This window comes from Pectobacterium sp. PL64, from assembly GCF_022477975.1.
Taxonomy (GTDB): Bacteria; Pseudomonadota; Gammaproteobacteria; order Enterobacterales; family Enterobacteriaceae; genus Pectobacterium; species Pectobacterium jejuense.
In genome coordinates this window covers 2,764,098-2,879,440 of record NZ_CP092070.1, presented here as the reverse complement: position 1 = coordinate 2,879,440, position 115,343 = coordinate 2,764,098, and the positions used below count along the sequence as shown (strand labels likewise).

At 53.5% G+C, this 115,343-nt stretch carries 98 protein-coding genes and 4 pseudogenes (2 of these 102 cut by a window edge); 67 read left to right on the top strand and 35 right to left on the bottom strand.

The genetic code is table 11. From position 1 onward, the window contains the following. Positions 1-1,285: the 3' portion of a malate dehydrogenase (quinone) gene (gene mqo / locus HP572_RS12950; protein WP_240583410.1), read on the top strand. The gene continues 299 nt to the left of window position 1, outside the view; 1,285 of the gene's 1,584 nt are visible here — the last part of the coding sequence; its start codon lies off the left edge, out of view; it ends in the stop codon at positions 1,283-1,285. A 72-nt stretch (positions 1,286-1,357) separates the two neighbouring features. Here mqo and HP572_RS12945 read toward each other — a convergent pair whose 3' ends face one another. Beyond that, positions 1,358-2,254 (bottom strand): LysR family transcriptional regulator, encoded by an 897-nt coding sequence (locus HP572_RS12945; RefSeq protein WP_240583409.1) that lies wholly within the window; start codon positions 2,252-2,254, stop codon positions 1,358-1,360. A gap of 142 nt (positions 2,255-2,396) precedes the next feature. On the opposite strand from HP572_RS12945, the gene HP572_RS12940 reads away from it, so the two are divergent. After that, positions 2,397-3,149, top strand: coding sequence for an SDR family oxidoreductase (locus tag HP572_RS12940; RefSeq protein WP_240583408.1), 753 nt, complete (start codon positions 2,397-2,399; stop codon positions 3,147-3,149). A 176-nt stretch (positions 3,150-3,325) separates the two neighbouring features. Here the strand turns inward: HP572_RS12940 and fadL are convergent, their stop codons facing one another. After that, the gene (fadL, locus tag HP572_RS12935; RefSeq protein WP_205549935.1) at positions 3,326-4,636 is read right to left on the bottom strand and encodes a long-chain fatty acid transporter FadL; all 1,311 of its coding nucleotides are present in this window, start codon (positions 4,634-4,636) and stop codon (positions 3,326-3,328) included. 381 nt (positions 4,637-5,017) lie between these two features. On the opposite strand from fadL, the gene HP572_RS12930 reads away from it, so the two are divergent. The 3 genes from HP572_RS12930 to fadJ all read left to right on the top strand — a co-directional run bounded on the left by HP572_RS12930 (position 5,018) and on the right by fadJ (position 9,248). Further along, on the top strand, positions 5,018-5,314 hold the full coding sequence (locus HP572_RS12930) for a YfcZ/YiiS family protein (RefSeq protein WP_182812260.1): 297 nt from the start codon (positions 5,018-5,020) through the stop codon (positions 5,312-5,314). A gap of 407 nt (positions 5,315-5,721) precedes the next feature. Beyond that, entirely contained in the window at positions 5,722-7,035 is a 1,314-nt protein-coding gene (gene fadI / locus HP572_RS12925; RefSeq protein ID WP_240583407.1) for an acetyl-CoA C-acyltransferase FadI, read from the top strand. Continuing rightward, a complete protein-coding gene (gene fadJ, locus HP572_RS12920) occupies positions 7,032-9,248 on the top strand; it encodes a fatty acid oxidation complex subunit alpha FadJ (RefSeq protein WP_240583406.1) in 2,217 nt (738 codons plus the stop codon). Before fadI ends, fadJ begins: the two co-directional genes overlap by 4 nt. Here fadJ and HP572_RS12915 read toward each other — a convergent pair. The 5 genes from HP572_RS12915 to HP572_RS12895 form a co-directional block, all read right to left on the bottom strand. Further along, positions 9,241-10,251, bottom strand: a complete 1,011-nt coding sequence (locus tag HP572_RS12915) for a spore coat U domain-containing protein (protein WP_240583405.1) — start codon at positions 10,249-10,251, stop codon at positions 9,241-9,243. The genes fadJ and HP572_RS12915 overlap by 8 nt on opposite strands. A gap of 4 nt (positions 10,252-10,255) precedes the next feature. Then, positions 10,256-12,622, bottom strand: a complete 2,367-nt coding sequence (locus HP572_RS12910) for a fimbria/pilus outer membrane usher protein (protein ID WP_240583404.1) — start codon at positions 12,620-12,622, stop codon at positions 10,256-10,258. A 58-nt stretch (positions 12,623-12,680) separates the two neighbouring features. Further along, a complete protein-coding gene (locus tag HP572_RS12905) occupies positions 12,681-13,454 on the bottom strand; it encodes a molecular chaperone (RefSeq protein WP_205549927.1) in 774 nt (257 codons plus the stop codon). Between the two features lie 35 nt (positions 13,455-13,489). Continuing rightward, the gene (locus HP572_RS12900; protein ID WP_240583403.1) at positions 13,490-14,026 is read right to left on the bottom strand and encodes a spore coat U domain-containing protein; all 537 of its coding nucleotides are present in this window, start codon (positions 14,024-14,026) and stop codon (positions 13,490-13,492) included. Positions 14,027-14,209: 183 nt separating this feature from the next. After that, positions 14,210-14,758: a spore coat U domain-containing protein gene (locus tag HP572_RS12895; RefSeq protein WP_205549923.1), complete on the bottom strand. Its 549-nt coding sequence runs from the start codon at positions 14,756-14,758 to the stop codon at positions 14,210-14,212. Between the two features lie 1,135 nt (positions 14,759-15,893). Between HP572_RS12895 and sixA the strand changes: the two genes are divergently transcribed. Continuing rightward, positions 15,894-16,376, top strand: coding sequence for a phosphohistidine phosphatase SixA (gene sixA, locus HP572_RS12890; RefSeq protein ID WP_095700077.1), 483 nt, complete (start codon positions 15,894-15,896; stop codon positions 16,374-16,376). An 87-nt stretch (positions 16,377-16,463) separates the two neighbouring features. On the opposite strand, the gene smrB is transcribed toward sixA, so the two are convergent. Continuing rightward, a complete protein-coding gene (gene smrB / locus HP572_RS12885; RefSeq protein WP_010298564.1) occupies positions 16,464-17,006 on the bottom strand; it encodes an endonuclease SmrB in 543 nt (180 codons plus the stop codon). A 171-nt stretch (positions 17,007-17,177) separates the two neighbouring features. Here smrB and prmB point away from each other — a divergent pair, with 171 nt between their 5' ends. The 6 genes from prmB to HP572_RS12855 all read left to right on the top strand — a co-directional run bounded on the left by prmB (position 17,178) and on the right by HP572_RS12855 (position 21,858). Continuing rightward, a complete protein-coding gene (gene prmB / locus HP572_RS12880; protein ID WP_240583402.1) occupies positions 17,178-18,110 on the top strand; it encodes a 50S ribosomal protein L3 N(5)-glutamine methyltransferase in 933 nt (310 codons plus the stop codon). Positions 18,111-18,185: 75 nt separating this feature from the next. After that, positions 18,186-19,271: a chorismate synthase gene (aroC, locus tag HP572_RS12875; RefSeq protein ID WP_240583401.1), complete on the top strand. Its 1,086-nt coding sequence runs from the start codon at positions 18,186-18,188 to the stop codon at positions 19,269-19,271. Between the two features lie 6 nt (positions 19,272-19,277). Next, positions 19,278-20,123, top strand: coding sequence for a penicillin-insensitive murein endopeptidase (mepA, locus tag HP572_RS12870; RefSeq protein WP_240583400.1), 846 nt, complete (start codon positions 19,278-19,280; stop codon positions 20,121-20,123). Between the two features lie 52 nt (positions 20,124-20,175). Further along, entirely contained in the window at positions 20,176-20,976 is an 801-nt protein-coding gene (locus HP572_RS12865; protein ID WP_240583399.1) for a sulfite exporter TauE/SafE family protein, read from the top strand. A 27-nt stretch (positions 20,977-21,003) separates the two neighbouring features. After that, positions 21,004-21,549 carry an elongation factor P hydroxylase gene (locus HP572_RS12860; RefSeq protein ID WP_010285076.1) on the top strand — a complete coding sequence of 182 codons (546 nt, stop codon included), beginning with the start codon at positions 21,004-21,006 and terminating at the stop codon, positions 21,547-21,549. 33 nt (positions 21,550-21,582) lie between these two features. Continuing rightward, entirely contained in the window at positions 21,583-21,858 is a 276-nt protein-coding gene (locus HP572_RS12855; RefSeq protein WP_240583398.1) for a YfcL family protein, read from the top strand. 419 nt (positions 21,859-22,277) lie between these two features. Here the strand turns inward: HP572_RS12855 and mnmC are convergent, their stop codons facing one another. After that, positions 22,278-24,305, bottom strand: a complete 2,028-nt coding sequence (mnmC, locus tag HP572_RS12850) for a bifunctional tRNA (5-methylaminomethyl-2-thiouridine)(34)-methyltransferase MnmD/FAD-dependent 5-carboxymethylaminomethyl-2-thiouridine(34) oxidoreductase MnmC (RefSeq protein WP_240583397.1) — start codon at positions 24,303-24,305, stop codon at positions 22,278-22,280. A gap of 173 nt (positions 24,306-24,478) precedes the next feature. Between mnmC and fabB the strand changes: the two genes are divergently transcribed. Next, positions 24,479-25,696: a beta-ketoacyl-ACP synthase I gene (gene fabB, locus HP572_RS12845; RefSeq protein ID WP_039284831.1), complete on the top strand. Its 1,218-nt coding sequence runs from the start codon at positions 24,479-24,481 to the stop codon at positions 25,694-25,696. A gap of 141 nt (positions 25,697-25,837) precedes the next feature. Here the strand turns inward: fabB and flk are convergent, their stop codons facing one another. Together flk and HP572_RS12835 are read right to left on the bottom strand one after the other, a co-directional pair. Continuing rightward, positions 25,838-27,100, bottom strand: a complete 1,263-nt coding sequence (gene flk, locus HP572_RS12840; RefSeq protein ID WP_240583396.1) for a flagella biosynthesis regulator Flk — start codon at positions 27,098-27,100, stop codon at positions 25,838-25,840. A gap of 104 nt (positions 27,101-27,204) precedes the next feature. Further along, complete coding sequence (locus tag HP572_RS12835) at positions 27,205-28,176, bottom strand: DMT family transporter (protein ID WP_240583395.1); 972 nt, start codon at positions 28,174-28,176, stop codon at positions 27,205-27,207. A 191-nt stretch (positions 28,177-28,367) separates the two neighbouring features. Between HP572_RS12835 and pdxB the strand changes: the two genes are divergently transcribed. The 14 genes from pdxB (at position 28,368) to hisP (ending at position 42,455) form a co-directional block, all read left to right on the top strand. Next, entirely contained in the window at positions 28,368-29,504 is a 1,137-nt protein-coding gene (pdxB, locus tag HP572_RS12830; RefSeq protein ID WP_240583394.1) for a 4-phosphoerythronate dehydrogenase PdxB, read from the top strand. A gap of 161 nt (positions 29,505-29,665) precedes the next feature. Next, complete coding sequence (locus HP572_RS12825; protein ID WP_014916047.1) at positions 29,666-30,676, top strand: aspartate-semialdehyde dehydrogenase; 1,011 nt, start codon at positions 29,666-29,668, stop codon at positions 30,674-30,676. After that, the gene (gene truA, locus HP572_RS12820) at positions 30,676-31,527 is read left to right on the top strand and encodes a tRNA pseudouridine(38-40) synthase TruA (protein ID WP_240583393.1); all 852 of its coding nucleotides are present in this window, start codon (positions 30,676-30,678) and stop codon (positions 31,525-31,527) included. The genes HP572_RS12825 and truA overlap by 1 nt, the downstream gene beginning before the upstream one ends. Positions 31,528-31,721: 194 nt before the next feature. Further along, positions 31,722-32,384, top strand: a complete 663-nt coding sequence (locus HP572_RS12815; RefSeq protein WP_240583392.1) for a DedA family protein — start codon at positions 31,722-31,724, stop codon at positions 32,382-32,384. A 224-nt stretch (positions 32,385-32,608) separates the two neighbouring features. Next, entirely contained in the window at positions 32,609-33,526 is a 918-nt protein-coding gene (accD, locus tag HP572_RS12810) for an acetyl-CoA carboxylase, carboxyltransferase subunit beta (RefSeq protein WP_240583391.1), read from the top strand. Between the two features lie 103 nt (positions 33,527-33,629). After that, a complete protein-coding gene (gene folC / locus HP572_RS12805) occupies positions 33,630-34,898 on the top strand; it encodes a bifunctional tetrahydrofolate synthase/dihydrofolate synthase (protein WP_240583390.1) in 1,269 nt (422 codons plus the stop codon). Next, the gene (gene dedD, locus HP572_RS12800; protein ID WP_240583389.1) at positions 34,888-35,652 is read left to right on the top strand and encodes a cell division protein DedD; all 765 of its coding nucleotides are present in this window, start codon (positions 34,888-34,890) and stop codon (positions 35,650-35,652) included. Before folC ends, dedD begins: the two co-directional genes overlap by 11 nt. Positions 35,653-35,967: 315 nt before the next feature. Next, complete coding sequence (gene cvpA, locus HP572_RS12795) at positions 35,968-36,468, top strand: colicin V production protein (protein ID WP_010298532.1); 501 nt, start codon at positions 35,968-35,970, stop codon at positions 36,466-36,468. Between the two features lie 21 nt (positions 36,469-36,489). Beyond that, positions 36,490-38,007, top strand: coding sequence for an amidophosphoribosyltransferase (gene purF / locus HP572_RS12790; RefSeq protein ID WP_010285044.1), 1,518 nt, complete (start codon positions 36,490-36,492; stop codon positions 38,005-38,007). Between the two features lie 232 nt (positions 38,008-38,239). Further along, the gene (locus HP572_RS12785; RefSeq protein ID WP_010285043.1) at positions 38,240-38,812 is read left to right on the top strand and encodes a UbiX family flavin prenyltransferase; all 573 of its coding nucleotides are present in this window, start codon (positions 38,240-38,242) and stop codon (positions 38,810-38,812) included. A gap of 532 nt (positions 38,813-39,344) precedes the next feature. Beyond that, positions 39,345-40,124, top strand: a complete 780-nt coding sequence (locus tag HP572_RS12780) for a lysine/arginine/ornithine ABC transporter substrate-binding protein (protein WP_010285040.1) — start codon at positions 39,345-39,347, stop codon at positions 40,122-40,124. A 140-nt stretch (positions 40,125-40,264) separates the two neighbouring features. Next, positions 40,265-40,954: a histidine ABC transporter permease HisQ gene (locus tag HP572_RS12775; protein WP_240583388.1), complete on the top strand. Its 690-nt coding sequence runs from the start codon at positions 40,265-40,267 to the stop codon at positions 40,952-40,954. Continuing rightward, positions 40,947-41,663, top strand: coding sequence for an ABC transporter permease (locus HP572_RS12770; protein ID WP_240583387.1), 717 nt, complete (start codon positions 40,947-40,949; stop codon positions 41,661-41,663). The genes HP572_RS12775 and HP572_RS12770 overlap by 8 nt, the downstream gene beginning before the upstream one ends. A gap of 18 nt (positions 41,664-41,681) precedes the next feature. Beyond that, positions 41,682-42,455, top strand: a complete 774-nt coding sequence (gene hisP, locus HP572_RS12765) for a histidine ABC transporter ATP-binding protein HisP (RefSeq protein WP_039471302.1) — start codon at positions 41,682-41,684, stop codon at positions 42,453-42,455. A 178-nt stretch (positions 42,456-42,633) separates the two neighbouring features. Here hisP and HP572_RS12760 read toward each other — a convergent pair whose 3' ends face one another. The 3 genes from HP572_RS12760 to yfcG all read right to left on the bottom strand — a co-directional run bounded on the left by HP572_RS12760 (position 42,634) and on the right by yfcG (position 44,683). Further along, on the bottom strand, positions 42,634-43,539 hold the full coding sequence (locus HP572_RS12760; RefSeq protein ID WP_240583386.1) for a TIGR01777 family oxidoreductase: 906 nt from the start codon (positions 43,537-43,539) through the stop codon (positions 42,634-42,636). Between the two features lie 20 nt (positions 43,540-43,559). Further along, the gene (folX, locus tag HP572_RS12755) at positions 43,560-43,931 is read right to left on the bottom strand and encodes a dihydroneopterin triphosphate 2'-epimerase (RefSeq protein ID WP_010278945.1); all 372 of its coding nucleotides are present in this window, start codon (positions 43,929-43,931) and stop codon (positions 43,560-43,562) included. 125 nt (positions 43,932-44,056) lie between these two features. Continuing rightward, entirely contained in the window at positions 44,057-44,683 is a 627-nt protein-coding gene (gene yfcG / locus HP572_RS12750; protein WP_039503743.1) for a GSH-dependent disulfide bond oxidoreductase, read from the bottom strand. A 262-nt stretch (positions 44,684-44,945) separates the two neighbouring features. Here yfcG and yfcE point away from each other — a divergent pair, with 262 nt between their 5' ends. Then, a complete protein-coding gene (yfcE, locus tag HP572_RS12745) occupies positions 44,946-45,497 on the top strand; it encodes a phosphodiesterase (protein WP_240583385.1) in 552 nt (183 codons plus the stop codon). A 123-nt stretch (positions 45,498-45,620) separates the two neighbouring features. Beyond that, entirely contained in the window at positions 45,621-46,289 is a 669-nt protein-coding gene (gene yfcD, locus HP572_RS12740) for an NUDIX hydrolase YfcD (protein WP_240583384.1), read from the top strand. 72 nt (positions 46,290-46,361) lie between these two features. On the opposite strand, the gene HP572_RS12735 is transcribed toward yfcD, so the two are convergent. The 3 genes from HP572_RS12735 to ackA form a co-directional block, all read right to left on the bottom strand. Further along, a complete protein-coding gene (locus tag HP572_RS12735) occupies positions 46,362-47,222 on the bottom strand; it encodes a DUF817 domain-containing protein (RefSeq protein ID WP_240583383.1) in 861 nt (286 codons plus the stop codon). Positions 47,223-47,466: 244 nt separating this feature from the next. Further along, positions 47,467-49,605: a phosphate acetyltransferase gene (gene pta / locus HP572_RS12730; protein WP_240583382.1), complete on the bottom strand. Its 2,139-nt coding sequence runs from the start codon at positions 49,603-49,605 to the stop codon at positions 47,467-47,469. A gap of 79 nt (positions 49,606-49,684) precedes the next feature. Beyond that, positions 49,685-50,887 carry an acetate kinase gene (gene ackA / locus HP572_RS12725; protein ID WP_205549882.1) on the bottom strand — a complete coding sequence of 401 codons (1,203 nt, stop codon included), beginning with the start codon at positions 50,885-50,887 and terminating at the stop codon, positions 49,685-49,687. A gap of 443 nt (positions 50,888-51,330) precedes the next feature. Here ackA and yfbV point away from each other — a divergent pair, with 443 nt between their 5' ends. The 4 genes from yfbV (at position 51,331) to HP572_RS12705 (ending at position 55,278) form a co-directional block, all read left to right on the top strand. Next, positions 51,331-51,786: a terminus macrodomain insulation protein YfbV gene (yfbV, locus tag HP572_RS12720; RefSeq protein ID WP_039515367.1), complete on the top strand. Its 456-nt coding sequence runs from the start codon at positions 51,331-51,333 to the stop codon at positions 51,784-51,786. A 165-nt stretch (positions 51,787-51,951) separates the two neighbouring features. After that, positions 51,952-52,446 carry a YfbU family protein gene (locus tag HP572_RS12715; protein ID WP_039464986.1) on the top strand — a complete coding sequence of 165 codons (495 nt, stop codon included), beginning with the start codon at positions 51,952-51,954 and terminating at the stop codon, positions 52,444-52,446. A gap of 21 nt (positions 52,447-52,467) precedes the next feature. After that, positions 52,468-53,124, top strand: a complete 657-nt coding sequence (locus HP572_RS12710; RefSeq protein ID WP_240583381.1) for a sugar phosphatase — start codon at positions 52,468-52,470, stop codon at positions 53,122-53,124. 321 nt (positions 53,125-53,445) lie between these two features. Next, on the top strand, positions 53,446-55,278 hold the full coding sequence (locus HP572_RS12705) for an SLC13 family permease (RefSeq protein WP_240583380.1): 1,833 nt from the start codon (positions 53,446-53,448) through the stop codon (positions 55,276-55,278). A 29-nt stretch (positions 55,279-55,307) separates the two neighbouring features. On the opposite strand, the gene yfbR is transcribed toward HP572_RS12705, so the two are convergent. Both yfbR and HP572_RS12695 read right to left on the bottom strand, forming a co-directional pair. Continuing rightward, a complete protein-coding gene (gene yfbR / locus HP572_RS12700) occupies positions 55,308-55,907 on the bottom strand; it encodes a 5'-deoxynucleotidase (RefSeq protein WP_205549878.1) in 600 nt (199 codons plus the stop codon). 142 nt (positions 55,908-56,049) lie between these two features. Continuing rightward, entirely contained in the window at positions 56,050-57,264 is a 1,215-nt protein-coding gene (locus HP572_RS12695; protein WP_014916029.1) for a pyridoxal phosphate-dependent aminotransferase, read from the bottom strand. Between the two features lie 501 nt (positions 57,265-57,765). On the opposite strand from HP572_RS12695, the gene lrhA reads away from it, so the two are divergent. From lrhA to elaB, 15 genes and pseudogenes are all read left to right on the top strand, one after another. Next, positions 57,766-58,716, top strand: coding sequence for a transcriptional regulator LrhA (gene lrhA / locus HP572_RS12690; RefSeq protein ID WP_039533880.1), 951 nt, complete (start codon positions 57,766-57,768; stop codon positions 58,714-58,716). A gap of 677 nt (positions 58,717-59,393) precedes the next feature. Continuing rightward, positions 59,394-59,834 (top strand): NADH-quinone oxidoreductase subunit A, encoded by a 441-nt coding sequence (locus HP572_RS12685; protein WP_010278904.1) that lies wholly within the window; start codon positions 59,394-59,396, stop codon positions 59,832-59,834. 17 nt (positions 59,835-59,851) lie between these two features. Further along, the gene (locus HP572_RS12680) at positions 59,852-60,526 is read left to right on the top strand and encodes an NADH-quinone oxidoreductase subunit B family protein (protein WP_005969846.1); all 675 of its coding nucleotides are present in this window, start codon (positions 59,852-59,854) and stop codon (positions 60,524-60,526) included. Positions 60,527-60,624: 98 nt separating this feature from the next. Beyond that, positions 60,625-62,426: pseudogene (gene nuoC / locus HP572_RS12675) on the top strand (NADH-quinone oxidoreductase subunit C/D). A 2-nt stretch (positions 62,427-62,428) separates the two neighbouring features. Continuing rightward, entirely contained in the window at positions 62,429-62,974 is a 546-nt protein-coding gene (gene nuoE / locus HP572_RS12670) for an NADH-quinone oxidoreductase subunit NuoE (RefSeq protein ID WP_039538642.1), read from the top strand. Next, positions 62,971-64,320 (top strand): NADH-quinone oxidoreductase subunit NuoF, encoded by a 1,350-nt coding sequence (gene nuoF, locus HP572_RS12665; protein ID WP_240583379.1) that lies wholly within the window; start codon positions 62,971-62,973, stop codon positions 64,318-64,320. The genes nuoE and nuoF overlap by 4 nt, the downstream gene beginning before the upstream one ends. A 186-nt stretch (positions 64,321-64,506) precedes the next feature. Beyond that, positions 64,507-67,233 carry an NADH-quinone oxidoreductase subunit NuoG gene (gene nuoG, locus HP572_RS12660; protein WP_240583378.1) on the top strand — a complete coding sequence of 909 codons (2,727 nt, stop codon included), beginning with the start codon at positions 64,507-64,509 and terminating at the stop codon, positions 67,231-67,233. After that, complete coding sequence (gene nuoH / locus HP572_RS12655; protein WP_010278889.1) at positions 67,230-68,204, top strand: NADH-quinone oxidoreductase subunit NuoH; 975 nt, start codon at positions 67,230-67,232, stop codon at positions 68,202-68,204. The genes nuoG and nuoH overlap by 4 nt, the downstream gene beginning before the upstream one ends. 17 nt (positions 68,205-68,221) lie before the next feature. Next, positions 68,222-68,764, top strand: a complete 543-nt coding sequence (nuoI, locus tag HP572_RS12650) for an NADH-quinone oxidoreductase subunit NuoI (protein ID WP_010278884.1) — start codon at positions 68,222-68,224, stop codon at positions 68,762-68,764. Positions 68,765-68,773: 9 nt separating this feature from the next. Then, positions 68,774-69,334, top strand: a complete 561-nt coding sequence (gene nuoJ / locus HP572_RS12645; RefSeq protein ID WP_193400283.1) for an NADH-quinone oxidoreductase subunit J — start codon at positions 68,774-68,776, stop codon at positions 69,332-69,334. Beyond that, positions 69,331-69,633 carry an NADH-quinone oxidoreductase subunit NuoK gene (gene nuoK / locus HP572_RS12640; protein WP_005969835.1) on the top strand — a complete coding sequence of 101 codons (303 nt, stop codon included), beginning with the start codon at positions 69,331-69,333 and terminating at the stop codon, positions 69,631-69,633. Before nuoJ ends, nuoK begins: the two co-directional genes overlap by 4 nt. After that, on the top strand, positions 69,630-71,477 hold the full coding sequence (gene nuoL / locus HP572_RS12635) for an NADH-quinone oxidoreductase subunit L (RefSeq protein WP_014916025.1): 1,848 nt from the start codon (positions 69,630-69,632) through the stop codon (positions 71,475-71,477). Before nuoK ends, nuoL begins: the two co-directional genes overlap by 4 nt. A gap of 100 nt (positions 71,478-71,577) precedes the next feature. Beyond that, a pseudogene (nuoM, locus tag HP572_RS12630) lies at positions 71,578-73,114 on the top strand (NADH-quinone oxidoreductase subunit M). 6 nt (positions 73,115-73,120) lie between these two features. Further along, positions 73,121-74,579, top strand: a pseudogene (nuoN, locus tag HP572_RS12625) (NADH-quinone oxidoreductase subunit NuoN). Between the two features lie 259 nt (positions 74,580-74,838). Then, positions 74,839-75,150 carry a stress response protein ElaB gene (gene elaB / locus HP572_RS12620; protein ID WP_205549868.1) on the top strand — a complete coding sequence of 104 codons (312 nt, stop codon included), beginning with the start codon at positions 74,839-74,841 and terminating at the stop codon, positions 75,148-75,150. Positions 75,151-75,228: 78 nt separating this feature from the next. Here the strand turns inward: elaB and treC are convergent, their stop codons facing one another. The 4 genes from treC to HP572_RS12600 form a co-directional block, all read right to left on the bottom strand. Beyond that, positions 75,229-76,920, bottom strand: coding sequence for an alpha,alpha-phosphotrehalase (gene treC, locus HP572_RS12615; RefSeq protein WP_240583377.1), 1,692 nt, complete (start codon positions 76,918-76,920; stop codon positions 75,229-75,231). Positions 76,921-76,990: 70 nt separating this feature from the next. Next, positions 76,991-78,409: a PTS trehalose transporter subunit IIBC gene (treB, locus tag HP572_RS12610; RefSeq protein WP_240583376.1), complete on the bottom strand. Its 1,419-nt coding sequence runs from the start codon at positions 78,407-78,409 to the stop codon at positions 76,991-76,993. Positions 78,410-78,983: 574 nt separating this feature from the next. Beyond that, entirely contained in the window at positions 78,984-79,544 is a 561-nt protein-coding gene (locus HP572_RS12605) for a GNAT family N-acetyltransferase (RefSeq protein WP_240583375.1), read from the bottom strand. 13 nt (positions 79,545-79,557) lie between these two features. After that, positions 79,558-80,454 (bottom strand): PhzF family phenazine biosynthesis protein, encoded by an 897-nt coding sequence (locus tag HP572_RS12600; protein ID WP_240583374.1) that lies wholly within the window; start codon positions 80,452-80,454, stop codon positions 79,558-79,560. A gap of 117 nt (positions 80,455-80,571) precedes the next feature. Here HP572_RS12600 and HP572_RS12595 point away from each other — a divergent pair, with 117 nt between their 5' ends. Next, entirely contained in the window at positions 80,572-82,164 is a 1,593-nt protein-coding gene (locus HP572_RS12595) for an ABC-F family ATPase (RefSeq protein WP_014916018.1), read from the top strand. 49 nt (positions 82,165-82,213) lie between these two features. Here HP572_RS12595 and HP572_RS12590 read toward each other — a convergent pair whose 3' ends face one another. Next, the gene (locus HP572_RS12590) at positions 82,214-83,038 is read right to left on the bottom strand and encodes a hemin ABC transporter substrate-binding protein (protein ID WP_240583373.1); all 825 of its coding nucleotides are present in this window, start codon (positions 83,036-83,038) and stop codon (positions 82,214-82,216) included. Positions 83,039-83,049: 11 nt separating this feature from the next. After that, entirely contained in the window at positions 83,050-85,218 is a 2,169-nt protein-coding gene (locus tag HP572_RS12585) for a TonB-dependent receptor plug domain-containing protein (RefSeq protein ID WP_371745266.1), read from the bottom strand. Between the two features lie 408 nt (positions 85,219-85,626). Here HP572_RS12585 and hutW point away from each other — a divergent pair, with 408 nt between their 5' ends. The 8 genes from hutW to fdhE all read left to right on the top strand — a co-directional run bounded on the left by hutW (position 85,627) and on the right by fdhE (position 92,356). After that, on the top strand, positions 85,627-86,940 hold the full coding sequence (gene hutW / locus HP572_RS12580; protein WP_240583371.1) for a heme anaerobic degradation radical SAM methyltransferase ChuW/HutW: 1,314 nt from the start codon (positions 85,627-85,629) through the stop codon (positions 86,938-86,940). Between the two features lie 14 nt (positions 86,941-86,954). Then, positions 86,955-87,455 carry a heme utilization cystosolic carrier protein HutX gene (hutX, locus tag HP572_RS12575; protein WP_039360207.1) on the top strand — a complete coding sequence of 167 codons (501 nt, stop codon included), beginning with the start codon at positions 86,955-86,957 and terminating at the stop codon, positions 87,453-87,455. Then, positions 87,452-88,081, top strand: coding sequence for an NAD(P)H-binding protein (locus tag HP572_RS12570; RefSeq protein ID WP_205549853.1), 630 nt, complete (start codon positions 87,452-87,454; stop codon positions 88,079-88,081). The genes hutX and HP572_RS12570 overlap by 4 nt, the downstream gene beginning before the upstream one ends. A 160-nt stretch (positions 88,082-88,241) precedes the next feature. Beyond that, entirely contained in the window at positions 88,242-88,718 is a 477-nt protein-coding gene (locus HP572_RS12565) for a YlaC family protein (protein WP_240585752.1), read from the top strand. A gap of 189 nt (positions 88,719-88,907) precedes the next feature. Further along, the gene (locus HP572_RS12560) at positions 88,908-89,630 is read left to right on the top strand and encodes a glutamine amidotransferase (protein WP_240583370.1); all 723 of its coding nucleotides are present in this window, start codon (positions 88,908-88,910) and stop codon (positions 89,628-89,630) included. A gap of 108 nt (positions 89,631-89,738) precedes the next feature. Continuing rightward, on the top strand, positions 89,739-91,190 hold the full coding sequence (locus HP572_RS12555) for a PLP-dependent aminotransferase family protein (protein WP_240583369.1): 1,452 nt from the start codon (positions 89,739-89,741) through the stop codon (positions 91,188-91,190). A 10-nt stretch (positions 91,191-91,200) separates the two neighbouring features. Further along, positions 91,201-91,326, top strand: a complete 126-nt coding sequence (locus HP572_RS22935) for a hypothetical protein (RefSeq protein ID WP_256462084.1) — start codon at positions 91,201-91,203, stop codon at positions 91,324-91,326. A gap of 100 nt (positions 91,327-91,426) precedes the next feature. Beyond that, the gene (fdhE, locus tag HP572_RS12550; protein ID WP_240583368.1) at positions 91,427-92,356 is read left to right on the top strand and encodes a formate dehydrogenase accessory protein FdhE; all 930 of its coding nucleotides are present in this window, start codon (positions 91,427-91,429) and stop codon (positions 92,354-92,356) included. A gap of 104 nt (positions 92,357-92,460) precedes the next feature. On the opposite strand, the gene HP572_RS12545 is transcribed toward fdhE, so the two are convergent. The 7 genes from HP572_RS12545 to HP572_RS12515 all read right to left on the bottom strand — a co-directional run bounded on the left by HP572_RS12545 (position 92,461) and on the right by HP572_RS12515 (position 98,843). Further along, positions 92,461-92,781 (bottom strand): DUF202 domain-containing protein, encoded by a 321-nt coding sequence (locus HP572_RS12545; RefSeq protein WP_240583367.1) that lies wholly within the window; start codon positions 92,779-92,781, stop codon positions 92,461-92,463. A 3-nt stretch (positions 92,782-92,784) separates the two neighbouring features. Next, a complete protein-coding gene (locus HP572_RS12540) occupies positions 92,785-93,150 on the bottom strand; it encodes a YidH family protein (protein ID WP_039471932.1) in 366 nt (121 codons plus the stop codon). 168 nt (positions 93,151-93,318) lie between these two features. Next, positions 93,319-93,423: a cytochrome bd-I oxidase subunit CydX gene (cydX, locus tag HP572_RS12535; RefSeq protein WP_010278781.1), complete on the bottom strand. Its 105-nt coding sequence runs from the start codon at positions 93,421-93,423 to the stop codon at positions 93,319-93,321. Between the two features lie 19 nt (positions 93,424-93,442). After that, on the bottom strand, positions 93,443-94,582 hold the full coding sequence (gene cydB, locus HP572_RS12530) for a cytochrome d ubiquinol oxidase subunit II (protein WP_240583366.1): 1,140 nt from the start codon (positions 94,580-94,582) through the stop codon (positions 93,443-93,445). Positions 94,583-94,596: 14 nt separating this feature from the next. Next, positions 94,597-96,174, bottom strand: a complete 1,578-nt coding sequence (cydA, locus tag HP572_RS12525) for a cytochrome ubiquinol oxidase subunit I (RefSeq protein WP_240583365.1) — start codon at positions 96,172-96,174, stop codon at positions 94,597-94,599. Positions 96,175-96,720: 546 nt separating this feature from the next. After that, complete coding sequence (locus HP572_RS12520; RefSeq protein ID WP_240583364.1) at positions 96,721-97,338, bottom strand: tail fiber assembly protein; 618 nt, start codon at positions 97,336-97,338, stop codon at positions 96,721-96,723. Beyond that, positions 97,338-98,843, bottom strand: coding sequence for a phage tail protein (locus HP572_RS12515; protein ID WP_240583363.1), 1,506 nt, complete (start codon positions 98,841-98,843; stop codon positions 97,338-97,340). Before HP572_RS12515 ends, HP572_RS12520 begins: the two co-directional genes overlap by 1 nt. 34 nt (positions 98,844-98,877) lie before the next feature. Here HP572_RS12515 and HP572_RS12510 point away from each other — a divergent pair, with 34 nt between their 5' ends. After that, on the top strand, positions 98,878-100,167 hold the full coding sequence (locus HP572_RS12510; protein ID WP_240583362.1) for a nitrate regulatory protein: 1,290 nt from the start codon (positions 98,878-98,880) through the stop codon (positions 100,165-100,167). Positions 100,168-100,292: 125 nt separating this feature from the next. Here HP572_RS12510 and HP572_RS12505 read toward each other — a convergent pair whose 3' ends face one another. Then, positions 100,293-100,448, bottom strand: a complete 156-nt coding sequence (locus tag HP572_RS12505; RefSeq protein WP_240583361.1) for a hypothetical protein — start codon at positions 100,446-100,448, stop codon at positions 100,293-100,295. 390 nt (positions 100,449-100,838) lie between these two features. On the opposite strand from HP572_RS12505, the gene HP572_RS12500 reads away from it, so the two are divergent. The 7 genes and pseudogenes from HP572_RS12500 to HP572_RS12470 all read left to right on the top strand — a co-directional run bounded on the left by HP572_RS12500 (position 100,839) and on the right by HP572_RS12470 (position 112,712). Then, positions 100,839-102,098, top strand: a complete 1,260-nt coding sequence (locus HP572_RS12500; RefSeq protein WP_240583360.1) for a CmpA/NrtA family ABC transporter substrate-binding protein — start codon at positions 100,839-100,841, stop codon at positions 102,096-102,098. 12 nt (positions 102,099-102,110) lie between these two features. After that, positions 102,111-103,025 (top strand): nitrate ABC transporter permease, encoded by a 915-nt coding sequence (gene ntrB, locus HP572_RS12495; RefSeq protein WP_039509401.1) that lies wholly within the window; start codon positions 102,111-102,113, stop codon positions 103,023-103,025. Between the two features lie 10 nt (positions 103,026-103,035). Next, entirely contained in the window at positions 103,036-103,830 is a 795-nt protein-coding gene (locus HP572_RS12490; RefSeq protein WP_240583359.1) for an ABC transporter ATP-binding protein, read from the top strand. A 19-nt stretch (positions 103,831-103,849) separates the two neighbouring features. Further along, complete coding sequence (gene nirB / locus HP572_RS12485) at positions 103,850-108,037, top strand: nitrite reductase large subunit NirB (protein WP_240585751.1); 4,188 nt, start codon at positions 103,850-103,852, stop codon at positions 108,035-108,037. Next, positions 108,034-110,742: a nitrate reductase gene (locus HP572_RS12480; RefSeq protein ID WP_240583358.1), complete on the top strand. Its 2,709-nt coding sequence runs from the start codon at positions 108,034-108,036 to the stop codon at positions 110,740-110,742. The genes nirB and HP572_RS12480 overlap by 4 nt, the downstream gene beginning before the upstream one ends. Positions 110,743-110,767: 25 nt before the next feature. Beyond that, positions 110,768-111,601: a uroporphyrinogen-III C-methyltransferase gene (cobA, locus tag HP572_RS12475; protein WP_240583357.1), complete on the top strand. Its 834-nt coding sequence runs from the start codon at positions 110,768-110,770 to the stop codon at positions 111,599-111,601. A gap of 155 nt (positions 111,602-111,756) precedes the next feature. Beyond that, positions 111,757-112,712 (top strand): annotated as a pseudogene (locus HP572_RS12470) (Rpn family recombination-promoting nuclease/putative transposase). 116 nt (positions 112,713-112,828) lie between these two features. Here the strand turns inward: HP572_RS12470 and HP572_RS12465 are convergent. Together HP572_RS12465 and HP572_RS12460 are read right to left on the bottom strand one after the other, a co-directional pair. Continuing rightward, positions 112,829-113,293: a DUF1456 family protein gene (locus HP572_RS12465; RefSeq protein WP_039298484.1), complete on the bottom strand. Its 465-nt coding sequence runs from the start codon at positions 113,291-113,293 to the stop codon at positions 112,829-112,831. A gap of 84 nt (positions 113,294-113,377) precedes the next feature. Then, positions 113,378-113,899 (bottom strand): acireductone dioxygenase, encoded by a 522-nt coding sequence (locus HP572_RS12460; RefSeq protein WP_240583356.1) that lies wholly within the window; start codon positions 113,897-113,899, stop codon positions 113,378-113,380. 239 nt (positions 113,900-114,138) lie between these two features. Here HP572_RS12460 and HP572_RS12455 point away from each other — a divergent pair, with 239 nt between their 5' ends. Both HP572_RS12455 and HP572_RS12450 read left to right on the top strand, forming a co-directional pair. Next, the gene (locus HP572_RS12455) at positions 114,139-115,119 is read left to right on the top strand and encodes a sugar ABC transporter substrate-binding protein (protein WP_043901888.1); all 981 of its coding nucleotides are present in this window, start codon (positions 114,139-114,141) and stop codon (positions 115,117-115,119) included. Between the two features lie 4 nt (positions 115,120-115,123). After that, positions 115,124-115,343, top strand: the 5' portion of a protein-coding gene (locus HP572_RS12450; RefSeq protein WP_240583355.1) for a sugar ABC transporter ATP-binding protein. Its footprint extends 1,328 nt past the window's final position; only the first 220 of its 1,548 coding nucleotides appear in the window; the start codon lies at positions 115,124-115,126; the stop codon falls past the right edge of the window.

The following is a 115,343-nucleotide window of genomic DNA, read 5'->3' as shown; positions in this document are numbered from 1 at the left end:
CAACATCAGCAAAGCGTTGGAAATTACCGAAGCGTTTGAAGTCTCCCGCCAGTTTTGGTCCTATCAGGTGAAAAACGGCGTGCTGAACAATCCGCACTCCTTCATTAACAGCGTGCCGCACATCAGCTTTGTCTGGGGTGACGAGAACACCGCCTTCCTGAAACATCGTTATGACGCGATGCAGCACAGCACGCTGTACCGTGGCATGGAGTTCTCTGACGATCCTAATACGATCAAAGAGTGGGCGCCGTTGGTGATGGAAGGTCGCGATCCGGCTCAGAAGATTGCGGCGACTCGTATGCCTATCGGTACCGACGTGAACTATGGTGAAATTACGCGTCAGCTGGTTGGCGCGATGAAAACCAAGCCCAACTTCGCGCTGCACCTGAATTCAGAAGTGCGTGATATCAAGCGTAATGCAGATAACACCTGGAGCGTGACTTACGCCGATCTGAAGAACGGCGAGAAAGAAAGCGTGATTAAGGCGAAGTTTGTCTTTATCGGTGCGGGTGGGGCGGCACTGCCGCTGCTGCAGAAATCCGGTATTCCTGAGGCCGATCTGTACGGTGGCTTCCCGGTTGGTGGCGAATTCCTGGTGACAGAAAACCCGGAAATCGTGAAGCGCCACATGGCGAAAGTTTACGGTAAAGCCTCCGTTGGTGCGCCACCGATGTCCGTTCCTCACCTGGATACCCGTATTTTTGACGGTAAGCCCGTCCTGCTGTTCGGTCCGTTTGCTACGTTCTCCAGCAAATTCCTGAAAAACGGTTCGCTGTGGGATCTGATCGGTTCTGTGACGTTCTCTAACGTGATGCCGATGACGCACGTCGGTCTGGATAACTTCGATCTGGTGAAGTATCTGGTGGGTCAGGTCATGATGGATGACGACGATCGTTTCGCCGCGCTGCAGGAATACTTCCCGAACGCGAAGAAAGAAGACTGGAGACTGGCGATTGCTGGTCAGCGCGTTCAGGTTATCAAGAAAGATGATGACAAAGGCGGCGTGCTGAAGCTGGGTACGGAGATTGTCAGTTCGCAGGATGGTTCGATTGCCGCGCTGCTGGGTGCCTCTCCGGGCGCGTCTACTGCCGCGCCGATTATGCTGAGCCTGCTGGAAAAAGTGTTTAAAGATAAAGTCGCTACGCCAGAATGGCAGGGCAAGCTGAAAGAGATCGTTCCATCTTATGGTCAGAAGCTGGACGGTAATATTGAAATGACCAATAAAATCCGCAGCTACACCAGCAGCACGCTGGGCCTGGACTATATTGAGGTTAAGCCTGAGTAATCGGGGTTAGCTGGAAGTCATGATATAAGGCCGCGCAAGCGGCCTTTTTTGTGCCTTCAAGCCCAATGCGAACTAGCGATCGTCAGTGTTGAGTCCAGGAATCCTGGAAAACGCTTCTGCAATGAAGTCCATGAATACAATGGCTCGCTTCGGTAGCAGGCGATTGGCGACATAAAGAAACTGAATTGGCACTGGCGGTGCTTCGTAGTCGCAAAGTACCTGACACAGCCTGCCGCTCTGTAATCCATCCTCGTATAACCATTTGGGGCCGCTGGCGATACCAAGGCTGGCGATAACAGCTTCCTGTACGGCTTGGGGGGAGTTGACTCGGAATCGCCCCGAAACGTTGATCTCGGTATCGCGAAAATGCCATGTATTACCCGTGTTTAACAGCGAGTACAGAATGCAGTCATGATCGCGCAAATCTTCTGGTGTTTGCGGTATGCCACGACGACTCAGATAGTCTACCGAGGCTACATACACGCGTGTGAAAAGGCCAATCCGGCGCGCACGTAGTGCACTGTCGGAAGGATGGCCGATTCGGATAGCTAACTCGGCACCTTCTTCCACCAGATCGACGAAACGATCGCTCAGTTGCAAATCCAGCGACAACCCGGGGTAGCGGGCAAGAAAAGCGGGTATTTGTGGCATAAGAAAGGCATGAGCCATTGCGGTTGGGCAGGCCACTCGCAGGAGTCCAGTGGGCTCCGTCTCATCGCTCAAGGATGACTCCGATTCTGCAACCGCATCGAGAATTCGGCTGACATCTGCATAGTACCGCTCGCCCTCGGGCGTCAGCACAAGTTGGCGTGTTGTCCGCTGAAGTAGTCTGACGCCCAGATGTTCTTCTAAGGCAGCAACGTATCGACTTACGTTAGGTTGCCCCATATTCAGGTCGCGTGCTGCCGCAGAAAAACTGCCTGTTTCGACAGTCCGTTTAAAACAGGTCATGAGCAGAAAACGATCCACGTGGAGATGCCTCAATTAATGCAGTAATGGAATAAATCATATGCGAAATGGGGAGCTTATCATCATTTATGCATACACATATGATTAGCGCTGTCCCCGGCAGCACATTGCTGCATCCCGCTATGATTATCAGGAGTTCCCTATGTCTCGCTTACACAACAAACGTACCCTTATCACCGGAGGCACCTCCGGCATTGGGCTGGAAACCGCAAAGCAGTTTCTCGCTGAAGGGGCTCGCGTCATCGTTACTGGGGTCAACCCCGATTCTATTGCCGCAGCAAAAGCCGAGCTTGGCAGCGAGGTGCTGGTGTTGCGCGCCGATTCGGCTAGCGTGAGTGCACAGAAGGAACTGGCGCAAGCCGTGGAAGCCCATTACGGAAAAGTTGATGCTGTCTTTCTCAACGCGGGTGTTTCCGTTTGGCAACCGATTGAGGAATGGACGGAGGAGATGTTTGATCGCTCCTTTGACATCAACGTCAAGGGGCCGTACTTCCTGATCCAGTCGTTGCTGCCCGTGTTCGCCAGCCCTGCTTCGGTCGTGCTCAACACGTCGATTAGTGCGCATGTAGGATCGGCTCGTTCCTCGGTTTATTCTGCGACCAAAGCGGCTTTTCTTAGCCTGTCAAAGACGCTGTCGAGCGAACTGATGGCGCGTGGTATTCGCATCAACGCGGTTAGCCCAGGGCCAATCGATACCCCGCTGTATGACAAACTTGGTATCCCCGATACCTATCGCAAACAGGTCAACGAGGAGATCGTCAAAAGCATTCCTTCAGGCCGATTCGGCACGGCGGAGGAGATTGCCAAGGCGGTGTTGTACCTGGCTTCAGATGAGTCCCGATGGACTATCGGTAGTGAGATTGTCGTGGATGGCGGGCGTCTCTTGAACGACTGATCCGACATTATGATGTTCGTGGATTGTCCATCATTAGCTAATCACTACGCCAGTAAGAAAGAGACAAATGCCTTGTGATGAGCAATAAAAAAGCAGGTAAGTTGCCTTACCTGCTTTACCACGTTCTGACTGATAGCAATGAGAACGCGTGCTTTATTTATAAACTCGTACGTTATTTAGAACGCATAGTTAAAGTTCACGCCGTACAGCCAGGCTTTACCTTTGGAGCTGAAAGTGTAACTTGGCGAACCCGCTCTATCAGAGATAGGTTCGCTGATATCAACTTGCTTGCCATGCATGTAGGACACGCCAACATCCACAGACGCGTCTTTATTAAAGGCGTAGGTCGTACCTGCGCTCAACCAGAAACGATCCTGATCCGGGATGGAGATCGAACGTTTGTCGGCCGGTACTGGGCTGTCGTCAAACGCGATACCGCCGCGGAACGTCCAGTTATCGTCATGATAGTAGGTGGTGCCGAGTGCGATACGGTACGCGTCACGGAAGCTTTCATCTTTATGGAACAGAGTCTGACCGTTGTTGCCCGTTGCTTTCAGCTCCTGGAACTGGCTCCAACTGGTATAGGTCAGGCTGTAGTGTACCGCCCACTTCGGCGCCACGCGATGGTAGGCCGACGCTTCCCACATTTCCGGCAGATTCAGCGTCAGCTTGCCAGGGATCGTTGCGCCACCAGTACCGTTCAATGCTGTTACTGCTGTTGGGAGGTTGTTGCTGTAATCGCCGTTAAAATCGATATCGACTTTTGAACGATAAGTCAGGCCGAAGCGATTATTTTCATCGACTTCATAAAGGATACCCGCATTCCAACCGTAACCCCATTCCTTACCTTCCAGACGAGCTATTTCTGAGGAGGGACCAGCGACTACCCCTTGTAATCCACCAGCAGCGGTAGGTACGTTTGCCAATTCACCTGCTCGACGAACAATCTTGGCATCAGCATAGACGGCGTTAACCCCTAAACCAAAGCTAAAATGCTGGTTCAGGCGATAAGCGGCGCTCAGATTCAGGTTTGATGTCAGCAGGTCGGTCTGTCCACCAATGGAACCTGCGGCATAGTTATCATTGAATTCCGTTGCTAAGCCATAGTTGGTGGTAGCGGAAGCACCAACCGCCCATTGCTCATTCAGCGGCATGATGAAGTGTAGGTTCGGCACCCAGGCGTGCGGCGCAATATTTTTGGCGCTGGTATTCTGCCCAGTCAGGGAGTTTTTCCCCTGAACATCGATATCCGGGTTGATATAAGTGACACCACCGGAGAATGAAGGGCGGTCAAACATGGTCATGGTCGCCGGGTTACGGCTACCTGAGGTCGCATTATCGGCTACGGCACCTTCACCAGAAAACGCGCGTCCCAGACCAGATGATGAGTATTCATTTAGCTGGAAACCAGCTGCGGACACATTTGCTGAAAACAGGGCCACCGCAACAGCAATTGTGGATTGTTTGAACAGGTTTTTCTGGTTCATGACCAAAACCTCTTTATATGCTTGTTATTTAACTTTGTTACACGAAGTAACAAGGGACGCGCATTGTAGGGGGCGCACTCAGCCTGACAAAGCAGACCAGTTGCCAAAGTATAAGTTGGGAATACGACAATGTTGCGCTCGTGTATTAAAAATATTTCTAAAATGATGCAGAATTTAGACCTGCTTAACGTTTTGGTTAATTTGTGTGAAGAGATATTACTCGGTCTTTACTGCCTTATAACACCGTAATGTGATTGATATCACTAAAATTACTGGTCAGCATGAAGTGCTGGCACTGCTTCGGGATGAGGGAGTAAAATATAAGGAAGATAAAAATATTTGAACTGGATCATATCTCCCGCGTTTTAAGAGGAAAGTAGCATGACGAACGTAATCAACAAATGCAGTGCTGAAGAAACCGCAGCCTGCTGCTGTGTCGATGTTGGCACAATTATGGATAACACGGATTGCACGGCGTCTTACAGCAACGTTTTTGGCGATCGTGCTGAGGCGGAAGCGGCACTGGCCGCCCTGACGGAAAAAGCGCGTGCGGTAGAGTCTGAACCTTGCGAAATCGCCAGCACGCTGGAAGACGTAGACGGCGGCGTTAAATTGGACATCGATTTCACGTTCAGTTGCCAGGCTGAAACGATGATTTTCCAGCTCGGCCTGCGTTAAGCCTTCCTTCTGGCAGGCATTGCGTTATCGCATCGCCTGCCTGACTCGTTTTGTTTCCCTTCGTTATTTCTATCCACCACTGTCGGTGGTGTCGTCACTTATCCATTCTCCCAATGCGCATGTTAATTGGCCATAGAATCGGTCGGCATGTTGTCGGCGTTCCCCAGATCGTCGCGATGTCTTCATAAAAACGGTGCAGCATTTCGTCTCGTCCTGCTTTCTTCGGTTGTATTAGTCATCTTTATCACCTGAGTCTTGTCATAAGGTTGATGGTATCAGGGCTGACAACAGCATGCTCTTCACACTTTTGTGTTGCGCAGCTTTGCGTAATGTAACTATCTGGTTAACAATGAAATCAGGTCTGACCTGTTGTGCGCGTACTTTATTTTCGGTTAACAGGAGCGTTTATGAGCGAGGTATTACCTCTGATAACCCGCCGCGGCGATCGCATTGCGTTCGTGAGCGGATTACGCACCCCATTTGCCCGGCAGGCAACGGCCTATCATGGCGTACCTGCCATCGAATTAGGGAAGCTCGTTACCAGTGAATTACTGGTTCGCACGGGGATCGACCCTGAACTGATCGAGCTATTGGTGTTCGGACAGGTGGTCCAAATGCCCGAAGCGCCGAATATCGCCAGAGAGATCGTGCTCGGCACGGGCATGAGTGTGCATACCGATGCCTACAGCGTGTCGCGCGCCTGCGCCACCAGCTTTCAGGCGGTCGCCAACGTGGCGGAAAGCATCATGGCGGGGACGGTGGAAGTCGGCATTGCTGGCGGGGCGGATTCCTCTTCCGTGCTGCCGATTGGCGTCAGCAAAGCGTTGGCCAGAACGCTGGTGGATATGAACAAGGCCCGGACGCTGAGCCAGAAGTTGAAACTGTTAAGCGGTCTGCGCCCGAAAGACCTGCTGCCAGTTGCGCCTGCCGTGGCGGAGTATTCCACTGGGCTGCGCATGGGTGATACCGCCGAACAGATGGCAAAAACCTACGGCATCACGCGCGAAGAGCAGGATGAACTGGCGCACCGCTCGCACAAGCTGGCGGCTCAGGCCTGGGAATCCGGCGTGTTGCGCGATGAAGTCATGACGGCTTACGTCCCACCCTATGACAAGGCGCTGAGTGAAGATAACAACGTGCGCCATGATTCCGCGCTGGAGCAGTACTCCCGTTTACGCCCAGCGTTCGATCGCCGACACGGTACGGTCACGGCGGCGAACAGTACGCCGCTAACAGATGGCGCGGCAGCGGTGTTGATGATGAGTGAATCCAAGGCCAAAAGTCTGGGGATCACGCCGTTAGGCTACCTGCGCAGCTATGCATTCAGCGCCATCGGCGTACAGCGTGATATGTTGTTGGGGCCGGCTTATGCCTCCCCGCTGGCGTTGGCAAGGGCTGGCGTGACGCTGGCTGATCTGACGCTCATCGATATGCACGAAGCCTTTGCCGCCCAGACGTTGGCAAATCTCAAACTGTTTGCCAGCGATGAGTTTGCTCGGAATCAGCTGGGTAGAAATGCCGCGCTGGGTGAGGTGGATCGCACCAAGTTCAATGTGTTGGGGGGATCCATTGCCTATGGACACCCCTTTGCCGCTACTGGCGCGAGGATGATTACCCAAACGCTGAATGAATTGCGCCGTCGTGGCGGCGGGCTGGGGTTAACCACTGCCTGCGCGGCGGGCGGGCTAGGTGCGGCAATGGTACTGGAGGTGACGCCATGAACGATCAACAGCCTTTCTCCGTGACAACATCATCTGCAACGGAAAAAACAGCGCCTGTAACGGAAAGCCCGTCCGCCTTTTCCCTAACGATTCGGCCGGACAATATCGGTGTTATTTGCATTGATGTTCCCGGTGAGAAGGTGAACACGCTAAAGAGCGAATTTGCAGAACAGATTCTTTCGGTCTTCGAGCAGGCGCGGCAGCAAGCGACGCTTAGGGGACTGATTTTTATTTCCGCCAAGCCCGATTCGTTTATCGCCGGTGCGGATATCACCATGTTGAACCAGTGCAGCAGTGCCGAACAGGCAGAGAATCTGGCGAAGCAAGGGCAGGAAACGTTCGATCAGGTGGCCGCACTGCCGTTCCCCGTGGTGGCCGCGATCCACGGTGCCTGTCTGGGTGGTGGGCTGGAGCTGGCATTGGCCTGCGACTATCGCGTCTGCTCGCTGGATGAAAAAACGGTGCTGGGGCTACCGGAAGTGCAGCTTGGTCTTCTTCCCGGTTCGGGCGGAACGCAGCGGTTGCCACGGCTGATTGGTCTGGATAGTGCGCTGGAGCTCATTCTGACCGGTCGCCACCTCCGTGCGAGTCAGGCGTTACGACAAGGGCTGGTTGATGAGGCCGTCCCGCACGATATTCTGCTGGAGACGGCGGTCGAGATTCTCAAAAAAGGAAAACGTAAAGCAGTGCCGCTGGGCTGGCGTTCGCGTTTGTTGAGCAGTCCGGGCATTCGCGATGTGCTGTTCAAACTAGTGAAGCGCAAAACACGTGCGAAAACACACGGTAACTATCCGGCCACGGAAAAAATCATCCAGGTGGTGCGTCGGGGCATAGAAAAAGGGCGTGAAGAAGGGTATCGGCACGAGGCGAAAGCGTTCGGCAAACTGGTGATGACGCCGGAGTCGGCCGCGCTACGCCACCTGTTCTTTGCCTCCAATGCATTAAAGAAAACCACCGGGGCGGCCTCTGATGCCAAGCCGATCCACTGTGTGGGCATTCTCGGCGGTGGGCTGATGGGCGGCGGGATTGCCAGCGTGACGGCGACGCGCGGGAAGTTGCCGGTACGCATTAAAGATATCAATGAACAGGGCATTAACCATGCGCTGAAGTACAACTGGCAGCTGCTGACCAAACGCGTTCAGAGTAAGCGGATAAAACCGACGGAGCGCCAGCGGTTGATGACGTTGATTTCCGGTAGTACGGACTATCGCGGTTTTGAACATGCGGATATCGTCATTGAGGCCGTTTTTGAAGATCTGGCGCTGAAGCGGCAAATGGTGGCGGAGATTGAAGAGCACGCTGCGGCACACACGATTTTCGCGTCAAACACGTCCTCGCTGCCGATCCATCAGATTGCAGAGGGCGCGCGCCGTCCGCAACAGGTTGTGGGTCTGCACTACTTTAGTCCGGTGGACAAAATGCCGCTGGTTGAAGTTATCCCTCATGCTCACACCAGCGCAGAGACGGTCGCGACGACGGTGGCTCTGGCGAGAAAGCAGGGAAAAACCGCGATCGTCGTAGGCGACAGCGCCGGTTTTTATGTGAACCGCATATTAGCGCCTTATATCAACGAAGCCGCTTATTGCCTGCTGGAAGGGGAGCCGATCGAATCGATTGACTATGCGCTGGTGCGCTTTGGCTTCCCCGTCGGCCCGCTCGCGCTGCTTGATGAAGTCGGTATTGATGTCGCGACCAAAATTGTGCCAGTGCTGAGTGAAGAACTGGGCAAGCGGTTCACCTCTCCACCCGCGTTTGATGCGATCCTGAAAGATGGGCGGAAAGGGCGCAAGAATGGGAAAGGATTCTACCGGTACAATAAAACACGCCGTTTCTGGCACGCAGGCAGGGAGGTAGACAGCTCGGTTTATCCGCTGCTGGATGTCACGGCGAAGGCCCATATCGACCCTGCGCTCATCAGCCAGCGTGCTGTGATGATGATGCTCAATGAGGCGGCGCGCTGCCTGGAAGAAGGCGTGATCCAGTGCGCCCGCGATGGTGATATTGGCGCGGTATTTGGCATTGGTTTCCCACCTTTCCTCGGCGGGCCGTTCCACTATATGGATCGTCTGGGCGTGGAAACGGTCGTGAAAACGCTGCTGGTGCTGCAACAGCAGTATGGCGATCGGTTCGCGCCCTGTGAACGTCTGCTCGCGATGCGGGAAGGTCGGCGGACATTTTATCCGCCAACCGATGAAGACCAGAGCGCTAGTTGATTGTGACGTTGATCGTCACCGTGTCTTTATATGCGCCTTCTGGCTTACTGGCCTGACTGGCATTAATTCGGGCGGTGTACGGGATATTTTGCGTAATTCCCGTACCCGTTCCGCTGTAATCGTTGGTTTCGGTCCAGGCGATGTTCCCGGTGCGATAGAGCTGATATTGCAAATAGTAAGGCGTGCCACCGACGGTGGCCGTCATTCTGCGCCAGTTGGCATCGTCAGGGTGGGTACTGACGAGTTTGACGGTATACGCGCCCAGCAGCGTACAGCGAACCCCGAGGTTATTGTTGACCGCCGCGAAATCAGCGGGGAACGCCGCCATGCCAAAACTGATATTCGGCGCGCTGGTGATCTGGCAGTCATTGGTGATGTTCATGGTGATATTGAGGGTTGAAGTGGTTGAGCCCCTTTCGTAAACACAAAGACCTAACGCTCCCAGCGAACAAAGTTCATAATCCCATTTAATCGTCACCGTATCGGTATAGGTCCCGGCCGCCACGTTGTTGCCGATACTGGTGCGGATATAGATCGGTATGGAGCCATCTGCTGAATTGAACAGGCCTAAAATTCCCAGAAATGTCGTCCGAGACCAGGTATAGGTTGAACCGATTTCATAAAGCGTACCGCAGCCAGAATCGATACACAGGCTGTAGGGAACGTAGTCTGTGCTCGTCCCTCTGCGCATCCGCATGGCGGTACCGCTGGGATTACTGTCATCCAGTATTGTGATTGTAATCGTATTGGTACCGGCTATACTCAGCAGGCTTCCCGTACAGCGGAATCCACTGCCTGATGTCACGATCTGGGGTGTTCCATTAACACCGACAACGGAAGAGGCATAAGGCCCCAGCGTAGTGGAACTCGGTGGCGTCGTGCAGGCGGCGTAGCTAAAGGGCGCGTAATACAGCGCCATCGACAGGAAGGCCAGACGCAGCCAACGAGCAACTCGCCGGTTGGTAGGGAAGAAGTGCTGGATTTTTGGTATCGGGGTCAGCATCGTTTTATCCTTTTGAGTCAGTCTGGCAGGTAAGCGGGCCGATGGTCGCCATCATGGTCTGTGATTCCGGCAGTGAGAATTCCACCCGGCAAAGCCGTCCGTCTTCTTGTTTAAATCGTAAGCGGTTAGCGGTTCCCAGATTGGTGAAATAGACCAGGCCATCGTAGCCGCTGATGGTGGTGTCCCCGCTGACCTCGTTTGTTATCCAGGTGCCGATGGTGAGTGGGTTGCCATCCGTATTGCGCAGCTTAATGTTGGCGGATCGCACGGCATGAACGGGGAATGTGACGACAGTGCCGCTGCCTTCTTTGACCGACACACGCGATTCCACCTGTGGCGTGGTGACGTTGGCTGGCAGTTGTAGTGTGTCGATTTCCACTTTCGCGGGGTAATGGGACACCACCCACGGCACAAGCAAATGGCCGCGTTTGTTGGTTTTTCCTACCAGCTGGTTTTCATATTTTACCGGGACGTCAGGGTATCCCTCGGTATCAACCACAATAAAAGCATCGTTGATACGGTTACTGGCGAAAAGCCCCCCGTTCATGTAGATCAGCGAGCCGCTCAGTTCACCCCATTGCGTGGTGTTTCCTTCATTGCCATAGGTGCCACCAGCAACCATGGCATAAGGGCCGCGCCAGTTTAGCGAGCCTTGGTGATAAGGATTTTTCCCTGCGCCATACGCGGCGTTCCAGCCTAATCCACCTTCTGTCGGTGCGGTACGGTTCACCCCGACTCGCGGTGAATAATCGCCATTGTTGTCGCGCTGAACGCCGGCATTAATGCTGCCGTTTGTACCAAAAGGCATCACGAACTGGATCTGGGCGCTGTAGCCGTTTTCTCCCAGCGCTTTGTTAAAGGCGAGATAAATAGAGCTGTTTTGCCAGACTTGACGGCTGAAAGAGAAATTTAGCAGGCGAGTCCGGGTTGAATCGTACGCGCGGATATCGAAATAACCCACGCCGAATGAGCCGTTGCCTTCGCCGAACAGCTGGCTGCTGAGCGTTGCCTGATAGCTTTCTCTACTGAGGCGGCCTTCCGTGAGTACGGCGGTTAAATCGCGGTATTCCTCACTGCGTTTGGCATGTTGAACATTCAGGCCAAATGCGGAAGTGTAGTAAGAGTAGCCCGTGGTGTATTGGTGTCCGGTGGCTTCTTTTTCACTCTGACTGTAGGAGGAACTCAGCGTACCCCAGCGGCCAAGGGTAAAGTCGGCTCCCGCACCGAGCAGATAGAGATCCTGTACGGCTTCGCCATGCGCTGACACAGTCAGCTTATTGGTCAACCCATAGCGATAGATGCCGCTGACAGCGGGATCGTCAGTGTAGGCATTATTCTTTATGCCATAGTCCTGACGTAACACGCCAACGGACAGATCGAAATCGCTTAATCCCGCTCTTAACAATGTGTTTGAGACGTAAAATGGGATCGTGGTAGAAATCTGCCGCCCCTGAGCGTCAGTGGTAATGACGGTCGCTTCCCCTGCACCGTTCAGGTAAGGCGTGTTAGTGAGAGTGAATGGACCAGCATTCAGGCTGGTGCTGTTCGCTTTATACCCGTTGATAAACAGGTCCAGCGTGCTGGGCACAGCAGCCGTACCGGTGTATTGCAGCATCGGATAAGTGACAATATCCGGGCGAAGGCCGAAATTGCGGGCGACGCGCAGGCCGCCCATACGCACCGAGTTGCTCCACGTCAGCGAGTTGCTAATCAGGTCACCAACCTGATAGGTGATCATGCGTTCGTTATCGTTATAGCGCCAATAGGTATCGAAACGCTGATAGCCATCTTGCTGCGCGGTATTGTTGCCCGAGGTGAAGTAGTAGATCCCTGTATTGGATAAGGTTCCATAAGGGCTAAAAAAACGCTGTTCCATCCAACTGCTGAGCGAATCTGAATTGGCACGAGGCGAGGTGTAATAAAGGTTATAGTTGAACAATAAGCCGGGACTGCTACGGGCGGGGAAACGCGCCATGTCCTGCCCGCCGCCTTCAACAGATTGCTCGGGTAGCCAGAATGTAGGCACGGTGATTTTTAGCTGCTGTATGGCCTGATCGTAATCGGTGGTGACCTCTGGCAGGGCGTTGATATTCACCAGCCCCACGCTTTGGTCTGGCAGACGGACGTGATTCGAACGCAGTGTTGCTGCATCGACATAATAATTCCCCGCACGATACGTGACGGGTACGACCAGATTATCGCTCAGCCCGTTGACGGAGATCGTTAAATAGTAAACGGACTCGCTGAGTGAGGGCATGGCGCTGGGGGGCGCGGGAAGATCGGTATAGTCTTCCGCGAGAATCGTCGCAGAATAAAACAGCGTAAACGGGGCATAGATGAGCAGGGGAAACCTGGCTGTTTTGCTCTTCATGCCTGGCCTCACCATGGCCGCGTGGTCAATAGACACGTCGCTGTCGTTAATCGCCCCATCATTCGCGTTTTATCAAGATAGGATCGGTGATATCGATCAAGCTGGTGAAGAGTTGCATGCCTGCACCCGGTGTGGATACGCCAGCAGGCAGCGGCCAGCGCATCTCTTGTCCCGGTAACACATAGCCTAAAAAGCCGTCGGTTACCTTTATCCGGCTTCCTTTTCCGCTTTGGTCGGCTGACCAATAGACGTTGCTCAGACGGGCATGGACGACGCCACGATTACGGACATAAAGATAGTTTTTCCCCCCAACCGGGCTAACTCGCCAACTGAGTACGGGCAGCGTAGGCTCGGTGGTGGCGCGTCGTTTGTCCGGGCGAATATGTGTCCAAATGCCTGCACCATCAAGGAACAGTGGCAGCAGATAGCGCATCTGGAATTGCAGCCCCATCTGCGGGGCATCCTGTTGGTAGGGCGCGGAGATTTCATCAACGATGATGCGGTAAGCCTGTTCGGTATTGGCGGGGGCAGGGTTGACGCGAATCAGGCGTATCATATTGCGCTTGCCCGGCTCCAGTGTCATGAACGGCGGTGTGGCAATCACATTACTTTGCTCGGCATAACGATCCTGAAAATCTATTTGCTTCCAGGACACTATACGAATTTGTAAGCCGACGGGCGCAGCACCTTTATTTTCCAACCATAGCGCCGAGCTGTTCTCATCGGACTCAATGACCTGATAAATCGGCCAAACGAGGATAGAACTGGCGGCAAAGCAAGACGAGCCGAAACCGCTTAATAAAAAAACCATTACCCGAATAAAAAGCGTCATTTTCCTTTTCATCCTGTGTTCACCCTGTTTTGTTTTTAATAAGTCAGGCTGACGGTCACGTTATCGGTATAAACCCCTGCGGGAGGCAGAGGCGTGCCGCCAAAATAGCGGGCGTAAACGGTGTAGGTCTGGGGTGTAGCGGGAAAAGAGACAATGCTGAGCGCCAGACTTCCCGTTCCCCATACCTGTGTGCGTGCAGCATCACGGTAAAGCTGGTAGGCCAACAGGCGCGTCCCGGCCGCATTCTTCAGATAGCGCTGTGCGCTGCTGCCGCCATTGGCACCGTAGCCCAGTTCGATGATGGCATTAGTGCCAGGTGTACAGGTCGCGATAATCGATCCCCCGCCGCTGGTGCTGGCGATATCCACGTTGGTCGCCGTGGCGCTGAGCGTCCCAAAATTAAGTGTTCCCATATTGGGCTGGCTGCTTGCTGTGCTGGTGCCAAACACACAGCCTTTTTGTATCGTTGCTGTGACATCGAATGTGCTGCTCACGGTAAGCGCCATCGCCACCGTGGGGACGATGGAACCAGACAGTAGGAGTGAGAAAATCAATGCCGATGGAAAACGCATCGCAATACCCGCGGCTATCGAGCCTGAATGGCGGCACGGGAAACGCCCAGAGTCAGGGGCGAAGGCTGGGCGTAGGCTGCAAACGCGGAATCGCGTATGAGATGTGGTGACATAACGGCTCCTTTTCTTGTGGATCAATGACCCTAAAAAGGCTGGCATGCGAACATGCCAGCCTGTAAAAAATCACCATTCGATCGTGGCAGTGACGGTATCGGTATAAGCCCCAGCGGTGGGCGATAGCACGGTCTGATCTGACGGTAGGATACGGGCATACACGGGAACCAGCTGTGGGTTGCCCGTTGCAACAATGGCAATGCCAGTTGCACTATTGAGTGGGATTTCGGTCGTGCGGGTTGAATCGCTGTATAAACGGTAAGGGACGTTGTAGGCTCCCGTGCCCGGCGCTAACCGGCGTAGCGAGGCGGTAGCATTGGCTCCGTCACCTATCTTTAATGTTGCGGGCGTGCCAACAGAGCAACTGACGGTAATCCCGTTGCCCCCAGTGCTGGTAACCTGGGCGTCAATACTGGCTGTCAGATCGGAATGAGAACCAAAGCTGATTGTTCCCCATGTAGTGCCTGCGCCTCCCCCGTTGTTGACCGTGCAGGCAGAGGTAATCGTCAGTGATACAGGGATCTGACCATTAATCGTTACGCTGCTGGCAGTGGGGGAGAGGCCGAATGTGGTAAATAGTGTGGCCAGAATAGGTAATGTTATACGTTTAGAATTCATGATGATTCCTTTATATGTCTCTCACTTATTTTCATCGAAAGTGTTTTCACGGCAGGGCATTGATTTTCGTGAAAACAGCTCGTCAAGAATGACTATTAAAAAAGTAATCATAACGAGTCGTTTTAATCAGTATGGATATTTATAGGGCATAGATTAACCGACCGGGAAAATACAGAGGGTTTATTCTCTTTCCTGGTTGGCAGAACCATTGACACTAAAATGTCGCATTACTGAAATATATCGCTACTACTTTCAGTACGTTCCGTATGGTGAAGATGACGCTATAAAGAACACGTATGGCTAATTTTATCTTCCGTGGCGTGAATAATGGCAGGCATATAAATAACAGAGAGGTTCTTCGGGCTTTATCCTGAATTGCACATTCGTCCATAAATAGAAGAGCAATCTATTTTTATTATATGACGTTATATTCTGTGTAATGACCTTGTTTATATAAAACGAATAGTAAAAAAAAGAGCTACTTAAGATAAAGATAGAACCAGAGTGGTTGTTTAACAATGTCGCAAAAATTGATATGCGTTAAAAAAGTGCAAGAAATCGACATTTTTGATTTTATCAGTATTTTATGCTGATTTTTTGTTCATTGTTGAATTCTGTCTCTTATCTTTTGATTTTACTGTAAGTGATTATAATGATCACTGTAAAGATATGGTTATGTGTTTGGGTTGGGCAGATCCTACCGTATATCTATAAATTATTTATTTATCATGCAATTAATGATGGGTGGTAGGGGCAGGCAAGTCTGGTGACGTTGCTGATATATTACGACTATTGACTTGTTAATGATGGGAGCGCTAAAACGCGCCATTCAGAATGGTTAATGTTATAACAGTATTGGGGCGCATTCACGGCAGATCTCAGTGGGTAGCCTGTGGTCGGGAAGCGGGTATGATGACTTTTTCTACCTAAACCTGACCTCAGGTGAGTTTACATAGCGAGAAACTCAGGTAACCTACAACAATAAAGCGGTTATACCCGTCATACTTGAATGATTTAGGGTATCTACCTTATATATGGCTACATTGCAGGTATGCCAAAGAGGCAGCAAAGCCAATGCTCATACAGCATTAAGTATGAGCATATATCATATATTTCATTAACATAGCGGTGTAATATGCAAGTGTTGATAATGCGTCATGGTGATGCGGTACTTGATGCAGCGAGTGATGCTGTTCGGCCATTGAGCGACGCAGGTCGTGATGAATCCCGTCAGATGGCGTGTTGGTTGAATGAGCAAAATATCGATATTGAGCGCGTTCTGGTGAGCCCTTATTTGCGTGCCCAGCAAACGCTCGAGGTGGTGAAAAAAGTGCTGCCGCTGCCGGAAGAAGCGGATTGCCTGAATGAGCTAACGCCCGGTGGTGATGCTCAGCTTGTTAGCTATTATCTGCAAACGCTGGCAAGAGAAGGCGTGGGTGCGGTTCTGGTTGTGTCGCATCTGCCGCTGGTGGGCTATCTGGTTGCCGAGTTATGCCAGAATGAAACCGCACCGATGTTCGCCACATCCGCTATTGCCTGCGTGAAGGTGGAAGCGGAATCCGGTCATGGCATTCTGCACTGGCAAGTTAGCCCGGCGCAGTTGAACGCGAAATCCTGATACAACTAACCCCAAGCTCCTGAATTCATACGTTATGAGGCGTGTAATGCACTTACACGCCTCATTGTTTTTTGAAGAAGAGCGAGCTTATTCAAGCGACGGTGCCTCTAGCGCCACCAACACCAGCAGCGCGGCATTCCCCCCAAATTCTTTCGGAGCCTGATGAAAAGCCAACACGTCAGGGTGCTGTGCCAGCCAGAGCGGCGTTTGTTGCTTCAATATATGTTTGCCGTGCCCGTGCATCACGCAGGCGCAGTAAACGTGCTCCCGCCGACAGGCCGCTAGCAGCGCGCCCAGTTCCTGCTTCGCCTGAAGCTGCGTCAGGCCATGCAAATCCAGAAACAGCTCCGGTGAATAATCTCCCCGTCGAAGCTTCTTCAATTCATAATGGCTGGCACCCGGGCGGACATAGCGCGTCGGGCCTTCTGCATCCAACTGTGGCTGAAATTCATCCGAAAAATAGAAACTGGCATCAACCTGCTCCTGCAATGCCCGTTTGGCGGGTAATTCACCCGGTTTTTTGCGCAGCGGTTTGTGGGTATAGGTATCCTGACGCAACTTTTTTGTGCCAGTGATTGACGTGCGAAAAAGCTGTAATTCGTCGTCATTCAGCGAATATTTATTACTCATGTTTTATTCATCTTGCGTCAACATTCGATCAGTTTACCTTGTCTCCCCGCTGTCGCTAAATAAAAGTCTGTATCGGGGCGCGTTCAGTCGGTTATATCTGCTGATTTGTCGCGGGCTTCATGGCAAACTAAGCGCCAATTTCCCATTCAGAACAGTCTGCGGAGGACACCCTTGGACAAAATTTTCGTCGATGAGGCCGTCAGTGAACTTCATACCATTCAGGATATGTTGCGCTGGGCTGTCAGCCGGTTTAACGCAGCCAACGTCTATTACGGTCACGGGACGGATAATCCCTGGGATGAAGCCATACAGCTGGTATTGCCTAGCCTGTATCTGCCGCTCGATATTCCTGAAGATATGTACACGTCCCGTCTGATCACCAGCGAACGGCAGCGTATTGTTGAACGCGTAATCCGTCGCGTCAATGAGCGTATCCCGGTTGCCTATCTGACCAACAAGGCCTGGTTCTGCGGCCTGGAATTCTACGTGGACGAACGCGTGCTGGTGCCGCGCTCTCCTATCGGTGAGCTGATCAATAACTATTTTGATGAGCAACTGCCGAAAACGCCAAACTATATTCTGGATCTGTGTACGGGCAGCGGCTGTATTGCTATTGCCTGCGCTCAGGCGTTCCCAGAAGCGGAAGTCGATGCGGTCGATATCTCGAGTGATGCGCTGGCGGTAACCGAGCAAAATATTCAGCAGCACGGTCTGGAATACCGCGTGACGCCGATTCGCTCTGATCTGTTCCGCGATTTACCGGCGATTCGCTATGATTTGATCGTGACTAATCCACCGTATGTGGATGAAGAAGATATGTCCGATCTGCCACAGGAATTCCGTTTTGAGCCTGAACTGGGACTGGCGGCGGGTAACGACGGTCTGGATCTGGTGCGTCGTATTCTGGCCTGTGCGCCAGACTATCTGAGCGACGACGGTGTGCTGATTTGTGAAGTGGGCAACAGCATGGTGCACCTGATCGATCAATACCCAGACATCCCGTTCACCTGGCTGGAGTTTGATAACGGCGGTGACGGTGTGTTTATGCTAACGCAATCACAGCTGGTCGATTGCAAAGCGCATTTCAGCGCTTACCGTGATTAAACGGTCATAACGATATTTATTCGCCTTACCGTTTAGACGGTGAGGCAGAAACAGAACACATGCGAAGGAGTTGTGATGGCAGGCAACAGTATTGGGCAATTTTTCCGCGTCACTACATTTGGCGAGTCCCACGGTATTGCCCTGGGATGTATTGTTGACGGCGTACCGCCGGGGATCCCGCTAACGGAAGCGGATCTGCAACACGATTTGGATCGCCGCCGTCCGGGGACCTCCCGCTATACGACGCAGCGCCGCGAACCCGATCAGGTCAAAATTCTGTCCGGCGTTTTTGAAGGTGTAACAACAGGGACCAGTATTGGCCTATTGATTGAAAACACCGATCAGCGTTCTCAGGATTACGGTGCGATTAAAGACGTCTTTCGCCCGGGCCACGCCGATTACACCTATGAGCAAAAATACGGCCTGCGCGATTACCGCGGCGGTGGCCGCTCTTCCGCGCGCGAAACCGCGATGCGCGTTGCTGCGGGCGCGATTGCGAAGAAATACCTGCAACAGCAGTACGGTGTGAAGGTACGTGGCTATTTGTCGCAGATTGGCTATGTCACCTGCGAGCTGAAAGATTGGGAACAGGTTGAGCAAAACCCGTTCTTCTGCCCGGATGTCGACAAGCTGGAAGCTCTGGATGAACTGATGCGGGCGCTGAAAAAAGAAGGTGACTCCATTGGCGCGAAGGTCAGCGTCGTGGCGGAGTCGGTGCCTGTTGGATTAGGTGAGCCGGTCTTTGATCGTCTGGATGCTGACTTGGCTCACGCACTGATGAGCATCAACGCCGTGAAAGGCGTCGAAATTGGCGATGGCTTTGCGGTCGTCACCAAACGCGGCAGCGAAAACCGTGATGAAATCACGCCGGACGGTTTCCAAAGCAATCACGCTGGCGGCATTTTAGGCGGGATCAGCAGCGGTCAGAATATTGTTGCACATCTGGCGTTGAAGCCGACCTCCAGCATTATGGTGCCGGGTAAAACGATCAACCGTCAGGGCGAAGCGACTGAAATGGTTACGCGCGGGCGTCACGATCCCTGTGTGGGCATTCGTGCGGTGCCGATTGCCGAAGCCATGATGGCGATTGTGTTAATGGATCACCTGCTGCGCCAACGCGCACAGTGTGGGGATGTGAACAGTCAGGTTCCTCGCTGGTAAAAAATAATGAAACAAGGGTTAATCGGGGTTCTCGCGCTGGCACTGAGCGCGCCGCTGTTATCGAACGCCGCGTGGGCGAAAACGCCCTGGCAGGAGATCGCGCATCCGGTTGCGGGTACGCCACAGTCAATTGGTAGTTTTTCCAATGGCTGTATCATTGGTGCCCAGCCGCTGCCATTGCAGTCGCTGGATTATCAGGTGATGCGCGTCGATCAGCGCCGCTATTTCGGTCACCCCGAGCTTCTGGCGTTTATTCACCGCCTGAGCAACGAGGTTAAGCGTACGACCTCCGGTAATGTGCTGGTGGGGGATATGGGCATGCCAGTTGGTGGACGTTTCAGCAGCGGCCACGCTAGTCACCAATCCGGGCTGGATGTCGACATCTGGCTGCAATTGCCCAGACAGCGCTGGAGCGAGCAGCAGTTGCTGAAACCGCAGCCTATCGACTTGGTTAACGCCAGCGGGCTGAACGTTAACCCACGCGTTTGGCGACCGGAAGTCACTACCCTGATCAAAACCGCTGCGTTGGATAGCGACGTCACGCGCATCTTCGTCAATCCGGCGATTAAAAAACAGCTCTGTGCTGAAGCCGGCCACGATCGTGACTGGCTGCGCAAAGTTCGCCCTTGGTTTGCACACCGTGCGCATATGCATGTGCGCCTGCGCTGCCCGGCTGACAGCCTTGAGTGTCAGGATCAGGACGAACCACCTGTCGGTGACGGATGCGGTGCCGAGTTAACCAGCTGGTTCCAGCCAAAACAGCCGAGTACCGAAGCCCCGGAAAAAACCACGCCGCCGCCGTTGCCTCCGTCTTGTCAGGCGCTGCTCGACAGACATTTTGCTGCGAGATAACGAGTCACTATGCGAGATAACAGATAACTATGTCGCGAGATAAAAAATAATTATGGACTGGTTAGTTCTTGGGCCAGAAATGCTGGCCGTGCTGTTTTTTGTCGGAGCGCTGGCAGGGTTTATTGATTCGATTGCGGGCGGGGGCGGTTTATTGACGATCCCAGCCTTGCTGGCGGCGGGGTTATCCCCGGCGCAGGCGCTGGCAACGAATAAACTTCAGGCCGTTGGTGGATCCTTTTCCGCTAGCCTGTATTTCATCCGCCGTCGCGCGGTGAATTTGGGCGAGCAGAAGCTGGCGATTGCGCTGACGTTTGTCGGCTCGACCTTTGGTGCCTGGCTGATCCAGCAGATCAATGCTGATTTTCTACGCCAACTGCTGCCAGTGCTGATTATTGGCATCGGTCTCTACTTTTTATTAACGCCTAAAATCGGTGATGAAGATCGGCAGCGTCGCCTGTCGCCAGTTCCGTTTGCGATTGTGGCAGGCTGTTGTGTCGGTTTTTATGACGGTTTCTTCGGCCCCGGTGCCGGATCGTTTTACGCGCTGGCCTTTGTCACCCTGTATGGCTTCAATCTGGCAAAAGCGACGGCGCATGCCAAAATCCTGAACTTTACCTCCAACTTCGGCGGGCTGCTGTTTTTCATGCTCAGCGGAAAAGTGGTCTGGGTGGTCGGGGGCGTCATGCTGATCGGGCAGATCCTCGGTGCGCGGCTGGGGGCCAAAATGGTAATGACGAAAGGGCAAAAGCTGATTCGTCCGATGCTGGTGCTGGTTTCCGCCATCATGAGCGGCAAGCTGATTTACGACAGCCACGGGCACGAGATTGCTGTTTGGCTGGGACAGTTTTTATAACAACAAATTATGATAACAACAGATAACATGACTACGACGCACCACTATCAACAACTGATTGATATTTTTAATGATTGCTTTGGCGATGAATACAATACCCGTCTGGTAAAAGGCGACGATGAGCCGATTTATCTGCCAGCGGATGATGACATTCCGTATCACCGGATTGTGTTTGCCCACGGTTTTTATGCCAGCGCGCTACACGAGATTTCTCACTGGTGCATTGCGGGTGCCCAGCGGCGCTTGCAGGTCGATTTCGGCTACTGGTACTGCCCGGATGGCCGCGATGCCTCTACTCAAAGTCAGTTTGAGGTGGTGGAAATCAAACCGCAGGCCTTTGATTGGCTGTTCTGTGTCGCCGCAGGCTTTCCGTTTAACGTCAGCTGCGACAACCTGAACGGCGACTGCGAGCCGGACCGTATTGATTTCCAGCGGCGTGTGCATGCACAGGTGATGCAATATCTGGAAGAAGGGATTCCCGCGCGTCCGGCCAGCTTTATTCGTGCATTACAATCGTTTTACAATACGCCACCGCTGACGGCGGCGAGCTTCCCGTATCCAGCCGATCTGTGATGCGCGGAACCGCAAAAAATTTGAGGATAAGAAATGATCGCAGAATTTGAAACGCGCATTCTGGCGCTGATTGATGACATGGTAGAGCATGCCAGCGACGATGAACTGTTTGCCGGCGGCTATTTGCGTGGTCATCTGACGGTGTCGGTGGCAGAAGCGGAAGAGCATGGAGAACACACGCTTGAAGCACTGCATCTGCGCGTTAGCGACAGCATTAATAACGCCATCAAAAACGGTGAGCTGTCACCACCGGATCAGATACTGGTTAACGGGATGTGGGAACGCCTGTATCCAGCAGGCGCAGAATAGTACGCACTAGCTTGGATTGTTTAGAATGAGTTTAGCCGAACTCGTTATGACCGTTCCCTACTCACTGTCTCTCAGTTACATTCCTATGCAGACTCAGAGATAGTTTCGTGCGCCACACTGCTGCTATTCATATGCGATACCGTATACGCGCCCGACGCATGGCGCTCAGTCGCCGCCGCCCTGCGAACCCAGGCTCCCGGCTAAATTATGCCGCTTCGCGGTGCCATCGGTGTTCATGACCGCTAATCGAGCCGCCAGTGACGCGTTCCCGACGCGGTACTGGCTTTCGCGGCGTCTTGCCGCTCACTCGGCGGTCAAGCTCACCGCTGCATAATTTTTTAAGCCGGATTCTGGCAAAAACCATTACAAGTCGTGGCATTTGTGCACAAGAGGCCGTTTGTCGGTGAAGAGATAGTTTATTAATCCTGAACTACAGGTTTACCTTTCAGCAGTTTTCTTATCCAGAAACGATTTGGGTTGAGTGCGGCGAGCGTATCGCGGTCCAGCGGCAGCGGTTCGCCATACATCTGTGAGGCCAAAATTTCTGCTGCGAGTGGAGCAGAGCACAGGCCGCGTGAGCCTAACGCACCGATAATAAAAAGATCCTGCCAATAGGGAGCGCTTGGCACCGCGTTGGCACGGTGCTGAGGGTGCAGTCGATCTTCATACTCGGCCAGCGTTTGTTCATAGTCCGGTACCGCGCCTAATAGCGGCAGATGATCGCGTAGCGCACAGCGGACGCCCTGACGTGCCTGCGCATCGCTGACATCGATCGTTTTCGCCCAGTCTGCGTCAGGCAAACAATTCAGCAGCCGTTGGCGGTTGTCTTGCTGCTCGTCTTCCCGATAATCACAGTGTGTTTCACCCCGTAAATAGCTCGCCCCGATGCAGTGCGTCTGATGTTGCGGACTCACCGGTGTCAGGTAGCCGTCGTAGCACAAAACCTGTTTGAGCTGACCTAGCACCGGGTTGGTTGGAATATGGCTGACCTGTCCGCGCACGGCGTAAGCGGGTAAATGGGAGGTCTGTGGCCAGTCGGTAATGTGATGACCGTTTGCCAGCACCACGACTGCATGATTTACCCGCTGGCCGGTGCTCAGGGTGAGTGCCCAGCCGCCGTCCGTTTTCTCTAATGCGGAAACGGCGGTACTCATCTGTACCGACAGGCCGTTCTGCTCTGCCAGCTTTAGCGCAGAAGCCGTCAGTTCTGCCGGGCACAACCAGCCGCCGTCAGGATAAGTGATGCCGTTTACGCCTATATTCAGGCCGCTGTGACTTTCCAACTGCTGTGCATCCACGCTGACGACCAGCGCTTCCGGCCATTCGCCTTGCAGAATCTGTTCGATTTTACGCGCACTTTTTTCATCCCAGGCGAGCTGGCTGACGCCGCACCACTGATGCTCAAACTCCAAACCCTGTTGTGCCAGCGCGGTATAGCTGCGGTGGGCAAAGTCAAACGCGAGGGAGAAAAAGCGGGACACGGCATCGTGCCGGTTATTCAGCAGAGGGTACAGCGCCCCCTGACGATTGCCGGATGCGCCCGTGGCAGGCCGTTCCTCCGCGCAGTAGAGCGTGACGTTTGCCCCGCGCCGTTGCAGCGCCAGTGCGGTGAGCACGCTGGCGATGCCGCCGCCAATAATCGCAATATCGTCAGTCGTGCTGGCGGCGGGGCGTGCATACCACGGCGTTGGCGACGTGACGGGAAGCGCGTCAGGAAGGATGCCGCTCAGCATTTCCCGTTTCTGCCCGAATCCTTTGATTTTACTGACCTGAAACCCCGCCTGTTGCAGGCCGCGGCGCACAAAGCCTGCGGCGGTAAAGGTGGCGAACGTGCCTTCTTTACGGCACAGACGAGCCATTGCCTGAAACAGATTATCCGTCCACATATCCGGGTTCTTGGAAGGCGCGAAGCCGTCCAAAAACCAGGCGTCGACCTGATGGTTCTGGGTATCATCCAGTTCAGGCAGTAAGACGTTAACGTCACCGAACCACAGATCGAGCGTGATAGTGCCTTGTGCCAGAATCAGTCGATGGCAGCCCGGCAGCGGTAGCGGCCATTGCTCTCGCAGTTCATCCGCGAAGGCGGCCAGCTCCGGCCACTGTGCGTGCGCGGCAGCCAAATCATGCCGACGCAGAGGGAATTTCTCGAAGCTAATGAAATGCAGGTGGCGCAATGTCGCCTGTGGTTGCTGTTGACGAAAGTCGGCAAACGCCTGCCACAGCGTCAGAAAATTCAGACCCGTACCGAAGCCGGTTTCTGCTATCACGCAGGCTGCGCGCGGGTGCGTGGCGAAACGCTCAGGAAACTGATTACCCTTTAAAAACACATAACGGGTTTCTGCCAACCCATCCTGATTCGAAAAATAGACGTCATCAAACTGTTGCGATACAGGTGTACCCTGAGCGTTCCAACTTAACGACGCGTGTTGGATGGGGAGGTTGGTCACGACAAAAAGCTCATTATTCAAGTGATGGTGAGATTCTATCGGGCTGAATATTGTGGCGCAAATTTAGCAATGATTTCGCGATAGTTTGGCTGATCGGACTTGTTCAGCTTACAACTGTACGCTAAAGTGCGAAGCGAAATCCCAAACTCTATAAGTGGAAGAAGAGGTATTAAATGAAACGTGCAGTGATTACTGGCCTGGGGATCGTATCAAGCATCGGTAATAACCAGCAGGAAGTTCTGGCATCATTGCGGGAAGGCCGCTCGGGTATTACTTTCTCTCAAGAGCTGAAAGATTCCGGCATGCGTAGTCACGTCTGGGGGAATGTCAAACTGGACACCACCGGCCTCATCGATCGCAAAATTGTGCGTTTTATGAGTGATGCATCGATCTATGCCTACTTATCCATGGAGCAGGCGATTCAAGATTCTGGGCTGTCTGATGAGGTTTATCAGAATAACCCACGCGTTGGCCTGATTGCCGGTTCCGGCGGTTCAGCGCGCTATCAGGTGTTCGGTGCTGATGCGATGCGTAGCCCGCGCGGCCTGAAAGCCGTTGGCCCTTATGTGGTAACCAAGTCCATGGGTTCTGCGGTATCCGCGTGTCTGGCAACGCCATTCAAAATTCACGGCGTGAACTACTCCATCAGCTCTGCCTGTGCGACTTCTGCACACTGTATCGGTAACGCGGTTGAGCAAATCCAGATGGGCAAACAGGACATCGTGTTCGCTGGTGGCGCGGAAGAGCTGTGCTGGGAACTGGCCTGTGAATTTGACGCGATGGGCGCACTGTCGACCAAATACAATGAGACACCAGAAAAAGCGTCCCGTACCTATGACGCCGGCCGCGATGGTTTCGTCATTGCAGGCGGTGGCGGTATGGTCGTCGTAGAAGAACTGGAACACGCACTGGCGCGTGGCGCACATATCTACGCGGAAGTGGTCGGCTACGGCGCGACGTCTGACGGCGCGGATATGGTTGCTCCATCAGGTGAAGGTGCCGTTCGTTGTATGAAGATGGCGATGCACGGTGTGGATACGCCGATCGATTACCTGAACTCTCACGGTACTTCTACGCCAGTTGGCGATGTGAAGGAACTGGGTGCGATTCGTGAAGTGTTTGGCGACAACTCGCCAGCTATTTCTGCGACCAAAGCGATGACCGGTCACTCTCTGGGCGCAGCTGGTGTGCAGGAAGCGATTTACTCACTGCTGATGCTGGAACACAGTTTCGTTGCACCGAGCATCAACGTGGAAAATCTGGATGAGCAGGCTGCTGGCCTGAACATCGTGACTGAACCGACGGAACGTAAACTGACTACGGTGATGTCTAACAGCTTCGGTTTCGGCGGTACGAATGCGACGCTGGTAATGAGAAAACTCGATAAATAATCGGTTTATCAGTCAAACGTTCTCATTGAAATGTTCTTATTGAAATAAAGAAAACCCCGCTGGCGCAAGCCGCGGGGTTTTTTGTTGGCGCGGATTTGGTTGATGATAGTCAGTCAGCGATAGTCATGAGCGGTATTGACGCTAGATCAATACCCAAAGCAGAAATGCAGCCACGCAGGTGCTGACAATCACCAGAAACATCGGTTTATGGAACAGGGATTGCCAACTGAGCGGCAGTGAAGCAATCAGCGGGTTAAACAGCGGATGCAGCAACTGTGAGGTCGTGGTCCAGTCCGTTTCCTGTGAACGCTGAATGCGCTGCGTAAACAGGAACGTCAGCAGATCGCTAACCTGCATCGGCGTCAGTGGAGTTTGTAATCCGATATTGAAGCGGTTCTGCGTGTAATCCATCAATAAGTGCTGTTCCTGCGCGGTCATGGGCTGTTGTAGCAGAGCCTGTAACGGCGCGAGATTCGGGGAAAGCAGTGTGTTCTGTGCTGGCAACTGCTGTGATGATAGATTCGCTGTGGACGACGGATTCACGTTAGTCGTATTGGTGGTGTTGGCTGTCAGCGGTTCTGACGCTGAGCCTGTTGTGCCCGCATTAGTCGGTGTTCCCTGCTGTTGCGCTGGCGGAGTGGCGCGCAGCAGCGTCTGCGTCTGTTGCAGCTCAACCTGTGCTTGCAGGAACTGCGTGATCAGCGGCAGATGCTTTAGCGGGATAGCGTCGCCCGGGCTAAGATTCTGCATCATCATCAGATTGTTCAGCACTCTTGCAGGCTGTTCCCCGGTCATGGTCGCTAAGCGGGTGACTAACTGATTCAGGCCGCGCTGTTCAGCAGGAGAAAGCGGACGATCGGGGGAGTTAGCGGCCTGAGCGGTTTGCGATGCTGTGGCTGATGCCGTTGACTGCGGGATTTGCCCGTTTTGCAGCAGCGTAACAACCTGGTGTAGCTGCGTTTTAGTCAACGCGCTTAGCGTGGTGCTACCGAACTGTTGCTGGATGAAATTGCTGACCGCCTGACGGTTATTTCCCTGAGACAGCATATCAGTCAGACGCTGAAGGAGCTGCTGACGTCCACCGCTATCTTGTGCCTGCGTTAAACGCGTCTGGAGTATCTGCTCGGCAGGCTGGTAATGGCGGGACAGCAGTTCATTATTTTCTGCCAGCCCTAATCCCTGTTTTACCGTTGTCCAGACTTCCGCTGCCTTTGACGTTGTCAGTGCGGCAACTCTAAGTACCAGATTTTCCAGCGTTGTGCGCTGCGCCAGCGTCAGCGGTCGATCGCCGTTGGCGGAACCACCTGCTGCATTAGCGGATGATGTAGAGGTTGACGATGTGGTGGTCGGCGTAACCGAACGTTCGCCGGGCAGCGGGGCACCTGGGCCACTTACAGGTTGCATATCGGTTATCCTCACTGCCGTCATGATTGAGATGAATCATAGCAATCTCCCGTGACGGCCGATAGTCAGACGTCGCCTAAAACGGCACTAATCTTATGGGGGGCTTATGAGCTACGCCCTAGTGGGATGCGCAAGCGCTGGGCGAGGATCACGCCGAGTAGCGTAATGCCCCCGCCAACCAGATGATAATGATGTAACGGCTCGTGCAAAAAGCCAATGGCGATCATCGCCGTAAAGATCGGCGTCAGGTTCATAAAGATGGAGGCTTTGCTGGCTCCGAGGCGCATAACCCCCTGAATCCACAGAAAAGGTGCAAGGATTGAGGCCATGATGCCAGCGAAAATTACCAGCGGCAGATTTTCGGCATTGAGCTGCACATTGTCCGTCAGCAGGAAATTTGGAATCAGCACGACTACGCCAAAGGCAATTTGCACATAGAGCGACACCCAGTTGGGCAACGGAATGCTCCAGCGTTTGGTCAGCACGCCATAGAGCGCATAGGACAACGACGCACAAAACATCATGAATTCACCGGGGCCGATGCCCTGCGCCAGAATCTGTTCGGGATGTCCCTCACCGATCAGCCAGACAATCCCGACCAGCGACAGCAGGCTACCAAGCAGCACGCCCAATGTGGGAGCCAGGCGCAGCAGCGGAATGCTGAGCAGAACGGTGAGCAGCGGTACAAGTGACCCCATGATCCCCATCATTACGGCGCTGATCGAGTGCGCCGCGTAATAGGCCAGACTTTGGTACAACACCATGCCAAGCAGACCCAACACCAGCAGTTTCCAGGCGTGTTGACGAATGGTCGCCGCGTGCTGACGAAGCGTTGGCAGCATGAACGGCGTCATGACGAGGAACGCCAGCAGCCAGCGATAAAACGAGATAGCGGCTGGGTCAATAACGCTTGCAGAAAGCTTGTTGACGATGACGTTAATTGACCAGATCAGGACGGCAATGGTGGGAAAGAGGGCGTTCAACGTTGGGTTTCTCATAGCAGACCAGACGAAAAACGCACCAATTGCCAGTCTGGTCGATAAAAATGGGGCAAGTGCAGCAATGGCAAACAACATAACAGAGCCATGTGACGACTATCAACCTTGTATGGCGTCGGCTTTCTATGGCGACCATCTTATAAGATCCTCAGTGATGCGAACGGATGATGGAAAGAGATCGCCTCGTAATTGCCTTGGGTTTCTGCACCATTCGGTGGCAAAATATCTCCCCGCTTTTTTTTGGCTGGCTACCGATGTCGGAGAAGACAATGAAGATTCTGGTTGATGAGAATATGCCGTATGCCCGCGAGCTATTTAGCCGTTTGGGCGAAGTGCTGGCCGTGCCGGGACGTCCTTTGCCACGCGATCTGCTGGCAGACGCGGATGCGTTGATGGTGCGCTCGGTCACGAAGGTGAACGCGGATCTGCTGTCTGGTTCGGCGGTAAAATTTGTCGGCAGCGCGACGGCAGGCACCGACCATGTCGATGACACCTGGCTTAACGCCAACGGGATCGCGTTTTCTGCCGCCCCCGGCTGCAATGCTATTGCGGTAGTGGAGTACGTCTTTTCTTCTTTGCTGATGCTGGCCGAGCGTGATGGCTTCCAACTGCGTGATAAAACCGTAGGGATTGTTGGCGTGGGCAACGTTGGCAGACGTCTGGATGCACGTCTGAAAGCCTGGGGCGTTAACACACTGCTGTGCGATCCGCCGCGTGCCGATCGCGGTGAGGCGGGCGATTTTCTGCCGCTAGAAACGCTGGTGCGTGATGCCGACATTCTGACTCTGCATACGCCGCTGTATCTCGATGGCCCGTACCGTACTCATCATCTGGTTGATGCCGCTGTACTGAACGCGTTTGCGGACGGACGTATTCTGATTAACGCCTGCCGTGGTCCGGTGGTGGACAACGCTGCTCTGCTTGAGGCGCTACAACAGGGTAAAAAACTCAGCGTCATTCTTGACGTATGGGAGCCAGAACCTGCGTTATCGACCGATCTGCTGGCGCGAGTAGACATTGGCACGGCGCATATCGCTGGCTATACGCTGGAAGGGAAAGCGCGCGGCACCACGCAGGTATTTGAGGCGTGGAGCGAGTTTATCGGAACCCCGCAGCAGGTGGCGCTTTCGTCGCTGTTGCCTGCACCAGAGTATGCCGAAGTGACATTGAGCGTACCGCTGGATGAGGCGTTGCTAAAACGTCTGGTGCATCTGGTGTATGATGTGCGCCGGGACGATGCACTGTTGCGCCACGTTGCGCATCAGGAAGGCGAATTCGATCGCCTGCGCAAACATTATCAGGAACGACGCGAATGGTCGTCACTCCATGTTATCTGCGCCGATGCTGATAGCGCAGATTGCCTGAATGCGCTGGGATTCACGGCGTCAGTGCGGGATGCACGTTAACGGAGCACCGCTGAGGTTCTTCGCTGACGGATGCGCCGCATAAGCATACTATTTATTCATTAATAGACAGTTATTTATTCATGAACTGACAGACGGTGTCGCTATCGTCTGTCGGTTCCATTCATGATTTGTGTTTCATTCAAAATTTGGGAGAGAACCAAATGTCTGACGGCTGGAATATTGCTCTGCTGGGCGCAACGGGCGCAGTAGGCACGGCGTTACTGGAATTATTGCAGGAACGCGAATTCCCGGTGGGTGAATTCTATCCGCTGGCCAGTGAACGTAGCGCGGGTGAAACCATACGTTTTAACGGCAAATCTTGCCTGGTCACCGATGTGGCGGATTTTGACTGGTCACAGGCGCAGCTGGCGTTTTTTGTCGCCGGTCAGGATGTCAGCGCCCGTTATGCGGAAGAGGCGGGGGACGCGGGCTGTCTGGTTATCGACAGCAGCGGTCTGTTTGCGCTGGAGCCGGATGTTCCGCTGGTGGTGCCCGGCGTGAATACGCATACGCTGGCAGACTATCGTAACCGCAATATTGTCGCGGTGGCCGACAGCCTGACCAGCCAACTACTGACGGCGATTAAGCCGTTGACCGATGCAGCAGGGCTCTCGCGCCTGCATGTCGTCAATATGCTGTCCGTTTCCGCACTCGGTAAAGCGGCGATAGACGATCTGGCAGGACAAAGTGCGCGTCTGCTGAACGGTGTTCCGCCTGAAGCCGGACTTTTCCCGAAACAATTGGCATTCAATCTGTTGCCTTTACTGCCCGATGATGCAGGCAGCGTGCGCGAAGAGCGCGGTCTGGTCGATCAGGTGCGTAAAGTCTTGCAGGATGACGGATTGCCGATTTCAGTGACCTGCATTCAATCCCCTGTGTTCTATGGTCACGCGCAGGTTGTTCATCTTGAATCACTGCGTCCGCTGTCTGCGGAAGAAGCGCGCGATGAACTACTCAATGCAGGGAATATTGAGGTAAGCGACGAGCAGGATTATCCGACGCAGGTTGGTGATGCGTCCGGTAATGGGCAACTGAGCGTCGGCTGTCTGCGTAATGATTACGGTATTCCTGAACTGCTGCAATTCTGGTCGGTCGCCGATAACGCTCGCTTTGGCGGCGCGCTGATGGCCGTGGAAACGGCAGAATGTCTGGTGCAGGAGTATCTCGGGTAATGTCGGAAACCACTCAGGCAGAGGCTATTCAGGCCGATGCCGCTGCGGAAAACGAACGCGCCCCGCTGAAAATCGCGCTAGGTATTGAGTACGACGGTAGCCTCTATTATGGCTGGCAGCGTCAGATTGATGTCGCTAGCGTACAGGCCTGTCTTGAAAAGGCGCTGAGCAAAGTCGCGGATGAGCCGATAGAGGTGTTTTGCGCCGGGCGAACCGATGCTGGCGTTCACGGCACCGGGCAGGTTGTGCATTTCACCACGCACGCGATCCGAAAAGACGCCGCCTGGACGATGGGCGTGAATGCAAATTTACCGCCGGATATCGCGGTGCGCTGGGTGAAAACGGTAGATGAGGATTTCCATGCGCGCTTCAGCGCCACGGCACGTCGCTACCGCTATGTCATCTACAATCACCGCTATCGTCCTGCGGTGCTTTCGCGCGGTATGACGCACTTTTATCACCCGTTAGACGTGGAACGCATGGAGCGAGCCGGGCAATGCCTGTTGGGGGAGAATGATTTTACCTCTTTTCGTGCAGTGCAGTGCCAGTCGCGCACGCCGTGGCGCTATGTAAATCATTTAAAGGTTACACGTCACGGTGACTATATCGTGGTAGATATTAAGGCCAATGCGTTCGTGCATCATATGGTGCGTAATATCGTTGGCAGCCTGATGGACGTCGGCTGTGGCAATCGTCCTGAGTCGTGGATTGCCGAGCTGCTGGCAGCCAAAGATCGTACGCTGGCTGGCGCAACGGCCAGAGCCGAAGGGCTGTATTTGGTGGCGGTAGATTATCCTGCGCGTTTTGCTTTGCCGCAGCCTGCGATGGGGCCGCTCTTTTTAGCTGATTGACGTTTTTGATTGTAGCGAGTGCGCTTTTTACCTGTTGCACGCTGCCAGATGGCCGTAGGCCAAAAGGCAGGGTGCGATGCGTATTAAGGACGAGGCTATTCAGCGTGCTATACGCAAGGCAACACGGGTAGCGCTGCTGCCTTGCGTATATCGACCGCGTGCGTTCGATAGACACTTTGGGAGAAGAAGTTGTGATGGAATTTATACAGTTTATTATTGATTTTATTCTGCACATTGACGTTCACCTGGCGGAACTGGTGGCGCAATATGGTGTCTGGGTTTATGCCATTTTGTTCCTGATTCTGTTCTGTGAGACCGGGCTGGTGGTGACGCCGTTTCTGCCGGGAGATTCGCTGCTGTTTGTCGCCGGGGCGCTGGCGGCGTTGCCGTCGAACGATCTGAATGTACATACGATGGTGGTCCTGATGATCGTCGCCGCGATTACGGGCGATGCAGTGAACTACACTATTGGACGACTGTTCGGTGAGAAGCTGTTTAGCAACCCGAACTCAAAGATTTTCCGCCGCAGCTATCTGGATAAAACGCATGCGTTTTACGCGCGTCACGGTGGCAAGACGATAATTCTGGCGCGCTTTGTCCCGATTGTGAGAACATTTGCGCCGTTTGTCGCCGGGATGGGGCACATGAGCTATCGGCATTTTGCGGCCTATAATGTCATTGGTGCGCTGCTGTGGGTGTTGTCATTCACCTATGCGGGCTACCTGTTTGGCGATTTGCCGGTGGTGCAGGAAAATCTGAAATTACTGATTGTTGCGATTATTTTCCTCTCTATCCTGCCGGGCATTATTGAGATTGCCCGCCATCGTAGAGCGGCCTCGCGCGGCAATGTAAAATAAGTGAAGTATTTTAACATCCGGTTTGACCAGTTTTTTATCCACAGTACCGGAACGTTATGGTTTAATGGGCAGCATTTATGGTCTGTTCTTGGGAACACCCTTGGTGCCGATGCCTTTGTACCGCGATTGTCGTGCGTCTCAGGCATTTTTTCATTGGCAATGTTGTCAGGGAATAACATGAACAGCGGACTGGCATTTGCCAGGTTCAAGCAGAAAGGTTATCAATGAGCTGGATTGAACGAATTCTTAACAAAAGCAACATCACACCGACCCGTAAAGCGAACATCCCTGAAGGGGTCTGGACAAAATGTGATAGCTGCGGTCAGGTTCTTTATCGTGCCGAGCTGGAACGTAACCTGGGGGTCTGCCCGAAGTGCGATCACCATATGCGTCTTTCCGCACGTAACCGTCTACAGGCGTTTCTGGATAAAGAAAGCACTGTTGAGCTGGGAAGCGAACTGGAGCCGAAGGATGTCCTGAAATTCCGGGACTCTAAAAAATATAAAGATCGTCTGGTTTCTGCGCAGAAACAGTCCGATGAGAAAGATGCGCTGATCGTCATGAAAGGCACGCTGTACGGCATGCCTGTTGTGGCGGCATCGTTTGAGTTCTCTTTCATGGGCGGCTCAATGGCGTCTGTTGTGGGCGCGCGTTTTGTGCGTGCTGTTGAGCAAGCATTGGAAGACGGCTGCCCGCTGGTGTGCTTCTCTGCCAGTGGCGGTGCGCGTATGCAGGAAGCGCTGATGTCGCTGATGCAAATGGCGAAAACCAGTGCGGCGTTGGCAAAACTGCGTGAGCGCGGCTTGCCTTATATCTCCGTGCTGACTGACCCGACGATGGGCGGTGTTTCCGCGAGTCTGGCGATGCTGGGCGACCTGAACATTGCCGAGCCGAAAGCGCTGATCGGTTTTGCCGGCCCACGCGTTATCGAACAAACCGTGCGTGAAAAACTGCCGCCGGGCTTCCAGCGCAGTGAGTTCCTGATTGAGAAAGGGGCGATCGATATGATCGTTCGTCGTCCGGAAATGCGCTACAAGCTGGCCACGATTCTTGCCAAGCTGACGAACCATCCAGAACCGGGCAACGATGACGTGGAAATCCGCAGCGATGCGCCGTCTGAATCATCACAGGATGACGCATAATTGACATGATGGGCAGGACGTGTGGTGCTCGACCACGTCGTTCTCGACCGAGTAGCAATGCACGCTCTGCCCGCAATGAACCGTAAGCTAGTGAACGGGACTCATGGATACTCTTCAAATACCCCAAGCCACGTCACCTTTGGTCACGTGGCTTCATTATCTTGAGCACCTGCACGCTCAGGCCATTGATTTAGGCCTGGAGCGCGTTAAGCAGGTTGCCGAACATCTTCAACTGCTCCAGCCTGCCGCCACGATTTTCACCGTCGCGGGGACAAACGGCAAAGGAACGACCTGCTGTACGCTGGAATCCATTCTGTTAGCCGCTGGTCTGCGAGTGGGCGTGTACAGTTCTCCCCATCTTGTTCGCTATACCGAGCGAGTGCGTATTCAAGGCAAAGAATTGCCTGAAGCGCTGCATACGCAGGCGTTTGCGGATATCGAAGCAGGGAGAGGGGCAGTATCGCTCACTTATTTTGAATTCGGTACGCTGTCGGCGCTGCAACTCTTCAAGCAGGCGAATCTGGATGTCGTCATTCTGGAAGTCGGGCTAGGTGGGCGTCTGGATGCCACCAATATTGTGGATGCGGATGTCTCCGTGGTAACCAGTATTGCTATCGACCATACCGATTGGTTAGGCAACGATCGGGAAAGCATTGGCCGCGAGAAAGCCGGGATCTTCCGACAGGGTAGACCTGCCGTTGTTGGTGAACCGGATATGCCGGGAACGATTGCCGACGTTGCCGCTGAGAAAGGCGCGCAGCTGCGCTGTCGTGGTCGCGACTGGGAGTATTCCATGCAGCGTGAGACGTGGAGCTGGCAGGATAAACAGCGCGAGCTGTCACGGCTGCCGTTACCCAACGTCCCGTTAGCCAATGCCGCTACGGCACTGGCTGCATTGCACTATTCTTCACTCAACGTGAGTGAAGAGGCCATTCGACAAGGTTTGCAGCACGCCGCATTACCCGGCCGTTTTCAGACCGTGCAGGAGTCACCGCGGTTGATTCTTGATGTGGCACACAACCCGCATGCGGCGGCATATCTGGCAAACCGTTTGGCTGCTCTGCCTAAGCGCGGAAAAGTGCGAGCCGTCGTCGGCATGCTGTCGGATAAAGACATTGCCGGTACGCTGGCTCACTTAACGCCGTTGGTGGATGCGTGGTATTGCGCACCGCTGGAAGGGCCGCGTGGTGCCACGGCGCAGCAGATTGCTGAGCACCTGACGCACAGCCAATCGTTCTCCGATGTTGTTGCCGCATGGCAGCAAGCAATGTCCGAGGCGACGGAGCAGGATATCGTCATTGTGTGTGGATCTTTTCATACGGTAGCGCATGTGATGGAAGCGCTGGATGAGGAGAAGGCGAATGGCGAGTAAATTTCAGAATCGACTGGTCGGTACGGTTATTCTGGTCGCGCTGGGCGTGATCGTTTTACCCGGCCTGTTGGACGGCAAGAAAAAGCACTACGAAGACGAGTTTGCATCGATTCCACTGATCCCTAAACCGGGTGACAGCAATGAGATGGAAGCGCTGCCTGCGCTGAACCCGTCGCTGCCGAGTCAGCCGCCGGAAGGGGCGGAAGCGGCGATGCAAAACAGTGCGGAAGCTGAGGCCGCTGAAGCGAGATCGTCTGCATCATCTACAACGACAGCACCTGAAACCACTACGCAGACGCCGTCATCGTCCCATTCTGGCACGAATACGCCAGCCATGACGGCACCGCCAGTGGTGGTTGAGCGTCCGCCGGTTCAGACGCCAGCGCCGGTGACGCCGAAGCCTCAGCCAAAGCCTGAGGTGAAGCCAGAAGTGAAACCGAAGCCTGAGCCTAAACCGGAACCCAAACCGGAAGTGAAGCCTGAAACGCAGCCGACGCAGCAAGCGCCTGTCGGACAAGCCTATATTGTGCAGCTTGGGGCACTGAAAAATGCGGATAAGGTGAACGAGATTGTCGCCAAGCTTCGTCTCTCTGGCTACCGCGCGTATACCGTGCCATCAACGCCGGTTTCAGGCGAGATCACCCGCATTTACGTGGGGCCGGATGCATCGAAGCAGAAGTTGGAGTCTTCACTGGGCGAGCTTAAACAGCTCAGCGGGCTAAGCGGACAGGTGCGAGCACATTCCGTTCGTTAAGGTCGTCGAGCGTGATGATTACGTGACGGAGGGTTCGCCGTCGGCCACGTAAGTCAGCAAAAGCAGGCCGCGGGGATGAGGTTCACATCAGTGATACGTCGCCCCGCAGCCGTTTTAAGATGCCTGCTGTGAGTTTTGAGATGCCGAGAGTTAATAGAATCAGGCATGACGTCTTGTCGGTTTTTTCGCCTGATTATCTATCGATGAAATCGGCGGAAATACGCTACGCAAACGTTTTCTTTTTCTGTTAGAATGCGCCGCGAACAGGATGACGTAGCGGCTTATCGGTAGCATCGTTCATTATTAGGATAGTTCATGGTTTGGGTTGATTACGTCATTATTGGCATCATCGGATTTTCGGCTCTGGTTAGCCTGATCCGGGGGTTTGTTCGCGAAGCGCTGTCGTTAGTAACCTGGGGATGTGCTTTTTTTGTTGCCAGTCATTACTACGCTTACCTCGCGGTCTACTTCACCCGTTTTGATGATGAGCTGGTGCGTAACGGCATTGCGATTGCCATTCTGTTTATTGCAACGTTGATTGTGGGAGCTATCGTCAACTATGTGATTAGTTCACTGGTTGAACGTACCGGATTATCCGGCACCGATCGCGTTCTGGGCATCTGTTTTGGTGCGCTGCGCGGGGTGCTGATCGTTTCCGCACTGCTATTCTTTCTGGATACGTTCACCGGTTTTTCACAAAGTGATGACTGGAAGCAGTCCCAGTTAATCCCGCAGTTCAGTTATATTATCAGGTGGTTTTTTGACTACCTGCAAAGCACGTCAAGTTTCTTGCCGCAGCATTTACCGCTGCGGTAGCGCTGATGAGGAAAAGACACCATGTGCGGTATTGTCGGTATCGCCGGTTTTACACCGGTCAACCAGTCGATTTATGACGCGTTAACGGTGTTGCAACACCGTGGGCAGGATGCTGCGGGTATTGTGACCATCGATGCCTTTAATTGTTTTCGCCTGCGTAAGGCCAATGGCCTGGTTAAAGATGTGTTTGAAGCGCGGCACATGCAACGCTTACAGGGCAACATGGGGCTTGGCCATGTGCGTTATCCGACCGCGGGTAGTTCCAGCGCTTCGGAAGCACAGCCTTTCTATGTTAACTCTCCGTTCGGTATCACGTTGGCTCACAACGGTAACCTGACTAACGCCCACGAACTGCGTAAAAAGCTGTTCGAGCAGGAGCGTCGTCACGTTAACACCACGTCTGATTCTGAAATTCTGCTGAATATTTTCGCCAGAGAGCTGGACCGTTTCCAACACTACCCGCTGGAAGCCGATAATATTTTTGCGGCCGTTGCCGCAACGCACCAGCAAATTCGCGGTGCCTATGCCTGTGTTGGCATGATTATCGGTCACGGCATGGTCGCTTTCCGCGATCCAAACGGGATTCGTCCTCTGGTTATCGGTAAGCGCGATCTGGAAGATGGCCGCAGCGAGTATATGGTAGCGTCAGAAAGTGTCGCGCTGGATACGCTGGGCTTTGAATTTTTACGCGATGTGGCGCCGGGAGAAGCGATCTACATTACGGAAAAAGGGCAGCTGTTTACTCGCCAGTGTGCAGAGAATCCAAAGAGCAATCCGTGCCTGTTCGAATATGTCTACTTCGCGCGCCCGGACTCTTTCATCGATAAAATCTCTGTCTACAGCGCACGTGTCCGCATGGGCCAGAAGCTCGGTGAAAAAATTGCGCGCCAGTGGGAAGATCTCGATATTGATGTCGTGATCCCAATTCCTGAAACCTCTTGTGATATCGCGCTGGAAATCGCGCGCATCATCAACAAGCCGTATCGTCAGGGATTTGTGAAAAACCGCTATGTTGGCCGCACGTTTATCATGCCGGGACAGCAGGCGCGTAAGAAATCGGTACGCCGTAAGCTGAACGCCAACCGTGCTGAGTTCCGTGACAAGAACGTGCTGCTGGTGGATGACTCCATCGTGCGTGGTACAACGTCAGAGCAGATTGTAGAGATGGCGCGTGAAGCAGGGGCCAAGCGTGTTTATCTGGCCTCAGCGGCACCGGAAATTCGCTTCCCTAACGTGTACGGCATCGATATGCCAAGCGTCAATGAGCTGATTGCCCACGGTCGTGAAGTGGATGAAATCTGTAAGATTATTGGTGCCGATGAGCTGATATTCCAGGATCTCGACGATCTGATTGAAGCCGCACGTGAAGATAACCCGGATATCGCTCAGTTTGAATGCTCGGTGTTCAACGGGATTTATGTGACGAAGGATGTCGATCAAGGCTATCTGGATTATCTGGAAGTCTTGCGTAACGACGATGCCAAAGCGCTGCGTAGCCAGAATGAAGTTGAAGATCTGGAATTGCACAACGAAGGTTAACAGCTAGTCGTACATTAAGCTGTGTTGAAGGGGGAGGACGCGAAAGTGTCCTCCCCTTTGTTGTATGTAGAGAAAAGTTGTATGTAGAGAAAAACTTTGTATGGAGAGAAAAATTGCATAGAGAAAGCAGGGTTTCGGTGCTTATCCTTGCTTATCGCTAATCAATGCGGCAAAGTTTGCGCAGATGATTTTTCCGCGTTTCTGCTTACGCGGCCAGCCAGAGGCAGTATGAATGAAGCGACTCATTGTAGGAATTTCCGGTGCCAGCGGCGTCATTTACGGCATCCGACTGCTACAGGTTTTACAGACGCTGGAAGGTATCGAAACGCATCTGATCATGAGTCAGGCCGCCCGGCAGACGCTGGCGTTAGAAACGGATTTTAGCCTGCGTGACGTACAGGCGTTGGCCGATGTGGTACACGACACGCGTGATATTGCTGCCAGTGTCTCTTCCGGGTCGTTTAAAACGGCGGGGATGGTGATTTTACCCTGTTCGATAAAAACCCTTTCCGGCATTGTGCACAGCTACAGCGACAATCTATTGACCCGCGCAGCTGATGTGGTGCTGAAGGAGCGTCGTCCTCTGGTGCTGGGGGTGCGTGAAACGCCGCTGCATTTAGGGCATTTACGGCTGATGACCACCGCCGTTGAGCTAGGGGCGATAATCATGCCGCCGGTGCCTGCATTTTATCATCGCCCAGAAAGTGTGCAGGATATTGTCGATCAGACGGTGAATCGTATTCTGGACCAGTTTGACATCGACCTGCCAAAAGATCTCTTTATCCGCTGGCAAGGTGCGTCGTAGCAGGATAGCGACCTAGGCACGCTATTTTTTTCTCTCGGGGCGGTAGATGTTTACTGCCCTTTTTTTGTGCCTTTTTATCACATTGCACTAATTTTGTGCGCAAAGGCACCAAAATGGTGCGATTGAATTTTTGTATTCATGGCAATGTTATCTATCCTTATTGTTACGCGCCAAAAAATATCCTCTGAAAATATTGCAGAATCAAATGGTTAACCCTTATTTTCTGCGCGCTTCGCCCATGGGGTTTTTACCACATCCCTACGTTCATTGTGGCATGAAAACTGCTACAAAAACGGTAATAGTCGGCGTAGAAAACAAATAGCACTCATATCGTTCATTTTTAAAACAATATACCCTAAATAATTCGAGTTTCAGGAAGGCGGCAAGAGAAGGAATCCCGATGAGCTTACTTAGGTAAGTGATTCGGGTGAGTGAACGCAGCCAACGCACATGCAACTTGAAGTATGACGGGTATAAATCATTCCGACATTGACGACACACGACATCAATCACTTATGATAAGGGTAGCAATATGAAGAAACTGATCAAAGTCTTACCGTTGGCACTCATTCTGGCTGCGGGTAGCGCGATGGCGGAGATTCCGAAGAATATTAAAATTGGTACCGATCCTACCTATGCTCCCTTTGAATCCAAAAACGCCAGCGGCGAACTGGTTGGGTTTGATATCGATCTGGCGAAAGAGCTGTGCAAGCGTATTCAGGCTAACTGTACGTTTGTAGAAAGTGACTTTGATGCGTTAATTCCGTCCCTGAAAGCGAAGAAAATCGATGCCATCATCTCTTCTCTGTCTATCACTGAAAAACGTCAGCAGGAAATTGCTTTCACCGAGAAGCTGTATGCAGCCAATTCACGCCTGATCGCGAAGAAAGGGACGAGCATTGAACCCACGTTGGCTTCTCTGGGCGGCAAGCGTGTTGGCGTATTGCAGGCATCAACACAGGAAGCCTTTGCTAATGCTAACTGGCAGCCGAAAGGCGTTGACGTTGTCGCTTACCAAAATCAGGATCTGATTTATGCCGATCTGGCCGCAGGCCGTATTGATGCAGCCTTTCAGGATGAAGTCGCCGCAAGTGAAGGTTTCCTGAAGTTGGACGCGGGTAAAGACTATGAGTTTGCTGGCCCGGCGGTAAAAGATGACAAATTCTTCGGTGTGGGTACGGGTATGGGTCTGCGCAAAGCGGATACCGAGCTGAAAGCCGCGCTGGATAAAGCTTTTGAAGAAATGCGTAAAGACGGTACCTACGATACCTTCGCGAAAAAATACTTCGATTTTGACGTCTACGGCGGCTAATGTCGCCAAAGTGATGCTCATTTCTTTATCACATATGTAGCGGGATCGTAGGGCATGCGGCACGGGATCGTTCCTCCCGTGTCGTGTTCCTGACTGATGACGCAGCGTGCCATTAACCGCTATTTCAACGGATATCATTGATGCTCTATGGCTATTCCCAGCTAATTCTGGATGGTGCCATCATGACGCTGGAACTGGCAGCGAGTTCGTTACTGCTGGCGCTGGCTATCGGCCTGATTGGCGCGTCGGCGAAGCTGTCTTCCAACCGTCTGCTGGCGGGGTGTTTTTCCTGCTATACCACGCTGATTCGCGGCATTCCCGATCTGGTGCTGATGCTGCTGATTTTCTATGGTCTGCAAATTGCCTTAAACGGCGTGACGGAATCGATCGGTCTGGAGCAGATTGACATCGATCCGTTGACTGCTGGGATTATTACACTGGGCTTTATTTACGGCGCGTATTTCACGGAAACCTTTCGTGGAGCCTATCTTGCCGTGCCGCGCGGGCAAATCGAAGCTGCCGTCGCGTTCGGCTTCTCTCCGATGAAGGTGTTCCGCCGTATTCTGTTTCCTTCCATGATGCGTTTCGCGTTACCGGGCATCGGCAATAACTGGCAGGTGATCCTGAAAGCGACGGCGCTGGTGTCATTGCTTGGCCTGAACGATGTCATTAAGGCGACGCAGCTGGCCGGCAAGGGCACACACGAACCGTTTTATTTTGCGCTGGTTGCTGGGGCGATGTACCTGATTTTTACCACCGTTTCTAACGGCGTGTTGTGGTGGCTGGAAAGACACTATTCGCAGGGAGTCAAAAAAGTAAACTATGAGTGAGATCCTGCAACAATATTGGCAGCCGCTACTGTGGAGCGATGGTTACCGCCTGACTGGGCTGGCGATGACGCTCTGGCTGCTCATTTCTTCGGTGGTTATCGGTGGATTGATGGCACTGCCGCTGGCGATTGCCCGCGTGTCGCCGCGACGCCGGTTCAGCTTTCCGGTTTGGCTATTTACCTATCTGTTCCGCGGCACGCCGCTCTACGTACAGCTTCTGGTGTTCTATTCTGGTGTGTATAGTCTGGAGATTGTGCGCGGCACCGATATGCTGAATGCCTTTTTTCGCAGCGGACTAAACTGTGCCATTTTGGCACTGGCGCTGAATACCTGTGCGTACACGACAGAGATTTTTGCGGGAGCAATCCGCTCGGTACCTCATGGGGAAATTGAAGCGGCCAGAGCATACGGCTTCTCCCGCTTTAAGCAGTATCGCTGCATTATTTTACCGAGTGCACTGCGTATTGCGCTGCCCGCCTACAGCAATGAAGTGATTCTGATGCTGCATTCAACGGCGTTGGCCTTTACCGTGACGGTACCGGATATTCTGAAAATCGCCCGTGATATCAATGCGGCAACCTACCAGCCGTTTTATGCATTTGGTATCGCGGCGGTTATCTATCTGGCGATTTCGTTTGTGTTAATTGGGCTGTTCAGAAAGGCGGAACGGCGCTGGTTACGTCATCTTTATACCCGTTCATCCCATTAAACGCAGGAAAAAAAGAGTATGTCGAATAACAAACTGATGGTGACGGAACTGCGTAAACGTTATGGCCAGCATGAGGTACTGAAAGGGATCTCATTACAGGCGAAAGCGGGTGACGTTATTTCGATTATTGGATCGTCCGGTTCGGGGAAAAGTACCTTACTGCGCTGCATTAATTTTCTGGAAAAACCCTGTGAAGGGGCGATTTACGTCAGCGATCAGGAAATTCGCATGGTGCGCGATACTGACGGGCAGCTGAAGGTTTTTGATAAAAAGCAGCTTCAGATGTTGCGGACGCGTCTGACGATGGTGTTTCAGCACTTTAACCTGTGGAGCTTCATGACGGCGTTGGAAAACGTGATGGAAGCGCCGATTCAGGTATTAGGACTCAGTAAAGCGGAAGCGCGCGAGCGGGCGGTGTTCTATCTGAACAAGGTTGGGATCACGGATGCGGCCCAACAGAAATATCCGTCGGATCTCTCCGGTGGTCAGCAGCAGCGTGTTTCCATTGCACGGGCGTTGGCGATGGAGCCGGAAGTTTTGTTGTTTGATGAACCTACGTCAGCGCTCGATCCCGAACTGGTCGGTGAGGTGTTGCGTATCATGCAGCAGCTTGCGGAGGAAGGGAAAACGATGGTGGTGGTGACGCATGAAATGGAATTTGCCCGCCATGTTTCCAGCCACGTTATTTTCTTGCATCAGGGCGTGATCGAAGAAGAAGGGCCGCCGGATCAGCTGTTCGGTAGCCCGAAAAGTGCGCGTTTACAGCAGTTTTTGTCAGGTGCGTTGAAGTAGGTTTTGGGGCTGATGGTGTGCATTGAGCGATGATAATGGGTAGATCGTAAAGACGCGGTGAATACATCCCTGTACGCTCGAGCCGCGCCATCCCTGGCGCGGACGCTTTACTCTTCTATCCCATTATCATCGTTCCCGTTCTGCGAAAAGGCTACCAGCAACCTGAGATGAATAGTTATCAGCTCGGTTTCTTGATGACGTCCTGTAGGGCTTCTTCCAGCTCAAGGAAGCGGAAATTAAAGCCTGCGGCCTCTAACCGCTGCGGAATGGCGCGCTGTCCGCCCAGTACCAGCGTCGACGCTTCTCCCATCAGTAGTTTGATCGCAAAAGCAGGAGCCCGCAGAAAACCAGGGCGATCCAATACGTGTGCCAGCGTGGCGGAAAATTGTTCATTATGAACCGGGTAGGGCGAAACCATATTGAAAGGGCCGTTTAGTATCGGCTGGTTCAGCAGATAAATAATGCCATTCACCATGTCATCAATATGAATCCACGGCATATATTGCCTGCCGGAACCCATCGGTCCGCCAAGCCCAAGGCTGAAAATCGGCAGCATTTTTGCCAGCGCGCCGCCTTGTGCTGAGAGAACAATGCCAGTGCGCAGCAGGCAGACGCGGGTTTTATCGCTTTCGGCGGACTGTGCCAGTGCTTCCCAGCGTGCGCACAGATGATGTGTGAATTCATCGACCGGGGATTCATCTTCCGTGACCAGCGCTTCCCCCTGATCGCCATAATACCCGACAGCGGAACCTGAGATAAAAACGGCTGGCGGCTCACTGCTGGCTTTTATCAGCGTGGCAAGCTGCTCGGTGATATTCCAACGGCTCTTTGCCAGACGCTGCTTTTGCTGTGGTGTCCACCGTTTGTCGGCGATAGGTTCGCCCGCCAGATTGATGACGCCGTCAAAGCCGTTCAGTGAAGTGATATTACTCAACGTGGACCAATATTCCACCTGATTGCCGAGAACGCCTCGGGCGCGCTCCGGATCGCGTGTCAGTACCGTGATGTGATGGGAAAGCAGCTGTAATTGTTGGATAAGATGGTGGCCAATAAGGCCGGTTCCGCCTGTTATGAGTAGTTGCATCGCTCCGCCTCTCCCTATCTTTATGCCTTGTGATAACGCAGGGTCATGGAAACCGAATCGGCGTATCGCAGGGCAAACGGTTTATCGACTTCTACTTCAGCATAGGTGATCCATTCGTGATCGCTGGCGATGTTGAGCACATCTTGCGTTAATTTTTCCAGCAAAGCGAAGCGGTTATCTTCCACGTGGCGAATAATGCTTTTGGTGATGGTGCGGTAGTTCAGCGCATCCGCGATATTCTCGCTGTTGCGTGCCTGTTCTGCTGGGTAGTGAATCACAACGTTGATGATCACATCCTGCTTATTCGTGATTTCTTCATCTTTGATACCGATGAAGGTGCGCAGCCGCAGATTTTTTATACGAATAATGGCGTCAGAATAGTGATGTGGCATTGCTCGGCCCTCGGTTGCTTCTGTTACTGCGACTAAACCGCAGCGTCAGGGGGTATCGTTAACGACAATATGTTGATTACCATAGCAGAAGATACCCAAAGGCCGAATGAGATGATGCCAGAATTTTATTGCTCGGCGAGCTGGTAAGCCCGTTGCGTTGCCGGACGCTCACTGATACGCGTATACCATGCCTTCACCGCTGGGTAGTCATCAAGATCGACACGCTGGCGGGCATAAGAAACCACCCACGGGTAGGTCGCGATATCAGCGATGCTGTAATTTTCTCCTGCCAGCCAAGGGCTGTCTTGCAGATGTTTATCCAGCACGCGGTACAGGCGCTGTGTCTCCTGCTGATAGCGTTCAATGGCGTAAGGCACGGGCTGAGGCGCATAGTGGTTAAAATGATGATTCTGCCCTAGCATCGGCCCGAAACCGGCGACCTGCCAGAACAGCCATTGCAGTGTGGCTGTACGCTCACGTAATGAGGTGCTCAGCAGCACGCCGTGTTTTTCCGCCAGATAGAGCAGGATAGCGCCGGATTCAAACAGGCTAATCGGCGTGTCACCTTCCGCAGGCTGCGTATCGACAATCGCGGGAATCTTGTTGTTAGGCGAGATAGCCAGAAACTCTGGTCGAAACTGTTCGCCTTTGCTGATATTCACGCGGTGGAGCTGGTAGGGGAGATTAGCTTCTTCCAGAAACAGGGTGATCTTGTGCCCGTTAGGGGTTGGTGCGTAATACAGGTCAATCATGAATCAAGTCTCCGTTTTAATTCAGAAAAACATCATGGACTGTATGGCAGTTGATCGCTTCAGAGAGCGATGCGCTGTCAGAATTGCGTATTGAGGAACGGGCTCTTACCCTACCACTTCTGCGAGTGAAAAATAAGCGATGACGCACTTCGTAGCACGATCTTTACCGGAAGCACGTTGCCAACTTTGGTAGACTACGTCCGATAAAGGATGCGGGTATTGTCGATGTAACCTTGTTGATATAAACGTTGTGGAGATAACGATGAAGTTGATGTTTGCGTCCGATATACATGGTTCTCTCAGCGCGACAGAGCGCGTGCTGACGATCTTTGAGCAGAGTCATGCCGACTGGCTTATTTTATTGGGTGATTTTCTCAATCATGGCCCGCGCAACCCGCTGCCGGAGAACTATCAGCCTGCGGAAGTGGCTGCCCGACTGAACGCTTATGCATCACGCATCATTGCCGTACGAGGGAACTGCGACAGCGAGGTTGATCAGATGCTGTTGACCTTTCCGATAACGGCACCCTGGCAACATGTGCTATTGCCGCAGAATCGCCTTTTCCTGACGCACGGTCATCTTTATCATCCAGAGAATATGCCACCGCTACACGCGGGGGATGTTCTGGTATATGGTCATACCCATATCCCGGTTGCTGAGCAACGCGGTGAATATTATTTTTTCAATCCCGGCTCTGTGAGCTTGCCGAAAGGGGGATACCCCGCGAGCTACGGTTTACTTGAACAAGACGAGCTGCGGGTTCTGCCGTTACACGGCGGCGAGCCTATTGCACAGGTCGCGATTAGGCACTAATTTAGCGTATATCCTGTTTTTGACCTTGAATAACGGCAAGGCAGCAGGGAATATTCACAGCAAAGTTCGATCATTTAAAACAGATGCGCGTAGCAACGTGCCAATACTAAAGGGTTTCAGAGGATGGCGGAACAAAGTCAGGCAGCAGGCACAGAGTGGGTTGATATCGTCAATGAAAACAACGAGGTAATTGCTCAGTCAAGTCGTCAGCAGATGCGTGCGCAGAGTCTTCGTCATCGTGCCACTTACATTGTTGTGCATGATGGAATGGGTAAAATTCTGGTGCAGCGCCGGACGAAAATCAAAGATTTCTATCCAGGCTGGCTGGATGCGACCGCTGGCGGCGTAGTGCAAAGCGGTGAGCAAATGCTGGAATCCGCACGTCGTGAAGCTGAAGAGGAGCTTGGCATTGCGGGCGTGCCGTTTGCAGAACACGGTTTGTTCTATTACGAAGGCGAGAATTGCCGGGTATGGGGCGGGCTGTTTAGCTGCGTCACCCACGGGCCGTTTGCGCTACAGGAAGAAGAGGTTGATGAGGTCAGCTGGCTGACGCCGCAAGAGATCACTGCACGCTGCGATGAGTTTACGCCAGATTCGCTGAAAGCCCTGTCACTGTGGCTGACGCGCCATAGCGATCAGGAATATGGCAAGCCGATTTCACGTAAGCTGAACGAAGCGGTAGAAGCCGCTGCAGCACCCGTTGTGAATGATAAAAACAGTCATGATGAAAATGCTCATGATGAAAACGACAGCAACGTCATCACTTCATCTGACGCTGATTCACAGAAATAATACCGCTCCTATCTCGCCGCTGCTTTTCCCCGCAGCGGCATCTATTTTTTCCGAGTGATGAACTGCGGGTTATCACTCAGGAACATGAATACTCTTCTTGATGTCCTTCAGGTAAATCACGATGGTGAACGTCATGATCACCAGCAAAGCCCACGAACTCCATTTCCCTACGTGAACCATCGACCAGGCTCCGAGTTGTTCTGGATAGCTCCAGATACTGAAAAACGTACTGATATTTTCAGCCAGCCAGATGAAAAAGCCGATCAGAATAAAGGCCAAGGACAGCGGCATCCGTCGTTCCCGATCGTAAGGCGTGAAGATGACGGTAGTGCGCGCATAGAGCCCGACGGCGAGTGCAGCAATGTACCAGCGATAATCGCCGATGTAGTGGTGGGTGAAGAAATTGGCATAAATGAGTAGCGCGACCAGCGTTGCCAGCCAGTAGGGCGGGTGATGGCGAATTTTAAGATCGAATAGCCGCCAGGACTGAATGATATAGCTACCAACAGAGGCGTACATGAATCCGGCAAACAGCGGCACACCCAGTACCTTGGTGTAGGCGAAATCAGGATAAGACCAGGAACGAATACCTGATGAGGTTTTAAACACCTCAAGCGCAAAACCTACGAGGTGAAACAGCGTAACGGCTTTTAACTCATCCCAGGTTTCCAGCTTGCTGGCGATCATCCATCCCTGAATCACAATGGCAAAGATCAACAGCAAATCATAGCGCGGGATGCCGAACCAGCCGGCTTTCGGTACGCTAAAAACGGCAAGAAAGAACAGACCAACGAAGAGGCACGCGCGGGCTTCTTTGATGCCGAAATAGAGAAATTCAATCAAAAAACGGGTTAGCCCTGTTGGCGATGAAGGCGTGATCCCTTTTTCCAACTGCTGCTGAAAGTGTTGATCCAATAATCGTATTACAGTCATCCATAGACCCTGTTTATGGTTATTCTTGAGCCTGCTCGGTATGGTTTTTTGTGCGGAGAGCAATAAAAAATGCCAGCGCTGAGGCTGGCATAGAAGATAACAGAATTAATCTGAATATATCCGTCATACTTCAAGCTGATTGCGCGTTGGCTGCCTTTACTCACCCCAGTCACTTACTTTAGTAAGCTCCTGGGGATTCGTGCAGTTGCCGCCTGCAAGCAACTCGAATTATTTAGGGTATAGATTAGAGCTGTGTAGCCTGAATTGCGGTCAGGGCAACGGTGTAAACGATGTCGTCTACCAGTGCGCCACGAGACAGGTCGTTAACCGGTTTGCGCATGCCTTGCAGCATTGGCCCGATGGAGATCAGGTCGGCAGAACGCTGTACCGCTTTGTACGTGGTGTTACCGGTGTTCAGGTCAGGGAAGATGAACACGGTAGCTTTACCCGCAACTGGCGAGTTAGGCGCTTTGGACTGTGCAACGTCAGCCATGATAGCGGCGTCGTACTGCAGCGGACCATCGATGACCAGATCAGGGCGTTTTTCCTGCGCCAGACGGGTTGCTTCACGCACTTTCTCAACATCGCTACCCGCGCCGGAATTACCAGTAGAGTAAGAGATCATCGCAACGCGTGGGTCGATACCGAAGGCGGTAGCGGAGTCTGCAGACTGGATAGCGATTTCAGCCAATTGCTCAGCCGTTGGATCTGGGTTGATGGCGCAGTCGCCGTAAACCAGAACCTGCTCAGGCAGCAGCATGAAGAACACAGAAGACACCAGCGAGCTGCCCGGTGCAGTTTTGATCAGCTGCAACGGCGGACGGATGGTGTTAGCGGTGGTATGAACGGCACCAGAAACCAGACCGTCAACTTCGCCCTGTTCCAGCATCAGCGTACCCAGAACCACGTTGTCTTCGAGCTGTTCGCGCGCAACCACTTCGGTCATGCCCTTGCTCTTACGCAGCTCAACCAGACGTGCAACATAGCGCTCACGCACGACAATCGGATCGACGATTTCGATGCCTTTGCCCAGTTCTACGCCCTGAGCGGCAGCAACACGTTGAATCTCTTCTGGGTTACCGATCAGCACACAGTGAGCAATACCGCGTTCAGCACAGATAGCAGCGGCTTTAACGGTACGTGGTTCATCACCTTCTGGCAGAACGATGCGTTTGCCTGCTTTACGCGCCAGCTCGGTCAGCTGATAGCGGAACGCCGGTGGAGACAGACGACGTGAACGCTCAGATTCTGCGCTCAGGGAGTCGATCCACTGGGTATCGATGTGGCGCGCAACGTATTCCTGCACTTTCTCAACACGTTGACGGTCATCAGCCGGTACTTCAAGGTTGAAGCTTTGCAGGCTGAGTGAGGTCTGCCAGGTGTTGGTGTTGACCATAAATACAGGCAGGCCGGTCTGGAAGGCGCGCTCGCACAGCTTGGCAATGTTCGGATCCATTTCGTAGCCGCCAGTCAGCAGCAGAGCACCGATTTCCACGCCATTCATGGCAGCCAGACAGGCAGCAACCAGAACATCAGGACGGTCAGCAGACGTCACCAGCAGTGAGCCCGGACGGAAATGCTCCAGCATGTGAGGAATGCTGCGTGCGCAGAAGGTCACAGACTTAACGCGACGCGTCTGAATGTCACCTTCGTTGACGATACGAGCATTCAGGTGCTTCGCCATATCGATAGCGCGCGTGGCGATCAGGTCAAAGCTCCACGGGATGCAGCCCAGAACCGGCAGTGGGCTGTTAGCAAACAGCTGCTTCGGATCGATGTTGGCAACGCTGGCTTTCGTGGAGTCATCAAAGATTTCAGACAGGTCAGGGCGAGTACGTCCCTGTTCGTCTACCGGCGCATTCAGTTTGTTGATGATCACGCCAGTGATGTTTTTGTTTTTGCTGCCGCCGAAGCTGGAACGCGCCAGTTCGATACGGTCTTTCAGCTGTGCCGGGGAATCGTTACCCAGCGCCAGTACGAAGACGATTTCTGCGTTCAGCGTTTTGGCGATTTCATAGTTCAATGCGTTAGCAAACTGGTGCTTACGGGTAGGAACCAGACCTTCAACCAGAACGACTTCAGCATCTTTGGTATTTTCGTGATAGCGCGCGATGATTTCTTCCATCAGCACGTCTTGCTGGTTGGAGCTCAGCAGGGCTTCAACGCGGCTCATCGCCAGCGGCTCGGCGGCGCTGATGGCGGAATTCGCACGAATAATGGTAGTCGTTTGATCTGGCGTATTGTCGCCACTGCGCGGCTGGGCGATAGGTTTGAACACGCTCAGGCGAACGCCTTTCTGTTCCATGGAGCGGATGACACCCAGGCTGACGCTTGTCAGACCAACGCTGGTGCCAGTTGGGATCAACATGATTATACGGGACACGGCCGAACCTCTTTACGGTTGCTCGTTAGTCAAAAACAACACCGTCAGCCTTGGCTGACGGTGTTGGGAGTTACGTGTTTTACGCGGTCAGACGGTAAGCGTCTTCGGCGATGACCAACTCTTCATTGGTCGGGATAACCAGCGCAGGGCGGGTGCCATCTTTAGCGATGTTGCCACCTTTACCGAAGCGTGCGGCCAGGTTGCGTTCGTGATCGATGTCAAAGCCCAGCAGGCCCAGTTTTTTCAGCGACAGTTCACGAACCATTGCGGCGTTTTCACCGATACCACCGGTGAAGATGACGGCATCCAGACGGCCTTCCATCAGTGCAGCGTAAGAACCGATATATTTCGCCAGACGGTGGCAGTAAACGTCCATTGCACGTTTAGCGTCAGCTTTCGTTTCGTAGTTATCTTCAACGTAGCGGCAGTCGCTGGTCACTTCAGTCAGACCCAGCAGACCAGATTCTTTGGTCATCAGGGTGTTGATGCTATCAATGTCCATGCCCAGTGCGTCGTGCAGGTGGAAAATCACAGCTGGGTCGATATCGCCGCAGCGCGTACCCATCACCAGACCTTCCAGCGGCGTCAGACCCATAGAGGTGTCAACGCATTCGCCATTACGGATTGCAGTAACGGAACCACCGTTGCCCAGGTGGCAAGTGATCACGTTCAGCTCTTCTACTGGTTTGTTCAGCACTTTAGCGGCTTCACGAGAAACAAAGTAGTGGCTGGTGCCGTGGAAACCGTAGCGACGGATGTGGTTTTCTTTATACAGTTTGTACGGCAGTGCATAAAGGTAGGATTCTTCCGGCATGGTCTGGTGGAACGCGGTGTCGAAAACAGCGACGTTCTTATCAGCCAGGTGCGGGAAAGATTTCAGTGCTTCGTCGATGCCGATCAGGTGCGCCGGGTTGTGCAGAGGTGCAAAAGGTACGGAATCTTTGATACCCTGAAGAACATCATCAGTGATGATCGCGGATTGGGTGAACTTCTCACCGCCGTGAACGATACGGTGACCAATAGCAACCAGTTGAGCTGACAGCTCCGGTTTCTGAGACAGAATGGTATTGACGATGAAGTTCAGCGCTTCGCTGTGAGCTGCACCGGCACCCAGTTCGGCGTCTTGTTTACTGCCGTCCATTTTCCATTTGATGCGGGCTTCAGGCAGGTTGAAACACTCGGCTAAACCAGACAGGTACTCTTCTCCGTTAATCGCATCGATGATCGCGAATTTCAGGGATGAACTACCGCAGTTAAGAACCAGTACTAACTTACTCGACATGGAAGTACCTACTTGTTATACATGGTTAAAAAAATGTCATACAGGGCATAGCGTATCGCATGCCGCCGCTGGCATTTATGATTAACATCATACCTTGGTGTGATACACCAGACACGATGATGAAATAGGGTCGATACTATGATGTAGGTTATATCGGATAATCGATACAACTAATCTCTACAACAACGTGACATCGACCTAGTGTAAACCGCAGCTTTTAAAGCGATGGATAACCGCGTTAATGGCCGTTGGCTGCGCTTATGTCGCGAAGGGAATTATACTCCTTGCGTGTAGTCATACTACTTTAGGTATACAGCGGCCAAAAGGCCGATCTAGGATACCGATAGCGTAGGCTAAACACAAAATATATTTTAACCTTATCAACTCGAGTTGTTGATTTGTGCAAAAGTTTTATTTTTTATCTGTAAAGTTGAGGTGTGGCTATGGCGACGAAACCAGACAGTAGAATCAGTTGGCTACAGCTACTCCAACGTGGGCAGCATTACATGAAAACGTGGCCAGCAGAAAAGCGGCTGGCGCCCGTATTTCCTGAAAACCGTGTGGCGCAAGCGACACGGTTCGGTATCCGCATCATGCCGCCGCTGGCGGTGTTTACCTTAACGTGGCAGATTGCGCTCGGTGGTCAGCTCGGCCCGGCCATCGCCACCGCGCTGTTTGCCTGTAGCCTGCCGTTGCAGGGGCTCTGGTGGCTTGGCCGCCGTTCTGTGACGCCTTTACCGCCGACGCTCGCGCAATGGTTCCATGAGATTCGCCATAAGCTAGTGGAGTCAGGACAGGCATTAGCACCATTGGAAGAAGCGCCGACTTACCAAGCGTTGGCGGATGTGCTGAAGCGTGCGTTTAACCAGCTTGATAAAACCTTCCTGGATGATTTGTGATCGGCGTCAGGCTGTGTGCGGGTTGATGGCTATTTTGTTCTTTCCCCTGTTTCAAATCAAAGAAGCGGTGGCTACCGCTACCGTGACACGATTCAGTATGCGATTCTGAGGCCAATACCTATTTAGCGATATTGGCTTACCCCAAAAAGGGTTCAGGAGAGCAACATGGAAATGACAAATGCCCAGAGATTGATCCTTTCAAATCAATATAAAATGATGACGATGCTCGATCCCGACAACGCCGAGCGCTATCGCCGGTTACAAACGATTATCGAGCGTGGCTATGGTTTGCAGATGCGCGAACTGGACCGTGAGTTTGGTGAGCTGACCGAAGAGGTTTGCCGCGCGATTATTAACATCATGGAAATGCATCATGCCTTGCAGGTGTCGTGGACCAATCTGAAAGATAAGCAGGATTTGGATGAACGCCGCCTGACCTTCCTGGGCTTTGATGCCGCAACGGAAGCACGTTATCTCGGCTTTGTACGCTTTATGGTACATGTCGAAGGTCGCTATCCCCATTTTGATGCGGGTACGCATGGGTTCAACGCTCAGACAAAAATGTGGGATAAATACAACAGAATGCTGGCTGTCTGGCAATCCTGCCCACGCCAGTATCACTTGAGTGCGGTTGAGATCGCACAGATCATCAACGCCTGATTAATGAAAAAGGGGCTTTCTGTGGAGTGTAAAGGTTTTCTGTTCGACCTCGATGGTACGCTGGTTGATTCACTGCCTGCGGTAGAACGTGCGTGGATCAACTGGGCAAAAGATCACGATATTGAACCACAGGAAGTGCTGGATTTTATTCATGGCAAGCAGGCAATTACGTCCCTGCGTCACTTTCTTCAAGGGCAGAGCGAAGAAACGATTCAACAAGAGTTTGATGCGCTAGAGAAAACAGAAGCGTCTGATACGCAGGGCATTGTTGCCATGCCAGGGGCGAAGGCGCTGTTGGAACGTTTGGATGCACTGGATATTCCCTGGGCGATTGTGACATCCGGCACGGTGCCGATTGCCAGCGCCCGTCATCATCGTGGAGAACTGCCTGCTCCTCGTTCCTTTATTACGGCGGAGCAGGTTGCCAAAGGTAAACCTCACCCTGATGCCTATCTACTTGGCGCACAGCAGCTAGGGCTGAAGCCGGAAGAGTGTGTTGTTGTCGAAGATGCGCCAGCGGGCGTGCTATCGGGTCTGGCGGCTGGCTGCAAGGTTATTGCGGTGAAGGCACCTGCGGATACGCCGAAGCTGGATCAGGTCGATCTGATCCTTGATTCGCTGGAGCAGATAGAAATAGAACAATTACCGAACGGCGCTAAGGTACTTCTGCGCCAGTAGGTTGTCTGTAACATAATGACAAAACTGTGACTAAATATGATCAAACCTCGCATCTGCGAGGTTTTTTTATGGCAGACTATACCCGTCATACTTCAAGCTGCATGTGCGTTGGCTTCCCTTACTCACCCCAGTCACTTACTTGTGTAAGCTCCCGGGGATTCGTGCGATTGCCGCCTTCCTGCAACTCGAATTATTTAGGGTATACCAATGTCTGCCACCCTTTGGGTCACCGCTGCGCGGTGTTGAAAAATGCGCCTGCATTCTTTATGGCATGCTGAACCTCCACCTCTCAATATGCATTTTTCCGTCAGGGGAACCGTTTTGAATAGCGAACTTCTCTGGGTTTTATCCCTGTTGCTGATCGCCATTGTGTTGTTTACCACCAATAAATTACGCATGGACGTCGTAGCGCTGTTGGTCATTATCGCGTTTGTACTGAGCGGCACGTTGACGCTATCTGAAGCGTTGGTGGGGTTCAGCGATCCTAACGTGATATTGATTGCAGCCCTGTTTGTGATTGGTGAGGGGTTGGTTCGTACCGGCGTTGCTTATCAGGTCGGTGATTGGCTGGTTCGTGTGGCGGGCAGCAGTGAGATGAAGATGTTGATCTTACTGATGGTCACCGTTGCGCTGCTGGGAGCGTTCATGAGCTCCACTGGCGTTGTCGCGATTTTTATTCCTGTGGTGCTGAGTGTTTCCGCACGGATGAAAATTTCCCCCGGAAGGCTGATGATGCCGCTGAGTTTTGCCGGGTTGATTAGCGGTATGATGACGCTGGTCGCGACGCCGCCGAATATGGTGGTGAGCAGCGAGCTGATGCGCGAAGGCGTTGCGGGTTTTGGGTTTTTCAGCGTGACGCCGATAGGGATGGTGGTATTGCTGCTGGGTGTGGCGTATATGATGGTCGCGCGTTACTGGCTTGGCGATGCCGAGACGGCAACTGCAAAAGAGATGTGGAAGAGAAGGACGTTTCGCGATCTGATTCGTGATTACCGACTGACGGGGAGGGCGCGCCGGTTAGCGATTCGCCCAGGATCGCCTTTTATCGGTCACCGTCTTGATGATTTACGCCTGCGCCAGCGCTTTGGTGCGAACGTGGTCGGGATTGAGCGCTGGCGTAAGTTTCGCCGTGTGATGATCAGCGTGGCGGGCAATACCGAACTTCGCCTGAATGATGTCTTACTGATCGACATGTCGGCCTCTGAGGTGGATTTACGCGAATTTTGCACCGCGCAGCGGCTTGAACCGATGGTGCTGCGTGGCGAGTATTTCTCCGAGCAGGCGCGTGATGTGGGAATGGCGGAAGTCTCGTTGATTCCCGATTCCGAGCTGCTGGGGAAAACGCTGTACGACGTCGGATTTCGTAGCCGCTATGGCCTGAGCGTCGTGGGGATTCGCCGGTCAGGCGAGGCGATGGAAGGTATCCTCGCCGATGAACCGCTCCAGCTCGGTGATATTTTGCTGGTGATGGGCGACTGGCGCATGATTCGACAGCTGCACACGCAGAAAAACGACTTCCTTTTACTTAATCTCCCTGCCGAAGTAGATGACGTTGCGCCTGCGGTGAGTCAGGCACCTCACGCGCTGTTTTGTCTGGCGCTGATGGTAGCGATGATGCTGACGGATGAAATACCGAATGCGGTCGCTGCGCTGATCGCCTGTTTGCTGATGGGTAAATTCCGCTGTATCGACATGGAAAGTGCTTATCGGGCTATTCACTGGCCGAGTATTATTCTTATCGTTGGGATGATGCCGTTTGCGCTAGCGTTGCAGCAAACGGGCGGTGTGGCGCTGATCGTTAAAGGGCTGATGGACGTTGCCGGGAACGCCGGGCCGCATGTGATGCTGGTGTGCTTGTTCGTGCTATGTGCCGTTATCGGTCTGTTTATTTCCAACACGGCGACGGCGGTGCTGATGGCGCCCATTGCGATTGCTGCCGCGAAGCAGATGGGCGTGTCGCCTTATCCGTTTGCGATGATCATCGCGATTGCAGCTTCTGCCGCCTTTATGACCCCGGTGTCGTCACCGGTGAATACGTTGGTACTGGGGCCGGGCGGTTATAAATTCGGGGACTTTGTACGCATTGGCGTCCCCTTTACCGTGCTGGTGATGCTGGTCAGCGTAGTGATGGTGCCGTGTCTGTATCCGTTCTGACGGTGCTTTTCCGTTATAGCGGACGCCCGTTATAACGGAGAATCCTGACTGATTTCGTCAAGCGATAGGCTAAAGCTAGGCACGAATACCGTCATGAAATAGTCCATTTCTGGGCTGTGGCGCAGCTGCAATGTTTTTTCCAGCCGTGCTTTGGCAAGCGTGAATTCCGTATTGCCTGCGGATAATTCTTCCAGACATTTCAGGTAGGCGCACAGTGCGTCTGCCTGTTTAACGATGGCGCGTTCTTCTTCGCTGGTGTAGTTATCATCCAGCAGCATTCGATAATCCTGCTGGAGTTCTTCCGGCAGCATCTCAACCAGTTTCTGCTGTGCAATCTTCTCTATCTTCTTGTACTCATGCGCAATCTGCGCGTTGTAGTACTTGATCGGCGTCGGCATGTCACCGGTCAGCACCTCGCTGGCATCATGGTACATCGCCAGTAGCGCGATGCGTTCTGCGTTCAGGTTACCGTCGAATTTGCGGTTTTTGATGACGGCCAGTGCATGGGCGACAAAGGCGACCTGAAGGCTGTGCTCGGAGACGTTTTCCGTGCGCACGTTGCGCATGAGCGGCCAACGGCTGATGAGTTTTAGACGAGATAAATGGGCGAAAAAGTGGCTCTGATTCATGGCGATCTCTCAGACAACAGCGCGGTGAAGTAGCAATATCGTGGGCATCTATTGTGGGCACTTGCCGGAGATTATGCAAACGGAGGTGAGGGATTCGCCGAGCGGTGATTGCCCGGCGAAGATAGGCTCGATGACTGCTGGGCTATTGGTGATAGTGCCCCAGGAAACGCCCTAATTTGTGGATTGCCATATCCAGCTCATCAATACGCGGCAGCGTGACGATGCGTACGTGGTCAGGGTAAGGCCAGTTAAATGCGGTTCCCTGCACCAGTAACACTTTTTCCTGCAACAGGAGATCCAATACCAGTTTTTGGTCGTCGTGGATATTAAAGCGCTTGGCATCAATGCGTGGGAACATATAGAGCGCGCCGCGTGGTTTTACGCACGATACGCCGGGGATCTGATTGATCAGTTCCCAGGAACGGTTGCGCTGCTCGTACAGGCGTCCGCCGGGCTGAATAAATTCGCTGATGCTCTGATAGCCGCCCAGCGCGGTCTGAATCGCATGCTGCATCGGCACATTCGCGCACAAACGCATAGAGGCCAGCATTTCCAGCCCTTCAATGTACCCTTTGGCGTGTTTTTTCGGGCCATTCAGTACCATCCAGCCTTGACGGAAACCCGCCACGCGGTAGGTCTTGGAAAGTCCGTTGAACGTAACAGTCAGCAGGTCCGGCGCGAGTGCAGCAATCGAGTGATGCTGCGCATCGTCATACAGAATTTTGTCGTAAATTTCGTCGGCAAAAATGATCAGGTTATGTTCGCGCGCAATCGCCACGATATCCAACAGCAGCTCTTTGCTGTAGACCGCGCCCGTTGGGTTATTCGGGTTAATGATGACAATACCGCGAGTATTGGACGTGATCTTTTTGCGGATATCATCTAGATCGGGGAACCAATCGGAGGATTCATCGCAGAGATAGTGAACGGCGTTGCCGTTAGACAAAGAAACTGCGGCGGTCCAAAGCGGGTAGTCCGGCGCAGGAACCAGCATTTCATCGCCTGGGTTAAGCAGCGCCTGCATGGATTGCACGATGAGTTCGGAAACACCGTTACCAATATAGACGTCTTCAACCGTAATATCGCGCATATCCCGCGCCTGATAGTGCTGCACGATGGCTTTACGGGCGGAATAGAGGCCTTTGGAATCACAGTAGCCCTGTGCGGTAGGCAGGTTACGGATGACATCGACCAGAATTTCGTCTGGTGCCTCGAAGCCGAAAGGGGCAGGGTTGCCAATGTTCAGTTTAAGGACTTTATTACCTTCTTCTTCAAGCCGTTTGGCTTCCTTTAAGACTGGGCCACGGATGTCATAGCATACGTTCTCCAGTTTCTTGGATTTTTCAATCGGAGACATAAATAGTACGAGCCTTCTGCAGAGAGCGCATATTCCCAGACGGAATAGCATAACCTGCTTAATGTACTCTTCCTGCAGTACCTTTTGAAGAATGATTATCGCTTTTGCTGCAAATGGTTGCGCATCTGCACTATATGGTTGTGTACTCGTTGGATGGTGCGATATGGTAGGGGGCGGACAACTGTTCATGCCGCACTTTTTTAGCGCCAGAATAGGGTGACATGGAGATCTTGTTTATTTAAGTGTGGAGCGTATTTATTTCGCAAGATGAAATAAAGGGAAGGTGCCGTTGTTATTGAATTAAGGATTAAGGCTGGTGAGTCATTTAATTACATGATGTCTTACCAATGGAAAGGCGATAGTGGTAACGAAATATAAGTATTTTTTTGCCCTTATCGTGCGTCTGCGATAGTGTCTTTAAATGTATCGGTCATTACCTGTACATGTAATAAAACACCAGGAATATTTTGTTAAAATTAAAATAGATAAGTGAAAAATCGTATGACCAGTGCAAATCGACCAGTACTTAATCTCGATCTTGATTTACTGAGGACGTTTGTTGCCGTTGCAGATTTAAATACATTTGCAGCGGCGGCGACCGCAGTCAATAGAACCCAATCGGCTGTCAGCCAACAGATGCAGCGGCTGGAGCAACTCATCGGAAAGGAGCTTTTTGCCCGACATGGGCGTAATAAATTGCTGACCGAACATGGTATCCAGTTTCTGGGTTATGCCAGAAAAATATTACAATTCAATGATGAAGCTTGTATTTCATTAATGTACAGCGATATTCAGGGTACGCTGACCATCGGGGCGTCTGACGATACTGCAGACACCATCCTTCCTTATATTTTGCATCGGGTGACATCCGTATTTCCTAAGCTCTCCGTCAATGTCAGCGTAAAACGTAGCGCTGAAATGATGGAAATGTTGAATCAGGGGAAAATAGATCTGGTTATTACCACAATGAACGGTGTGGTGTTTCCTCATGTGTTATTACGCAGCTCTCCGACGCTATGGTATTGCGCGGCGGATTATCAGTTCCGATCGCAAGAGCCTGTACCTCTGGTGGTTCTGGATGAACCGAGTCCTTTCCGGACGTTGGCGACACAACAACTGACGGCCGCTGGGATCCCCTGGAGAATTGCGTATGTGGCTTCAACGCTCTCTGCTGTGCGCGCTGCGGTGAAGGCTGGCATGGGGATTACCGTGCGGTCAGTGGAAATGATGAGCCCGGAGTTGCGGGTGTTGGGCGAAGAGGAAGGGTTGCCGAGATTGCCTGAAACACGTTATTTCCTCTGCCAGAATCCTAATCAGGAGAATGAGCTGGCAACGGCAATTTTCAATGTGATTGAATCAGGGAAGCCCTCTCACATTACGCCTGTCAGCATGTTAGCAAACAGCACGAATGAAAAATTGTCTTCCGACCCGTCGCTGAAGGATGCGATCTAATCGTAATGGGTAGTTAACTATCATTCGGGGAGGGTAGGGATGCACCCCGAATGATGATGATTTATGACTAAGGTGTTAAACCCACATCGGCAGCGCCTTCCTGGCCTGATTTCTTCACTCCGATCCCACTTCGCGTTTTCCATTTCACATCAATAGGCTAGGCGCGGCGAAATTAATGCTCCCATTTGTTTTATAAAACGACGGTTCTATTTTTTTAAAATAATGTTATGGAAAATGGCATCAAACCTTGTCCAGTATCATCTTGATTTTTTTACTAACTAAATTGGTAAAAATGTGTGCTGGATCAAAAAATACCCCTAATAACCACATGGGGGAACAGGCATTTTCTGTGGAAATGGTATAGTGACGCGGTGAACTTGCTTCCTGCGCTGCTGCACACTGGTTAACGGACAAAAGTACTGACTCGATTTAGCTGCGGGTGAGAACACAAAATGTTAACAAAACAGCGTGCATGTAAAGTAATGTACTGTTATTTTTAGTAAGGTTGAAAAAAAGGTTACAAATTTAGGGGCTCAACCATACCAAGCAAGGCTTACCTGATACGTTTCCATGCTTTTTTGTGGTTATTAATCCTTCCTTTTAATCGATGTGGCGCATTAACTGCCGATAATAGAGCAGAGATGTTACCCGCCACTTTTGATGAGTAAGCAAAGAGAATGTCAACAACTACTGAAATCCTCGCCCATCATTGGGCATTTGGGCTATTCCTTATCATTGCCGTAGGCCTTTGCGTCTTCATGCTGACCGGTGGATTCTTGCTGGGGGGGAGAGCAAAAGGCAGGGCCAAAAACGTACCTTATGAATCCGGTATCGACTCCGTAGGTTCAGCGCGGTTACGCCTGTCTGCTAAATTTTATCTTGTCGCTATGTTCTTCGTAATCTTCGACGTTGAAGCCCTCTATCTCTACGCTTGGGCTGTGTCTATCAAAGAAAGCGGCTGGATTGGCTTCATTGAAGCAACCATTTTCATTTTGGTGCTGTTGGCTGGTTTGATTTATCTGGTACGCGTTGGGGCACTTGACTGGACCCCGGTACGTTCCAAGAGACAAGTCGTTAAATCAGACATCATCAACACTACCAACAATCATCCGCAGTAACAGCGAGGCATTTTAAGATGGACTATACGCTCACCCGCATAGAGCCGGACGGTGAGAATGACCGTTATCCCCTGCAACGTCAGGAGATCGTTTCCGACCCTCTGGAGCAACATGTTCACCGCAGTGTCTATATGGGCAAACTGGAACATGCATTACACGATACGGTGAACTGGGGGCGTCAGAACTCCCTGTGGCCGTACAACTTCGGCCTGTCTTGTTGCTACGTAGAAATGGTGACGTCATTTACCGCCGTTCATGACGTGGCGCGTTTTGGTGCTGAGGTTTTGCGTGCGTCGCCACGTCAGGCCGATTTCATGGTAGTAGCGGGAACCTGTTTTACCAAAATGGCACCCGTTATTCAGCGTCTGTACGAGCAAATGTTGGAGCCTAAATGGGTTATCTCCATGGGCGCATGTGCTAACTCCGGCGGTATGTACGATATCTATTCCGTTGTTCAGGGCGTAGATAAATTCCTGCCTGTTGATGTGTACATTCCGGGCTGCCCGCCGCGTCCTGAAGCCTACATGCAAGCGCTGTTGCTGCTGAAAGAATCCATCGGTAAAGAACGCCGCCCTCTGTCATGGGTGGTGGGTGAACAGGGCGTTTACCGCGCCAACATGCAATCTGAGCGTGAGCGCAAACGCGGCGAACGAATCGCTGTGACGAACCTGCGTTCGCCTGATGAGATTTGACCTGTAGATGATAAACCCGGTGACCGTGTAATACCTCGATAATAGTGTGCGGTCATTATCAGCTACAGAAATAGCACATTTAATGTGGTGACATATTTATGACAGATTTAACGACACACGATCTCGCTCAGCCAGGCTGGCAAACCCGCGATCACCTTAACGATCCGGTCGTTGGCGAACTGTGTAACCGTTTTGGACCAGATGCATTTACTGTACAGGCAACCCGCACAGGGATCCCTGTTGTGTGGGTCAAGCGTGAGCAATTACTGGATGTTGTCGCATTCCTGAAAAAACAGCCGAAGCCTTATGTGATGCTGTTTGACCTGCACGGTATGGATGAGCGCCTGCGCACCCATCGTGAAGGTTTACCTGCCGCCGACTACTCCGTCTTTTATCACATCATTTCCATCGAGCGTAACCGCGACATTATGCTGAAAGTCGCGTTGGCTGAAAATGATATGCATTTGCCGACCGTGACCAAGCTGTTCCCGAATGCCAACTGGTATGAGCGTGAAACGTGGGAGATGTTCGGTATGACCTTTGATGGTCACCCGCACCTGACGCGCATCATGATGCCGCAGACGTGGGAAGGGCATCCGTTACGTAAAGATTATCCGGCGCGTGCGACCGAATTCGATCCTTTTGAGCTGACCAAGCAGAAAGAAGATCTGGAAATGGAATCGCTGACGTTCAAACCGGAAGAGTGGGGAATGAAGCGCGGTACTGAAAACGAGGACTTCATGTTCCTCAACCTCGGTCCGAACCACCCGTCTTCACACGGTGCCTTCCGTATTATCCTGCAATTGGACGGTGAAGAAATCGTCGACTGCGTGCCAGATGTGGGTTACCACCATCGCGGCGCGGAGAAAATGGGCGAGCGCCAGTCCTGGCACAGCTACATTCCTTATACCGACCGTATTGAATACCTCGGCGGCTGCGTTAACGAAATGCCGTACGTACTGGCCGTGGAAAAACTGGCAGGTATTGAGGTGCCGGATCGCGTTAAGACGATTCGCGTCATGCTGTCTGAGCTGTTCCGTATAAATAGCCATCTGCTGTATATCAGTACTTATATTCAGGACGTCGGTGCGATGACACCGGTGTTCTTTGCGTTTACTGACCGCCAGAAAATTTACGATTTAGTTGAAGCGATTACCGGTTTCCGTATGCATCCGGCATGGTTCCGTATTGGCGGTGTGGCGCACGATCTGCCACGCGGCTGGGAACGTCTGCTGCGTGAATTCCTTGATTGGATGCCGGCTCGTTTGGACACCTATGTCAAATCCGCGCTGCAGAACACCATTCTGAAAGGCCGTACTCAGGGCGTCGCCGCCTACAACGCGAAAGAAGCGTTGGATTGGGGCGTAACGGGTGCGGGTCTGCGTGCCACGGGGATTGGTTTTGACGTGCGTAAATGGCGTCCGTATTCCGGTTATGAAAACTTTGACTTTGAAGTGCCAGTAGGCGACGGCATCAGCGATTGCTATAGCCGCGTTATGCTGAAAGTCGAAGAACTGCGTCAGAGCTTACGTATTCTGGATCAGTGCCTCAAGAACATGCCGGAAGGCCCGTTCAAAGCGGATCACCCGCTGACGACGCCGCCGCCAAAAGAGCGCACGTTGCAGCATATCGATACGCTGATCAACCACTTCCTTCAGGTTTCCTGGGGACCGGTGATGCCTGCCAATGAATCATTCCAGATGGTTGAGGCAACGAAAGGTATCAACAGCTATTACCTGACCAGCGACGGCGGCACGATGAGCTACCGTACCCGTATTCGCACGCCGAGCTATGCGCATCTGCAACAGATAATCCTTCTGTAATTCGCGGGTGTCTGGTATCCGACCTGATCGTTTACCTCGGCAGTATTGATTTCGTAATGTCAGATGTGGACCGCTAATTATGCATGATCATAACAATCACGATCATATTGACGCTCAGGGACAACCTGCTGCCGATTCGCTGACAAAAGACACTGCTTTTGTATTGAGTGACGCCGAACGTGACGCCATTGAGCACGAAAAACATCACTACGAAGATGCACGCGCCGCGTCAATCGAAGCACTGAAAATTGTGCAGAAAGAACGCGGCTGGGTACCGGATGGGGCTATCCACGCGATTGCCGATCTGCTGGGTATCCCTGCCAGTGACGTGGAAGGTGTGGCAACGTTCTACAGCCAGATTTTCCGTCAGCCTGTCGGGCGTCATGTTATTCGCTATTGCGATAGCGTCGTGTGCCACATCAATGGCTATCAGGGCGTTCAGGCTGCGCTGGAGCGTAAGCTCAGCATCAAACCGGGACAGACAACGTTCGATGGACGTTTCACGCTGTTGCCGACCTGCTGCCTGGGGAACTGTGACAAGGGGCCGTCAATGATGATTGACGAAGATACCCATACCCATGTGACGCCGGAAGGAATTGAATCGTTATTGGAGCAGTATCAATGAGTAAAGACATTGTTCTGACTGCTGAGCAGCATCCTCTGACCTGGCGTTTACGTGCAGACAAACAGCCGGTATGGCTGGATGAGTATCGCAGCAAAAACGGCTATGCCGCCGCGCAAAAAGCGTTAACCGGCATGGCGCAGGATGAAGTGGTCTCACTGGTTAAAGACGCTGGCCTGAAAGGGCGTGGCGGCGCGGGCTTTTCGACGGGCTTGAAGTGGAGCCTGATGCCGAAAGACGAAAGCATGAATATCCGCTATCTGCTGTGTAACGCGGATGAGATGGAGCCGGGCACTTATAAAGACCGCCTGCTGATGGAGCAAGAGCCTCATCTGCTGGTTGAAGGCATGCTGATCAGCGCCTTTGCGCTGAAAGCCTACCGTGGCTACATCTTCCTGCGCGGTGAATATATTGAAGCTGCCGTTCACCTGCGTCGCGCAATCGAAGAAGCGAAAGCGGCTGGCCTGCTGGGTAAAAATATTCTGGGCAGCGGGTTTGATTTCGAGCTGTTCGTGCATACGGGCGCCGGGCGTTATATCTGCGGTGAAGAAACCGCACTGATTAACTCACTGGAAGGCCGTCGTGCTAACCCTCGCTCTAAGCCGCCGTTCCCAGCGTCTGCGGGTGTGTGGGGTAAACCGACCTGCGTCAACAACGTGGAAACGCTGTGTAACGTACCGGCGATTATCGAGCACGGTGCGGCGTGGTATCAGGGGCTGTCTGCGGGTAAAAGTAAAGATGCAGGCACGAAACTGATGGGCTTCTCCGGCCGCGTCAAGAACCCGGGCCTGTGGGAACTGCCGTTTGGTACGACTGCGCGTGAAATTCTGGAAGACTACGCGGGCGGTATGCGCGATGGTCTGAAGCTGAAAGCCTGGCAGCCGGGTGGTGCCGGTACGGATTTCCTGACGGAAAACCATCTCGATCTGCCGATGGATTTTGAGCACATTGCGAAAGCCGGTAGCCGTATGGGTACCGCGCTGGCGATGGCCGTCGATCACGAAATCAATATGGTTTCGCTGACGCGCAATCTCGAAGAATTCTTCTCCCGTGAATCCTGTGGCTGGTGTACGCCGTGCCGCGATGGTCTGCCGTGGAGCGTGAAGATTCTGCGTGCGCTGGAGAAGGGTGAAGGCCAGCCTGGCGATATCGAAACGCTGGAGCAACTTTGCCGTTTCCTCGGTCCGGGTAACACCTTCTGTGCGCATGCGCCGGGTGCGGTCGAGCCGCTGCAAAGTGCCATCAAGTATTTCCGGGAAGAATTCGAAGCGGGTATCTCTAAACAGTATTTAGGCAATGTCAAAGCGATTGGCGGTATTCAGCCTAACCTGTTGAAAGAGCGCTGGTAAGCTATCGCTCAACACGTGCGAGATGCAGTGAATGTATCCGCAGGGTGGCGCAAATAAGCCACCCTCATAAACCCAATAGATTTCAAGGCGCAGGTAGCCAACGCATTTGCGATTTGAAAGTGAGGGTATACAGAATTTTTGATTAGCGCTCGTGGTAACACGGGCCATTATGGAAGCATGCTGACTATGGCTACTATTCATGTAGACGGCAAAGAGTATGAAGTAAACGGAGCAGACAACCTTCTGGAAGCTTGCCTGACTCTGGGACTTGATATTCCTTACTTTTGCTGGCACCCCGCGCTCGGGAGCGTCGGATCCTGCCGCCTCTGTGCGGTAAAACAGTACCAAAACGCGGAAGACACCCGCGGTCGTCTGGTGATGTCTTGTATGACACCGGCAACCGAAGGAACGTTCATCGCGATTGAAGATGAAGAAGCGAAGCTATTCCGTAAGACGATAGTTGAGTTTCTGATGACCAACCACCCGCACGATTGTCCGGTGTGTGAGGAAGGCGGTAACTGTCATTTGCAGGATATGACGGTGATGACGGGGCAGAACTTCCGTCGCTATCGCTTTACCAAACGTACCCACCGCAATCAGGATCTCGGGCCGTTCATTTCTCATGAGATGAACCGCTGTATCGCGTGCTATCGCTGCGTGCGTTACTACAAAGATTACGCGGATGGCAAAGATCTCGGCGTTTACGGCGCACACGACAACGTCTACTTCGGTCGCCCGGAAGATGGCACGCTGGAAAGCGAGTTCTCCGGTAACCTGGTTGAAGTGTGTCCTACCGGTGTATTCACCGATAAAACGCACTCTGAGCGCTATAACCGTAAATGGGATATGCAGTTTGCACCGAGCGTCTGCCAACAGTGCAGCATCGGCTGTAATACCAGCCCCGGTGAACGCTATGGCGAACTACGCCGTATCGAAAACCGTTTCAACGGTAGCGTAAACCACTATTTCCTGTGTGACCGCGGCCGTTTTGGTTACGGCTATGTCAACCAGAAAGACCGTCCGAACCAGCCGCTGCAACGTCGTGGTGATGACTGGATCGCGCTGAATGCCGATCAGGCATTGCAAGGTGCGGCGGATGTGTTGCGTCAGGCGAAGAAAACGATCGGTATCGGTTCACCGCGCGCCAGCATCGAAAGCAACTTCGCGTTGCGTGAGCTGGTGGGTGCCGAGAACTTCTATACCGGTATCGCGCAGGAAGAACAAAATCGTCTGCAACTGATCCTGAAAGTGCTGCGCGAAAGCGGTGTGAGAACACCAGCGCTGCGTGAGATCGAAGGCTACGATGCGGTTCTGATTCTGGGTGAAGACTTGACGCAGACGGGAGCGCGTATCGCACTGGCCGTTCGTCAGGCGGTTAAAGGTAAAGCTCGCGAAATGGCAGCCGCGCAGAAAGTGGCTGACTGGCAGATCGCGGCGATCATGAACATTGGTCAGCATGCCAAGCACCCGCTGTTTGTCACCAACGTCGACAACACTCGTCTGGACGACATCGCTGCATGGAACTACCGTGCGCCAGTTGCCGATCAGGCTCGTCTTGGCTTCGCTATTGCACATGGTCTGGATAGCAGTGCTCCGGCAGTTACCGATCTGGCTGCGGGTCTCGACCAGAAAGTCGATATCATCGTACAGGCGCTGGCCGGTGCGAAAAAACCACTCATCATTTCCGGCACCAATTCAGGTAGCGAGGAAGTGATCTCTGCGGCGGCAAACGTTGCCAAGGCGCTGAAAAATCGCGGCTCAGACGTCGGCATCACCTTTGTTGCTCCTGCTGCTAACAGCATCGGGTTGTCAATCATGGGTGGCGGTTCGCTGGATGACGCGCTGGCGCAGTTGGAAAACGGCGACGCCGACAGCGTGGTGGTTCTGGAGAACGATCTCTACCGTCATGCCCCAATCGCTCGCGTTGACGCGGCGCTGGAAAAAGCTGAGAACCTGATTGTGGTTGACCATCAGCGTACTCGCATCATGGATAAGGCTAGCATCATTCTGTCTGCCGCCAGCTTTGCTGAAAGCGACGGTACGTTGGTGAATCAGGAAGGCCGAGCTCAGCGTTTCTTCCAGGTTTATGACCCAACGTACTACAACGACAAGATTGTGATGCTGGAAAGCTGGCGCTGGCTGCACTCGCTGTATATCACCTATAACAGCCGTCAGGTTGACTGGACGCAGCTGGATAACGTGATTGATGCGTGTGTTGCTGAATTGCCGCAGCTGGCTGCGATTAAAGATGCCGCGCCTGATGCCTCGTTCCGTATTCGTGGTCAGAAACTGTCGCGTTCACCGATTCGCTCCAGCGGCCGTACAGCGATGCGTGCCAATATCAGCGTGCATGAACCGCGTCAACCCGTCGATAAAGACACCATGTTTGCCTTCTCAATGGAAGGGAACAACAGCCCGACAGCTAATCGTCAGCAGATTCCATTTGCCTGGGCACCAGGCTGGAACTCACCGCAAGCCTGGAACAAATTCCAGGACGAAGTGGGCGGACATTTACGTCATGGCGATCCAGGTGTGCGTATGATCGAAGCCGGAGAAGGTTCGCTGGCGTATTTCGATAACATTCCTGCGGCTTTCGTCCCACAAGCGGGCCAATGGCGTGTTGCGCCGTATTATCACCTGTTTGGTAGTGATGAAATGTCACAGCGTTCTGACGTGATTCAGCAGCGTATGCCAGAGCCTTACGTGATGGTGAACCCGGTTGATGCGGCAACGCTGGGCGTGAACGCCGGTGCGTTGCTGGAGTTGACCTGTGCAGGACAAACGCTACGTCTGCCACTGCGCTTAAGTGCGGCATTGAGTCAGGGACAGGTTGGTTTACCGCTGGGCTTACCGGGTATTGCACCGGTGCTGGCGGGTGCAACCGTTGAAAATATGCGGGAGGCCGCACAATGAGTTGGTTAACGCCGGAATTAATCGAGATTCTGATCTCCGTCGGAAAAGCGATCGTGATTCTGCTGGTTGTGGTGACCTGTGGCGCATTCATGAGTATGGGTGAACGTCGACTGCTCGGCCTCTTCCAGGGACGTTATGGACCGAACCGAGTAGGTTGGGGCGGTTCATTGCAGCTCGTCGCTGACATGATCAAAATGTTCTTCAAAGAAGACTGGGTGCCGAATTTTACCGATAAGGTGATCTTCACGCTGGCACCGATGATCGCGTTTACGTCAATGCTGATTGCCTTTGCGATTGTGCCGATCACGCCAACCTGGGGTGTCGCCGATCTGAACATCGGGATCCTGTTCTTCCTGATGATGGCGGGTTTGGCCGTTTACGCGGTGCTGTTTGCTGGCTGGGCGAGTAACAACAAATACTCGCTGCTCGGCGCGGTACGTGCTTCTGCTCAGACCGTAAGCTACGAAGTGTTCATCGGCCTGTCGTTGATGGGGGTTGTCGCGCAAGCGGGCTCGTTCAACATGCGTGACATCGTCGATTCTCAGGAACACCTGTGGAACGTGATCCCGCAGTTCTTCGGCTTTATTACGTTTGCCATCGCAGGCGTGGCGGTGTGTCACCGTCACCCGTTTGACCAGCCTGAAGCTGAACAGGAACTGGCCGATGGTTACCACATTGAATACTCCGGTATGAAATTCGGTCTGTTCTTTGTCGGGGAATATATCGGGATCGTGACCGTTTCCGCGCTGATGGTGACCTTATTCTTCGGTGGCTGGCATGGTCCAATTCTGCCTCCGTTTGTCTGGTTTGCGCTGAAAACAGGCTTTTTCATGATGATGTTCATCCTGATTCGTGCTTCGTTACCCCGTCCGCGTTATGACCAGGTGATGTCTTTCGGTTGGAAAGTCTGTCTGCCGATAACGCTTTTGAATCTGCTGGCGACAGCGGCCGTCATTTTGTACAACGCTTAAGAAGGGGTGAATAAACCATGACATTGAAAGAGTTAGTGGTTGGTTTCGGCACCCAGATACGCAGTATCTGTATGGTGGGATCGAATGCTTTTAAGAAGCGCGAAACCAGAATGTATCCAGAAGAGCCTGTGAATCCACCGCCGCGCTACCGTGGTCGTATCGTGCTGACGCGCGATCCTGATGGTGAAGAGCGTTGCGTTGCCTGCAACCTGTGTGCGGTGGCCTGTCCGGTCGGCTGTATCTCATTGCAGAAAGCGGAAACCAAAGATGGTCGCTGGTATCCAGAGTTCTTCCGCGTCAACTTCTCACGCTGCATTTTCTGTGGCTTCTGCGAAGAAGCGTGCCCGACAACCGCAATTCAGCTGACGCCGGATTTCGAGATGGGCGACTACAAACGTCAGGATCTGGTGTACGAGAAAGAAGATTTGCTGATATCGGGGCCGGGTAAATATCCGGAATACAATTTCTACCGGATGGCTGGTATGGCAATCGATGGGAAAGACAAAGGCGAAGCTGAAAACGAAGCCAAACCCATTGATGTCAAAGGCCTGTTGCCCTAAGGAGCTAGCATGGAATTCGCTTTTTATACCACAGGCTTGATTGCGATACTGGCGACATTGCGCGTCATTACGCATACCAATCCTGTGCATGCATTGTTGTATATGGTCACCTCGCTCATGGCGATTGCGGGCGTATTTTTCTCGCTGGGGGCTAATTTTGCCGGCGCGCTGAGCATCATCGTGTATGCGGGTGCCATCATGGTGCTGTTTGTGTTCGTGGTCATGATGCTCAACCTCGGTAATTCCGTAGAAGAACAAGAGCGGAATTGGCTGAAACCCAGCGTCTGGATCGGTCCCGGCATCCTTTCACTGGCGTTACTGGTGATTGTCGTTAATGCCATCCTTAGCCTGAAAGAGCAGGGCATCACGGGTACGCCAGTTGAGGCGAAAGCCGTGGGTATCAGCCTGTTTGGTCCTTATGTTCTGGCCGTTGAATTGGCATCAATGCTGCTGCTGGCGGGATTGGTTGTCGCTTTCCATATTGGTCGTGAAGATAAACGTGGTGACGTTGTCAGTAAAGAAGGCGCGAACCAGGACGTTGAGAAGAAAATAACGGGGGAACGCGCATGATTCCGTTACAACATGGGTTAATTTTAGCCGCTATCCTGTTTGTTCTGGGACTGACTGGTCTGTTGATTCGCCGTAACCTGCTGTTTATGTTGATCAGTCTCGAAATTATGATCAATGCTGCCGCGCTGGCTTTTGTCGTCGCAGGTAGCTACTGGCAGCAGCCGGATGGTCAGGTGATGTACATTCTGGCGATTACGCTGGCAGCGGCTGAGGCCAGTATTGGTCTGGCACTGTTGCTGCAAATGTATCGTCGTCGTCAGACCCTGAATATTGATACAGTCAGTGAGATGCGCGGATGAACTTACTCTATTTAACAATACTCTTCCCGCTGCTCGGCTTTCTGTTGCTGGCATTTTCCCGCGGTCGCTGGTCGGAAAATACGTCCGCGACTGTCGGTGTTGGCTCGATTGGTCTGGCAGCGTTGGTTACCGCTTGGGTTGTGGTCGATTTCATGGGCCAACAGCACGGTGGCGTGACCTTCTTTAATCAGCATCTGTGGACATGGATGGCCGTTGGCAACTTCGACATCAGCGTAACGCTGACGCTCGATGGCCTTTCGGTGACGATGCTGTCCGTTGTAACGGGCGTTGGTTTCTTTATCCACCTGTTTGCTTCCTGGTACATGCGTGGGGAAGAGGGATATTCCCGCTTCTTCGCCTACACCAACCTGTTCATCGCGAGTATGGTCATTCTGGTACTGGCGGATAACCTGTTGTTGATGTACCTCGGTTGGGAAGGGGTGGGGCTGTGCAGTTACCTGCTGATCGGTTTCTACTACACCAATCCGAAGAACGGCGCGGCGGCGATGAAAGCTTTCATCGTTACGCGTGTGGGTGACGTCTTCCTCGCCTTTGCCCTGTTCATCCTTTACAAAGAACTGGGTACGCTTAACTTCCGCGAGCTGATGGTATTGGCACCGCAGAAACTGGCTGAAGGTTCACCGGAAATCACCTGGGCTACGCTGATGTTGCTGGGTGGTGCGGTCGGTAAATCTGCACAGCTGCCGCTGCAAACCTGGCTGGCGGATGCGATGGCCGGTCCAACTCCGGTATCTGCACTGATCCACGCCGCAACGATGGTTACCGCGGGCGTTTACCTGATTGCGCGTACAAACGGCCTGTTCCTGATGGCGCCGGATGTTCTGCATCTGGTCGGGATTGTGGGGGCAGTAACGCTGGTGCTGGCAGGTTTTGCCGCTCTGGTTCAAACCGACATCAAGCGCGTCTTGGCTTACTCTACCATGAGCCAGATTGGTTACATGTTCCTGGCGCTGGGCGTTCAGGCATGGGATGCCGCGATTTTCCACCTGATGACGCATGCGTTCTTTAAAGCGCTGCTGTTCCTCTCTTCTGGTTCGGTGATTCTGGCCTGCCACCATGAGCAGAACATCTTCAAGATGGGTGGCCTGCGTAAAACGATTCCGCTGGTTTATGTCTGCTTCCTGGTCGGGGGCGCGGCACTGGCTGCACTGCCGCTGGTTACCGCAGGCTTCTTCAGTAAAGACGAGATTCTGGCTGGCGCATGGGCAAATGGTCACGTCAATCTGATGGTGGCTGGATTGGCTGGTGCCTTCATGACCTCGCTGTATACGTTCCGTATGATTTTCATCGTGTTCCACGGTGAAGAGAAAACCAAAGCGCATGCAGGAAAAGGCATTTCTCACCACTTACCGCTGGTTGTGCTGATGATTCTGTCCACCTTTATTGGTGCGATGATTGTTCCGCCGTTGCACGGTGTATTGCCTGCGACGACAGAGCTTGAACATGGCCAGTTGATGACGCTGGAAATTACCTCTGGCGTGGTGGCGATTGCCGGTATTCTGCTTGCTGCTGTGCTGTGGCTGGGTAAACGTCAGGCGGTGAGCAGCATCGCGAAGAGTGCTCCGGGTCGTTTCTTCTCGACCTGGTGGTTCCACGCGTGGGGCTTCGACTGGTTGTACGACCATGTCTTTGTTAAACCGTATCTGGCTATCGCGAAGCTGTTGCAGCGTGATCCGTTAAATGCATTGATGACGCTTCCGGCTACGATTACCCGTTGGGGTAACCGTGGGCTGGCGCTCAGTGCGAATGGTCAGTTGCGCTGGTACGTTGCTTCTATGGGCTTTGGTGCCGTACTGGTGCTGGCCTTGTTACTGCTGGTCTAAGGCAGTATCCGGTAACGTATAAAAGGTAGGGCATTCCGCAGATAGGGATGCCCGCCACGGCAAGTTTTCAGATTTCTTTAATTTAGGGACACAAAACGCCATGCTACTACCTTGGCTAATTCTTCTCCCCTTTATCGGCGGTCTGCTGTGCTGGCAGTTAGAGCGTTTTGGTACGAAAGTACCGCGCTGGATAGCGTTGATTGCAATGGGGCTGACACTCGCACTGTCTCTGCAACTGTGGTTGCAAGGCGGTTACTCTCTGACGGCGCCGACAGGCGTGCCACAATGGCAATCTGAGTTTTATGTGCCATGGATCCCACGCTTCGGCATCGGTATCCATCTTGCGCTGGACGGCCTGTCGCTGCTGATGGTGGTGCTGACGGGTTTGCTGGGCGTGTTGGCAATCCTCTGTTCCTGGAATGAAATTCAGCGCTATCAGGGGTTCTTCCACCTGAACCTGCTGTGGATTCTGGGCGGCGTTATCGGTGTGTTTCTTGCCATCGACATGTTCCTGTTCTTCTTCTTCTGGGAAATGATGCTGGTACCGATGTACTTCCTGATTGCACTGTGGGGGCATAAAGGCTCCGACGGTAAAACCAGAATTACGGCGGCAACCAAGTTCTTCATTTATACCCAGTCAAGCGGCCTGATCATGTTGATCGCGATTCTGGCGCTGGTCTTTGTGCACCACAATGCCACCGGCGTATGGACGTTCAACTATGAAGACCTGCTGAAGACGCCGATGTCATACGGTGTTGAATATCTGCTGATGCTGGGCTTCTTCATCGCGTTTGCTGTAAAAATGCCTGTCGTGCCGTTGCACGGTTGGCTGCCAGATGCACACAGTCAGGCACCAACTGCAGGGTTCTGTTGACCTTGCAGGGATCCTGTTGAAAACGGCGGCCTATGGTCTGCTGCGTTTCAGCCTGCCGCTGTTCCCGAACGCTTCCCATGCCTTTGCACCGATTGCCATGTGGCTGGGTGTGATCGGTATCTTCTACGGTGCCTGGTTGGCGTTTAAACAGACGGATATCAAGCGTCTGATTGCTTATACCTCTGTGTCCCACATGGGCTTCGTGATGATTGCCATCTATTCCGGTAATCAACTGGCTTATCAGGGCGCGGTGATTCAGATGATTGCGCACGGTTTGTCCGCTGCTGGTCTGTTCATTCTGTGTGGTCAACTGTACGAACGTCTACATACCCGTGACATGCGTGAAATGGGTGGCCTGTGGTCGCGTCTGAAGTTCCTGCCTGCGCTGTCTCTGTTCTTTGCGGTGGCAACGTTGGGTATGCCGGGCACGGGTAACTTTGTCGGCGAATTCATGATTCTGTTCGGCAGCTATCAGGTTGTGCCGGTGATTACGGTGATCTCAACCTTCGGTCTGGTATTCGCGTCAGTCTACTCACTGATCATGATGCAGCGTGCTTACTACGGCGCGCCTAAATCTGATGAACCATTGAAGAGTATGTCGCTCCGCGAATTGTCTATCGTGATGCTGTTGGTGGTATTACTGGTGTTGTTAGGGGTTTACCCGCAACCGATTCTGGATACCTCCAGTGCCGCGATGTCAAATATCCAGCAGTGGTTTATGTCGTCTGCTCCAGATTCAATTATTTCAACAACAAGGCCGTAATTCGCCATGACAATAACTCTTCAACAACTAATTGCGCTATCGCCGCTGTTGATCGTCGGATTGACGGTAGTGGTTGTGATGCTGTGCATTGCGTGGCGACGCAACCATTTTGTCAACGCAACCATGACGGTTATCGGCCTGAATATTGCGTTGCTGTCACTGTACTTTGTCGGTCAGGTTGGCCCAACGGACGTGACGCCGCTGCTGCGTGTTGATGGCTTCTCGATGTTCTATACCGGACTGGTGCTGCTTGCCAGTCTGGCAACCAGCACGTTTGCCTATCCGTGGCTGCAAGGCTACCCAGACAACCGTGATGAGTTCTACCTGCTGGTTCTGATTGCAGCGTTAGGTGGGATCCTGCTGGCGAGCGCGAACCATCTGGCCTCGTTGTTCATCGGGATTGAACTGCTTTCTCTCCCGCTGTTTGGTCTGGTCGGCTATGCCTTCCGCCTGAAACGTTCGCTGGAAGCCAGTATTAAATACATGCTGCTGTCGGCCGCCGCGTCTTCCTTCCTGCTGTTTGGTATGGCGCTGATTTATGCTGAATCAGGCGATATGAGCTTTGCCAGCCTCGGTAAGAGCCTGAGCGATCACCAAATCCATGAGCCGCTGTTGCTGGCAGGCTTGGGGATGATGATTGTCGGTCTGGGCTTCAAACTGTCTCTGGTTCCGTTCCAGCTGTGGACGCCTGATGTGTACCAGGGCGCACCAGCGCCAGTGTCTACGTTTCTGGCGACGGCGGGTAAAATTGCCGTTTTCGGTGCGGTCATGCGTTTGTTCCTGTATGCGCCGATGGCTGACAGCGAGTCTGTCAGAATCGTGCTGGGTGTGATCGCATTCGCGTCGATCCTGTTCGGTAACGTGATGGCGGTATCGCAAACCAATATCAAGCGTCTGCTCGGTTACTCTTCCATCGCGCATTTGGGCTATTTGCTGGTTGCCCTGATCGCGGTTCAGAGCCATCAACTGGCGCTGGAAACCGTCGGTGTTTATCTGGTGGGTTACCTGTTCAGCAGCCTGGGCGCGTTCGGTGTGGTTAGCCTGATGTCCAGCCCGTACAGTGGCCCGGATGCCGATTCACTGTTCTCTTACCGTGGTTTGTTCTGGCATAAACCGATCCTGTCTGCGGTGATGACGGTGATGATGCTGTCACTGGCAGGTATCCCGATGACGCTGGGCTTCTTCGGTAAATTCTACGTGCTGGCTGTCGGTGTTAACGCTGAACCTGTGGTGGCTGACTGGTGCGGTCGTGCTGGGTAGCGCCATTGGCCTGTACTACTATCTGCGTGTGATGGTCAGTTTGTTCCTGAATGCGCCGCAGGTGTTGCAGCGTGATACGCCAAACAACTGGGCTTTAACCGCTGGTGGTGTGGTCGTACTGATCTCCTCCATCGCAGTACTGTTCTTTGGTTTGTATCCGCAGCCGCTTATCTCTCTGGTGCAATTGGCGCAGCCAATGATGTAACCGCTGACGAGAGTCTGCTTGAGTAATGACGCGCCGTTGATGAGAATCAACGGCGTTTTTTTATGGCGAGCTTCCTGCTCGCTACCCTTCGGGCCGTCGCAAGCGACGTTGAAAAACGCTCCCTGCGTTTTTATGGAAGAAAAATACGTTTTAGGAATGATCTGGTCTGTTAAAGCCGTAGGAACGGCACAATATTGTCTATAGTTAATAAGGCAACGACTTATAACTAATGACTTTTCATAACAGAAGGAAGCACTTTATGGCAGCGACAAAAAAACAGCCTGAAGATATTCGTGTTGATGATGATTTAAAACTTCTGTCTGAAACGCTGGATGAGGTATTGCGCTATACGGGCGATCAGGCAGACCAAGCCTACCTTGATCTGAAGAAGGGCGCGGAAAAAGCGCTGCTGGAAGTCAAAGCCCGTATTGGCGTCACTGACAGCTATTATGCACGTGCCAAGCAGGTGGCCGACAAAGCTGATGTCTATGTGCATGACAAACCCTGGCACGGTATCGGTATCGGCACCACCGTGGGGCTGGTGTTAGGATTACTGCTAGCTAAGCGCTAGTTTCTGCCAATCTCGTTTCTGAGAATTAGTTTCTGGTAATAATGTAGCGGGGTTGCCCGCTACATCTCTCGATATCCTCTAGTCCTGAATCTTATCCTCTTTCTCCGGCATGCCTTGTACCCAATAGATAGCTTCAAACGGGCGTAGCTCCAGTATTGCGGGCTGAGGCTGTGCGTCAGGGTAATTACTGAGTAGCAGTCGCCAGCGGCGGTCATGAGTATCAATGGGAGGCTGCCAGAGCAGGGGCTGCCTGCCGAGGTTTGCCAGAACCAGAAGCCGCTGTCCTTCCCAGATACGCTGATAGCACCAGACAGTAGGATGGTCTGGCAACAGATCCTGATAGTCTCCGTGCGTCAGCAACGGAAGTGCTTTACGCATAGCGATAAGCTGCTGGTAGGTGTAGAAGACGGACTCTTTATCCGCCAGTGCCTGACCCGCGTTGATGTGGGTGAAATTCTGGCATGGTGCTATCCACGGTGTACCACTCGTAAATCCAGCATGCTGGCTGGTATCCCATTGCATCGGCGTACGGCCGTTATCGCGCGACTTACTGGCGAGGATTGCTAAGGTTTGTTCATCTGGCTGGCCGCGATCGCGCTGTTCAGCAAACTGATTCAGGCTTTCAATATCGCGGTATTGCTCAATCTGTGTATAGCCGGGATTGGTCATACCCAGTTCCTCGCCCTGATAGATATAGGGCGTGCCCTGCATACCGTGAAGCACCATCGCCAGCATTTTGGCGGATTGCACACGGAATTCGCCTTCATCCCCAAAACGCGACACGATGCGCGGCTGATCGTGATTACACCAGAACAGCGCATTCCAGGCGTGGTTGTGCATTCCCTGTTGCCAGTGATTAAAAATCTGCTTGAGCTGGATGAAGTCAGGTTCCGCCAGCGTCCATTTTTCCCCATTGGGATAATCGACTTTCAGGTGATGGAAATTGAAGGTCATGGAGAGTTCGCTGCCGTCCAGTGCGGCGTAGCGGCGGCAGTGCTCCAACGAGGTAGATGACATCTCACCGACGGTCATCAAGCCACGGGGCTGAAAAACGTCCTGACTGAATTCCTGCAAGTAATCATGAATCAGGGGGCCATCGGTATAGAAACGACGTCCATCACCCTGAGCATCAGATGGGAAGTCTTGCTGCTTGGAGACCAGATTGATGACGTCCAGTCGCAGCCCGTCCACGCCTTTATCCGCCCAAAATTCACAAACCTGTTTTAATTCATCCCGTACGCGTGGGTGTTCCCAATTCAGATCGGCCTGTTCGGTGGCAAAAAGGTGCAGATAATACTGTTTGCTTTCCGCGTGCCACTGCCAGGCTGGCCCACCAAATTTTGAACGCCAGTTATTGGGCAGTGAACCGTCATTACCATCACGCCAGATATAAAAATGACGGTATGGGCTGCGGCGATCCTGCGCGTTCAGGAACCAGTGATGCTGCGTTGAGGTGTGGTTGAACACCATATCCATGACGACACGGATACGGCGCTGATGCGCTTCCGCGATCAACGTTTCCATATCGGCCATCGTGCCATAGGTTGGATCGATGGCGCAGTAGTCGGCGACGTCATAGCCGTTATCAACCTGAGGAGAAAGATAGACTGGCGTCAGCCAGATCGCATCGACACCCAGTTGTTGCAGGTAATCGAGTCGGGCGGTGACGCCAGCGATGTCGCCAATGCCATTTCCGGTACTGTCCTGAAAGCTCTTCGGATAGATTTGATAAATCACGCCGTTTTGCCACCAGGGAAGCGAGGTAGTCATGAGGTCGCTCCTTTATTACAGTGGGCCGTGTTTACACGGCCTGAGTTGAGACAATAATTATATGCCACTGCTATGCAGGGTCGATTGTGGCATTGTGACTTTTACGTTTATAGACCAGTGACGTCAGCACAATTGGAATGACGGTGGCAACCAGCGTGGCGATAGCGAAGATTCCCCAAAACTGTGGCTTGATGGAGAGGATGCCCGGTAATCCACCTACTCCGATGCCATTCGCCGTTACGCCGTACAGGCCGCAAATGAGTGCGGCGGCGGCAGACCCGATCATGGCGCACAGCATCGGAAAACGGTATTTCAGGTTGATACCGTACATCGCCGGTTCGGTCACACCAAGAAAAGCGGAAATCGCTGCGGGAACAGAAATCTCACGCTCGTTGGTTTTCCTGCTGACGAGAATCACCCCGACGACGGCAGCCGCCTGTGCGATGTTAGACAGCGCGATAAGCGGCCAAACCGGTGTGCCGCCCATACTTTGAATCATCTGCATATCAATCGCTAACGTTGTTTGGTGCACGCCCGTGATGACCAGCGGCGCATACAGGAACCCAAACAGCGCTGCGCCAACAGGGGCGAAGCTGCCCGTCATTACGGCTTTAACGGCCCAGGCGACACCGTCACCAATCATACGTCCAAACGGACCAATTAAGGTATGTGCCAGGAACACGGCCAGAATGAGCGAGGTTACGGGCACGACCACCAAGTAGAGGTAATCCGGCACGATTCTTTTCAGCCGTGTCTCGATTATCGCCAGCGCCATCCCGGCTAAGACGGACGGAATGACCTGTGCCTGATAGCCGATCTTCTCAATCGTGAACCAGCCGAAATTCCACACTTCAGGTGTTTGTTGACCGATGAGGTAGGCGTTCATTAGCTGCGGTGATACTAGCGTGATGCCCAGCACGATGCCGAGGATGGGCGTACCGCCCATTTTGCGTACGGTTGACCAGCATACCGCAACGGGGAGATAGAAGAAGATGGCTTCACCCAACAGCCAGAGGAAATCGTAGATGGTTTGCCAGGTTGGGTAGAGCTGTACCAGCGTTTGCCCGTCGAGCATTGGGATATCACCAATGACGTTACGTGCTCCGAGGATCAAGCCCCCGCTAATGAGCGCGGGAAGCAGCGGAAAAAAGATCTCGGCAAAATGTGAAATGCTGCGTTCAAACCAGCTCATGTTCTGGCGAGCGGCGACTTTGGCTTCTTCCTTATTAATTTCTCCTTTACCCGTGGTAGCGAGCAGCGCCTTGTAATACTCATCTACGTTGGTGCCGATCACGACCTGAAATTGTCCGGCGTTGGTAAAGCACCCTTTAACAATTCGCAGCTCTTCGATGTTCTTGGGATGGGCTTTGGACGAGTCGTGCAAGACGAAGCGGAGACGAGTGATGCAGTGTGTGACCGCCGCGATGTTCTCACGCCCGCCGACCAGTTCGATCAGACGGTCAATATCCTGTTGTTTAACTTTACTCATAGTCATGTCCTTTTTATCTTTTAGCGCAGACGTCGGGGACGCGAAGCAAGTACAGCTAGAGAAAAGCATAGTCTGTTAACGGTGGTTTTGCCGTGAAAGGAAAACGCATTGAGCTGTTTTTAAAAGAGAATGTTCAGGCATGCGGTGTGCTGCACAAATCTGCGACGTGTGGGTAGACAAAAAGGAAAGGGGGATGAACAGAGTGAGAGAGAGGCTGAAAAAACAAAAGCCGCCTGTAAGAGGCGGCTTTAGAGATTGTTTATATCACAATCAGAACGGGCTGATGATTGACCCAATACGTTCACAGTAACTGACATAAACATCTCCCATTCTTTTAAAGAATTTGCTGATTTTACGAAACGTTTTCATTATCAGACTCCTCTAACGGGTTAGTTAAGTGTGATGTTAATCACGTTTTTAATGGTAGCGAAGATGGGATCGGATTTCAACATTTTTGTGATGTTGGTCACATAAATATAACGACACGATAAATGAAACACGTCGTGGATCGAAAGAACCTGATACGCAGCCGGAAGGTCAGCGCATCAGGTGATGGAAAGCATACGAGGTAATATCAGGCGGGATAATGATAAATATTGTGATCGAACCATAGCTCGTCAATCTGCTCTGCGTCTTTCTCCGTGTGGTGAAAGCGGAAACCAAGCCGTTTAGAGACAGCGTTGCTACGCGTGTTGGCGGTTGAGGCTCTGATGACGCAGCGCTCAACGAGGTTCGCATCGGTATAGGCGGCTATCAGCGTGCTGACAGCCTGAGAAACGATGCCTTTGCCTTCAAAGGCTTCGGCAATCCAATAACCGATGACGCCTTCTTTATCCTGAATCGTGTTGAAGGAGACGATGCCAGCCAGCGCGTCGTCCCAGCGAATAATGTACACGGCGGCCGTTTTGTCGAAGAATGCCTTTCGGTTGGCGCGAATGGTTTCACGTGTGTCATCGACGCTCTTGACGGAATCCGGCCAGGGTAAAGTACGCCGTAAGCGCACTTTTTCCTGCTGAATCAGGGTAAAGAGCGCCTTGGCGTCGCTCTCTTCCTGGATCGTTAAGCGCAGATGGGGCTCGTGACGCAATTCAGACAGTGCATCTATAAATGACGTATCGACAAATGGCGCTCCCATAAAATCGCTCCCTTTACCGCTGTAGTGTACCGTCAACGATCGTGACGCTGTGCCCGCCGATCCACGGTTCATCGTTCAGGTAAGTGACCGTAATGCGGCCATCGCGTTGCAGCATGGTGCCCTGTCGCGCACGGTAGCTGAGTGGCGCGGTGACGTTATTGATAGAATGCTGCTGACGAAGCAGTACCGCCAGGCAGGCATTGGCGCTGCCGGTAACCGGATCTTCCTTGAGATGACCGCGTTCGATGTAGAACGCACGAATCTCATAGTCGGCAGGCGTTGCGTCATCGTGCGGGCCATAGACAGCAATGCCGTTGGTCTGGCTGAGATTTTGTACGGCTGAGAGTGCTTCAGCATCCGGCATGATGTTCAGACAGGTGTCAGCGCTGTCGACGCGGATCACAAGCCAACGAATGCCCATCTGTACGGCGGTGGGCGGGTAGCGTTTATCGATACAGGGACTATCAAAGCCGGTAATGCCCAGCGTTTTTTCCAGCAGTGGCGTGTGCTCATCGTCAAACGGAACGAGGGTGGCTTGGGGCGCGTGAAAAGCGAGGCTCTCATCATCACCGATGTTGATCGGCACGAGACCAATGCCGCATTGTTGCACCAACTGGCCCGGAGATTTAGGGCGCAATCCTTCTTCCAGCAGGGCATGTGCGGTGCCTAGCGTAGGGTGTCCGGCAAAGGGCATTTCCGATTCTGGCGTAAAAATACGAACATGGTAATCCGCTAAAGGATCGGTGGCTGGCAGGACAAACGTGGTTTCTGACAGGTTTGTCCAGCGAGCGATCTCCTGCATTTGCGCATCGGTTAATCCCTTCGCCTCCATAATGACGGCAAGCGGATTGCCCTTGAAAGACTGCTGGGTGAAAACGTCGACCTGTTTGAAACGACGTACTATAGGCATCGCATTTCTCTCCTGTATGCGCTATCGCTTAAATATTACTCAAAACTAACCGCGATCCTATCGCGCGCTTGTGGCATAATGCGCGCCAAATCACATTCCGACTCGAGTATAAGTGCTGTGTTAAGTACCAACAATATCACCATGCAGTTCGGCAGCAAGCCGTTGTTTGAAAACATTTCCGTTAAATTTGGCGGCGGCAACCGTTACGGTTTGATTGGCGCAAATGGCTGCGGCAAATCTACATTCATGAAGATTCTCGGCGGCGATCTGGTGCCGAGCGGCGGTAACGTCTTCCTCGATCCTAATGAACGTCTGGGTAAACTGCGTCAGGATCAGTTCGCTTTTGAAAAATACAGCGTGCTGGATACCGTTATCATGGGCCACGGCGAGCTGTGGGCGGTAAAAGAAGAGCGCGACCGTATCTATTCATTGGCTGAAATGAGCGAAGCCGACGGCTATAAAGTTGCCGATCTGGAAGTGCAATACGGTGAGATGGATGGCTACAGCGCAGAGTCACGTGCGGGCGAACTGTTGCTGGGCGTGGGAATTCCCGTTGAGCAGCACTATGGCTTGATGAGTGAGATTGCTCCCGGTTGGAAACTGCGTGTTCTGTTGGCGCAGGCGCTGTTTGCCGATCCCGATATCCTGCTGCTCGATGAACCGACGAACAACCTGGATATCGATACGATCCGTTGGTTGGAGCAGGTGCTGAACGAACGTAACAGCACCATGATCATCATCTCGCATGACCGTCACTTCCTGAACATGGTTTGTACGCACATGGCGGATCTGGACTACGGCGAGCTACGGATTTATCCCGGCAACTATGATGAATATATGACGGCCGCGACGCAGGCTCGTGAGCGCCTACTGGCCGATAACGCCAAGAAAAAAGCGCAGATTTCCGAACTGCAATCGTTCGTCAGCCGCTTTAGCGCCAACGCTTCTAAATCCAAACAGGCGACATCGCGCGCACGCCAGATCGATAAAATCCAACTGGATGAAGTGAAAGCGTCCAGCCGTCAAAACCCGTTTATCCGTTTTGATCAGGATAAGAAACTGTTCCGTAATGCGCTGGAAGTTGAAGCGTTGAGCAAAGGTTTTGATAATGGCCCGCTGTTTAGCAAGCTGGGTCTGATGGTCGAAGTGGGTGAAAAAGTCGCTATTCTGGGTGCCAACGGTATCGGTAAATCGACATTGCTGAAAACGCTGGTCGGTGATCTCGAGCCGGATAGCGGTACGGTGAAATGGTCTGAAAACTCAAAAATTGGCTACTACGCACAGGATCACGAATACGAATTCGATGAGACGCTGACCGTTTTTGACTGGATGAGCCAGTGGAAACAGGAAAAAGACGACGAGCAAGCCGTACGCAGCATACTCGGTCGTTTGCTGTTCAGCCAGGATGATATCAAGAAGAAAGTGAAGGTATTATCCGGTGGTGAAAAAGGCCGCATGCTGTTCGGTAAACTGATGATGCAGCGTCCGAATATTCTGGTGATGGATGAACCGACTAACCACCTTGATATGGAATCCATTGAATCGCTGAATATGGCGCTGGAAATGTATGAAGGGACACTGCTGTTCGTCTCTCATGACCGTGAATTTGTCAGCTCATTGGCGACCCGTATTCTGGAAATTACGCCAAATAAAGTGATCGATTTCACTGGCAACTATGAAGATTACCTGCGCAGTCAGGGTATTCAGTAAGCGTTGTAATACGGCCTCATTATTGAGGCCGTATTATTTTGGGGATGTATTAGTCAGGATAAAAGCCACGGTTCAGCGCTTCCACCGCTTCGGCGACGCGCGGCCCCATTCCCAGTAAAATCGCCTGATCGAGCGCGATGATACGCTGGTTTTTCCAGGCTGCGGTTTGCGTTAAGCCGGGTACTGCCGCCAGCGCCTCCACGCCGTTTTCCACACTTTGCGTTGTCACCACAACCACCTCAGGATTCGCCGCAATCATCGCCTCACCGCCGTAAATACGATACTGGCTATGCGTGGCAATATTCTTTCCGCCTGCCAGCGCGATCAGACTATCCACCACGGTATTTTTCCCCGCGACCTGCGCCGCACTGCTGCCAACACTCAGCAGAAACACGACGCTGACGCGATCTTTCCGCGTAGCCAGCCGCTCTGATACCACACTCAGTTGCTGAGAAAGGCGAGTGACCAACTGCTCAGCAGCCTCCGTGCGATTGAGCAGCGTGCCAGCCTGACGAATATTGCTGAGCAGCTGCGCTGGCGTGCTGGGCGTGCGGGTAAAACGCGCTACCGTTACACCTGCCTGCTCAAGCTGATTGAGCACCTGCGGCGGGTTGGCATCTTGCCAGGTCATCAACAGCGTTGGGTGCAGTGACAAAATGCCTTCACTCGTCAACTGTTGCCAGTTGCTGACTTTTGGCAACGTTGCCGTTTGTGGCGGATAGGTGGTGGTCTGATCCACACCGACCACCGTATCTCCTGCGCCGAGCGCATAAACGATTTCCACCAGCGATCCACCGGCAATCACCACGCGCGGCTCAGCCGCGCAGGTGAAGGAAGACAACCCGAAGAGCATTAACGCAATTATCGCCTTCATTATCACGACGCTTAGAACGAGAACGCCGCGCCAATCGCGGTGCTGAAGCCGGATGCAGGAATGCTTTCATGCGCGGTGGTATAGCGCTTATCCAGCAGGTTATTCAGCGCCAGCGTGACCTGATACTGATTCTCGCTACCGAAGGTGCTGGTGAATTCCAGATTGGCCGTTGCCCAACCGCTGTGCTGGACGGCGGTATCTGCCGTTTCATCCTTCGCGCGTGAGGCAGCTCTGAGGTAGAGATCCGATTCCAGCTCCATGCGCTCGAACAGCATGATGTTTTTGACCCCGACGCGTCCGGTAAAGGTGGGCTCACCGGTGCGATAGGTGCTGCGCGTAGGCAATTCCAGCTCACGGCGGATGATGTTGCCGTTAACGTAAGGAGACAGCGTCCAGCCGAGGTATTCCGCATACATTTCCATCCCGTACGTGGTCGCACGGTTGGCGTTGGCGTAGTAGCGGCTACTGCTGTCCGTACTGCCGGAACAGACGGCGTTACCGGCACAGTTCAGCGTGGTGATGTAGTCTTTGGCGCGTGAATGGTAGATCGCGCTGTCCAGCAGCCAGCTATCGTCTTTATAGCGCATGCCGACTTCATAATTATCCGACTTTTCCGCCTTTAGATTGGCGTTGCCGTAAGTGGTGCTCCCGCCGGCTGCCGTATCGTAAAACTTATGCGTCAGGGTAGGGTAGACATAACCTTGCGCAAAGGAAGCGCGCAGCTGGATATTATCAAAGCCGGAATAACGCAGGCTGCTGGCAGTGACTAATGTGCTGTCACTTTCCTTCGCGGCGGCGGACGTACTGTTGTTCGGCATCACCATCCCGTTCATTCTCACGGTGCCTGTCTTCTGGCCGCCGTAGGAGAGTGATTCAACCCAGTATTGACGCGCACCTAGCGTCCACGTCCAGTCCGGCGTTATTTTCCATTCATCCTGTGCGAACAGCGCCCAGCTATTCTGTCGCCAGTGGTTATTGGATATTGAGCTTGGGTTAACCGACAGAGAAGGCATTCCCATGGGCGATAATGATCCCGTTACCCGGACATCGGAGAAGGCATTTTGCTTCACGATATCGGAGAGCCATTGCCCCCCGGCAATCAGCGTGTGTCCGGCTAATGGCGTGATATCCGCTTGTAAGGTCAATCCCCGACTGGTCTGCTTGTCGTCGGTTCCTGTGCTCATCACCATTTTGCCTTGATAAAGCGCCATGCCGTTATAGCGCAGCGGATTACCGCTCTGCGACAGATCGTTACGGAATTCGCGTTTGATATTTTGCTGATAGGCATCCAGATGCAGGTTTTTCAGCACATCGCCGCCGATCTGCCAGTCATAAAACAGGCCGACCTTCTTTCTTTCCAGTTCAGGAATGCGCACGCTAAAGCTGTCGTATTCATTCGAGTCGGTGTAGGTCTGCGTACTGAGCTTGAAACTGTCCAGCGACAGGCCGAATTTATGATCGCCAAGGCGGTAACCGAGCCAGGCGGACTGCCCACTGTTGCGGAAGTGGGTATCCGGCAGGCGGCCATCCGGTGTGCTGCGGTTGCCCTGATCGCTATAGCTGCCGCTGAGGCGATAGTCGAAATTGCCAATGGAACCGTAGGCTAAACCTGATTCCTGCCAGCCTGCGGTCGCGCTGTCATAAACGGCTTTGATTTTGCCGCTCAGCGGTTTATCTCCGCCTTTGCGGGTAATAAAGTTGATCACGCCGCCGATAGCCTGCGAGCCATATAATACCGAATGCGGGCCTTTCACGACTTCAATGCGTTCAATATAAGAAGGGTCGATTAATAATCCGAGGCTGTAATTGGGGCCGCCGCGTTGATAGGTGACTTCCTGTCCGTCAATTAACACTAATACGCGTGAGGCTTCTTCGCCGCGAATACGTATTTGTTTCCGACCGGCCAATGCGGTATCGGTAATATCGACGCCGGGAATATCACGCAGCGCTTCAGCAATAGAATCGCCGGTATATTTATTCAGCTTTTCATTATCGATAACCTGCATTGTGACCGGACTTTCCCATAAATTCTGTTCCGTTCTCCCTGCACTAATAACGGTTATTTCATCGCTGTTTGTGGTCGAATGATTTGTAGATGAATCGTTTGGCGCTGCATTAATTGCGCCGCTATAAATAGCAGGCAGCATAAAGAGAGCCCAGTGTGTGGCCTTTTTATTCATGGCTTTTTCTCTGAAACGTTAATGATTCTCATTAACGTTATCATTTGGGCGGGAGCTGCGATAATTAAATTTGAATGAATATTAAAAAATGTGACTGCAATCTCATTTATTATTAAATAAGGACTTGCAATATTTTATTGGTTGTTAAGTTAACAAATTTTAATGTAGTGATTTTCTTTTTCATTTATTTAACATTTAAAACGGACTCAGTGGATTAATGCTATGAAACTAATGAGAAATAACCGTATTTATTTATATCTGCCATTTTAACCAAAATAAGCAAATCGGTTAATTTAAAGAGAAAATGACGCGAAAAGAATAACCCGCCTCCTTTCTGCCTGCCGGGCAGGTTGCCAAATAAAAATAATTATCATTTAATTTATTTTATTGATTATTTGGGGGCCGTTAATGAACATCGATTTGACGCCGTATTATGCCGAACCCGGTGAGCAGCCTTTTGGCGCCCGACGTATGGCAATGCCTTGGCGCAACCATGTGCCGCTTTCACCAGAACAGATTCCGGCCGGCTGGCAGACGCTGAAGCAGCAGACCGTGCCTGCGCGTAAGCGCCTGCTCTACCTGCACATTCCTTTCTGCGCCACGCACTGCACGTTCTGCGGTTTTTATCAAAACAAACTGCGTGATGACAGCACGGCGACCTATACCCGCTACCTGTTGCAGGAATTGGCGATGGAAGCGGACAGCCCGCTGCATCAGTCTGCGCCGATTCATGCGGTGTACTTTGGCGGGGGGACGCCAACGGCGCAGGCGGCCGATGAGTTGTCGCAGATCATTCGCGCGATCCGTACCTCTCTGCCGCTGGCACCAGACTGTGAAATCACGGTAGAAGGGCGGGCGATGGATTTCGACGATGAGCGAATCGATGCCTGTCTGGATGCGGGAGCTAACCGCTTCTCTATCGGGATTCAGACGTTCGATACCCGTATTCGTCAGCGTATGGCGCGTACGTCGGATAAGCAGCAGTCAATTCGCTTCCTTGAGCGTCTGTGCGAGCGAGACCGAGCCGCCGTAGTGTGCGATCTGATGTTCGGCCTGCCGGAGCAAACGCCGGAAATCTGGCGCGAAGATCTGGCGATCGTCAGCGATTTACCGCTAGACGGCGTCGATCTGTATGCGCTGAATCTGTTACCAACCACGCCGCTGGCGAAAGCAGCTGAAAACCAGCGTGTTGCGCTGCCTGATGTGGTTGCCCGCCGTGATTTTTACCGGACTGGCGCGGCATTTCTGGCCGATGCTGGCTGGCACCAGCTTAGCAACAGCCACTGGGCGCGCACCACGCGTGAACGCAACCTGTACAACCTGCTGATTAAACAAGGCGCCGACTGTCTGGCAATGGGCAGCGGTGCGGGCGGCAATATAAATGGACAGGCCTACATGATGGAACGCAGTCTGGAACGCTATTACCAGCAGATCGATCAGGGACAAAAACCGATCATGATGATGACGCCAGCCAGTCCGACTGGGCCGTGGCAGCATCAGCTTCAGGCGGGTATTGAGGTCGGCCGTATCAAGTTGCCTCAACTGACTCGACATGCCCGTGAACTTCAGCCGTTACTCAGCCAATGGCATCAGGCCGGGTTGACCTGTGACGATTCCACCTGCCTGCGCCTGACTAACGATGGCCGCTTCTGGGCGAATAACCTGATGCAGGCATTACAACAAATTATCCCCCAGCTTAATGCCGAAGAGCATGCGCACTAACCGGAGACGCAACTATGACCATGACACTGAATGAATTACTGGCAACCAACCCTGATGGCACGCTGGAAGAGATTGCCGGAAAGTATAATACCTCGCTGTTTGCTGTCGTTGAGGCCTTGCCTGCGGCACAGCGTACGCTGGCGGCGGGCGATCGTTTCGATCAGGTGTGGGACACGATTGCGACCTGGGGTGAAGTGACGCTAATCAGCCACACGGCAGACGCGATTCTGGAATTCAAGAGCGAGCTGCCAACCGGTACGCACCGCCACGGTTACTTTAACCTGCGCGGAAAAAATGGCCTGAGCGGACATATCCGTGCGACAAGCTGTCAGCACATTGCGTTTATTGAGCGTAAGTTCATGGGGATGGACACGGCGTCCGTGGTGTTCTTTAATGCCAGTGGTGCGGCGATGTTTAAAATTTTCCTTGGACGAGACAGCCACCGCCAACTGCTGAGCGCTCAGGTTGAGGCGTTCCGCGCGCTGGCGAGTGAATTACAACCGGAGCAGGTATGACGTGGTTACTTTTCGGCGCGGGCAATGGGGTCGGCGCCTGCTTATTACAGCGCGCTATTGAGTGCGAGCAGGCGGCCGTACTCGTATTGCGTAATCCTGAACAGGCCAAACACTGGCGTGAGCAGGGAATGACGGTAGTCGAAGGCGATGCCTGCGATCCGGAAACGGTCGCGGAAGCCTGTCGTGTGGCGGGGCCTTCTGCCATTGTGGTCTCGACAATGGGCGGCGGCACGGTAAATTATCAGGGCCACCGCACGGTGATCGATGGTGCCGAGCAGGCAGGCCTCAAGCGTATGCTGCTGGTGACGTCATTGGGCTGCGGCGATAGCTGGCCGCTGTTGTCGCCACGAGCCAGAGCCGCGTTTGGTTTCGCCGTACGTGAGAAATCGCTGGCAGAAAGCTGGTTGCAAAGCAGTACGTTGGATCACTGTATCGTTCGTCCCGGCGGTCTGCTGGACGTGGTTGCGACGCACAATGCGAAACTGACGCAGGGTGCTGCTACGCTGGGATTGGTGTCACGGTGGGATGTCGCACTGGCGGTTGATCAACTGTTACAGCAGCCCGTGTTTGGCAATCACATCTACAATCTGGTCGACCCCGATCTCACGATGCCTGCCATTCCGTAATCTCCGCCATTCTGTCACCGAGGTTGCCGGGGTACTCCATCCCGGCATCCGGCAAACTGTTATAGTTAATCTGTCGAAAACTGTATCTGTTATCTCTCATGGGGCTATGTTCTAATCGATGCCAGCAGTGTTGTATTCCTCAAGCACGATGGTGATGACGATGGATGAAGTAAAACGCCTTCTGACCGAAGAGATCGAACGTATTAATCGGGAAGAAAAACGCGACAATAAAATACGTTTTAGCCGCAAATTCATGCAGTCACACCCCTATCTGTTTGCCGCGATGCTGGTGAGCTACGTGCCGGTCGCGGCCATCCTCTTCTATGCCTCTTATTTTGGTTTACCGTATCTGATCGGTTTTACCGTCTTCCTGCTGGTGATGACGCTGGCACTTTCGATGGATATTAACCCGACCTATCGATTTGAAGACATCGACACGTTGGATTTACGTGTGTGCTATAACGGCGAGTGGTTTACGATCCGCCACGTGTCGCAGGACACGCTGGATAAACTGCTACGCAATGAGCAGGTACCGTCTGCGGTGAAAGCGGGGATAGAGAAAATTCGACGCACGAAAGGTGACGTTGATTTCTACGATGTTTTCTCGCTGGCCTATCGTCAACAGCCCTCCATTTAGCTGATTTTCTGCCCTCAAACCGCCCCATTTCGCGATGTTCAAATAATGCGCATGGTTTTTCCTATGCGCAGATTTTCATGGTGGCTGGTTTTCATGTAGGCATAGTGCTACGTTCGTTATAAGCAGCGAGCGCCGCATTCTTGTGGTTTTTCAGGTTGATGGTTTTTCAAATACGGGCAGAACAGGACGATGAGCGAAAAGGTATTGCTGGTAATTCAGTTGGGCCAACCGCCGGAAGGCATTGCGTCTCAGGTTGGGCAACAAGGGAAGTGGTTTACCGATGCGGTGCAGGGCAATACGCAGCCGGTGCAGGTAGTCCGCCCCGATCTCGGGGAACTGCTGCCGTCGTTTGATACGCTGGCGGCGGTGGTGATCTCCGGTTCGTGGTCGATGGTCACGGATCGGCTGGACTGGAGCGAATACACCGCGGGCTGGCTGCGTGAAGCGTATTACGTGGATGTTCCGCTGCTGGGCGTGTGCTATGGACATCAACTGCTCGCCGATGCGCTGGGCGGAAAAGTAGGGGATAACCCGAACGGCAAGGAAGTGGGTGTTCAGGTTGTGACAACCCATGAGGCCGCGGCGCAAGACACCTTACTGCGTGATTATCCGCAGCAGTTTGGTGCTTATCTGACCCATCAGCAGTCCGTGCTGGAACCACCTGAAGGCGCGCAGGTGCTGGCAAGTTCAGAGATGGATGGCTGCCAGATTATCCGCTACAGCGATAAAGTCCTGACCGTGCAATTTCACCCGGAATTCAGCGCGGACATCATGCTGACGTGCCTGCGTCATAATGAAGCAGCGCTGCGACAGGGTGGTTGGGATGTCGATCGGATGATGGATATTCCGCAGGAACCCGTCTGGGCGCGTAAGATTCTGCTGGATTTTGTACAACGCTACGCGGCGAAATAGTCCTCGAACAACGCGTTGTTCTCGATAAAGCATCCTTCTCGATCATGACCTGTCGGTGGTGATCGAGCAAAAAATCATGACAGACTCACCCACCGAAACCATAGCGCTATGGCAAAGTTTGAACAGCTCGCTCACCAGATCCGTGAGCAGCTTCAGGAAGGGATCTGGCAGCCGGGCGACAAACTGCCCTCGCTGCGAGAAAAATCGCTGCATTCGGGTATGAGCCTGATGACCGTGCTGCACGCGTATCAGCTGCTGGAAAGTCAGGGGCTGATTGTGTCGCGCCCACAGTCGGGTTATTACGCGGCACCACAGCTATCCGCACTACCAACAGACAGCCTACATTCGCCCGTAGGGCAGGAGCGCGTTCAGTTGACCGAAGACGTGGACGTCAACGCGTTCATTTTTGATGTGCTTCAGGCCAGCAAAGATCCGGCGGTCATGCCCTTCGGATCGGCGTTTCCCGATCCACAGCTCTTTCCACAGCGCCAGTTGACGCGCTCACTGGCCTCGGTGGCGCGTCATATGCAGCCACACAGCGCGCTAGATAATTTGCCGCCGGGTAATGAGAGCCTGAGGAAGAACATCGCCCAGCGCTACGCGTTGCAGGGGATTGCCGTCTCACCCGATGAGATTGTGATTACGGCGGGCGCGATGGAGTCCCTTAATCTCAGCCTTCAGGCGCTGACGGAGCCGGGCGATTATGTGGTGATCGAATCTCCGGCATTTTACGGCGCGCTACAGGCGATTGAACGCCTTAAACTCAAAGCGATTGCGATTGCAACCGATCCGCAGCAGGGCATCGATCTTGACGCGTTGCAGCAGGCGCTGAACGACTATCCGATCAAAGCCTGCTGGTTGATGACCAATTTTCATAACCCGCTTGGCTGCACGCTGTCCTGGGAGAAGAAACAGCGGTTGGTGGCGATGCTGGAAAAACACGGCGTCGGGCTGGTAGAAGATGACGTCTACAGCGAGCTATACACGGGCCTGCAACGCCCGCTGCCCGCAAAAGCGTTGGATAAAAAAGGCACGATTCTGCACTGCTCCTCGTTTTCTAAAAATCTGGTGGCGGGGTTCCGCATCGGCTGGGTGGCGGCGGGGAGCTATGCGGGCAGCATTCAGCGTTTACAGCTGATGAGTACATTGTCAACCAGCGCCCCGATGCAGTTGGCGATTGCCGATTATCTGGCGACCAGCAGCTATGACAGCCACCTGCGCCGCCTGCGACGAGCGCTGGAACAGCGTAAACATGCGGCGTTACAGTCGCTACGCCGACACTTTCCGGGCGACGTCCTCATTAATCATTCGCAAGGTGGTTATTTTCTCTGGCTGGAATTGCCTGACGGCGTCAGCAGCACGGAGCTATACCGCCGCGCGCTGGAGCGGGGCGTCAGTATTGCGCCGGGGAAAATGTTTACTACTGGCGACAAATACGATCGCTACTTCCGCTTCAACGCTTCCTATGAATGGGATGCGCGCTGCGAACAAAGCGTGATCGTATTGGCCTCGCTGATTCGGGCGCAGATAAGTGAGCGTCTGACCCGATCACCCCTTTAGAGGTGTGGAGATGTTTGCCGCTTTTCTGCTACTGTTCCCGTTATGGCGGAAGGTGGCGGCGTGGATGGCGAAAAACAGCCATAACCTTGCCGGAAATCAGGAAGTCGATAGGCACGATGCGTATAATTCCGGCTAAAGGTGAGCTATACCCGCTATCTTTCGGACCGCGCTGGCGACCTTCCTGCACCCCGAAATCTATCGGATAGACAACGTAAACAACAGGAAAAACCACCCTGATGAGTATTCGCATTGTTCCTCAGGAACAGTTAGAACAGAACGAAAAATCGATGCCGGAAGGGAATATCCCTCCGCTGCTTTTTGCCAATCTGAAAAGCCTGTACAGCAGCCGCGCAGAGCGTCTGCGTCAGTTAGCTGAAGAGCACCCGTTGGGGGATTATCTCACCTTCGCCGCAGGCGTGGTGGAAGCCCAGCAGAAGGTATTGCACGATCATCCGTTGAAGCTTGACCTGAGTGATGTGTTGAAACAGTCCGGTGAACGTCCACCGCTCGATATCGCGGTGTTCCCGCGTGATGCGCATTGGCACACGCTGCTGCGTGCGCTGATCGAAGAATTAAAACCGGATGCCAGCGGACAGGTGTTATCCACGCTGGAGAATCTGGAAAAAGTCTCAGAGCAGGAGCTGGAAGAACAGGCAACGGCGCTGCTGCAACACGAGTTTCGTGCCGAGAGCAATGATAAAGCCCCGTTCATCTGGGCGGCGCTGTCGCTGTTCTGGGCGCAGATGGCAAGCCAACTGCCCGGTAAAGCGCGTGCCGTACCCGGCGAACATCGCCAGTTCTGCCCCGTGTGCGGCAGTATTCCGGTATCGGGCGTAGTGCAGTTGGGTACGTCCAGCGGGCTGCGTTATCTGCACTGTAATCTGTGCGAGAGCGAATGGCACATGGTGCGGGTGAAATGCAGCAACTGTGAAGAGTCGAGCGAGCTGAATTACTGGTCGCTGGATAGCGAAAATTCCGCTATCAAAGCGGAAAGCTGCGGTCACTGCGGCACGTATCTGAAGCTGCTATATCAGGAAAAAGATCACCGTGTAGAAGCCGTCGCCGACGATCTGGCTTCGCTGGTGCTGGATGTGAAAATGGAGGAAGAAGGCTTTTCTCGCAGTAGCATCAACCCCTTCCTGTTCCCAGAAAGTTCGATCGAATAGCCTGTCTAATCGGTGAAGCGCGTTTGGGCTTCACCGCCTTTCTTTTCAGAAAACCGTTCTTTTCAGAAAACCTTTCTTTCAAAAAAAGTACAGAAAATCGGGGCTTACCACACGCCGCTGAAATGCAGCAGCAAGACCAGCGCGGTGATGACAATCGATGATGATGTGAGCACGATCAACCCGTGGCTGGCGCGTGATAGCACCGGTTGGCAACGGGCATTAAAGCGGTAGCGCAGAATCGCCAGTACCGACATCAAAGCAGAAACACACAAGAGCAGAATGGCGCAGGCAAACACCACTCGGCTGCCGTCCACCATGCTCAGGCGAAAACACAGCAGGCTGTTGATCAGCATCACAAACAGCGTACGTGACCAGGCCATGCCGGTTCGCTGTGGCTGTAATCCCGGATCGCGGGTCGTGTCCATGCGCTACCCGAACAGAATCATCGCGGCAAGTGCGATGGCAATGAGGGTGATAAACAGCGTCACGATCAGCAGCATCGGCGTATACGGCATATCGCTTTCCTGACGCATCGCTTTCTCATTGCTTACCCAGCGACGATAGGCCAGACCGCCGAGCAATGCCGCACAGACGACCAGCAGCAGAGCCAGCCCCTGACGCACCAGCGGATCGATATGGACGGTAAACTGATCGATACCCACCGCACCTGCAAGAAACGCCAGCGCGGTGCGAATCCACGCCAGGAAGGTGCGTTCATTCGCTAATGAAAAACGGTAGTCCGGGGTTTTCCCCTGACTCCACCACGGCGTTTTGTCCTGTCTGGGTGTTGTCATGTTGTCGTCTGATTTCAGGTTAAAGAGGGCATCCGATTGGGCGCAGCGTCTGCATTCTAGCGCCCTTGGCGGGTTTCGTCTGCCCTGATGACGGTATCAGCGACAATTGTCTCAGCGATGCTGTCTCAGCAAAGAATGATGAAGCGCCCGGTAAGGCGCTTCGTTTTCTCAGGACGCGTCTTTGCCCGCTTCATGGTTCTCTACTGCCAGCGCGGTGACCAGCGCGAACGCGCAGGCCAGCAGCGTGCCGAGTATCCAGGCGAAATACCACATGCTCTTTATCCTCAAGTCGTTAGTAAACGGAATGCTTATTGGTTTCGATGTAGCGGGCATCGATCCGGCCAAACATTTTGTAATAACACCAGCTGGTATAAAGCAGGATGGTGGGAACAAAAATACAGGCCAGAATGGTCATCACCTGAAGCGTAAGCTGGCTGGATGTGGCATCCCAGATGGTCAAGCTGACGTTGGGATCGAAACTGGAAGGCATCACGAACGGGAACAGCGTAATGCCTGCCGTCAGAATCACGCAGACAATCGTCAATGACGAGGTCAGGAAACCCCAGCCACAGCGGTTCACGCGCGAGAAGAGACAGGTGAACCACGGCAGAACCACACCCAGTGCAGGAATCGCCCACAGCGCAGGGTGGGCCGTAAAGTTGGTTAACCACGCCCCGGCCTGCTGGACGACCTCTTTATTCAGCGGGTTAGACGGGGCAGCTTTATCCAGCGTGGAGGTAATCACGTAGCCGTCGATGGCGAACAGCACCCAAAGGCCGGCCAGTAAGAAGGTGATGCTCATCAGCACGCTGGCGATCAGGACGGTTTTTTGCGCGCGACGCTGAAGCGCTTCTGTGGTGCGCATTTGCAGGTAAATTGCACCGTGCGCGACGATCATCGCGACACTCACGACGCCTGCCAGCAGCCCGAACGGGTTCAGCAGGCCAAAGAATCCGCCGTGGTAGGTGAGACGCAAATACATATCGACGCTCAGCGGCACGCCCTGCAACAGGTTGCCTAATGCGATGCCGAACACCAGCGTGGGGACGAAGCTGCCGATGAAAATGCCCCAGTCCCACATATTGCGCCAGCGCTGGTTTTCCAGCTTGGAGCGATAATCAAAGCCAACCGGGCGGAAAAACAGAGCGGCCAGCACCAGAATCATGGCGAAGTAGAAACCAGAAAAAGCGGCGGCATACACCATCGGCCAGGCGGCGAACAGTGCGCCTGCCGCTGTGATCAGCCAGACCTGATTGCCGTCCCAGTGCGGGGCGATCACGTTAATCATGACTCGCCGTTCAGTATCATTCTTGCCTAGCAGACGCAGCAGAATGCCCACACCCATGTCAAAGCCATCGGTGATGGCGAACCCGATAAACAAGAGGCCAATCAATCCCCACCAAATCAGGCGTAATGTTTCGTAATCCAGCATTATTATGGCTCCCGTTACGGTTTTGCAGGTGTTGTGAGTGATTGTGTCGTCGGTTGCTCAAAGTGGTAGCGGCCAGTTTTCAGGCTGCTTGGCCCCAGTCGGGCAAACTTGAACATCAGGTACATTTCCGCGACCAGAAACAGGGTGTACAGGCCGCAAATCAGCCCCATCGACAGCAGGATGTCGTGTGCTTCCAGAGACGAATTGGCGATGGCGGTAGGTAGGACTTCACCAACTGCCCACGGCTGGCGACCGTACTCAGCAACAAACCAGCCGGATTCAATCGCGATCCAGGGCAGGGGGATGCCGTAGAGCGCGACGCGGTGCAGCCATTTACGCTGCCCCATGCGGCCGCGTATGACGCTCCAGAACGACAGAGCAAAAATGCCGAGCATCAGCACGCCGCAGCCCACCATCAGACGGAAAGCGACATACAGCGGCGCGACGCGGGGAATCGAGTCTTTGGTTGCCTGCTGGATCTGGTTTTCGCTGGCGTTGGCGACATCATCGGTATAGCGCTTCAGCAGAAGGCCGTAGCCAAGATCGCGTTTGGCAGCCTCAAATTGCGCGCGAACTGCGGGGTCGGTATTACCTGAACGCAGTTCCTCCAGCAGACCATAGGCCGTCATGCCGTTACGAATGCGTATCTCATGTTGCGCCATCAGGTCTTTGATGCCGACGACAGGTTTATCGAGTGAACGCGTGGCGATGAGCCCCAGCAGGTAGGGAACGTGGATCGCATAATCGTTCTGCATCGTTTCCTGATTGGGGATGGCGAACAGCGTGAAAGAAGCGGGGGCGGGCTGCGTTTCCCATTCGGCTTCGATCGCTGCCAGCTTGGTTTTCTGCACATCGCCCATCACATAGCCGGATTCATCACCCAGTACGATCACGGACAGCACCGAGGCCAGACCGAAACTGGCGGCAATGGCGAACGAGCGCTTGGCAAAGGCGATATCGCGACCTCTCAGCAGATAGTAAGAGCTGATCCCGAGGACGAACATCGCGCCAGCGGTGTAGCCCGCAGCCACGGTGTGGACGAACTTCACTTGCGCGACCGGGTTCAGCACCAGTTCGGCGAAGCTCAGCATTTCCATGCGCATGGTTTCGTAATTGAACTCAGCGGCAATCGGGTTTTGCATCCAGCCGTTGGCGACCAGAATCCATAGGGCGGAAAAGTTGGAGCCTAGCGCGACGAACCAGGTCACCAGCATATGCTGGACTTTGGTCAGGCGATCCCAGCCGAAAAAGAACAGGCCGATGAGTGTAGATTCGAGGAAGAACGCCATGAGTCCTTCCATCGCCAGCGGTGCGCCAAAAATATCGCCCACGTAGTGAGAATAGTAAGACCAGTTGGTGCCGAACTGGAATTCCAGCGTTAGTCCGGTCGCTACGCCCAGCGCAAAGTTGATGGCGAACAGCTTGCCCCAGAACTTGGTCATATCCTTATAGATTTGCTTGCCGGTTAACACATAGGTGGTGTTCATAATGGCGAGCAGGAAAGACAACCCCAACGTCAGCGGGACGAAAAGAAAGTGATACATGGCAGTCAGGGCAAATTGCAGCCGCGACAGCTCAACGACATCAAACATGTTAGGCTCCTAGCTTCAGGCAGGAAAATGCACGCCATATTGTTATTCCGATGCTTGCCGGAATAAATCGTGACGAATAAAACGAAAATAGATTACGGCCGACGGTATTTTCATCCGTCAGAAATTAACTTCACTGATTGAAGTGAGATAAGAATGAGTAGTGAATAAAACGTGCGGGGATTATAACGTGCAAAAATGGAAGGATAAATAGTACAGTTTGTTGATTTGGTTTTTTTATCTCTAATGTCATTATTTTGTTTTTATATTTCAATTTAACCTTATTTTTTGGTTTTTAATTTCATTAAAATTTAATTATTAGTTTTTTACTCTTCCATTCTGTTGGTGTTGAAAAATGAATTTAATTAAAATAGTACAGATTTGAGATGTATAAATATAACAGTTTCATTTTTTATTTAATTTTACATTTGGCGATGAAAAATAATTGGGAATTATCAGGCTCTCTTGCCTAAAGAGAGGGAGATGAGGCGTGTGTGCCGTACGCTAAAATACGGCACACTTTATATAATGAAGTACTGGTACCGGCGATTACACGGAAGGCGCTTCTGGCCACACGACAGATGCAGCGGTGAGGTCAATGCGGTTCAGCGTAACCAGATAAAGTTTCCATTGGGTTAGCCGTTCTTGCTCTTCATCCGTGGCAATCGCTAAGTCCATTGCATAGTTCAGCTCGGCAATTCGGCTATTTGCTGTCGCGCGCCGTGCCGCCAGTTCCTGCTGTAGGCTTTTGGTTACGGCAAGCTGTTGCGCCTCCAGATTTGTTACCCAGGCCGCCCCATCCCACTGATCAAACTCAGTTGCTGGAGCCAGAAATGTTATATTTTCCGGCAGTTCGCTGAATTGCGTCACTGTCTGTGCCTGTCGTGTTTCCGTACTGTAAACGGTCTGACCGCGATAGTCTGGCACCTGTTCCCATGCCTTACCGTCTGCACTACGGCGCAAGGCTTGGCCGACAGGCGGCAATTGCGGTTCGTCTGCGTAGCTGTCGGCGGGCAGGCCAACACCTTGCATCACATATTCATAGCTGGCGCTCTGGTATTCCCGCGTAGCCGGATTAACGTGATAAACCGTAATCCACCCGGTGTTGATAGCAAGTCCGCGTTCGTTCAGTTCTGCGTTTTTAATTTGTGTTGAATAGTTGCTCATTATGCTGCTCTCACGATGTAGTTAAAGGCGATATTGCGGGGGCGGTTTTCGTTAGCCGTGGGTACAACTCTTGACGCATCAAATGTAAAGCGTGCTGAGTCAGAATTAGCACCACCAGATGAATTCTGTCGGCCTACGTCGTACTTGAACAATGCTCCATCCCCGTAAGCACCGTTTCCTCCGGGGTTGAGGTACCCAGTTATGTTTCTGATCGCATCACCCTGCGCTGACAGCAACGCACGCCCAGCATCAGCACCGCGACCGTCATCCCAACCGCGTACGAATTCGCCGCGTAAATCGGGTAGGAAACCAGACGGATAGCGGGACGCTAAAACAGGAAATTGCGCTGTATCGAACTGCTGACCGTTGCATTTCAGCCAGCCAGCAGGGGCGATAGCTCCGGGAAATAGCTGCGGCATGCCTGCCAGCTCGGACATTGGCATAGCGCCGATTGCGGCAGGGGTTAGATTCCCTTCGTGATAGACGGAACGCCATGCACCACCCGCCGCTGCAATGTATACGCGGTCATTTGTATGAATAACTGTTGAACTATTCGGACTGCCGACAACAACAGTATTATCGGGTGATAGCGACAGCATTTGTCTGTAGCTCTCATCTGGTATCACACCGACTACTGCACGGCTGGCGGGTAAATCTATATTTCCTGCACCTATGCGGATTCCGCCCTGTAGCACACCGCCTGCGATAGGCAATGCTCCCACGTCGGCAGCAGTTGGCTTATTTCGGGTGTTATAGTCACGTCGCCAGCCGGGGAAATAGTCTGTACCGTTAAACACATATGTAAACTGTGCGTTAGCATGATCGCTGGCACGTGGGGCAGCAGACGGTGTAGTTACCCTAATTGTTACATTTCCATTGTGGCCAAAAACCTCTACAACGGTGCCAGCTAAATTCAGATTACCGCACTCAGTATCTGTGATTGTTCTATTACTTGCGTATGACCAAGACCCTCTACATGTCCAGTACGCATGCGAAAATGCACCACGCTCACGTAGCCAGTTGATAAAGTCAGCGGTCGTCCATTCGCCGGATGTACCACCGAAATCAATTGCGGAGCTGTATGCGCGACCCGAACCGATATTTCTGTTAAACAATTCTCTGTCTGGAATATCCGCACCGTTCTGATCTTTTGCCAGTTTCCCCGCCAGTGCATTCAGCACCGTTGTGCTGAAGTTCGGGTCATTACCCAGCGCGGTAGCCAGCTCTTGCAGCGTATCGAGCGCCGCGGGAGAACCATTGACCAACGCTGCCACAGCGGCTTTTACAGCGATCCTTTCTGTTTCCATGCCGATGCCAGCATCATGCTGATGGCTATAAAACAGTTTTAGTAACGATGATGAGAGTACCTTTTGCGATGGGGCTGGTTTAGTAACGCAGTTTAAAAATTGAAGTGAAACGTGTACGAAAGCGGCAGTAACCGTGCGGATGCTATGTCCTTGCTTCCTGATAACTGCGGGCTGATGCAAATGGCGCGTTAATTGCATATTCCCGATCGTGGTTTTTTCAGGAGAGAGTGCAATGGTGGCGGAGCCTTCAACGACGATTCGATTTTTACTTGCCTCGCGTCAGTGTGAGCTGAACAGCCTGCGCTACCTGCTGCAAAGCGGTGAGCTGGTGGGCAAAATTAGCCAGCTCGTCCATCTATTGCAGCGTGAACGGGGAACGGCCAACCTGTTTCTTTGCTCCGACGGCCGATTGTTCGCCGACGAGCTGGTGCGACGTGAGAAAGATGTGCAGGCGGCGCAGACGCATTTGATGACGCATCTGGCGGGGTTGGAAAAAATGACGGCGGAGTTGCCGCAGGCGAGCCGTTTATTCAGCCGCGTTGCCAGCGTGGTTTATGCGCTAAGTCTGCTGCCCGCACTACGTCAGCAGATTCGCCAGCGCTTGTTGCCTCAGCCGCAGGCAATGACGTTTTTCAACGACATTGTCCGCAACCTGCTGGCGCTGGTTTTTGAGGTCTCGGACACGGCAGCCGATCCGGGAATTTCCCGCGCGCTGATTGCCATGTTCAGCTTTATGCAAGGGAAAGAGCTGGCGGGGCAGGAGCGGGCTATCGGTGCGGCGGCCTATGCGGCGGGCAGCGTCGATGAGGAAACCCGGCAAAAGCTGCTGGACTTGATCGAGCGGCAGGATCGCTGTTTCGATACCTTTCTGAATTTTAGCGATGAAGAAAATCAGCAGCGCTGGCGTGCTATCGCGGTAGACAGCGAATTTGAGCGCCTGCGCCGCATTGTGTGCACCCGCAGCCCGATAGAAAAGCTGTCGGAGGCGGATAGCCTGCACTGGTTTTCGATTGCCACTAAGCGCATCGACGAAATGAAGCAGATGGAAGATGAGTTGGAGCAGACGCTGATGCAGCGCTGCCGTACCCGTATTGCGGCAGCGGAGAAGGCATGCAGCGATCAGCGCGCGGATCTCGACGCGCTGATGGTGCAGCAGGAGCATGACGATTCTGGCTATTCGATATTTATCGCTGGTCACGACGTTGAAGGGCAGAACGTCCCTCCCGGTTGGCTGAATAGCGATGGCGTCACTCCACAGCTGGGGAGATCGCTGCTGTCGCTGGTGCAGCAACAATCGCGGCGCTTACAGGCGCAGGATCATGAACTGGCTGCATTGCGAGCCACGTTGAATGAAAGAAAGCAAATCGATCGCGCGAAGGGCTTACTGATGCAGCACCGTGGATTAAGCGAAGAAGATGCATACAAAACCCTGCGCCGCATGGCGATGAGCCAGAATAAAAAGCTGATTGACATCGCGACGGCGATGCTCGCGGTAGCCGATGTATTTGGAGATAACCCTTAAGAGGTATATGCACATGAACTGTGCGTGTTCTGCTTGCTCGCGGTGCAAGACGCCGTCTTGTGAAGAAGAAATCGTGGAGTCAATGGCTGTGAGTGGTGGTTTCGTGCGTAAAGATATCGTCATTTCTATGCTACGTCGTAGCACACGCACGACACGGGGCGCTCAGTCGCCGCCGCCCCGTGACCCGAGGCTTTTTCGCGGGAAATTACGCCGCTGCGCGGTTCCTTCGGAAAATCAGTCGCCTGACGGAACGCGTCACTGGCGGCTCGATTAGCGGTCATGTTCACCGATGGCACCGCGTAGCGGCATAATTTAGCCAGAAGCCAGGGTTCGCAGGGCTGCGGCGCTTGAGCGCCCTGCGTCGGGCGCGTGTACGGTATTGCATAAAAGGGTGGCGGTATGGCGCACGAAACGGTCTCTGAATCTGTATAGAAATGTGATCAAGAGACCGCCGCTGTGAAGGGAATCGCATAAAAGTGTGATAGCTGGCACAAACCTTGCTTTAACTCATTAGCAACAACCAAACATTCATAATGCGTTTCGGGCCAACGGCGGTGCGGAAGGTGTTAATCGGACAACGGCGTCCATAAGCGTGCAGATTCTGCATGGGCTTGTGGACGCCGTTTTTGTTTTTACCGCCTGAAAAGGTGTTTTGCGCAAGGGTGTCGTTGATGAGTGATTCCAAAACCAAAAGCATGACCGTCTCTCGCCGCCAGTTTCTGTTGGGGAGTGCTGCACTGGGCGGCAGCCTGATGTTGCCGGGATTAATGAATAGCGCCTGGGCGGCGGGTTCCGACGCGCCGGAGAAAAAGGAAATTCGGGTCGGGTTTATTCCGTTGACGGACTGCGCCTCAGTCGTGATGGCCGCAGTGAAAGGTTTCGATAAGAAATACGGCATCACAATCGTTCCTAGCAAAGAAGCCAGTTGGGCGGCGGTACGCGACAAGCTGGTATCGGGCGAACTGGATGCGGCTCACATTCTGTATGGGCAGCTGTACGGTCTGCAAATGGGGCTGTCTGGGGCGCAGAGCAACATGGCTGCGCTGATGACGCTCAACCAAAACGGACAAGGGATCACGCTGGCAAACCAGTTGCGTGAAGCCAACGTCACGGATCTTGCCGCGTTGCAAAAATATATCGCCGCCAGTCCGGCGGGCACCTACACCTTCGCGCAAACTTTCCCAACCGGTACGCACGCCATGTGGCTCTATTACTGGCTGGCTTCCGCCGGCATTCATCCGCTGAACGACGTGCGCACCGTAGTGGTGCCGCCGCCGCAGATGGTGATGAACATGAAGATTGGCAACATGATCGGCTACTGCGTCGGCGAGCCGTGGAACCAGCGTGCCATCAGCGAAAAAATCGGATTTACCGCCGCCACCTCGCAAGACATTTGGCCGGATCACCCGGAAAAAGTGTTGGGTACCCGCGCTGACTGGGTAAACGCCAACCCGCATAGTGCACGCGCGCTGACCGCCGCGATCCTCGATGCCTCGCGCTGGATTGATGCCTCGGACGACAACCGCCGCGAAACGGCTGGCGTTGTTGCCGGACGCGCGTACATCAATGCCAAAGAAGAAACCATCGTTGGACGCATGCTGGGCCAGTACGAGAACGGGCTAGGGAAAAGCTGGAAAGACGAACACGCGATGCGTTTCTACCACGACGGTTCCGTGAACTACCCGTACCTGTCCGACGGCATGTGGTTCCTCACCCAGCACAAACGCTGGGGCTTGCTCACCGAAGAGCCGGATTATCTGGCTGTCGCGAAGCAGGTTAACCGCATTGATATCTACAAGCAGGCGGCCGATGCCGTGGGGAATGTGTCATTGCCCGGTAGCGACATGCGCAGCAGCGTGCTCATCGATGGCCGTCGCTGGGATGGTAGCGATCCAGCGGGTTATGCCAACAGTTTTAGCGTGAAGAAATAAGTGAGGTTGATGATGAAAAACCAGGCCCAGGTCATTCCAATTACCGCGGATAACGCCCCGGAAACCGTACGCAGCGCCGATATTACGCCGCTGCCAACTAAACCCGTAACGCCCGCAAAAGCGCCAGCGGCTCCCACTTTCGCCTACCGCCTGCTGCTGCGTAAGCTGTTTCAGCAACTCTTCCCTGCGGTTCTCGGACTGGGGCTGCTGGTTGCGGTCTGGCAGATTGCCGCGCTCAACAGCGAAAACTTCCCGACGCCTTGGACGACCTGGCTTGCGGCGCTCAGCCTCTTTGCCGACCCGTTTTACATCGCAGGGCCGAACGATCAGGGCATCGGCTGGAACGTATTGGCCTCACTGCAACGCGTTGGTATCGGTTTCGGGCTGGCGGCACTGGTCGGCATTCCCGCTGGCTTCCTGATTGGTCGTTTTACGTTTCTGGCTAACATGCTCAACCCGATCATTTCGCTGCTGCGCCCGGTTAGCCCGCTGGCGTGGCTGCCTATCGGCCTGCTGCTGTTCCAGCGTGCCGAACCGGCATCCAGTTGGACCATTTTTATCTGCTCCATCTGGCCGATGATCCTTAACACCGCCGAAGGTGTGCGCCGTATCCCGCAGGATTACCTGAACGTGGCGCGAGTCCTGAAGCTCTCCGAATTCACCATCATGCGCAAAATCCTGCTGCCTGCGGTGTTACCTAACGTATTGACCGGCGTGCGTCTGTCGATTGGCGTCGCCTGGCTGGTGATTGTGGCGGCAGAGATGCTGACCGGTGGCGTCGGTATCGGCTTCTGGATCTGGAATGAGTGGAACAACCTGAATGTGGAAAACATCATCATCGCCATCGTGGTGATTGGGGTTATCGGTCTGCTGCTTGAGCAGGGACTGGTGTGGATTGCTAACCGTTTCAGCTATGACAACCGCTAAGGAGCCGACGATGCGTACAACACCGATTATTCAAGTGCAGCAGGTGAGCCAGCGTTTTAATACCGCCAGCGGTGAGTTTCTGGCGCTGGATCAGGTGAGTTTTGATATTCACACCGGTGAGACGATCAGCCTGATCGGCCATTCCGGCTGCGGCAAGTCTACATTATTGAACCTGATTGCGGGTCTGACGCTGCCGAGCAGCGGCGGCCTGCTGTGTGACAACCGTGAAATCGACGGCCCGGGGCCGGAGCGCGGCGTAGTCTTTCAGAACCACTCGCTGCTGCCGTGGCTGACCACCTACGAAAACGTCGCACTGGCGGTACGCCAGGTGTTTCGCGGTCAGATGAACAAGCGCGAAATGCACGAATGGATTACCCACAATCTCGAACTGGTGCATATGGAGCACGCGCTGAACAAGCGGCCGAATGAGATCTCCGGCGGGATGAAGCAGCGTGTGGGGATTGCCCGCGCGCTGGCCATGAAGCCGAAAGTACTGCTGATGGATGAACCGTTCGGCGCGCTGGATGCACTGACCCGCGCACATCTTCAGGATGCGGTGATGGAGATTCAGCAGCGCTTGCAAACCACGATTGTGCTGATTACTCACGACGTTGACGAAGCGGTGCTGTTGTCGGATCGCGTACTGATGATGACCAACGGCCCGGCGGCGACGGTCGGTGAAATCATGACGGTCGAGCTGGAACGTCCGCGTTCACGCGTCGTGCTGGCCGACGATCCGCGCTACCACCACTACCGTCAGCAAGTGCTGCATTTCTTATATGAAAAACAGCCTAAAGCAGCCTGACAGCGAGGCCGGAACGATGATGAAACCGCATCTGATTGTGATTGGTAACGGGATGGCGAGCGCACGATTCGTCGAGGTGCTGCGCCAACTGGCCGCAACGCGTTACCGCATTACCGTGATTGGCGATGAACCGCGCGCCAGCTATAACCGCATCCTGCTGTCGCCAGTATTAAGCGGCGAGAAAGCGTTTACGGATACGCTGCTGACGCCCGCGACTCTCGACGACGATGCGGCGCTGCCGGTGAATTATCTGTTGGGTGAGCGGGTCACGCATATCGATCGCCAGCAGCGTGAGGTGACAACGACGCAACGGCAACTGCATTACGATCATCTGGTGTTGGCTACAGGCTCCACGCCGTTTATGCCGCCGATGCCGGGCATCGATTTGGCGGGTGTGTGCGGCTTCCGCACGCTGGATGATGTCGAGCTGATGTTGGCGACGATTCGCCAGTCCGTTCCGGCGGTGGTGATTGGCGGCGGTTTGCTCGGTATTGAAGCGGCAGCGGCGCTGCAACTGCGCGGTGCTGACGTCACGTTGCTGCATCGCGTTCCGGTTTTGATGGAGCGTCAGTTGGATGCGACGGCGAGCGAGCTGCTGTGCGACAGCCTGCGTGCTCGCGGTATTGCCTGTGAGACGGATGTGCAGGTAGTCGCGCTGCATGGCGATGAAAAAGGCGTAACGGCTGTGGCGTTGGCCGATGGTCGCACGATTCCGGCCGGACTGGTGGTGGTGACCGCGGGTGTGATTCCCGCTAGCCAGCTGGCGCGCGACTGCGGCTTACCCTGTAACCGCGGCGTGCTGGTGGACGGACAGTTGCAAACTGCCGACCCGTATATCAGCGCAATCGGTGAATGTTGTGAACTCAATGGCGAAATCTTCGGGCTGGTTGCCCCGTGTTTCGCCCATGCCACGCTGGTGGCACAGCGCCTTGCCGGACACACACCGAAAGATTATCAACGTGAACAGGCTGCAACGCGGCTGAAAGTCACGGGAATTGGCGTGGTCAGCGGCGGCGATATTAACGTGGCACCGGATGATGAGGTGTACACCCTTTTTGATCCGCAGACGCAGCACTACCGCCGTCTGCTACTGCGCGACGGGCGGCTGAGCGGTGTCCTGCTGTATGGCGACACCGATGACAGCCAGCGCCTGCTGGCCGCGATGGAGAGCACGACAGCGGGCGAGATGACTCCGCCTGCCTCGCTGCTTTTCGGTCTTTCTTCCCCTGATTCTGACCCACAGCCTGAAGCTGTAAGGATTCCTGTCATGAGCAAACCTATTTTGGTTGTCGTCGGCCACGGTATGGTCGGCCACTATTTTCTTGAACAGCTGGTTGAACGCGACCTGCATCAGCATTACCACATCGTCGTATTTGGCGAAGAACGCCATGAAGCCTATGACCGCGTTCACCTCTCCGAGTATTTTTCCGGCCGCAGCGCCGCTTCTTTGTCACTGGTAAAAGACGGCTTTTTTGCCGAGAGCGGCATTGAGCTGCGTAGCGCCAGTGAGATCGTGGCTATCGACCGTGAACGTCAATGCGTGTGCGATGCGCAGGGTAGGGAAACCGCCTACGACAAGCTGGTGCTGGCGACCGGCTCTTATGCCTTTGTTCCGCCGATTCCCGGCAATACGCGCCCCGGCTGTCTGGTGTATCGTACGCTGGACGATCTGGACGCGATTGCGGCACAGGCGAAAAAGGGCAAGTCTGGCGTGGTGATTGGCGGCGGCCTGCTGGGGCTGGAAGCGGCAAACGCCCTGCGTCAGTTGGGGCTGGACACCCATGTAGTGGAGTTTGCGCCGCGTCTGATGGCGGTGCAGCTCGATGACGGCGGTGCCGCTATGCTGCGGCGCAAAATTGAGGCGCTGGGCGTACAGATTCATCTCAGCAAAGAAACGCGCGAGATCACCGACGGCGAGCAGGCGTTGCACCGTCTCTGCTTTGCCGACGGCAGCGTGTTGGAAACCGATTTGGTGCTGTTTTCCGCTGGGATTCGCCCGCGCGACAAGCTGGCAGACAGCTGCGATTTAGAGAAAGGGCCGCGCGGCGGCATCGTGATTGATGACCACTGCCAGACCTCTGATGACGCGATTTTCGCCATCGGCGAGTGCGCGTTGTGGAAAGGTCAGATTTTCGGGTTAGTGGCACCGGGCTACCAGATGGCACGCAGCGTGGCGGATACGCTGGCGCAGCGCGATACGCCATTTACCGGCGCGGACATGAGTACCAAGCTGAAGCTGTTGGGTGTTGACGTCGCCTCGATTGGCGATGCACATGGGCGCACGGCGGGGAGCCAAAGCTACCAGTGGACGGACGGCCCGAACGAGATCTACAAGAAAATTGTCGTCTCTGCTGACGGCAAGCGTTTACTGGGCGCCGTACTGATTGGCGACAGCAGCGATTACAGCACGCTGCTGCAAATGATGCTCAACGATATGCCGTTGCCTAAACAGCCGGAAGGATTGATTTTGCCTGCGCGTTCTGGCGATGCGCCAAAAGGATTGGGCGTGGCGGCATTACCGGCTAGCGCACAGATTTGCTCCTGTCATAACGTCAGCAAAGGCGATATCTCGGCAGCAGTAGCAGGCGGCTGCGGCGAACTGGGCGCGCTGAAAACCTGTACCAAAGCGGGTACGGGCTGCGGTGGCTGTGTGCCGTTGCTGAAACAGGTGATGGAGTACGAACTGACGCAACTGGGTGTCGAAGTGAAGAAGGACATTTGCGAGCACTTCGCCTATTCGCGTCAGGAGCTGTACCACCTGATTCGCGTACATGAGATCCGCTCGTTCGACAGTCTCCTTGAGCGTTACGGTCACGGCTTGGGCTGCGAAGTGTGTAAGCCGCTGGTGGGGTCGATGCTGGCGTCCTGCTGGAATGACTATCTGCTGCAACCGCAGCACCTGCCGTTGCAGGATACCAACGATCGTTTTTTCGCCAACATCCAAAAAGATGGCACGTATTCCGTCGTGCCGCGCGTTCCGGCGGGGGAAATTACACCGGAAGGACTGATCGCCATCGGTCAGGTGGCACAGCGCTATAACCTGTACACCAAGATCACTGGCGGTCAGCGCGTAGATTTATTCGGTGCGCGGTTGGAACAACTGCCAGCGATCTGGCGCGAGCTGATCGATGCCGGATTTGAAACCGGCCATGCCTACGGTAAATCGCTGCGTACCGTAAAATCCTGCGTGGGATCGACCTGGTGTCGCTATGGTGTGCAAGATTCCACTGGGCTGGCGATCCAACTGGAGCATCGTTACAAGGGGCTGCGTTCGCCGCATAAAGTCAAGATGGCGGTTTCCGGCTGTACCCGCGAATGTGCTGAAGCACAAAGCAAAGATATCGGCGTGATTGCCACGGATAAAGGCTGGAATCTGTATGTGTGCGGCAATGGCGGTATGAAGCCGCGCCATGCGGATCTCTTCGCCAGCGATCTGGATACGGAAACCCTGCTGCGCACCATCGATCGGGTCTTGATGTTCTATATCCGTACCGGCGATCGTCTCCAACGCACCAGCACCTGGATGGATAATCTGGAAGGCGGTATCGACTATCTGCGTCAGGTGATTCTGGAAGACAGCCTGAATATCGGTGAAGAGTTAGATAAAGAGATGCAGCGCGTGGTAGATGCCTACCAGTGCGAATGGCAAACCACGCTGGAAAGCCCGGAACGTCTGGCGCTATTCCGTGGCTTCCTGAACAGCGATAGCCCGGATGAAGCGGTGGTGATGGTGCCTGAGCGTGGACAAATCCGTCCGGCGCAGGATCATGAGAAAGTGGTCTCGCCAGAACCGGTTGCTCTGAAACCCGCCGTGCATGAGGCGGAGTGGGTACAGGTGGCGACGCTGGGCGATATTCCACGTCATGCCGGCATGGCGGCGCGCCTCGGACAGCAGCAGATCGCGCTGTTCCACCTGCCGGGTAGCGAGCAGCAGGTGTACGCGTTGGAAAACCACGAACCGGGCAGTGGAGCAAATGTGCTGTCGCGTGGGCTACTGGGGGATGTCGCCGGTGAACCGGTGGTGATTTCACCGCTGTACAAGAAACGCTTCAAGCTGCGGGATGGTGTGAGCCCGGATGATAGCTCTCTGTACGTACGTGCCTGGCCAGTGCGCGTGGAAGACGACGAGATTTGGGTATGCCGTCAGCCGCTGGCCGTGCCTGAAGGCGTCGTTCTGGCAGACACTGCCATGGCAAAAGCATCATGAACGCGCGCGTCTGTCGGACAACCTGCCCCTATTGTGGCGTCGGCTGTGGCGTGCTGGCAGAACACGATGGGCAAGGTGGGGTAAAGATCAGTGGCGATCCGGCGCACCCGGCAAATTTGGGTCGCCTGTGCGTCAAAGGTTCCGCGCTGGGAGATACGCTGGATTTGAAAGGCCGGCTCTTGTGGCCGCTGGTGGAAGGGCGTCGCGTTAGCTGGGAACAGGCGCTTGATACGGTAGCCGAACGACTGCTGGCAACTATGCAGCAACACGGCCCGCAGTCAGTGGCGTTTTATGGTTCAGGCCAACTGCTGACGGAAGATTACTACGTCGCTAACAAGCTGATGAAAGGTTTCATTGGCGTCGCCAATATGGATACCAATTCGCGGTTGTGCATGGCGTCTGCGGTGATCGGCTACAAGCGCGGGCTGGGTGCAGATGCTGTTCCCTGTAACTATGAAGATATCGAACTGGCGGATGTGGTGGTGCTGGTCGGTTCTAATACTGCCTGGGCGCATCCGGTGGTCTATCAGCGGCTGGTGCAGGCCAAACAGCAGCGACCACAGATGCAGGTGGTGGTGATTGACCCTCGACGTACCGCAACCTGCGACATTGCCGACCTGCATTTACCGCTGCAACCCGGCAGCGATGCCGGGCTGTTCAACGGCCTGCTGCATTGGATGGCACAGGATTCACGCATCGATCGTATCGAATTGGCTGAGCGTTTTTCCGGCGTGGAAGAGGCATTAGAGTCAGCGCAGCCATGGTCGGTAGCGAAGGTTGCGGAGTTCTGTCAGTTGGATGAGGTCGATATCGCGCATTTCTATCACCTGTTCAGCACCCACGATAAAGTGGTCACGCTCTATTCGCAGGGCGTGAATCAATCGTCCTCGGGCAGCGATAAATGCAATGCGATCATCAATGCGCATCTGCTGAGCGGCAAAATCGGCGTGTCGGGTTCCGGCCCCTTTTCGATAACCGGACAGCCAAATGCAATGGGCGGACGTGAAGTCGGCGGATTGGCCAATCAGCTTGCCAGTCATATGGGCTTTACGCCTCAGGACATCGACCGCGTAGGGCGCTTCTGGCAGAGCGATAATGTCGCGACGCAGCCCGGTCTGAACGCGGTGGATCTGTTTCGCGCCGTTGAACGCGGCGATATTAAAGCGGTGTGGATTATGGGCACCAATCCGGTGGTGTCGATGCCGGATGCTGACCGGGTGAAACAGGCGCTGGAACGCTGCCCGCTGGTGATTGTCTCCGAGGTGATGCGCCATACCGATACCGCAGAAACCGCTGATATCTTACTGCCTGCGTTGGGCTGGGGAGAGAAAGACGGCACGGTAACCAATTCCGAACGCCGGATGTCTCGTCAGCGAGCCTTTCTGCCCGCGCCGGGGGAAGCCAAAGCCAACTGGTGGATACTGAGTCAGGTGGCGCAGCGTATGGGATTTGCTGAGGCATTTGCTTATCAGCATCCGGCGGAGATCTTTCGTGAGCATGCGGCGCTGTCCGGGTTTGAGAATAACGGTAGCCGCGCGTTCGATATCAGCGGGCTGGCGACGCTCAGCAATCAGCAGTGGCAGCAGTTGGAACCGATACAGTGGCCGGTAAATACGACATACCCACACGGGCGCGCCCGACTGGGTGACGATGGTCGATTCTGGCATGCCGATGGCAAAGCGCGTCTCGTGGCGGTCACGCCGTCGCTGCCGCAAAACCCGTGGAGCGCGGCGTATCCGCTGGTGCTGAACACCGGGCGTATTCGCGATCAGTGGCACACCATGACGCGTACGGGCAAAGCGGCTCGGCTGATGCGTCATATCAGCGAACCCTACTGCGAGTTGCATCCACAGGATGCGCAGACGCATGACATTCAGGCGGGTGATTTGGTGCGTCTGTCGTCGGTACATGGCTGGATGTTGGCGCGGGCGCGACTCGACGCCGGACAGGCACGCGGCAGTGTGTTTGTACCGATGCACTGGAATCAGCAGTTCAGCGCTCAGGCGCGGGCTGACAGTTTAGTCGCGCCGATTACCGATCCGCATTCCGGTCAGCCGGAAAGCAAGCACAGCCGGGTGCGTATCCAACCCTGGCATACCGCCTGGCAGGCAACGCTGTTTTTTGCTGACGAACCAGCTACCGCGCCATTAACGTTACCCGCAGAGCATGACGTTCTGCCGCCGCCTGCCACCTACTGGAGCAAAGTGCCTCATGAGGGTGTGACGCAGTATCTGTTTGCCGATCGCGTGCCGGTGGACGACTGGCAGGCATGGCTGACCGAGCATTATGGGTTGGAAAATATGCAGTGTCAGGTTGCACAGGGCAACGGCGTCTTTCATCTGATTGGCTGGCGCGATGGTCGCGTGGTGCTGGCCTGCTATGTCAGTGCACAGGCGCTGCGTATCGATAGCGATGCGGTGCGTCAGGCGTTTATCACTCCGCCACAGCTCCCGCACGAACGCCACGCGCTGCTGGCGGGTCAGGCACCGCAGGGGCAGGTGACGCAAGGGGCAACGATTTGCAGTTGCTATAGCGTTGGCGAAGCGATCATCGTCGGCGCGATTCGTAAAGGCTGTCACAGCGTAGCAGCGTTAGGCGGCACGCTGAAATGTGGGACCAACTGCGGTTCCTGTATCCCCGAACTGAAGGCGTTATTGAGCCAGCATGTGCCGATAACGGTCAATGAATTGAAAAAAGCAGGTTGAGCGCCACGGCGTAATGAGGTGTGACATGATGACAACACAATCAATATTGGCGCAGGGCCAACGGCGTCAGCCTGTAGTCGGCGGTGAAATCTGGCTGGTAGGCGCAGGGCCGGGCGATGCAGAACTGCTGACGCTGAAGGCGTTGCGGGCAATCCAGCAGGCGGATGTGGTGGTCTACGATCGGCTGGTGTCGGCGGAGATTATGGATTTGGTGCCGGAGCAGGCGCTGTGTATCGATGTCGGAAAAACGCGCGGCTGTCACCGCCTGTCACAGGAAAAAATCAATCAGCTGTTAGTTGAACTGGCGCAGGCCGGGCAGCGAGTGATCCGTCTAAAGGGCGGCGATCCGTTTATTTTTGGCCGCGGCGGCGAAGAGATGGATTATGCCCAGCAGGCTGGAATCGTCTGCCATGTGGTGCCCGGTATTACCGCCGCGACAGGCTGTGCGGCAGCAGTGGGGCTACCGCTGACGCACCGCGCCTGCGCGCAGTCGGTGCGTTTCGTGACCGGCCATTCGCGCGATGGCGAGCCGCAATTGGACTGGCCGACGCTGGCGGACAGCCAGCAAACGCTGGTGTTCTATATGGGGCTGAGCCACAGCAGTCGGCTGTGTCAGCGCCTGATCGAGCACGGGCTGTCCGCGCAGACGCCCGTTGCGATTATCGAACGTGGCACCCAGCCGGATCAGCGGTTATTAACCGCGACGCTGGCGACCTTACCGGCATTGCTGGCACGTTATCAGCCACAGTCACCTAGTCTGCTGGTGGTCGGTGACGTCGTCCGCTTCTGCCGTCATCCGGCGTTGCAGGTCGACGCAGCCCCAGCGCGGTTGACGGTGGAAAAACATGAAGCCGCCTGACGGCAACGGCTCCCTGCCTACAGTCAGCGCCTCGAAATAAAGCAGTTTTTCTTCGAGGCGCTTTCCACTTTCTACGCTGTTTTCTGCTTTATTATCGTGTCCCCGTTACCCTCCCTACTGAATTTTCAGTCATGGCCTACAGGGAAGGGGACGAGATGCCATCGCATGATGCGATCTTCAAACAGTTTCTGAGCGACATCGCCGTCGCACGGGATTTTCTAACTATTCATCTGCCGGATGAAATCCGCGAGCGCTGTGATTTCAGCACGCTGCAATTGGAATCCGCGTCGTTTATTGATGAAAAGCTGCGCGCGCGGATATCGGACGTGCTGTACTCGCTGCGCACCACCGTAGGCAAAGGGTACATTTACTGCGTGATTGAACACCAAAGCCGCCCGGAAAAGCAGATGGCTTTCCGGCTGCTGCGCTATTGTCTGGCTGCTATGCAGCAACATCTGGATCAGGGACACGATCGCTTACCGCTGGTGGTGCCGCTGCTGTTTTATCATGGCAGAGCGCGTCCTTATCCCTATAGCCTTCGCTGGCTGGACAATTTCGCCGATCCTGTACTGGCACAAGCGCTGTATGAACAGCCTTTCCCTCTAGTGGATTTAACTGCTATTTCGGATGATGAGATTCGCACGCACCGACGCATGGCGTTACTGGAACTGGTACAGAAGCATATTCGTACCCGTATATGCTGGAGCTGGCGCGTGAGATTGGGTTACTATTTGAACGCTGGTCGGTGCCGCTGACGCAGCGTCGGGCGCTGTTATTTTATATTGCACAAGCGGGAAACACATCCAAACCCGCAGACTTCATTGACGCACTGGCAGCACCGCTATCAACCGGTCAAGAGGACATTATGACGATTGCAGAACAATTGAAAAAAATGGGATTCGACGAGGGAGTCCAACGCGGAATTCAGCAAGGATTAGCACAAGGTCTGGAGCAGGGCATTGAGCAAGGGATGAAAAACAGTGCCAGGCAAATTGCCCGTAATTTATTGCTAACGGGAATGGATAAGAACAGCGTGCAGCAGGTCACTCAGCTTGAGGAAGAAGAGCTCGAGCAGTTGGTCACGGCTATCCTGCATGACACACAGCATTGATACCGTCTTCAACGATATCAGCACTAAATAATACCGTACTAAAACCGAGCGTTGCTGATGCCTTTACAAGAAAAGGTCAGTCGGGCAACGCTCACGTTGTTTCGTTAATGGCGCTTTTAGCCTTTACGTACTCGCGCTGTCAGCCCTTTCAGGAAGTAGCGGATAACCTGATCGCCGCAGGTGCGATAGTTTTTATGATCAGGCGCGCGCATCATCGCGGTAACTTCCGGCACTGAAATGCGAAAATTTTGTGCCAGCAGGATCGCCTGAATATCATCCGTTTTTAATGAAAACGCGACACGCAGCTTTTTCAGAATAATATTGTTGGTCATCTTGCGCTCAAACTGCGGCGCAGGCTGGTTTTCATCTTGCCCACGTTTTTGCAGAATCAGCCCATTCAGGAAATAACTCATCACGATGTCTGGGCAAGGTTGATAGCCTTCCTCTCCCTCTTTTTTGACGTAGCTCGCCAACTGCTGGGGAGGGACGGTCATCTCCACCAGCGCCAGGATCTTCAGCAGGTGGTCATTATTCAAATTCAGCATATAGCGCACGCTGCGCAGGACATCGTTATTCATCATTACGGAAGGGGTCTCGCCGTTCGTCTTGGTACAAAACGCACAGTATAAAGGGAACGGCGGAGAAATGCAGAAACGATCGTGGAATTAGTGAAACGTCTCCCGTCCGGTAAAGTGCCCAACCCAGCCTTCTGGATTAGTAAAAATGCGGATCGCGACAAAATCAGGAAATTCGCCGCAGTCAAACCAGTGCGGCGTGTTAGCGGGCACGCGTAAGAGATCGCCGGCCTCGCAGGTAAGTTGGAAAACCTGCTCGCCAATCGGCACAAAGAAGCTTCCGCTGCCGCGCACGAAGAAACGCACTTCATCTTCACTATGAGTGTGTTCCTGAAGAAATTTTTCCCGCAGTGCCAGTCTCTCAGCATGATCCGGCGTCAGGCTGATCACGTCGGCAGAGGTGTAGCCCTCCTGCTGTTTGAGACGTTCAATATCGGCATGGTACTGAGCCAAAATGGTTTCACTGCTGGCGTCGAGCGGTGGTGCGTCGGTCTGCCAGTGTTCTAGCTGGATCCCGGCGCTGGCGAGCAGGGAAGCGATGTCAGTAAACGTGGTGATCTGCTGGACGGGCTGCGTGATGTGCGGGCGGTGGTAAATCGATAGCGTGGTCATGTCTGCTTGTCCCTTAGGTATAGAAGAATCTTAACCATTCACTTTATAGGGATAAAAAACAAGATGCATTTTTTATAACTTATTCTTGTAAATTCAATAAGTAAAAATCGCTACATCTGTATATCAATGCTATTTCTATTTAATCACTAGCCATTATCATTTTTGTTATTTCGATTTAACTTTTCCCGTTGCTAATCTCTTTTCCTGCTAATAATTTTATAAGAATCGGGATAAAAATGATGAAGACTCGCTTTTCTCGTCTTGCTGCGTGCGTGTTGGCTACAGGGGTAATGACCTCTGTTCAGGCAGCGGATGAGACACTGTCATTGAAGGGAAAAACCATCGGTGTTGCCGTGGTGGGAACACAGCACTTTTGGGACCGTGAGGCCTATAAAGGGGCGACCGAAGAAATTGAGAAACTCGGTGGGCAGGTCGTGGGTGTGGATGGGGGGCGTGATAATCAGGTTCATGCCAATAACCACGATATCCTGCTGGCGCGTAAGGTCGATGCCGTGATCAGTATTCTCGGCGACAGCGCGGTAGAGCCGAAGTTTAAAGCGCTGCGTGAGGCAAAGATTCCGGTTTTCACCGTCGATCATGTTTCATCGTATTCCATCAATAACACGACGTCGGATAACTACGCCATCGGTTCGACGATCGGGCGCTATACCGCGGATGCGCTGGGCGGAAAAGGTAACATCGCGGTTTTCAACGCCTTCTCCAACGCGCTGCGCATCTGCGGTATTCGCTATGACCTGTGGAAATATGTTCTGCAAGATTATCCGGGGATCAAAATTATTCAGCCTGAGCTGGCTGAACAATATTCCAACTCGCCGGAAGACGCGCGCAAGAAAACCCTTGAGCTGCTGAGCCAGTACCCGAAAGGCACGTTGGATGCGATCCACGTTGCCTGCTGGGATCAGCCGGCCATCGGTGTGGTGCAGGCACTGGAAGAAACCGGGCGTGACAAGGACGTGAAAGTCACGGCGATTGATGCCGGGCCAGAAACGCTGGAAATTATGGCGGAGAAAGGTAGCCCGTTTGTTGCCAACGTTGCGCAGCAGCCGCGTCTGATCGGCACCACATCGGCGAAAAACGTCGCCCGTTATTTCGCGGGAGCCACGCTGCTACCGCAGACGTTTGTGCCAGTCTTGCCTGTCAAAGGGGAGGCAGAAGCCAAGGCGGTTTATAAGCAGCTTGGCTATGGCGAACTGAAATAAAGCTATGGTGGGATATCACTCAGCCCCGTCGCCGTCCGGCGGCGGTCTGGCAATGACGCACATCAGCAAGCAGTTTGCAGGGATTCCCGCACTGGACAACGTATCGCTAACGGTTCGGCCGGGAGAAATTCTCGGCCTGATCGGGGAAAACGGCGCGGGGAAATCGACCTTAATTAAGGTGCTGGCTGGCGTTTATGCCGCAGACGGCGGCGAGATCGCTGTCG

Coding starts and splice junctions, on each gene's coding strand:
- HP572_RS12940 (WP_240583408.1), top strand. CDS start 2,397: ATGTCTCGCTTACACAACAAACGTACCCTTATCACCGGAGGCACCTCC.
- fadL (WP_205549935.1), bottom strand. CDS start 4,636: ATGAACCAGAAAAACCTGTTCAAACAATCCACAATTGCTGTTGCGGTG.
- HP572_RS12930 (WP_182812260.1), top strand. CDS start 5,018: ATGACGAACGTAATCAACAAATGCAGTGCTGAAGAAACCGCAGCCTGC.
- fadI (WP_240583407.1), top strand. CDS start 5,722: ATGAGCGAGGTATTACCTCTGATAACCCGCCGCGGCGATCGCATTGCG.
- fadJ (WP_240583406.1), top strand. CDS start 7,032: ATGAACGATCAACAGCCTTTCTCCGTGACAACATCATCTGCAACGGAA.
- HP572_RS12915 (WP_240583405.1), bottom strand. CDS start 10,251: ATGCTGACCCCGATACCAAAAATCCAGCACTTCTTCCCTACCAACCGG.
- HP572_RS12910 (WP_240583404.1), bottom strand. CDS start 12,622: ATGAAGAGCAAAACAGCCAGGTTTCCCCTGCTCATCTATGCCCCGTTT.
- HP572_RS12905 (WP_205549927.1), bottom strand. CDS start 13,454: ATGACGCTTTTTATTCGGGTAATGGTTTTTTTATTAAGCGGTTTCGGC.
- HP572_RS12900 (WP_240583403.1), bottom strand. CDS start 14,026: ATGCGTTTTCCATCGGCATTGATTTTCTCACTCCTACTGTCTGGTTCC.
- HP572_RS12895 (WP_205549923.1), bottom strand. CDS start 14,758: ATGAATTCTAAACGTATAACATTACCTATTCTGGCCACACTATTTACC.
- sixA (WP_095700077.1), top strand. CDS start 15,894: ATGCAAGTGTTGATAATGCGTCATGGTGATGCGGTACTTGATGCAGCG.
- smrB (WP_010298564.1), bottom strand. CDS start 17,006: ATGAGTAATAAATATTCGCTGAATGACGACGAATTACAGCTTTTTCGC.
- aroC (WP_240583401.1), top strand. CDS start 18,186: ATGGCAGGCAACAGTATTGGGCAATTTTTCCGCGTCACTACATTTGGC.
- mepA (WP_240583400.1), top strand. CDS start 19,278: ATGAAACAAGGGTTAATCGGGGTTCTCGCGCTGGCACTGAGCGCGCCG.
- HP572_RS12865 (WP_240583399.1), top strand. CDS start 20,176: ATGGACTGGTTAGTTCTTGGGCCAGAAATGCTGGCCGTGCTGTTTTTT.
- HP572_RS12860 (WP_010285076.1), top strand. CDS start 21,004: ATGACTACGACGCACCACTATCAACAACTGATTGATATTTTTAATGAT.
- HP572_RS12855 (WP_240583398.1), top strand. CDS start 21,583: ATGATCGCAGAATTTGAAACGCGCATTCTGGCGCTGATTGATGACATG.
- fabB (WP_039284831.1), top strand. CDS start 24,479: ATGAAACGTGCAGTGATTACTGGCCTGGGGATCGTATCAAGCATCGGT.
- flk (WP_240583396.1), bottom strand. CDS start 27,100: ATGCAACCTGTAAGTGGCCCAGGTGCCCCGCTGCCCGGCGAACGTTCG.
- HP572_RS12835 (WP_240583395.1), bottom strand. CDS start 28,176: ATGTTGTTTGCCATTGCTGCACTTGCCCCATTTTTATCGACCAGACTG.
- pdxB (WP_240583394.1), top strand. CDS start 28,368: ATGAAGATTCTGGTTGATGAGAATATGCCGTATGCCCGCGAGCTATTT.
- HP572_RS12825 (WP_014916047.1), top strand. CDS start 29,666: ATGTCTGACGGCTGGAATATTGCTCTGCTGGGCGCAACGGGCGCAGTA.
- truA (WP_240583393.1), top strand. CDS start 30,676: ATGTCGGAAACCACTCAGGCAGAGGCTATTCAGGCCGATGCCGCTGCG.
- HP572_RS12815 (WP_240583392.1), top strand. CDS start 31,722: ATGGAATTTATACAGTTTATTATTGATTTTATTCTGCACATTGACGTT.
- accD (WP_240583391.1), top strand. CDS start 32,609: ATGAGCTGGATTGAACGAATTCTTAACAAAAGCAACATCACACCGACC.
- folC (WP_240583390.1), top strand. CDS start 33,630: ATGGATACTCTTCAAATACCCCAAGCCACGTCACCTTTGGTCACGTGG.
- dedD (WP_240583389.1), top strand. CDS start 34,888: ATGGCGAGTAAATTTCAGAATCGACTGGTCGGTACGGTTATTCTGGTC.
- cvpA (WP_010298532.1), top strand. CDS start 35,968: ATGGTTTGGGTTGATTACGTCATTATTGGCATCATCGGATTTTCGGCT.
- purF (WP_010285044.1), top strand. CDS start 36,490: ATGTGCGGTATTGTCGGTATCGCCGGTTTTACACCGGTCAACCAGTCG.
- HP572_RS12785 (WP_010285043.1), top strand. CDS start 38,240: ATGAAGCGACTCATTGTAGGAATTTCCGGTGCCAGCGGCGTCATTTAC.
- HP572_RS12780 (WP_010285040.1), top strand. CDS start 39,345: ATGAAGAAACTGATCAAAGTCTTACCGTTGGCACTCATTCTGGCTGCG.
- HP572_RS12775 (WP_240583388.1), top strand. CDS start 40,265: ATGCTCTATGGCTATTCCCAGCTAATTCTGGATGGTGCCATCATGACG.
- HP572_RS12770 (WP_240583387.1), top strand. CDS start 40,947: ATGAGTGAGATCCTGCAACAATATTGGCAGCCGCTACTGTGGAGCGAT.
- hisP (WP_039471302.1), top strand. CDS start 41,682: ATGTCGAATAACAAACTGATGGTGACGGAACTGCGTAAACGTTATGGC.
- HP572_RS12760 (WP_240583386.1), bottom strand. CDS start 43,539: ATGCAACTACTCATAACAGGCGGAACCGGCCTTATTGGCCACCATCTT.
- folX (WP_010278945.1), bottom strand. CDS start 43,931: ATGCCACATCACTATTCTGACGCCATTATTCGTATAAAAAATCTGCGG.
- yfcG (WP_039503743.1), bottom strand. CDS start 44,683: ATGATTGACCTGTATTACGCACCAACCCCTAACGGGCACAAGATCACC.
- yfcE (WP_240583385.1), top strand. CDS start 44,946: ATGAAGTTGATGTTTGCGTCCGATATACATGGTTCTCTCAGCGCGACA.
- yfcD (WP_240583384.1), top strand. CDS start 45,621: ATGGCGGAACAAAGTCAGGCAGCAGGCACAGAGTGGGTTGATATCGTC.
- HP572_RS12735 (WP_240583383.1), bottom strand. CDS start 47,222: ATGACTGTAATACGATTATTGGATCAACACTTTCAGCAGCAGTTGGAA.
- ackA (WP_205549882.1), bottom strand. CDS start 50,887: ATGTCGAGTAAGTTAGTACTGGTTCTTAACTGCGGTAGTTCATCCCTG.
- yfbV (WP_039515367.1), top strand. CDS start 51,331: ATGGCGACGAAACCAGACAGTAGAATCAGTTGGCTACAGCTACTCCAA.
- HP572_RS12715 (WP_039464986.1), top strand. CDS start 51,952: ATGGAAATGACAAATGCCCAGAGATTGATCCTTTCAAATCAATATAAA.
- yfbR (WP_205549878.1), bottom strand. CDS start 55,907: ATGAATCAGAGCCACTTTTTCGCCCATTTATCTCGTCTAAAACTCATC.
- HP572_RS12695 (WP_014916029.1), bottom strand. CDS start 57,264: ATGTCTCCGATTGAAAAATCCAAGAAACTGGAGAACGTATGCTATGAC.
- lrhA (WP_039533880.1), top strand. CDS start 57,766: ATGACCAGTGCAAATCGACCAGTACTTAATCTCGATCTTGATTTACTG.
- HP572_RS12685 (WP_010278904.1), top strand. CDS start 59,394: ATGTCAACAACTACTGAAATCCTCGCCCATCATTGGGCATTTGGGCTA.
- HP572_RS12680 (WP_005969846.1), top strand. CDS start 59,852: ATGGACTATACGCTCACCCGCATAGAGCCGGACGGTGAGAATGACCGT.
- nuoE (WP_039538642.1), top strand. CDS start 62,429: ATGCATGATCATAACAATCACGATCATATTGACGCTCAGGGACAACCT.
- nuoF (WP_240583379.1), top strand. CDS start 62,971: ATGAGTAAAGACATTGTTCTGACTGCTGAGCAGCATCCTCTGACCTGG.
- nuoG (WP_240583378.1), top strand. CDS start 64,507: ATGGCTACTATTCATGTAGACGGCAAAGAGTATGAAGTAAACGGAGCA.
- nuoH (WP_010278889.1), top strand. CDS start 67,230: ATGAGTTGGTTAACGCCGGAATTAATCGAGATTCTGATCTCCGTCGGA.
- nuoI (WP_010278884.1), top strand. CDS start 68,222: ATGACATTGAAAGAGTTAGTGGTTGGTTTCGGCACCCAGATACGCAGT.
- nuoJ (WP_193400283.1), top strand. CDS start 68,774: ATGGAATTCGCTTTTTATACCACAGGCTTGATTGCGATACTGGCGACA.
- nuoK (WP_005969835.1), top strand. CDS start 69,331: ATGATTCCGTTACAACATGGGTTAATTTTAGCCGCTATCCTGTTTGTT.
- nuoL (WP_014916025.1), top strand. CDS start 69,630: ATGAACTTACTCTATTTAACAATACTCTTCCCGCTGCTCGGCTTTCTG.
- elaB (WP_205549868.1), top strand. CDS start 74,839: ATGGCAGCGACAAAAAAACAGCCTGAAGATATTCGTGTTGATGATGAT.
- treC (WP_240583377.1), bottom strand. CDS start 76,920: ATGACTACCTCGCTTCCCTGGTGGCAAAACGGCGTGATTTATCAAATC.
- treB (WP_240583376.1), bottom strand. CDS start 78,409: ATGAGTAAAGTTAAACAACAGGATATTGACCGTCTGATCGAACTGGTC.
- HP572_RS12605 (WP_240583375.1), bottom strand. CDS start 79,544: ATGGGAGCGCCATTTGTCGATACGTCATTTATAGATGCACTGTCTGAA.
- HP572_RS12600 (WP_240583374.1), bottom strand. CDS start 80,454: ATGCCTATAGTACGTCGTTTCAAACAGGTCGACGTTTTCACCCAGCAG.
- HP572_RS12590 (WP_240583373.1), bottom strand. CDS start 83,038: ATGAAGGCGATAATTGCGTTAATGCTCTTCGGGTTGTCTTCCTTCACC.
- HP572_RS12585 (WP_371745266.1), bottom strand. CDS start 85,218: ATGAATAAAAAGGCCACACACTGGGCTCTCTTTATGCTGCCTGCTATT.
- hutW (WP_240583371.1), top strand. CDS start 85,627: ATGAACATCGATTTGACGCCGTATTATGCCGAACCCGGTGAGCAGCCT.
- hutX (WP_039360207.1), top strand. CDS start 86,955: ATGACCATGACACTGAATGAATTACTGGCAACCAACCCTGATGGCACG.
- HP572_RS12570 (WP_205549853.1), top strand. CDS start 87,452: ATGACGTGGTTACTTTTCGGCGCGGGCAATGGGGTCGGCGCCTGCTTA.
- HP572_RS12565 (WP_240585752.1), top strand. CDS start 88,242: ATGGATGAAGTAAAACGCCTTCTGACCGAAGAGATCGAACGTATTAAT.
- HP572_RS12560 (WP_240583370.1), top strand. CDS start 88,908: ATGAGCGAAAAGGTATTGCTGGTAATTCAGTTGGGCCAACCGCCGGAA.
- HP572_RS12555 (WP_240583369.1), top strand. CDS start 89,739: ATGGCAAAGTTTGAACAGCTCGCTCACCAGATCCGTGAGCAGCTTCAG.
- HP572_RS22935 (WP_256462084.1), top strand. CDS start 91,201: ATGTTTGCCGCTTTTCTGCTACTGTTCCCGTTATGGCGGAAGGTGGCG.
- fdhE (WP_240583368.1), top strand. CDS start 91,427: ATGAGTATTCGCATTGTTCCTCAGGAACAGTTAGAACAGAACGAAAAA.
- HP572_RS12545 (WP_240583367.1), bottom strand. CDS start 92,781: ATGGACACGACCCGCGATCCGGGATTACAGCCACAGCGAACCGGCATG.
- HP572_RS12540 (WP_039471932.1), bottom strand. CDS start 93,150: ATGACAACACCCAGACAGGACAAAACGCCGTGGTGGAGTCAGGGGAAA.
- cydX (WP_010278781.1), bottom strand. CDS start 93,423: ATGTGGTATTTCGCCTGGATACTCGGCACGCTGCTGGCCTGCGCGTTC.
- cydB (WP_240583366.1), bottom strand. CDS start 94,582: ATGCTGGATTACGAAACATTACGCCTGATTTGGTGGGGATTGATTGGC.
- cydA (WP_240583365.1), bottom strand. CDS start 96,174: ATGTTTGATGTCGTTGAGCTGTCGCGGCTGCAATTTGCCCTGACTGCC.
- HP572_RS12520 (WP_240583364.1), bottom strand. CDS start 97,338: ATGAGCAACTATTCAACACAAATTAAAAACGCAGAACTGAACGAACGC.
- HP572_RS12515 (WP_240583363.1), bottom strand. CDS start 98,843: ATGCAATTAACGCGCCATTTGCATCAGCCCGCAGTTATCAGGAAGCAA.
- HP572_RS12510 (WP_240583362.1), top strand. CDS start 98,878: ATGGTGGCGGAGCCTTCAACGACGATTCGATTTTTACTTGCCTCGCGT.
- HP572_RS12505 (WP_240583361.1), bottom strand. CDS start 100,448: ATGACCGCTAATCGAGCCGCCAGTGACGCGTTCCGTCAGGCGACTGAT.
- HP572_RS12500 (WP_240583360.1), top strand. CDS start 100,839: ATGAGTGATTCCAAAACCAAAAGCATGACCGTCTCTCGCCGCCAGTTT.
- ntrB (WP_039509401.1), top strand. CDS start 102,111: ATGAAAAACCAGGCCCAGGTCATTCCAATTACCGCGGATAACGCCCCG.
- HP572_RS12490 (WP_240583359.1), top strand. CDS start 103,036: ATGCGTACAACACCGATTATTCAAGTGCAGCAGGTGAGCCAGCGTTTT.
- nirB (WP_240585751.1), top strand. CDS start 103,850: ATGAAACCGCATCTGATTGTGATTGGTAACGGGATGGCGAGCGCACGA.
- HP572_RS12480 (WP_240583358.1), top strand. CDS start 108,034: ATGAACGCGCGCGTCTGTCGGACAACCTGCCCCTATTGTGGCGTCGGC.
- cobA (WP_240583357.1), top strand. CDS start 110,768: ATGATGACAACACAATCAATATTGGCGCAGGGCCAACGGCGTCAGCCT.
- HP572_RS12465 (WP_039298484.1), bottom strand. CDS start 113,293: ATGATGAATAACGATGTCCTGCGCAGCGTGCGCTATATGCTGAATTTG.
- HP572_RS12460 (WP_240583356.1), bottom strand. CDS start 113,899: ATGACCACGCTATCGATTTACCACCGCCCGCACATCACGCAGCCCGTC.
- HP572_RS12455 (WP_043901888.1), top strand. CDS start 114,139: ATGAAGACTCGCTTTTCTCGTCTTGCTGCGTGCGTGTTGGCTACAGGG.